This window comes from Ralstonia sp. TCR112, assembly GCF_007997035.1.
GTDB classification, from domain to species: Bacteria; Pseudomonadota; Gammaproteobacteria; order Burkholderiales; family Burkholderiaceae; genus Ralstonia; species Ralstonia edaphi.
In genome coordinates this window covers 1-85,994 of sequence record NZ_VOSS01000078.1, presented here as the reverse complement: position 1 = coordinate 85,994, position 85,994 = coordinate 1, and the positions used below count along the sequence as shown (strand labels likewise).

At 64.9% G+C, this 85,994-nt stretch carries 76 protein-coding genes, 1 other RNA gene and 3 pseudogenes; 29 read left to right on the top strand and 51 right to left on the bottom strand.

Annotated features, from left to right (window positions below; all coding sequences use genetic code 11):
• Window position 1: 1 nt before the first annotated feature.
• The 7 genes from FUT88_RS18700 (at window position 2) to FUT88_RS18670 (ending at window position 6,452) form a co-directional block, all read left to right on the top strand.
• Window positions 2–601 carry a hypothetical protein gene (locus FUT88_RS18700; protein ID WP_261797213.1) on the top strand — a complete coding sequence of 200 codons (600 nt, stop codon included), beginning with the start codon at window positions 2–4 and terminating at the stop codon, window positions 599–601.
• An 86-nt stretch (window positions 602–687) separates the two neighbouring features.
• On the top strand, window positions 688–2,781 hold the full coding sequence (glyS, locus tag FUT88_RS18695; protein WP_147214599.1) for a glycine--tRNA ligase subunit beta: 2,094 nt from the start codon (window positions 688–690) through the stop codon (window positions 2,779–2,781).
• Between the two features lie 31 nt (window positions 2,782–2,812).
• Window positions 2,813–3,391, top strand: a complete 579-nt coding sequence (gmhB, locus tag FUT88_RS18690) for a D-glycero-beta-D-manno-heptose 1,7-bisphosphate 7-phosphatase (protein ID WP_147214598.1) — start codon at window positions 2,813–2,815, stop codon at window positions 3,389–3,391.
• 11 nt (window positions 3,392–3,402) lie between these two features.
• Window positions 3,403–4,155 (top strand): lysophospholipid acyltransferase family protein, encoded by a 753-nt coding sequence (locus FUT88_RS18685; RefSeq protein WP_147214597.1) that lies wholly within the window; start codon window positions 3,403–3,405, stop codon window positions 4,153–4,155.
• Window positions 4,152–5,030, top strand: coding sequence for a M48 family metallopeptidase (locus FUT88_RS18680; protein WP_147214596.1), 879 nt, complete (start codon window positions 4,152–4,154; stop codon window positions 5,028–5,030). Before FUT88_RS18685 ends, FUT88_RS18680 begins: the two co-directional genes overlap by 4 nt.
• Window positions 5,031–5,155: 125 nt before the next feature.
• A complete protein-coding gene (gene gloA, locus FUT88_RS18675) occupies window positions 5,156–5,563 on the top strand; it encodes a lactoylglutathione lyase (RefSeq protein WP_012761203.1) in 408 nt (135 codons plus the stop codon).
• Window positions 5,547–6,452 (top strand): DMT family transporter, encoded by a 906-nt coding sequence (locus FUT88_RS18670; RefSeq protein WP_147214595.1) that lies wholly within the window; start codon window positions 5,547–5,549, stop codon window positions 6,450–6,452. Before gloA ends, FUT88_RS18670 begins: the two co-directional genes overlap by 17 nt.
• Here the strand turns inward: FUT88_RS18670 and rsmA are convergent.
• From rsmA to FUT88_RS18650, 4 genes are all read right to left on the bottom strand, one after another.
• The gene (gene rsmA, locus FUT88_RS18665) at window positions 6,439–7,284 is read right to left on the bottom strand and encodes a 16S rRNA (adenine(1518)-N(6)/adenine(1519)-N(6))-dimethyltransferase RsmA (RefSeq protein WP_147214594.1); all 846 of its coding nucleotides are present in this window, start codon (window positions 7,282–7,284) and stop codon (window positions 6,439–6,441) included. The genes FUT88_RS18670 and rsmA overlap by 14 nt on opposite strands.
• A 31-nt stretch (window positions 7,285–7,315) precedes the next feature.
• Complete coding sequence (gene pdxA, locus FUT88_RS18660) at window positions 7,316–8,332, bottom strand: 4-hydroxythreonine-4-phosphate dehydrogenase PdxA (RefSeq protein WP_147214593.1); 1,017 nt, start codon at window positions 8,330–8,332, stop codon at window positions 7,316–7,318.
• A gap of 87 nt (window positions 8,333–8,419) precedes the next feature.
• Window positions 8,420–9,907: a peptidylprolyl isomerase gene (locus tag FUT88_RS18655; RefSeq protein WP_186829333.1), complete on the bottom strand. Its 1,488-nt coding sequence runs from the start codon at window positions 9,905–9,907 to the stop codon at window positions 8,420–8,422.
• Window positions 9,908–9,914: 7 nt separating this feature from the next.
• Window positions 9,915–12,344 (bottom strand): LPS-assembly protein LptD, encoded by a 2,430-nt coding sequence (locus tag FUT88_RS18650; protein WP_147217320.1) that lies wholly within the window; start codon window positions 12,342–12,344, stop codon window positions 9,915–9,917.
• A gap of 176 nt (window positions 12,345–12,520) precedes the next feature.
• On the opposite strand from FUT88_RS18650, the gene FUT88_RS18645 reads away from it, so the two are divergent.
• From FUT88_RS18645 to murU, 4 genes are read left to right on the top strand one after another with little or no spacing between them, the layout of a single operon-like run.
• A complete protein-coding gene (locus FUT88_RS18645) occupies window positions 12,521–13,582 on the top strand; it encodes an aminoglycoside phosphotransferase family protein (RefSeq protein WP_147217318.1) in 1,062 nt (353 codons plus the stop codon).
• Window positions 13,582–14,310: an AzlC family ABC transporter permease gene (locus tag FUT88_RS18640; protein WP_147217316.1), complete on the top strand. Its 729-nt coding sequence runs from the start codon at window positions 13,582–13,584 to the stop codon at window positions 14,308–14,310. The genes FUT88_RS18645 and FUT88_RS18640 overlap by 1 nt, the downstream gene beginning before the upstream one ends.
• Window positions 14,307–14,633 carry an AzlD domain-containing protein gene (locus FUT88_RS18635; RefSeq protein WP_147217315.1) on the top strand — a complete coding sequence of 109 codons (327 nt, stop codon included), beginning with the start codon at window positions 14,307–14,309 and terminating at the stop codon, window positions 14,631–14,633. The genes FUT88_RS18640 and FUT88_RS18635 overlap by 4 nt, the downstream gene beginning before the upstream one ends.
• 17 nt (window positions 14,634–14,650) lie before the next feature.
• Window positions 14,651–15,343, top strand: a complete 693-nt coding sequence (gene murU, locus FUT88_RS18630) for an N-acetylmuramate alpha-1-phosphate uridylyltransferase MurU (RefSeq protein WP_147217330.1) — start codon at window positions 14,651–14,653, stop codon at window positions 15,341–15,343.
• Window positions 15,344–15,347: 4 nt separating this feature from the next.
• On the opposite strand, the gene FUT88_RS18625 is transcribed toward murU, so the two are convergent.
• Window positions 15,348–17,405 carry a putative bifunctional diguanylate cyclase/phosphodiesterase gene (locus FUT88_RS18625; RefSeq protein WP_147217313.1) on the bottom strand — a complete coding sequence of 686 codons (2,058 nt, stop codon included), beginning with the start codon at window positions 17,403–17,405 and terminating at the stop codon, window positions 15,348–15,350.
• Between the two features lie 226 nt (window positions 17,406–17,631).
• Between FUT88_RS18625 and FUT88_RS18615 the strand changes: the two genes are divergently transcribed.
• From FUT88_RS18615 to FUT88_RS18565, 12 genes and pseudogenes are all read left to right on the top strand, one after another.
• Window positions 17,632–19,020: an aminopeptidase P N-terminal domain-containing protein gene (locus FUT88_RS18615; RefSeq protein WP_147217311.1), complete on the top strand. Its 1,389-nt coding sequence runs from the start codon at window positions 17,632–17,634 to the stop codon at window positions 19,018–19,020.
• Window positions 19,017–20,252: a UbiH/UbiF/VisC/COQ6 family ubiquinone biosynthesis hydroxylase gene (locus FUT88_RS18610; RefSeq protein ID WP_147217310.1), complete on the top strand. Its 1,236-nt coding sequence runs from the start codon at window positions 19,017–19,019 to the stop codon at window positions 20,250–20,252. The genes FUT88_RS18615 and FUT88_RS18610 overlap by 4 nt, the downstream gene beginning before the upstream one ends.
• A gap of 3 nt (window positions 20,253–20,255) precedes the next feature.
• Complete coding sequence (locus FUT88_RS18605) at window positions 20,256–21,539, top strand: NAD(P)/FAD-dependent oxidoreductase (protein WP_147217308.1); 1,284 nt, start codon at window positions 20,256–20,258, stop codon at window positions 21,537–21,539.
• 243 nt (window positions 21,540–21,782) lie between these two features.
• Window positions 21,783–22,639: pseudogene (gene dusB, locus FUT88_RS18600) on the top strand (tRNA dihydrouridine synthase DusB).
• Window positions 22,636–22,800 (top strand): hypothetical protein, encoded by a 165-nt coding sequence (locus FUT88_RS27205; protein ID WP_410003890.1) that lies wholly within the window; start codon window positions 22,636–22,638, stop codon window positions 22,798–22,800. Before dusB ends, FUT88_RS27205 begins: the two are co-directional and overlap by 4 nt.
• Window positions 22,797–23,030: a Fis family transcriptional regulator gene (locus FUT88_RS18595; protein ID WP_004635563.1), complete on the top strand. Its 234-nt coding sequence runs from the start codon at window positions 22,797–22,799 to the stop codon at window positions 23,028–23,030. The genes FUT88_RS27205 and FUT88_RS18595 overlap by 4 nt, the downstream gene beginning before the upstream one ends.
• Window positions 23,031–23,126: 96 nt before the next feature.
• Complete coding sequence (gene purH, locus FUT88_RS18590; RefSeq protein WP_147217306.1) at window positions 23,127–24,701, top strand: bifunctional phosphoribosylaminoimidazolecarboxamide formyltransferase/IMP cyclohydrolase; 1,575 nt, start codon at window positions 23,127–23,129, stop codon at window positions 24,699–24,701.
• Between the two features lie 83 nt (window positions 24,702–24,784).
• Window positions 24,785–25,330, top strand: coding sequence for a crossover junction endodeoxyribonuclease RuvC (ruvC, locus tag FUT88_RS18585; protein ID WP_045785821.1), 546 nt, complete (start codon window positions 24,785–24,787; stop codon window positions 25,328–25,330).
• Window positions 25,331–25,417: 87 nt separating this feature from the next.
• Window positions 25,418–26,560: a glycerophosphodiester phosphodiesterase gene (locus FUT88_RS18580; RefSeq protein ID WP_147217304.1), complete on the top strand. Its 1,143-nt coding sequence runs from the start codon at window positions 25,418–25,420 to the stop codon at window positions 26,558–26,560.
• A gap of 99 nt (window positions 26,561–26,659) precedes the next feature.
• On the top strand, window positions 26,660–27,241 hold the full coding sequence (ruvA, locus tag FUT88_RS18575; protein ID WP_147217302.1) for a Holliday junction branch migration protein RuvA: 582 nt from the start codon (window positions 26,660–26,662) through the stop codon (window positions 27,239–27,241).
• Between the two features lie 63 nt (window positions 27,242–27,304).
• The gene (ruvB, locus tag FUT88_RS18570; protein WP_027678204.1) at window positions 27,305–28,381 is read left to right on the top strand and encodes a Holliday junction branch migration DNA helicase RuvB; all 1,077 of its coding nucleotides are present in this window, start codon (window positions 27,305–27,307) and stop codon (window positions 28,379–28,381) included.
• Window positions 28,382–28,393: 12 nt separating this feature from the next.
• Window positions 28,394–29,104, top strand: coding sequence for a queuosine precursor transporter (locus FUT88_RS18565; protein WP_147217300.1), 711 nt, complete (start codon window positions 28,394–28,396; stop codon window positions 29,102–29,104).
• A 5-nt stretch (window positions 29,105–29,109) separates the two neighbouring features.
• Here the strand turns inward: FUT88_RS18565 and FUT88_RS18560 are convergent, their stop codons facing one another.
• From FUT88_RS18560 to tyrS, 3 genes are read right to left on the bottom strand one after another with little or no spacing between them, the layout of a single operon-like run.
• A complete protein-coding gene (locus FUT88_RS18560; RefSeq protein WP_147217298.1) occupies window positions 29,110–29,790 on the bottom strand; it encodes a histidine phosphatase family protein in 681 nt (226 codons plus the stop codon).
• Window positions 29,791–29,809: 19 nt separating this feature from the next.
• Window positions 29,810–30,322 carry a D-aminoacyl-tRNA deacylase gene (dtd, locus tag FUT88_RS18555; protein ID WP_147217296.1) on the bottom strand — a complete coding sequence of 171 codons (513 nt, stop codon included), beginning with the start codon at window positions 30,320–30,322 and terminating at the stop codon, window positions 29,810–29,812.
• Window positions 30,319–31,584, bottom strand: a complete 1,266-nt coding sequence (gene tyrS, locus FUT88_RS18550; protein ID WP_147217294.1) for a tyrosine--tRNA ligase — start codon at window positions 31,582–31,584, stop codon at window positions 30,319–30,321. Before tyrS ends, dtd begins: the two co-directional genes overlap by 4 nt.
• A 175-nt stretch (window positions 31,585–31,759) precedes the next feature.
• On the opposite strand from tyrS, the gene FUT88_RS18545 reads away from it, so the two are divergent.
• On the top strand, window positions 31,760–32,914 hold the full coding sequence (locus FUT88_RS18545; protein ID WP_147217292.1) for an anhydro-N-acetylmuramic acid kinase: 1,155 nt from the start codon (window positions 31,760–31,762) through the stop codon (window positions 32,912–32,914).
• A gap of 68 nt (window positions 32,915–32,982) precedes the next feature.
• Here FUT88_RS18545 and erpA read toward each other — a convergent pair whose 3' ends face one another.
• The 5 genes from erpA to rplM form a co-directional block, all read right to left on the bottom strand.
• Window positions 32,983–33,357: an iron-sulfur cluster insertion protein ErpA gene (gene erpA, locus FUT88_RS18540; protein ID WP_004633183.1), complete on the bottom strand. Its 375-nt coding sequence runs from the start codon at window positions 33,355–33,357 to the stop codon at window positions 32,983–32,985.
• Between the two features lie 126 nt (window positions 33,358–33,483).
• Window positions 33,484–33,888 carry a polymer-forming cytoskeletal protein gene (locus FUT88_RS18535; protein WP_012761179.1) on the bottom strand — a complete coding sequence of 135 codons (405 nt, stop codon included), beginning with the start codon at window positions 33,886–33,888 and terminating at the stop codon, window positions 33,484–33,486.
• A 43-nt stretch (window positions 33,889–33,931) separates the two neighbouring features.
• The gene (locus FUT88_RS18530) at window positions 33,932–34,687 is read right to left on the bottom strand and encodes a DUF6776 family protein (protein ID WP_147217290.1); all 756 of its coding nucleotides are present in this window, start codon (window positions 34,685–34,687) and stop codon (window positions 33,932–33,934) included.
• Between the two features lie 231 nt (window positions 34,688–34,918).
• Window positions 34,919–35,311, bottom strand: coding sequence for a 30S ribosomal protein S9 (gene rpsI / locus FUT88_RS18525; RefSeq protein WP_004633190.1), 393 nt, complete (start codon window positions 35,309–35,311; stop codon window positions 34,919–34,921).
• 12 nt (window positions 35,312–35,323) lie between these two features.
• Window positions 35,324–35,752: a 50S ribosomal protein L13 gene (rplM, locus tag FUT88_RS18520; RefSeq protein ID WP_009239122.1), complete on the bottom strand. Its 429-nt coding sequence runs from the start codon at window positions 35,750–35,752 to the stop codon at window positions 35,324–35,326.
• A gap of 700 nt (window positions 35,753–36,452) precedes the next feature.
• Between rplM and FUT88_RS18515 the strand changes: the two genes are divergently transcribed.
• Window positions 36,453–36,899 carry an OsmC family protein gene (locus FUT88_RS18515; protein WP_102064514.1) on the top strand — a complete coding sequence of 149 codons (447 nt, stop codon included), beginning with the start codon at window positions 36,453–36,455 and terminating at the stop codon, window positions 36,897–36,899.
• A gap of 1 nt (window position 36,900) precedes the next feature.
• Here FUT88_RS18515 and rnpB read toward each other — a convergent pair.
• From rnpB to FUT88_RS18495, 4 genes are all read right to left on the bottom strand, one after another.
• An RNA gene (rnpB, locus tag FUT88_RS18510) (RNase P RNA component class A) lies at window positions 36,901–37,242 on the bottom strand.
• Window positions 37,243–37,255: 13 nt separating this feature from the next.
• The gene (locus FUT88_RS18505; RefSeq protein ID WP_147217328.1) at window positions 37,256–38,056 is read right to left on the bottom strand and encodes a DUF3025 domain-containing protein; all 801 of its coding nucleotides are present in this window, start codon (window positions 38,054–38,056) and stop codon (window positions 37,256–37,258) included.
• A 4-nt stretch (window positions 38,057–38,060) separates the two neighbouring features.
• Window positions 38,061–39,095, bottom strand: coding sequence for a dihydroorotase (pyrC, locus tag FUT88_RS18500; RefSeq protein WP_147217288.1), 1,035 nt, complete (start codon window positions 39,093–39,095; stop codon window positions 38,061–38,063).
• Between the two features lie 33 nt (window positions 39,096–39,128).
• Window positions 39,129–40,427, bottom strand: a complete 1,299-nt coding sequence (locus FUT88_RS18495; RefSeq protein WP_147217286.1) for a glycerate kinase — start codon at window positions 40,425–40,427, stop codon at window positions 39,129–39,131.
• Window positions 40,428–40,584: 157 nt separating this feature from the next.
• On the opposite strand from FUT88_RS18495, the gene FUT88_RS18490 reads away from it, so the two are divergent.
• The gene (locus FUT88_RS18490) at window positions 40,585–41,415 is read left to right on the top strand and encodes a class II glutamine amidotransferase (RefSeq protein WP_102065126.1); all 831 of its coding nucleotides are present in this window, start codon (window positions 40,585–40,587) and stop codon (window positions 41,413–41,415) included.
• Window positions 41,416–41,604: 189 nt separating this feature from the next.
• On the opposite strand, the gene FUT88_RS18480 is transcribed toward FUT88_RS18490, so the two are convergent.
• The 7 genes from FUT88_RS18480 to FUT88_RS18450 form a co-directional block, all read right to left on the bottom strand.
• A complete protein-coding gene (locus FUT88_RS18480) occupies window positions 41,605–42,339 on the bottom strand; it encodes an amino acid ABC transporter ATP-binding protein (RefSeq protein WP_147217284.1) in 735 nt (244 codons plus the stop codon).
• Window positions 42,336–43,019, bottom strand: coding sequence for a glutamate/aspartate ABC transporter permease GltK (gene gltK / locus FUT88_RS18475; protein ID WP_147217282.1), 684 nt, complete (start codon window positions 43,017–43,019; stop codon window positions 42,336–42,338). The genes FUT88_RS18480 and gltK overlap by 4 nt, the downstream gene beginning before the upstream one ends.
• 17 nt (window positions 43,020–43,036) lie before the next feature.
• Entirely contained in the window at window positions 43,037–43,765 is a 729-nt protein-coding gene (locus FUT88_RS18470; protein WP_147217279.1) for an amino acid ABC transporter permease, read from the bottom strand.
• Between the two features lie 99 nt (window positions 43,766–43,864).
• Window positions 43,865–44,773 (bottom strand): glutamate/aspartate ABC transporter substrate-binding protein, encoded by a 909-nt coding sequence (locus FUT88_RS18465; RefSeq protein ID WP_147217277.1) that lies wholly within the window; start codon window positions 44,771–44,773, stop codon window positions 43,865–43,867.
• Window positions 44,774–45,294: 521 nt separating this feature from the next.
• Window positions 45,295–46,596 carry a Glu/Leu/Phe/Val family dehydrogenase gene (locus FUT88_RS18460; RefSeq protein ID WP_147217275.1) on the bottom strand — a complete coding sequence of 434 codons (1,302 nt, stop codon included), beginning with the start codon at window positions 46,594–46,596 and terminating at the stop codon, window positions 45,295–45,297.
• 151 nt (window positions 46,597–46,747) lie between these two features.
• On the bottom strand, window positions 46,748–47,692 hold the full coding sequence (locus tag FUT88_RS18455) for a LysR substrate-binding domain-containing protein (protein ID WP_147217273.1): 945 nt from the start codon (window positions 47,690–47,692) through the stop codon (window positions 46,748–46,750).
• Window positions 47,693–47,707: 15 nt separating this feature from the next.
• Entirely contained in the window at window positions 47,708–49,549 is a 1,842-nt protein-coding gene (locus FUT88_RS18450) for an ABCB family ABC transporter ATP-binding protein/permease (protein WP_147217271.1), read from the bottom strand.
• A 90-nt stretch (window positions 49,550–49,639) separates the two neighbouring features.
• Between FUT88_RS18450 and FUT88_RS18445 the strand changes: the two genes are divergently transcribed.
• Window positions 49,640–50,077: an acyl-CoA thioesterase gene (locus tag FUT88_RS18445; protein WP_147217269.1), complete on the top strand. Its 438-nt coding sequence runs from the start codon at window positions 49,640–49,642 to the stop codon at window positions 50,075–50,077.
• Between the two features lie 64 nt (window positions 50,078–50,141).
• Here the strand turns inward: FUT88_RS18445 and FUT88_RS18440 are convergent, their stop codons facing one another.
• The 27 genes and pseudogenes from FUT88_RS18440 to FUT88_RS18310 form a co-directional block, all read right to left on the bottom strand.
• On the bottom strand, window positions 50,142–50,906 hold the full coding sequence (locus FUT88_RS18440) for an enoyl-CoA hydratase (protein ID WP_104655450.1): 765 nt from the start codon (window positions 50,904–50,906) through the stop codon (window positions 50,142–50,144).
• Window positions 50,907–50,932: 26 nt separating this feature from the next.
• Entirely contained in the window at window positions 50,933–51,886 is a 954-nt protein-coding gene (locus FUT88_RS18435; protein ID WP_147217267.1) for a DegV family protein, read from the bottom strand.
• Between the two features lie 215 nt (window positions 51,887–52,101).
• Window positions 52,102–53,301, bottom strand: coding sequence for an acetyl-CoA C-acyltransferase (locus FUT88_RS18430; protein WP_012761166.1), 1,200 nt, complete (start codon window positions 53,299–53,301; stop codon window positions 52,102–52,104).
• Between the two features lie 41 nt (window positions 53,302–53,342).
• Entirely contained in the window at window positions 53,343–55,823 is a 2,481-nt protein-coding gene (locus FUT88_RS18425) for a 3-hydroxyacyl-CoA dehydrogenase/enoyl-CoA hydratase family protein (protein WP_147217265.1), read from the bottom strand.
• A gap of 190 nt (window positions 55,824–56,013) precedes the next feature.
• Window positions 56,014–57,801 (bottom strand): acyl-CoA dehydrogenase C-terminal domain-containing protein, encoded by a 1,788-nt coding sequence (locus FUT88_RS18420; protein WP_147217263.1) that lies wholly within the window; start codon window positions 57,799–57,801, stop codon window positions 56,014–56,016.
• Window positions 57,802–57,852: 51 nt separating this feature from the next.
• Window positions 57,853–58,443, bottom strand: coding sequence for a TetR/AcrR family transcriptional regulator (locus tag FUT88_RS18415; protein ID WP_021196492.1), 591 nt, complete (start codon window positions 58,441–58,443; stop codon window positions 57,853–57,855).
• Between the two features lie 405 nt (window positions 58,444–58,848).
• A complete protein-coding gene (locus tag FUT88_RS18410; protein WP_147217261.1) occupies window positions 58,849–60,513 on the bottom strand; it encodes an acyl CoA:acetate/3-ketoacid CoA transferase in 1,665 nt (554 codons plus the stop codon).
• 45 nt (window positions 60,514–60,558) lie between these two features.
• Window positions 60,559–61,827, bottom strand: a complete 1,269-nt coding sequence (clsB, locus tag FUT88_RS18405) for a cardiolipin synthase ClsB (protein ID WP_147217259.1) — start codon at window positions 61,825–61,827, stop codon at window positions 60,559–60,561.
• Complete coding sequence (locus FUT88_RS18400) at window positions 61,824–62,570, bottom strand: endonuclease/exonuclease/phosphatase family protein (protein ID WP_027678228.1); 747 nt, start codon at window positions 62,568–62,570, stop codon at window positions 61,824–61,826. Before FUT88_RS18400 ends, clsB begins: the two co-directional genes overlap by 4 nt.
• Window position 62,571: 1 nt before the next feature.
• Complete coding sequence (gene nudB / locus FUT88_RS18395) at window positions 62,572–63,057, bottom strand: dihydroneopterin triphosphate diphosphatase (RefSeq protein WP_147217257.1); 486 nt, start codon at window positions 63,055–63,057, stop codon at window positions 62,572–62,574.
• A 116-nt stretch (window positions 63,058–63,173) separates the two neighbouring features.
• Window positions 63,174–64,034, bottom strand: coding sequence for a hypothetical protein (locus FUT88_RS18390; RefSeq protein WP_147217255.1), 861 nt, complete (start codon window positions 64,032–64,034; stop codon window positions 63,174–63,176).
• Between the two features lie 148 nt (window positions 64,035–64,182).
• Window positions 64,183–66,009, bottom strand: coding sequence for an aspartate--tRNA ligase (gene aspS, locus FUT88_RS18385; protein ID WP_147217253.1), 1,827 nt, complete (start codon window positions 66,007–66,009; stop codon window positions 64,183–64,185).
• A gap of 96 nt (window positions 66,010–66,105) precedes the next feature.
• The gene (locus FUT88_RS18380) at window positions 66,106–66,843 is read right to left on the bottom strand and encodes a DUF502 domain-containing protein (RefSeq protein WP_147217251.1); all 738 of its coding nucleotides are present in this window, start codon (window positions 66,841–66,843) and stop codon (window positions 66,106–66,108) included.
• Window positions 66,844–66,874: 31 nt separating this feature from the next.
• Window positions 66,875–67,222, bottom strand: a complete 348-nt coding sequence (locus FUT88_RS18375; RefSeq protein WP_147217249.1) for an FmdB family zinc ribbon protein — start codon at window positions 67,220–67,222, stop codon at window positions 66,875–66,877.
• Window positions 67,223–67,466: 244 nt separating this feature from the next.
• Window positions 67,467–68,906, bottom strand: coding sequence for a sodium:solute symporter family protein (locus FUT88_RS18370; protein WP_102064499.1), 1,440 nt, complete (start codon window positions 68,904–68,906; stop codon window positions 67,467–67,469).
• A gap of 229 nt (window positions 68,907–69,135) precedes the next feature.
• Complete coding sequence (locus FUT88_RS18365; protein WP_147217247.1) at window positions 69,136–69,765, bottom strand: SAM-dependent methyltransferase; 630 nt, start codon at window positions 69,763–69,765, stop codon at window positions 69,136–69,138.
• Between the two features lie 23 nt (window positions 69,766–69,788).
• On the bottom strand, window positions 69,789–71,366 hold the full coding sequence (ubiB, locus tag FUT88_RS18360) for a ubiquinone biosynthesis regulatory protein kinase UbiB (RefSeq protein ID WP_147217245.1): 1,578 nt from the start codon (window positions 71,364–71,366) through the stop codon (window positions 69,789–69,791).
• Window positions 71,363–72,019 (bottom strand): SCP2 domain-containing protein, encoded by a 657-nt coding sequence (locus tag FUT88_RS18355; protein ID WP_147217244.1) that lies wholly within the window; start codon window positions 72,017–72,019, stop codon window positions 71,363–71,365. The genes ubiB and FUT88_RS18355 overlap by 4 nt, the downstream gene beginning before the upstream one ends.
• A 146-nt stretch (window positions 72,020–72,165) precedes the next feature.
• Complete coding sequence (locus FUT88_RS18350) at window positions 72,166–73,215, bottom strand: Tim44 domain-containing protein (protein WP_186829332.1); 1,050 nt, start codon at window positions 73,213–73,215, stop codon at window positions 72,166–72,168.
• Window positions 73,216–73,342: 127 nt separating this feature from the next.
• On the bottom strand, window positions 73,343–74,074 hold the full coding sequence (ubiE, locus tag FUT88_RS18345) for a bifunctional demethylmenaquinone methyltransferase/2-methoxy-6-polyprenyl-1,4-benzoquinol methylase UbiE (RefSeq protein ID WP_012761151.1): 732 nt from the start codon (window positions 74,072–74,074) through the stop codon (window positions 73,343–73,345).
• A 53-nt stretch (window positions 74,075–74,127) separates the two neighbouring features.
• Window positions 74,128–74,544 carry a gamma-butyrobetaine hydroxylase-like domain-containing protein gene (locus FUT88_RS18340; protein WP_147214025.1) on the bottom strand — a complete coding sequence of 139 codons (417 nt, stop codon included), beginning with the start codon at window positions 74,542–74,544 and terminating at the stop codon, window positions 74,128–74,130.
• A 33-nt stretch (window positions 74,545–74,577) separates the two neighbouring features.
• Window positions 74,578–76,422: an ABC transporter ATP-binding protein/permease gene (locus FUT88_RS18335; RefSeq protein WP_147214026.1), complete on the bottom strand. Its 1,845-nt coding sequence runs from the start codon at window positions 76,420–76,422 to the stop codon at window positions 74,578–74,580.
• A 114-nt stretch (window positions 76,423–76,536) separates the two neighbouring features.
• Window positions 76,537–76,989, bottom strand: a complete 453-nt coding sequence (locus FUT88_RS18330; protein WP_186829238.1) for an HIT family protein — start codon at window positions 76,987–76,989, stop codon at window positions 76,537–76,539.
• A pseudogene (locus FUT88_RS18325) lies at window positions 76,986–81,023 on the bottom strand (DUF3683 domain-containing protein). The gene FUT88_RS18330 and the pseudogene FUT88_RS18325 overlap by 4 nt, the downstream one beginning before the upstream one ends.
• Before the next feature lie 200 nt (window positions 81,024–81,223).
• On the bottom strand, window positions 81,224–81,805 hold the full coding sequence (locus FUT88_RS18320; protein WP_027678243.1) for a YqaA family protein: 582 nt from the start codon (window positions 81,803–81,805) through the stop codon (window positions 81,224–81,226).
• Between the two features lie 57 nt (window positions 81,806–81,862).
• The gene (locus FUT88_RS18315) at window positions 81,863–83,110 is read right to left on the bottom strand and encodes a nucleoside recognition domain-containing protein (protein ID WP_147214028.1); all 1,248 of its coding nucleotides are present in this window, start codon (window positions 83,108–83,110) and stop codon (window positions 81,863–81,865) included.
• 31 nt (window positions 83,111–83,141) lie between these two features.
• Complete coding sequence (locus FUT88_RS18310) at window positions 83,142–84,059, bottom strand: ion channel (protein ID WP_147217242.1); 918 nt, start codon at window positions 84,057–84,059, stop codon at window positions 83,142–83,144.
• Window positions 84,060–84,220: 161 nt separating this feature from the next.
• Here FUT88_RS18310 and ilvA point away from each other — a divergent pair, with 161 nt between their 5' ends.
• Together ilvA and FUT88_RS18300 are read left to right on the top strand one after the other, a co-directional pair.
• The gene (gene ilvA / locus FUT88_RS18305) at window positions 84,221–85,741 is read left to right on the top strand and encodes a threonine ammonia-lyase, biosynthetic (RefSeq protein WP_147214029.1); all 1,521 of its coding nucleotides are present in this window, start codon (window positions 84,221–84,223) and stop codon (window positions 85,739–85,741) included.
• Window positions 85,741–85,994, top strand: a pseudogene (locus FUT88_RS18300) (NADPH-dependent 7-cyano-7-deazaguanine reductase QueF); the annotation flags it as partial. The gene ilvA and the pseudogene FUT88_RS18300, both read left to right, overlap by 1 nt.

The following is an 85,994-nucleotide window of genomic DNA, read 5'->3' as shown; positions in this document are numbered from 1 at the left end:
GCTGGCGCTTCCGGCGAGCGTTGCGCAAGCGGCACGGCATCGCACGTCCAAGGCCGCATCGACGGAGAAGGTTTTTGTCGTGCCCAACACTTTGACGCAGCTTTGCGTGGCCGATTCCAAGCCGCTGCAGCAAGCGCTGAGCGCGGCGTGGACGCCGCCTCCGCCGTCGCTCGATCAATGGACGAGCCTGGTGCGCACGATGGCCTGCGACCTGTCCGGCGCGCGTGACCTCGGCTGGCATCGCGTGCCGCTGCGCACCTATGCGACGGCCCTGCGCTTCCCGCTCACGTGGGTGGAGTGGCAAGGCACGGGCGCCAAGGCACAGCGCCGTGCGCGCGTGTTCCGCTCCGCCGGGCAGTTGCCGAGCCGCTTGGAATTCAACGTGTCGGGCACGCTGCAAGAGGTGCGCTACGACGCGCGACGCGGCTTGTTGTCTGCGCGGTTCCTGCGCCGTGATGCCGCCGCGCCCGGAACCACGCCCGCCCCGATTGCACCGCCTCCGCCGCCGGGCCAGTGCGCCGGCACGCAATTGCAATTCCAGCAGCAGAACGGCGTGTGGCTGCTCTCGGGCGTGGAGCCCGTGCCCGGCTCGCCCTGCTGATCACTGAACCGAACCAAACAACGTATCGCCGCATCTGATCTGAACACCACGCGGCGCAGAACAACGACGTCACCGATTCAAACGCTATGTCCACCCTCCTGATCGAACTGCTGACCGAAGAACTGCCGCCCAAGGCGCTGGCCCGCCTGGGCGAGGCGTTTGCGCGCGGCCTGTTTGACGGTCTGTCGGCGCAAGGCCTGCTCGAAGAAGGCGCCGCCGTGGAAGGCTTCGCCACGCCGCGCCGCCTGGCTGCATCGATCACCGGCGTACGCCGCACCGCGCCCGACCGCGAATTGCGCGAGAAGGTCCTCCCCGTCACCATCGCCTTCGATGCTGAGGGCAAGCCCGCCGCGCCGCTCGTCAAGAAGCTGGCTGCGCTGGCCAAGACCGTGGGCGTGGAGGCCATCGCCCCCGAATCGCTCGAACGCGCGCCTGACGGCAAGGCTGAAGCGCTGTTCTATCGCTATACCGCGCGCGGCGCCGTGCTGGCCGACGGCCTGCAGACTGCACTGACGCAGACCATCGCCAATCTGCCGATTCCGAAGGTGATGACGTATCAGCGCCCGAACGGCGATAACGTGCAGTTCGTGCGCCCGGCGCACAAGCTGATCGCCCTGCTCGACAGCGAAGTCATCCCCGTCAGCGCATTCGGCCTGCAAGCCGGCAACGTGACGCTGGGCCACCGTTTCCTGTCGGCCGGCGAAATCGTCATCAAAGACGCTACCTCGTATGCCAGCACGCTGGAATCGCAGGGCAAGGTCATCGCCGGCTACGGCAAGCGCAAGGAAGCCATCCGCGCCGAGCTGCTCAAGACGGCCGGCGCCGATACGGTGGTCATGCCCGAAGCGCTGCTCGACGAGGTGAACGCGCTGGTGGAGTGGCCCGTGGTCTACCCCTGCCATTTCGAGGAAGCGTTCCTCGCAGTGCCGCAGGAGTGCCTGATCCTGACCATGCAGACCAATCAGAAGTACTTTGCGCTGACCGATGCACAGGGCCATCTGCGCAACCGCTTCCTGATCGTCTCGAACATCGCCACGAGCACACCCGAGGCCATCATTCAAGGCAATGAGCGCGTGGTGCGTCCGCGCCTGGCCGACGCCCGCTTCTTCTTCGAGCAGGATAAGAAAAAGCCGCTGGCCGACCGCGTGCCGCTGCTATCGCGTGTGGTCTATCACAACAAGATCGGCACGCAGCTTGAGCGTGTGTCGCGCCTGCAGGCCATCGCGGGGCAACTGGCGGAGAAGCTCGGTGCGGATGTTGCCCACGCCTCGCGCGGCGCGCTCCTGGCCAAGGCCGATCTGCTGACCGACATGGTGGGCGAGTTCCCCGAGCTGCAAGGCACGATGGGCACGTACTACGCCCGCCACGACGGCGAGCCCGACGACGTGGCGCTGGCCTGCTCCGAACACTACCAACCGCGCTTTGCCGGCGACGCGCTTCCCAGCACCGCCACCGGTACCGTGGTGGCGCTGGCCGACAAGCTGGAAACGCTGGTCGGTATCTGGGGCATCGGTCTGCAACCCACCGGTGAGAAAGACCCGTTCGCGCTGCGCCGCCACGCGCTGGGCATCCTGCGCATGCTGATCGAGAAGCCGCTCGCGCTCACGATTGACGATGCGCTGCAGATTGCCGCCGCCAGCTTCGATGGCATCGCCGCCGTCAAGCCGGACCTGGCTGCCATCACGGACTTCCTCTACGACCGCCTGCGCGGCTACCTGAAGGACAAGGGCTACAGCACCAACGAGGTGGAAGCCGTGGTCAGCCAGCGCCCGCAGCGCCTGGACGACATCGTCGCGCGCCTCGACGCCGTGCGTGCCTTCGCGGCCCTGCCGCAAGCCGAAGCGTTGGCCGCCGCCAACAAGCGCATCACCAACATCCTGAAGAAGACGGACGCAGCGATTGGCGCAGTGCAGCCGCAACTGCTCAAGGAAGACGCCGAGCGCGCGCTGCATCAGGCCGTGGCGTCGTCCGAGCCGCAGGTGCACGATGCCTTCGCACGGGGCGATTTCACCACCGCGCTGAAGACGCTGGCCAGCCTGCGCGAAGCGGTCGACACCTTCTTCGACGGCGTGATGGTGATGGCCGACGACACCGCGCTGCGCGACAACCGCCTGGCACTGCTGGCTGAACTGCACGGACTGATGAACCGCGTGGCGGACATCTCCAAGCTGGCCGCCTGATCGGCACCCCAAGCACCGTCCGGAGCCCACCATGCCCCACGTTCCCAAACTGGTGATTCTCGACCGCGATGGCGTCATCAACCGCGACAGCGACCAGTTCATCAAGTCGCCCGACGAGTGGATCGCCCTGGACGGCAGCCTCGAAGCCATTGCCGAACTGAACCAGGCCGGCTACCAGGTGGTGGTGGCGACCAATCAGTCGGGCATCGGACGCGGCCTGTTCGAGGCCGCGGCGCTCAACGCCATGCACGAGAAGATGTACAAGGCGCTTGCCACCTACGGCGGACGCGTCGATGCCGTCTTCTTCTGCCCGCACACCGCCGCCGATGCGTGCGACTGCCGCAAACCCAAGTCGGGCATGCTGCGCGAGATTGCGCGCCGCTTCGACATGGACCTGACGGGCGTGCCGGTGGTCGGTGACTCGCTGCGCGACCTGCAAGCCGGCGTGGAAGTCGGCGCTGTTCCTCACCTCGTATTGACCGGCAAGGGCGCCAAGACCCGCGATGCCGGCAACCTGCCCCCGGGCACCCAGATTCACGAGGACCTGCGCGCGTTTGCGCGTGCGCTGTTGTCCCCCGCGCCCCAGGGCATGCCCACGCGTGCCCCTTGAATTCGCCCCCAATGACTTTTATCCGTTCGCTGCTGTACCTGGTTTTCCTGATCGTCTGGACGCCGATCTACGCGGTGGCTTGCTTCATCGTGTTCCCGTTCATGAATCCGGCCCGCCGGTTCTGGATGGTGTCGGGCTGGACCAAATCCGCTATCTGGATGGCGCGCTGGCTGCTTGGCATTCGCTGGCAATACCAGGGCTGGGAACACATCGAAGAAGCCGTCGCGACCAACAAGCGCGTGGTGCTGCTCTCCAAGCATCAGTCGGCATGGGAAACCATGGCCTTTGTGGCGACCATGCCGAGGCCGCTGTGCTACGTATTCAAGCGTGAGCTGCTGTATGTGCCCTTCTTCGGCTGGGCGCTGGGCATGCTGAAAATGGTGCACATCAATCGCAAGGACGGCGCCAACGCGTTTGCCTCGGTCGCCCGCCAGGGCAAGGAACGCATGGCCGAGGGCGCATGGGTGATCATGTTCCCGGAAGGCACCCGCACGCGCTCGGGCGACCCGAAGCCGCGCTACAAGAGCGGCGGTGCGCGCTTCGCGGTGGACACCGGCGCATGGGTCATCCCCATCGCTCACAACTCCGGCCGCGTGTGGCCTCGCAACTCGTTCCTGAAGCATCCGGGCCTGATTACGCTGTCGGTCGGTCCGGCCATCTCCACGGACGGCAAGACCAGCGACGAACTCAATCGCGAAGTCGAAGCGTGGATCGAAGCAGAAATGCGTAGAATCGACGCCGATAGCTACCGCGAGCACGCATGAAACTGCTGCGCCCACCGACTTCGCCCACCACCGCCGACAGCGTCCAGCTCGAGCTGCCGCTGCTCGCGCCCGAAGCCCCGTCGCCATCGCAGCCGCCTGACGCGTCCCTCCTCGCTCCGCCCACAGTCGATTTTTCCACCGCACCGCTCGGCCCCAACCAGCGCCGCCTGACGCTGGGCGAGCGCGCGCTGATCTATAACCTCAAGCGTTCGTCGCGGCGCACCATCGGCTTTGTCATCGACGACCGCGGCCTGTCGATCACGGCACCGCGCTGGGTGACGCTTGCCGAGATCGAACACGCCATCGCCGAAAAGCAGAAGTGGATCTTCGCCAAGCTGGCCGAGTGGCGCACGAGCGCCGCACGCCGCATGCTGCCGCCGATGGAGTGGCAGGACGGCGCCGCGCTCCCCTTCCTCGGCAAGACGATCACGCTCAAGCTGGAATCGCCCATCGGCGCATTGATGTTCGATGCCGACACCAGCGTGCTGCACCTGGGCCTGCCGCCCACCACCACCGAGCAGCAGATCAAGGACCGCGTGCAAGGCTGGCTGCAGACGCAGGCTCGACGCCTCTTCGGCGAACGCCTTGAGGTGTATGCCGAGCGCCTGGGCGTGCGGCATAGCGCGTATGCGCTGTCCTCCGCCGCCACGCGCTGGGGAAGCTGCACCGCCGACGGCAAGATCCGTCTGAACTGGCGCCTCGTCCACTTCCCGCTGAGCTTGATCGACTACGTGGTCGCTCATGAACTGGCGCATCTCAAGGAGATGAACCACAGCCCGCGCTTCTGGGACACCGTGGAGTCGATCTTTCCCGAGTTTCGTGAGGCGCGGGAGCAACTGCGCTCGCATCCGCCGGAATACTTGCCGGCATTCTGATTCGCCCTGCCGACGCGGCGGCGGCGGCGGCGGATGCGTCGGTGGCAGAAAACGCCTGTCCTGCACGCTCCGCCACACCCTCCTACAATATCGCCTTCCCCGCAGTTCTCCAGGAAGGAAACCCCATGCGAATGCTCCACACCATGCTGCGCGTTGGCGACTTGCAGCGCTCGATCGACTTCTACACCAAGGTGCTCGGCATGCAGCTGCTGCGCACCAGCGACAACCCCGAATACAAATATTCGCTGGCGTTCGTCGGCTACGGCCCGGAAGCCGGCAACACAGTCATCGAACTGACCTACAACTACGGCGTGAGCGAATACGAACTCGGCACGGCATTTGGGCACTTGGCCATCGAGGTCGACAATGCCGCGCAGGCCTGCGACCAGATCCGCAACGCCGGCGGCAAAGTCACGCGTGAGGCCGGCCCGGTCAAGGGCGGCAGCACCATCATCGCGTTTGTGGAAGATCCGGACGGCTACAAGATCGAGCTGATCCAGGCACGCTCGATGCCCGATGGCAACCGCCACTGACGCGATCCGGCGGCCGCTGGACGGCACCGCCATCGGGCTGATGGTGGTGCTGTGCATGTGCTGGGGCTTTCAGCAGGTCGCCATCAAGGTGGCCGCCCATGACGTGGGCCCCGTCATGCAGGCCGGTGTCCGCTCGGCCATCGCGTCGGTCCTGGTGTTCGCGTTTGCGCTCTGGCGCGGCACGTGCCTGTCGTTGCGCGATGGCACGCTGACTGGTGGCCTCATGGCCGGCGTGCTGTTCGGCGTCGAGTTCCTGTGTATCTTCATCGGGCTGAGCTACACCACTGCGTCGCGCATGGCGGTGTTTCTCTACACCGCGCCGATCTTCACCGCACTCGGTCTGCACTTCTTTGTGCCCGGCGAGCACCTGCGGCCGCGCCAGTGGGCCGGAATCGGCATTGCATTTGCGGGGATCGTGCTGGCGTTCGCCGACGGCGTCCTGCACCCGGCGGCCGGGCCATCGACGTCATTGGGCGACGCGCTTGGCGTGGTGGCCGGCGCGCTGTGGGGCGCGACGACCATCGTCGTGCGGGCAAGCAAGCTTTCCGAAGCACCGGCGGCGAAGACGTTGCTGTACCAACTGGCCGTCTCGGCCGTGCTGCTGCTGTTGATGGCCGCCGGCACTGGCCAGGCCTTTACCGCGAACCTCACACCGACCGCGCTGGCCAGCCTCGCCTACCAGTCCGTGCTGATTGCGTTTGCCAGTTACCTGACGTGGTTCTGGCTGCTGCGCCGTTACCTGGCGTCGCGGTTGTCCGTGTTCTCGTTCCTGACGCCGCTGTTTGGCGTGGCGTTTGGCGTGCTGCTGTTGCACGAGCCGGTGGGCCTGCGGTTTGCGCTGGCGGCAACGCTCGTGCTGTCGGGCATCCTGCTCGTCAATCTTCGCTGAGGTCGGAAACGGTGCCGGCGATGCGGCTGGCCGGCAGCGCGTTCGCCACGGCCACGAAGTCTTCCACCGGCACTTCTTCTGCGCGGCGGCCCAGGTCAAAGCCAAGCGCCTCGAAATCAATCACATCGCGCAGTGCGCCGAGGGTGTTGCGCAGCACCTTGCGCCGCTGCGAAAACGCCATCGTCACCACCGTGCCCAGCGCGCGCATGTCGACCGGCGCATACGGCGACTTATCGGCCGGCCACGGAATCATCCGCACCACCGCCGAATCCACCTTGGGCGGCGGGTTGAACGAGCCCGGCGGCACGTCCAGCACCAGCTCCATGTAATAGCGCACCTGCAGCATCACCGAGAGCCGGCTGAACGCCTTGCTGCCCGGCGCGGCCACCATGCGGTCGACCACTTCTTTCTGCAGCATGAAATGCTGATCGCGCACGCGGTCGGCGAACGTGGCGAGGTGAAACAGCAGCGGGCTGGAGATGTTGTACGGCAGGTTGCCGACGATACGCAGCGGCCGGCCGGCCTCCAGCAGCGAACCGAAATCGAACGCCAGCGCATCGCCTGCATGCACGATGAGCCGATCGCCGAAACGCTTCTGCAAGCGTGCGACGAGGTCACGATCCAGCTCGACCACCTGTAGCGTGCGCACGCGCTCCATCAGCGGCACCGTGAGCGCGCCCAGGCCCGGGCCGATCTCGACGAGCACATCATCGGGCTTCGGATCGATGGCGGCGACGATGGCGTGGATCACGCCGTCATCGACCAGGAAGTTCTGGCCGAAGCGCTTGCGGGCCTGGTGCCCTTGGTGAACGCCGGTCGTGGATCGTGCCATTGCGAACTCGAAATCGAAAAGGTGAAGAAACTCAGGAACGCGCCGTGTGCCGCGCCATGGCGATGGCGGTATCGATCGCCTCGATCATGCTGCCGAACTCGGCGCGGCCCGTGCCCGCCAGGTCCAACGCCGTACCGTGATCCACCGACGTGCGCACGAACGGCAAGCCCAGCGTGATGTTGACGCCATGGCCGAACGTGCCGTACTTGAGCGGCGCCAAACCCTGATCGTGGTACATCGCCAGCACGCAATCGGCATCGGCCAACAGGCGCGGCTGGAACAGCGTATCGGCCGGATACGGACCGCGTGCATCGATCCCACGCGCACGCGCACGCGCGATGGCCGGCTCGATCACCTCGATCTCTTCGCGGCCCAGATGGCCGGATTCGCCCGCATGCGGATTCAACCCCGTCACGAGAATACGCGGTGCGGGCAAGCCAAACCGCATACGCAGATCGCGCTGCACGATGTCGAGCGTTTCGTCGAGCACCGTGGGCGTGATGGCGTCCGGCACCTCGCGCAGCGGCAAATGCGTCGTCGCCAGCGCAACACGCAGCATGGCGTTGTCGTGCGCCGGCTGCGGACCAGCCAGCATCATGACCACGCGCGGCGTGTGGCTGCGCTCGGCCAGATACTCCGTGTGGCCGGTAAACGGCACACCGGCGTCGTTGATCGTGCTCTTCTGCACCGGCGCCGTGACCATCGCGTCGTAACGGATGCCGTTTGCCGTGCCGATCAGGCAGCCGTCGATGGCTGCATCGAGCAGGTCCAGCACATAGCGGCCGTTGGCGGCATCAAGCACGCCGGCGCGCACGGGCGCACCCAGCGGGCGCGCCACGACAGTCAGCGCCGTAGAGACAACGCGCCAGAAATCGCCCTGCCCGATCGCGTCTGCGCGCGCCTGCAGCAATGCCGCATCGCCCATCACATGCCACTGCACATCGGCGTAACGCGGCGACGCCTGCCGCGCCAGATGCAGCAGCGCAGCCACGGTGATGTCGGGGCCGATACCAGCAGGTTCGCCGGTGGTAATGGCAATGTTCAGCATGCAGCGCTTTCCTGCGATGATTTCCGGTCGGTCTAGAAATGCCACGGCCGCCCGCAGGCGGCCGTGAGCGATGCGGATGTCCGTAGCTTACTGCTGACGGTTCACGCGGTACTCCACGTGTGCCGAATCGCGCAACTCACGCAACCAGTCTTCATAGGCGGCCTGGACCTTCTGCTCGCGAATCACCGAGCGTGCGTAGTCGCGCTCGCGGTCTCCCGACACTTCTGCCTCGCGGCGGCCTTCCACCTGGATCAAATGCACGCCGAACTGGCTCTGCACCGGCTGCGACACATCGCCCGGCTTGAGCTGGTTCATCGCCTGCTCGAATTCCGGCACCAGCTGGCCGGGCGACACCCAGCCCAGCTCGCCACCCGCACCGGCCGAACCGTCTTGCGAATACCGGCGTGCTGCATCGCCAAAGTCATAGCCGTGGACGATACGATCACGCAGGCCCGTCAACTGGCGGCGCGCGTCGTCCGCCGACATCGTCGGACCGGTCTTGATTAGGATGTGGCGCACTTGCGTCTGCTGCACCTTGGCGGCAATCGCGGTGCTCGGTGCGCGCTTTTCCAACAGCTTGATCACGTGGAAACCTGCCGGGCTTTCGACCACTTGGCTCGCCACCTGGCCGGCCTTCAGGTCGACCACGGCGTTGGCGAACACAGCCGGCAGGCGACCGATCGGCCGCAGCCCAAGCTCACCGCCTTGCGATGCATCCTGCGCGCCGGAATTGTCGCGCGCGAGCTTCGCGAAATCCGCACCGCCTTGCGCTTGCTTGAGCAGGCTTTCGGCCTTGCTGCGCGCGGCGGCCTTCTCGGCATCCGTGGCGCCTTCTGCAACCGGCACGAGAATCTGCGCGACGTTGTACTGCTGCTCGCCGGCCGGGGCCGTGCCGCCGCCCTGCTGCGCCAGATAGTTGTCGATCTCACCGTCGTAGACCTGCACCTTCGAGTCGACCTCGCGCTCGCGCAGGCGCGCCAGCAGGATTTCCTGGCGCAGGTCGTCGCGGTACTTGTCGTACGTCATGCCGGCGTCCTTCAGCTTGCTCTTGAGCTGCGGCACGGACAGTTTGTTGCGCTGGGCCACGCTTTCCACGGCACGGTCCACATCGGCGTCGGACACGCGGATGCCGCTTTCCTTGGCGGTCTGCGCCTGCACACGCTCCAGGATCAGCTGCTCAAGCACTTCACCGAGCAGATCCGCACGCGGCGGCAGCGGACGGTTCTGCGCACGGAACGTGCGTTCGACCAGGTCGGCGCGGTTGAGCAGTTCGCGGCGCGTGATGACGTCGGTGTTGACCACAGCCACCACCTCGTCGACGAGTTGGCTGCGCGGCGCGCCCGGCGCCGTCGGCTCGGGCAGCGTGCCCTGCAGCAACGGCTGGCTCGGCGACGAACCTGGGTTGGCGAAGATGCCGCGCACCGGTGCGGTCTTCTTTGCCGATGGCGCCTGCTGCGCGTGGACGGCGGTCGACAGCGTGGTCCCTGCCAGCAGCGCAACCAGCACGCCGGTGGCAACCCGCAAGCGGCCCAGAGGAGCCACACGCGTGGCGAAAGCGGTCGATTGGAAAGCCATGATGTCGTTATTCATATTGATCCAGCACGGACGGCGTGATCGGCTGTGCGCTCACCGGCTGGTAGCCGGGCACGTTCAGGCGAATCACGTCGATCGGATTGTTCCCCACCTTCGACAAACCCTTGAATTCGATCTGGGCAAAGATATGCGTCGTATAGCCCGAAACTGCATTGCTGTAGCGCTGCACCGCCAGTCGACCGACCCAGCAGTCCGCCACATACTCGAGGCCAAGCAGCATATCCGACGGCTTGCGCGCATCCAGGTCGTAACCAATGCGACCCAGGCCGTAGAGGCGCCGGGTAATCGGCCACTGCGTTGAGATATCGGCCTGTTCCAGCGGCAGCTGACCGGTATTCGCGTCTTGCCGGTAATAGCGATAGCCTAGGTTGATCACCTTGTTGGCTTCCGGCTTCCAGCTGAACGCGACAGTCGAGCGCATGATGCGATCGATGTCCTGATTGTACTGAAGGTTCGTATCGAAAAAGATGCCGCGGAACATCTGGATCGTGGTCGCGCCCAGAAGGTCCGAATAGCGACGCACCGACGTGGGGGCCGCGCCCGCCAGCGTCACGCGCTGGCCTTCGAGATCGATGCGCTGTGCGATCGTTGCGCGCAAGCGCTCGATGCCTGATTCGGCCTCGATAAAACGCGTGGTCACACCTGCCGTCACCTTGTTGTTGTCGGCAATGCGGTCGTAACCGGTGTACGGGTTCTCGGTAAAGATCTGGCCGAGGTTGTAGTCCGACTGGCCGGTATCGAACAGAGGAATCTGCGACTGGTCACGATACGGCGTGTACACGTAGAACACGCGCGGCTCCAGCGTCTGGATGTAGCTCACGCCAAACAGTTTGGAGACCAGCGGCGCATCGCGCTCGAACGTCATGCCCGAATCGAGCGAGAACGTGGGCAACGTGCGATTGATCTGCGTGTCCTGCGTATCGCCGGCCGGGCGGTCCAGACGGTATGCAGTGGTGTTGAGAATGAACTTTGGCGTGACGTACCAGCCGGGGCGGACGATCGGGTAGCTGATCGTCGGCTGCATGAACAGCCGCTCGCCCTGGACAGTATTGGCCGTCGGGATCGAGAACCGGGTGTAATCGGTCAGGAAATTGATGTCAAAGCCGCCAAGGTCGTACTTGTTATAGGTCAGGCTCAACTGCGGCAGGCGCTCATACGGTGCTGTCAGTGGCGTTGTGGCGGTCGACAACGTCTGGAATTTCTGCACACGCGCCAACGCCACCCAGTCGCCGAACGAGTAGGTGACACCGCCTTCCTGGGTGTACTGACGCTGCGTCGCCGTGACGATGCTGCGGCCCAGGTCATCGGGGTAGGTGTTGTCGGAAACCTTGTTGTAGTTAATGTAGCCGGTCAGGCCAGGTGCCAGGCGCTGCGTGTGTACCGCCGAAATCGACCAGCGGCTACGACCGGCGTCGCGGTCATCGGGCAGGAATTCGCCACGCAGGACGCCGCTGTATGACGTATCGAGATAGCGGTACTCGGCGCCGAGCTGCAGGCCACGCTGGGTCAGCAGACGGGGATACAACGTCAGATCGCGGTTCGGCGCGAGATTGAAGTAGTACGGCAGCGTGACGTCGGCCCCGCTGCGGCTGTTGTAGCCGAACACCGGAGCCAGGAAACCGCTGCGCCGATCGTCGTTGAGCGGAAAGTCCATGACCGGCGCAGCAAACACCGGCACGCCGAAGAAGTGCAGCACGCCGTTGCGGCCGGTGCCGACCTGGCGGTCGCTGTCGATATCGATGCGGCTCGCGCTGAAGTACCAGTCGACGTTGTCGGGCGAGCAGGTGGTGTAGGTGCCGCGCGTGATGCGGCTGTTGTCCTTGTCGATGAAATCGATCCGGTCTGCGGTGCCGCGGCCGCCGGTCGTGTGGAACTCGTACGTGGGCGTGCTAATGGTGCCTTCGTTGGCGGTGACCTTGAGCTTGGCGTCCGGGCCGGTGACGAGCGTGCCGCCCTTGAACAGCCGCACGTTGCCGGTGGCCGTGGCCAGGTCGGTGTCCTGGTTGTAATCGAGCGTGTCGCCCTTCAGCACTGAACCGTTGCGGCGCAGTTCGCCATTTCCGCGCAGGTGGATGTCTTCGTTGGTGCGGCCGTCCATCTTGTCGGCCGCCGTGAAGGTGGGGACAGTGTTGTCGGGACGCTGGACGGGCTCGGCCATCTTGGGCACCAGCGGGCTGCCGCCGGGCGTGGTCGGGCCGGACGTCGCCAGCGCCGTCACCGAGGAGGCCGGCGTGGCAGCAGGCGCCGTCGCTTGCGTGGTGTCCGCGCTCTGCGCCGCGGACGTCGCCGTCCAGACACCGGCCACTGCGAACACCAGCGGGCGCAATGCCAGCGCGCCGCGCCGGTTGGCGGGCCGCTGATCGGGCGCGGCAACAGGGGCGCGCTGCCGGTTTTTCCTGGCTCGGTTCGGTTCGGTCATGCAGATCGGGAACGGGGCCGCGCGCGCAACGGCACGCACAGGCACAAAATCAGTCAGTAGTGCGGTCAATCCCGCCGCCGGACGCGGCCTGGACAGGGCCGGCGCTCGCTCGCGGCGAAACTCGGTCGGGTATTATACGGGGCTTCCTTCCAGCCTCATTCCAGCATTCTCTCAGCATGGCTTCGACCCCTGGCGCCGCAGCAGGCGCAACCGACGCACGCCTCAGCCAACTGCGCGACTGGCTCGGCACATTGCCCGCCGCCCACGGCCTGCGCATCGACACGCTGCAACCCGCCTCGGCCGATGCCAGCTTCCGCCGCTATTTCCGTCTGGACAGCTCCAACGGCACGCTGATCGTCATGGACGCCCCGCCGCCGCAGGAAGACTGCCGCCCGTTCGTCCATGTGGCCGGTCTGCTCAACGGTGCGGGCGTGCGTGCGCCGCAGGTGCTGGAGCAGGATCTCGCGCAGGGCTTCCTGCTGCTGACCGATCTGGGCCCGCAAACGTATCTGCAATCGCTGCGCGAGCGCAATTTCGACCTCGCCTACGCCAATACGCTGTTCCGCCCGGCCATCCATACCCTGGTGCGCTGGCAGTCGGCATCGCGCGAAGGTGAACTGCCGCCGTACGACGAAGCGCTGCTGCGCCGCGAGCTGTCGCTGTTTCCCGACTGGTATGTCGACCGCCACCTGCAACGCCCGTTGGACGCCACGCAGCGCGAATCGCTCGACAAGGTGTTCAAGCTGCTGGTCGACAGCGCCTTGGCCCAGCCGCGCGTGTATGTCCACCGTGACTACATGCCGCGCAACCTGATGGTGAACGCGGCCGACCCTTCGCAGCCGGGTGTGCTGGACTTCCAGGACGCCGTCTACGGGCCAATCACCTACGACGCGGCCTCACTGCTGCGCGACGCCTTCCTGTCGTGGGACGAAGAGCAGGAGCTGGATTGGGCCGTGCGCTACTGGGAAGCCGCCCGCGCGGCCAAGCTGCCGGTCGATGAAGACTTCGGCGAGTTCTACCGCGCGCTCGAATGGATGGGCGCGCAACGCCATCTGAAGGTGGCCGGCATCTTTGCGCGCCTGTGCTACCGCGACGGCAAGACCGGCTACGTGGAAGACACCCCCCGCTTCATCGCCTACCTGCGCCGTGTGTGCAGCCGCTACAACGCGCTGGCGCCCCTGGCCCGCCTGCTCGATCAACTCGAAGATCGCGCACAGCAGATCGGCTACACGTTCTGATGTCATCCCCGCGCGCCGTCGAGTTCCGCGCCGGCATGCTGGCGCTCGCCCCCATGCTGCTGGGCGTGGTGCCGTTCGGCATGATCTACGGCGTGCTGGCCACGTCCGCCGGCATGCCCGCGTGGCTTGCCGTGGCGATGAGCGCCATCGTTTTCGGTGGCGCCTCGCAGATGATCCTCGTGCAGCTGTGGGCCGGTGGCGCGCCAGCGCTGGTCATTGCGGCGACGGTATCGATGGTGAATCTGCGGCACGCGCTGTATTCGGCCAGCATTGCGCCCGCGCTGGCGCACCTGCCGCGCCGCTGGAAATGGCTGATCGCCTATCTGCTGACTGACGAAGCCTTCGCCGCCATGAACCGCCGCGTTGTCACCGCGCAGCCCGGCAGCGAGGAAGCCGCCTACCGCCATTGGTATTTCCTCGGCGCCGGCGTGGCGCTGTGGTCGAGCTGGCAGGCGTCGACGATCGTCGGCGTGGTGCTGGGGGCGCAGGTGCCGACCTCCTGGCCGCTTGATTTCTTCCTGCCGCTGACGTTCATCGCCATCGTGGTGCCGGCACTGCGCACGCGCGCCCAACTCGCTGCGGCATTGGCCGGCGCCGCGCTGGCCGTGGCGTGGACGGGCTGGCCGCACAAGCTCGGGCTGATGAGCGCGGCGTGCGTGGGCATCGCCGTCGGTGCGCTGGTTGAGCGCTTGCTTGCCCGGCCGTCCGACAAGGGGGCTGCCGCATGAAAGCGCTCATCCTTTTCGGCGTGCTGCTGATTGCCGGCGCGGCGACCTACTTGATCCGCCTATCGTTCATCGCGCTCGAAGGGCGCATGAACCTGCCGATGTGGTTCCGCAACGCCCTGCCCTACGTGCCGGCCGCGATGCTGACCGCGCTCATCGCGCCCGACCTGCTGATGCGCGACGGTGCGCTCGCAGTGTCGGTCGACAACCCTCGCCTGCTTGCCGGCATCGTCGCCATCGTCATCGCACGGGTGACGAAGAGCGCGATGTGGACCATCGTCGGCGGCATGGCTGTGCTGCTGATTCTCATGAAGGTGATGGCTTGAATTCGACCACGCGCGCCATGATTTTCGCGGCGGGCCGCGGCGACCGCATGCGCCCGCTGACCGACCACACGCCCAAGCCGCTGCTTACCGTGGGCGGCAAACCGCTGATCGTCTGGCAGATCGAGCGCCTGGCTGCGGCTGGCGTGCGCGACATCGTCATCAACCACGCATGGCTCGGCGCGCAGATCGAAACCGCGCTGGGAGATGGCAGCGCGTGGGGCGTGCGCCTCGCGTATTCGCCGGAGGGGCAGGCGCTGGAAACGGCGGGCGGGGTCGCGCAGGCCATGTCGCTGCTGCATGCCGGCGAGGGCCACAGCGTATTCATCGCCGTCAGCGGCGATGTGTTCTGCGATTACGACTACGCCTTGCTGCGCGACCGGGCGCCCGCAATGGCCGCGCAAGCGGCGCCCAGCATGCACCTGGTGATGGTGCCGAACCCGCCGTACCACCTGCGCGGCGATTTCGCGCTGGATAACGAAGGCGTGCTCCACGCCGATGGCGCCGCGCGCCTCACCTTCGGCAACATCGGCTTGTACGACACGCGCCTGTTTGCCGGCATCACGCCCGGCACGCGGTTGGCGATGACGCCGCTGTACCACCAGGCCATCGCCGAAGGCCGGGCTACGGGCGAGCGCTTCGACGGTCGCTGGGAAAACGTCGGTACGCCAGCCCAGCTGGCCGCACTCGACGCAGAACTCGCGGCGCGCTAGGCGCTTACGCCATCGCGGCGCTCAATGATTCGGCCGTCATCGGGCGGCCCAGCAGGTAGCCCTGCAGCGAATGACAGCCAAGCCGCGTAAGAAACGCCTGCTGCTCGGCCGTCTCCACACCTTCTGCGACGATGCGCAGGTTCAGCGTCTGGCCCAGCGCCACGATGGCTGAGACGATGGCCGCGTCTTCCGTGTCGTGCGCCAGGTCGCGCACGAAACCGCGATCAATCTTCAGCTCACTGGCAGGCAAGCGCTTGAGATACAGCAGACTCGAATAGCCGGTCCCGAAATCGTCAATGGAAATCCGCACGCCCATCGCGTCGAGCTGCTGCAGGATCTGCAGGCTGGCATCTACGTCGCGCATGGCGGTCGATTCCGTGATCTCCAGCGTCAGGCTGCGCGGGTCCAGCGCGTGGCGCGCGAGCGTATCGCGCACGGTGTCGATGAGCGCGGCGTGGCTGAACTGCAGCGCGGAGAGATTCACGGCGACGGTCCAGCCGGTGCGCCCCTCGCGGTGCCATTGCGCCATCTGGCGACAGGCTTCGTCCAGCACCCACGCGCCGAGCGGCACGATGAGGCCGGTCTTTTCAGCCAGCGGGATGAACTCGTCGGCGGGCACCAAACCGCGCTGCGGATGCTGCCAACGCACGAGCGCCTCGACGCCCATGATCGGCCCGTTGGGCGCGTTGAATTTCGGCTGGTAATGCAGCACGAGTTCGTGCCGCTCAACCGCGCGGCGCAAGTCCTGCACAAGCTGCAACTGCTGATGCACATCGGCGTTCATCGAGGGCGCGAAGAAACTGTAGGCATTCCGGCCCAGGCCCTTCGCGTGGTACATCGCCGCATCGGCATTGGTCAGCAGATCGTGCTGGTTGCCGCCGTCGCCGGGGTAGATCGCAATGCCGATGCTCGTTGACACGCGCAGCTCGTGACCGCCTGCCATGAAAGGCTCACGCACCACTTGCAGCAACGCGTCGGCCAGGGTGCCGGCGTCTTCCGGATCGTCCACATAGGCGAGCACGACGAATTCATCGCCGCCGACACGCGCCACGGTGTCCTGCTGACGCACGCGCGCGCCGATGCGCTGCGCGACGTCGATCAGCAGCAGATCGCCCACGTGGTGGCCATAGACATCATTGACGGCCTTGAAGCCATCGAGGTCCATGAACATGAGCGCGAAGCGGCGCTTCTCGCGGTCAGCGGTGCGGATCGCCTGCGTCAGGCGGTCTTCCAGCAGCACGCGGTTGGACAGCTTGGTCAGGTTGTCGTGCAGCGCCAGGTAAGCCAGTTCCTTGTTGGCCGCGGCCAGGGAGTTCGCCAGCAAGGCGGTGCGCGCTTCCATGCGCAGGTCCAGCACCGAGATGATGAGCGCGATGGCCAGCACCGCCAGCGTGACGATGATGATGACCAGCGCAAGCCAATCGGCACTCGCCCCGGTATGCGCAGCGCCGCACACGCTGCCGAATGGAAACGACGCGGCCGACATGCCCGTGTAGTGCATGCCGACGATGGCCACGCCCATCACCACCGCCGAACCGGCACGCAATGCACGAACGCGACGCGACTGCCGCCGCAGGCGGAATGCGATCCCCAGCGCCACGCCCGATGCCAGCACGGCAATCACGATCGACAACCCAAATCTTGCAGGGTCGTATTGAATGCCAGGGTTCATGCGCAGCGCGGCCATGCCGGTGTAATGCATGCCCGCCACGCCCGCGCCCATGAGAAGCGCGCCGTCCGCCAGGCGCGGCCAAGGCAGTTCGCGCCGACTGACCAGCCACAATGCAAATGCCGAGGCGCCAATGCCGATGGAGAGTGACGCAAGCGTGATCCCAACGTCATATCCAACCGGGATCGGCAGGTTCAGCGCCAGCATGCCGACAAAGTGCATCGACCAGATACCCAGCCCCATGGCCGATGCGCCGCCGACGAGCCACCACAACGCCGCGCGGCCTTGCGCCGTGACGACACGTCCTGCCATGTCCAGCGCCGTATACGACGCCAGGATGGCCACGAACAGGGACAGCAGGACGAGAAGCGGGTTGTAACTGGTGGCGAGCATCGGTTCTCCTGGGCAGGCCGATCCAATGCGGCCAGGCCGCTGCAGGCGGAGGTCGCAACCGGGATGAAAAACAGGTGAGTATTAACGGCGGTGGCCGCCCGAGACTTTAGGAGAGGCCGTGCGCAGCGCACAAGTCTCCTTTCGGGTGTGGCAAAGCCCCTCCTCCGAATGCCCGCCGGCGCGGCGTTACAATCGACGCATCCTTTCTGCTGCTGGAAAACACGCCATGTCCGCCACCGAACTCGCTTTCCTCCAGACCTATCGCCAGCGCCGCGAGCGCGTCGCGCAGTGGCTGCGCGCGGCATCGGGTGGCAATGGCGGCGTCGCCATCGTGCCGACCGCGCCCGAAGCGATGCGCAACCGCGACAGCGACTACCCCTATCGGCACGACAGCTACTTCTATTACCTGACGGGTTTTACCGAGCCCGAAGCGGTGCTCGCCATCGTCGTACCCGCGGGCAACGCGCCCGCGCGCAGTGTGCTGTTCTGCCGCCCGAAGCATGAAGAGCGCGAAATCTGGGACGGCTTCCGATTCGGCCCGGAAGCCGCGAAGGACGCCTTCGGCCTGGACGAGGGGCACTCCGTGGAAGACATCGACGCGACGCTGCCCAAGCTGCTCGCCAACGCCGGTGCTGTGGCGTATCCGCTGGCCGAGAGCAGCGCGTTCGACCGCCGCATGCGCCGCTGGCTCGACGCGGTACGCATGCAAGGCCGCGCGGGGGTGTCGTCGCCGCATCAGGCGCTGGACGTGCGCGCCATCCTCGATGAGATGCGGCTGTTCAAGGACCCGAGCGAACTCGACATCATGCGTCGCGCCGGCCGCATCTCCGCCGGAGCGCACGTGCGCGCCATGCAGGCCTCGCGTGCCGGCCTGCGTGAATACCATCTCGAAGCCGAGCTGCTGTACGAATTCCGCCGCCATGGCGCCCAAAGCGTTGCCTATAACTCCATTGTCGCCACGGGCCCGAACGCGTGCGTGCTGCACTACCGCGCCGGCAACGCCGAACTGCGCGATGGCGATCTCTGCCTGATCGATGCCGGCTGCGAGCTGGACGGCTACGCGTCGGACATCACGCGCACGTTCCCCGTCAATGGCCGCTTTACCGGCCCGCAACGCGAACTGTATGAGCTTGTGGTTGCGGCGCAGGAAGCGGCCCTTGCCGAAACGCGCCCGGGCGTGCCTTACAACGTACCGCACGATGCTGCCACGCGCGTGCTGGCGCAAGGCATGCTCGACGCCGGCCTGCTCGACGCCAACAAGGTCGGCACCCTCGATGACGTGATCGCCGGCGGCCAATACCGTCAGTTCTACATGCACCGCACCGGCCACTGGCTCGGCATGGACGTGCACGACGTGGGCGAATACCGCACGCCCGGCACCGCCGCACCGGCTGAAGGCGAACGCCCGTGGCGCCCGCTCGAAGCCGGCATGGTGCTGACCGTCGAACCGGGCATCTACGTGCGCCCCGCGCCCGGCGTGCCGGAACAGTATTGGCACATCGGCATCCGCATCGAAGACGACGCCATCGTCACGCCGGAAGGCTGCGAAATCATCACGCGCGACGTGCCCGTGGCCCCGGACGAGATCGAACTGGTGATGCGGAGCCAGGCATGACCGACAGCATCACGACGAGCAGCGCCCCGCCGGACTTCGACGTCGCCATCGTCGGCGCGGGGCCTGTCGGGCTGGCGCTGGCGAACTGGCTGCTGCGCGACACCGACTGGCGCATCGCCCTGTTCGATGCGCGCGATGCCGAAGCCGCCGCGCGAGACCCGCGCGCGCTGGCGCTGTCGCACGGCTCGCGCGTGCTGCTGCAGGAGATTGGCGGCTGGCCCGCGCGCGCCACGCCTATCACGCACATCCACGTCTCGCAGCGCGGCCACTTCGGGCAGGCGCATATCCGCCGCGAAGACTACGACGTCCCCGCGCTCGGCCACGTCGTGCAATACGGCGACCTGAGCGCTGCGCTCAACGCCGCACTCGCCACGCAGATGGCGCGTCGCCCGAACCGCCTCACCCGCTACGACCACACGCCCGTCGAGCGCGTCGAGCAGCTGCCGCGCGCCGACGGCACGGTGGCCCCGGCACGCGTGCGGGCGCTGCGCGAAGGGCGTCATCCGCTGGCCATCGAAACCGAAGTCGTCATCCAGGCCGAAGGCGGCTTGTTCGACGACGCACGCAAGCAGCAACGCAGCATCGCCCAGGCGCGCCGGCGCGATTACGGCCAGACCGCCATCGTCGCGCACGTGCGCTGCAGCGCCCCGCTGGACGGCTGGGCATGGGAGCGTTTCACGTCCGAAGGCCCGCTCGCCTTGCTGCCGCAGGATGACGCGCAAGGTCCTGGGTACGCGCTCGTCTGGTGCTGTGCGCCCCACGAAGCGCGCCGACGCGCGGCGTTGCCCGACGACGCCTTCCTCGCCGAACTGGGCGCTGCCTTTGGCGAGCGCATGGGCCGCTTCACGCACGCTAGCCCGCGCCACACATTCGCGCTCGGGCTGCATGCGCAGCGCATTCCGGTCGACCGCCGCGTCGCCGCCATCGGCAATGCCGCGCAGACGATCCACCCCGTGGCAGGCCAGGGCTTCAACCTCGGCTTGCGCGACGCGTTCGAAATGGCACGCGCCCTTCGGGATGGGGCAACGGCGGCGACCCTCGCCCGTTTCGCCCGCGAACGCGCGTTTGACCGCGCCGTCACCATCGGCCTGACCGATTTGCTGCCGCGTGCGTTTGCCGTGCCCGGCCGGCCGTTTGGCCACCTGCGCGGCGCCGCGCTCACGCTGCTGGAATGCCTGCCGCCGCTCAAGCACGGGCTGGCCCGGCAGATGATGTTCGGGCAGCGAGGCTAACGGATGGCGTTCACCGAGGTCAGCGCTGCGGGCGATCGTCAGCAGATCACCGTGGTGGGTGCCGGCATTGTCGGCACGGCCTGTGCGCTGCAGCTGCAGCGGGAGGGCCACCAGGTCACACTGCTCGATCAGGCGGGCATTGGCGAAGGCTGCTCGTTCGGCAACGCCGGCTGCCTGAGCGTGGCGTCGGTCGTGCCGATGGCGCTGCCGGGCATGCTGAAACAGGTGCCCAAATGGCTGGCCGATCCGATGGGTCCGCTGACGGTGCGCTGGCCCTATCTGCCGCGCGCGCTGCCGTGGCTGCTGCAATGGGTGCTTGCGGGCAACGAAGCGCAGGCCCGTGCGACGGCGCAGCCGCTGGCGAGTCTCTTCAGCGCGACCTTCCCCGGCTATCGCAACCTGCTCGACGCCGCGCAATACGGAAACCTGATCCGGCAGACGGGCCACCTGTATGTGTGGCGCACGCTGGCGCGTTCGTCGGGCGACGTGCTGGCGCAGTCCATTCGCGATGCCACAGGCGTGCGCTCGCAAGCCCTGAGCGGCGGTGAAGCGCGCGAACTGGAGCCTGCACTGGCCGCCGACATCCAATCTGGTTTACTGCTGCCCGACAACGGCTTCACGATCAACCCGGAACGGCTCGTCAAAACGCTGGCAGCCAATTTCATGGCGGCGGGCGGCACCTTCCTGCGCCGCAAGGTTCTGGACGTGGAGTTCGGCCGAAGCGACTACGGCGGCCCGACGCGGCTGCACACCGATTGCGGCACGCTGCCCGTGTCGAAACTGGTGCTGTGCGCGGGCGCGTGGTCGATGCGGCTGGGCGCGAAGCTCACCAGCATCCGCATTCCGCTCGACACCGAACGCGGCTATCACGCCACGCTGCGCGCCCCCACCGTGCCCCCCTCCCGGCCGATCATGGATTGCGAGCGCAAGTTCATCGCCACGCCCATGGAAGGCGGCTTGCGCATTGCCGGCACCGTGGAGATCGGCGGGCTGGACGCGCCGCCCGACTACCGCCGCGCGCGCATCCTCATGCAACAGGGCCAGCAGCTCTTTCCGGGCCTCAGATTCTCGGATGACAGCCAATGGATGGGCCATCGCCCCTCCTTGCCCGACAGCCTGCCCGTCATCGATCGCTCGGAGCGCCACCGCAACGTGTTCTTCGCGTTCGGACACGGCCATCTGGGCATGACGGGCGCGCCGGGCACCGCCCGACTCATCGCCGATCTGCTCAGCGAGCGCACGCCGTTCATCGACGCCCGCCCGTACGGCCTGCAACGGTTCAGCTAGCGCCAGCCAAGGCAAGCACCCGGCCGCCGACCGCACTGCCGCATAGTTTGTGCACAACATTTAGGCAATCCGGCGGTTTGGCGGTAAAATCCCGTCCTCGCATTTTTCACTCCCGTCGCTCCGCCCGATCGTCATCCGACGCTGGGCGGAAGGGGTGATTTTTCGTTTCTTTCAGCCGCTTCTTCCTCGCCAGCCTTGCAGATCGGACCGCATACCCTTCGCAACAACCTGTTCGTCGCCCCCATGGCGGGTGTGACGGACCGCCCGTTCCGCCAGCTCTGCAAGCGGCTGGGCGCGGGCTATGCGGTGTCCGAGATGGTCGCGTCCAACGCGCAGCTCTGGAAGAGCGAGAAGACCATGCGGCGCGCCAACCACACGGGCGAGGTCGAGCCGATCGCGGTGCAGATTGCCGGCGCCGAGCCGATGATGATGGCCGAAGCGGCGCGCTACAACGTCGATCGCGGCGCGCAGATCATCGACATCAACATGGGCTGCCCGGCCAAGAAGGTGTGCAACGTGGCCGCCGGTTCGGCGCTGCTGCAGAACGAGCCGCTGGTCCAGCGCATTGTCGAGGCCGTGGTCGGCGCAGTTGGCGATCGCGTGCCGGTGACGCTGAAAATCCGCACCGGTTGGGACCGCGAACACCGCAACGCATTGAGCGTGGCGCGCATTGCACAGGACGCGGGCATCAGCATGCTGACCGTGCACGGCCGCACGCGCGCCGATCTATATCACGGTGAAGCGGAATACGACACCATCGCCGCGGTCAAGGCGTCGGTGCGCATTCCGGTGGTGGCCAACGGCGACATCACCACGCCGGCCAAGGCCAAGCACGTGCTGGCCGTGACCGGCGCCGACGCCATCATGATCGGCCGCGCGGCGCAGGGCGCCCGTGGTTGTTCCGCGAGATTTCCCACTTCCTGCAGACCGGCACGCTGCTGCCCGCGCCGGAAGTGGAAGAGATTCGCGGCATCATGAACGCGCATTTGGAAGAGCACTACGCGTTCTATGGCGAATACACCGGCGTGCGCACCGCGCGCAAGCACATCGCCTGGTACACGCGCGGTTGGCGGGGGCCAACCTGTTCCGCCACCGCATGAACACCATCGAGGACACCGCGGCCCAGCTGGCCGCCGTCAATGCGTTCTTCGACGAGCAGCGTGCGCTGTCCGACCGCCTGGTCTATGAAGACCAGGCGACCGGTGGCGACCACCCCACGACGGGCAACAACGACAACAACAAGGAACTGCTTGCCGCATGAGCCGCAACCCGATCGAACGTTGCATCCGCGACAGCCTGGATGCGTATTACCGTGACCTGGACGGCGAGAACCCGTCCAACGTCTACGACATGGTGCTGCAGGCCATTGAACGGCCGCTGCTGGAAACCGTGATGGAATGGGCTTCCAACAACCAGTCGCAGGCGGCCGACTACCTCGGCATCAACCGCAACACGCTGCGCAAGAAGTTGCAGCAGCACGGCCTCATCTGAGGTTGCGGGCCGGCCTTTGAACCGATTTCCTTTCTGACGGCGCCTCCTGCCAGTTTGGCAAACCCAGCGCCACACCCGCCCACCGGCGTTTCCACCATGATCCAGCAAGCCCTGCTTTCCGTTTCCGACAAGACCGGCATCGTCGACTTTGCCCGTGCCCTGCACGAGCGCGGCGTCAAGCTCCTCTCCACCGGCGGCACCGCCAAGCTGCTCGCCGAATCCGGCCTGCCCGTGACGGAAGTGGCGGACTACACCGGCTTTCCGGAAATGCTCGACGGCCGCGTCAAGACGCTGCACCCGAAGGTGCACGGCGGCATCCTGGCCCGCCGCGACCTGCCCGAGCACATGGCCGCGCTGTCCGAACACAGCATCCCGACCATCGACCTGCTGGTCGTGAACCTGTACCCGTTCCAGCAGACGGTCGCCAAGGACGAATGCACGCTGGCCGACGCCATCGAGAACATCGACATCGGCGGCCCGACCATGCTGCGCTCGGCCGCGAAGAACCATCGCGATGTGACGGTCATCGTTGACCCGGCCGACTACGCCACCGTGCTGGCCGAAATGCAGGCCAACAACAACACGGTCGGCTACGACACCAACTTCATGCTGGCCAAGAAGGTGTTCGCGCACACCGCGCAGTACGACGGTGCAATCACCAACTACCTGACGAGCCTTGGCGCCGATAAGTCGCACAGCACGCGCAGCGCCTATCCGCAAACGCTGAACCTGGCCTTCGACAAGGTGCAGGAAATGCGTTACGGCGAGAATCCGCACCAGTCCGCCGCGTTCTACCGCGACCTGAAGGCCGTCGACGGCGCGCTCGCCAACTACACGCAACTGCAGGGCAAGGAGCTGTCGTACAACAACATTGCCGACGCCGATGCCGCGTGGGAATGCGTGAAGTCGTTCGACCCGGCCAAGGGCGCCGCGTGCGTCATCATCAAGCACGCCAACCCGTGCGGCGTGGCCATTGGCGGCACCGCGCAGGAAGCGTATGAGAAGGCCTTCAAGACCGATTCGACCTCGGCCTTCGGCGGCATCATCGCCTTCAACGTGCCGCTGGATGAAGCGGCCGCACAGGTGGTGGCCAAGCAGTTCGTGGAAGTGCTGATCGCCCCGGGCTTCTCGGAAGGCGCGCGTGCGGTGTTCGCAGCCAAGCAGAACGTGCGTGTGCTCGAGATTCCGCTGGGCAAGGGCGTGAACGCGTACGACTTCAAGCGCGTTGGCGGCGGCCTGCTGGTGCAGAGCCCGGATGCCAAGAACGTACAGCCGAGCGAGCTGCGCGTGGTCACCAAGCGCCACCCGACCCCGAAGGAAATGGACGACCTGATGTTCGCCTGGCGCGTCGCCAAGTTCGTCAAGTCGAACGCCATCGTGTTCTGCGGCGGCGGCATGACGCTGGGCGTGGGCGCCGGCCAGATGAGCCGTGTGGACTCGGCCCGCATCGCGAGCATCAAGGCGCAGAACGCCGGCCTGACGCTGGCCGGTTCGGCTGTGGCATCGGATGCGTTCTTCCCGTTCCGCGATGGCCTGGACGTGGTGGTCGACGCTGGCGCCTCGTGCGTGATCCAGCCGGGCGGCTCGGTGCGCGACGATGAAGTGATCGCCGCTGCCGACGAGCGCAACGTGGCGATGATCTTCACGGGCACCCGCCACTTCCGCCACTAAACGGCGCGGTCGTTCGACCGATCAGCGGGGCAAGGCGTAGACTGGCGCCTGCCCCGTTTTTCTTTTCTGCTTCGCTCCATTTCATGCGCATCCTCGGCATCGATCCCGGCCTTCGCACCACGGGTTTCGGCGTGCTCGAACGGCACGGCCACAAGCTCGTCTACGTGGCCTCGGGCACGATCAAGAGCAACGGCAATGCCGACCTGCCCAGCCGTCTGAAGACGCTGTATGACGGTGTCTCCGAACTGGTGAGCACCTACCGGCCGGACTGCGCTTCCATCGAAAAGGTGTTCGTCAACGTCAACCCGCAGTCGACGCTGCTGCTCGGCCAGGCCCGCGGCGCGGTGATCTGCGGCCTGATGAGCGGCAACCTGCCCGTGTTCGAATACACCGCGCTGCAACTGAAGCAGGCCGTGGTCGGCTACGGCCGCGCCAACAAGGATCAGGTGCAGGAAATGGTCGTGCGCCTGCTCAACCTCGAAGGCAGGCCGGGCGCCGATGCGTCCGATGCGCTGGGTGTGGCGATCTGCCATGCGCATGGCGGCGAAACGCTGGCCGCCATGGCCGGGCTGGCGCCGCAGCTTGCGCAAAAAGGGCTGCGCGTGCGGCGCGGGCGCCTCGTCGGCTGACAGCATTCTTAAAGCCGGCAGGTAGCTGCACCCACACACGGCGACTACCATGCGGGGTACCCGTCTTCAGGATTCAGGAGTCCCCCGATGCCGCGCCGTCTCGTCCTGCTGAGCCCGTTCGTCTTGAGTGCCTCGCTGGTGTTGTCCGCCTGCCGGCTGGAATACCACCACGGTGGCGGCAACGGCGGTGGCAACACCACGCCTATCGCAACCGTGCAGGTCATCGGCCATCGCGGTGCCTCCGCATTGCGGCCGGAGCACACGCTCGCCTCTTACCAGAAAGCCATCGACGACGGCGCCGACATCATCGAGCCGGATCTTGTCTCTACCAAAGACGGCGTGCTCGTTGCGCGCCACGAGAACGAAATCTCCGGCACGACGAACGTGGCCGACGTGGCAGCGTTTGCCGGCCGCAAGACCACCAAGACGATCGACGGCCAGAGCGTCACCGGCTGGTTCACCGAGGACTTCACGCTCGGTGAATTGAAAACGCTGCGCGCACGCGAACGCATCCCCAGCATCCGCCCCGACAACGTCGCCTACAACGACCAGTTCGACATCCCAACGCTCGACGAGATCATCGCGCTGGCCCGGGACCAATCCGCCAGGCTTGGCCGCAACATCGGCATCTATCCCGAGACGAAACATCCGACGTACTTCCAGTCGATAGGTCTGCCGCTCGAAGACAGGCTGATCGACGGCCTGCGCCGCGACGCCTTCACAGCCAGCCGCACGACGGTCTACATCCAGTCGTTCGAGGTCGCCAACCTCAAGGCCATCCGCAACAAGATCGGCAACAGCCAGCCGAACTGGAAGCTCGTGCAGCTGATGGGCACATCCGGACGACAGCCCTACGATTTTGTTGTCGCCAAAGACCGCCGCACCTTCGGCGACATGATGACAAGCCAGGGCATGCGCGACATCGCCGCGTACGCCAACGGCGTCGGCCCGGACAAGAGCAGCATCATGGGCTTCGACGCGAACGGCAAGCTGACCGATCCGACCGACTTGATCCGCAACGCGCACAACGCTGGGCTGGTCGTTCATCCGTACACCTTCCGCCCGGAGAACACCTTCCTGCCGCCGTCGCTGCGCAGCGGTGCCGATAACACGCGCAACGTCAACGGCTCGATTGCCGAGATCCAGACATTCCTGCGCGCGGGCGTCGATGGCTTCTTTACCGATGATCCGGCGGTGGGACGGCAAGCCGTGTCGACCTTCAAGCGCTAGTTGTTGCGCACCGGAACCGTAGCGCGCGGCTGACCCAGGATCGGCCGCGCGGTAGGTTTCGGCTACACTGCGTCCCGTTTTGGAGGAGGAACCCCACCCATGATCGGACGCATCGCCGGGACGCTGATCGAAAAGAACCCGCCGCACCTGCTGGTCGATTGCCACGGCGTCGGCTACGAGGTCGACGTGCCGATGAGCACGTTCTACAACCTGCCCGCCACCGGCGAAAAGGTCGTGCTGCTGACCCAGCAGATCGTGCGTGAGGACGCCCATCTGCTCTACGGTTTCGGCACCGCCGCCGAACGTGAAACCTTCCGCCAGCTCATCAAGATTTCCGGCATCGGCGCGCGCATTGCGCTGGCGGTACTGTCGGGCATGTCGGTGGCCGAACTCGCGCAGGCCGTCACGCTGCAGGAAGCCGGGCGGCTGACGCGCATCCCGGGGATCGGCAAGAAGACCGCCGAGCGCCTGCTGCTCGAACTCAAGGGCAAGCTGGGCGCCGACCTCGGTGCCGTGCCCGGCGGCCCGGCCGTCTCGGACGACGCGGTCGATGTGCTGAACGCCTTGCTGGCGCTGGGGTACTCCGACAAGGAAGCGGCGCTCGCCATCAAGCAGGTGCCGGCCGGCACGGGCGTCTCCGAGGGGATCAAGCTGGCGCTCAAGGCGCTGTCCAAGGGCTGACGCCCCGGCGCGGCAAGACGGTAGAATGGCCTGCTCGCGCCTTCCCGGCGCCGTCTGCCCGTCATGATCGAAACCGACAAGCTCGCCGCCAAGGCTGTCTCTGCTGAGCGCATCATCTCAGCCTCCCCCGCCTCCCCCAACGAGGAGGCGTTCGAGCGCGCGCTGCGCCCCAAGCTGCTCGACGAATATGTCGGCCAGGAAAAGGTGCGCGGCCAGCTCGACATCTTCATGACTGCGGCCAAGAACCGCAGCGAAGCGCTGGACCATGTGCTGCTGTTCGGCCCCCCAGGCCTCGGCAAGACAACGCTGGCGCACATCATCGCGCGCGAAATGGGCGTCAACCTGCGCCAGACTTCCGGCCCCGTGCTGGAGCGCCCGGGCGACCTGGCCGCGCTGCTCACGAACCTCGAAGCCAACGACGTCCTCTTCATCGACGAGATTCATCGGCTCTCGCCGGTGGTGGAAGAAATTCTGTACCCGGCGCTGGAGGACTACCAGATCGACATCATGATCGGCGAGGGCCCGGCGGCGCGCTCGGTCAAGCTCGATCTGCAGCCGTTCACGCTGGTGGGGGCCACCACGCGGGCCGGCATGCTGACCAACCCGTTGCGCGACCGCTTCGGGATCGTGGCGCGACTGGAGTTCTATACGCCGGCCGAACTGGCGAAGATCGTCACGCGCTCGTCGGGCCTGCTGAACGCCCATATCGTGGACGAAGGTGCGCTGGAAATCGCCAAGCGCTCGCGAGGCACGCCGCGTATCGCCAACCGCCTGCTGCGCCGCGTGCGCGACTACGCCGAGGTCAAGGCCGACGGCGTCATCACGCGCGAAGTCGCCGATGCCGCATTGGCCATGCTCGATGTGGACGCGGTCGGCTTCGACCTGATGGACCGCAAGCTGCTCGAAGCGATCCTACACAAGTTCAACGGCGGGCCGGTCGGCATCGACAACCTGGCCGCCGCCATCGGCGAAGAGCGCGACACGATTGAAGACGTGCTTGAGCCCTACCTGATCCAGCAGGGCTACCTGCAGCGCACGCCGCGCGGGCGGGTGGCTACGGCGTCGGCGTACCAGCACTTCGGGCTGGGCGCACCCAAGAGCGGCCCGGTCCCAGACCTCTGGGACGACAACAACAACTGACGAGCCGCCGCCATGACCGTCCAAAGTCCGTCGCGCAACTTCCGCTACTACGACTTCGTCATGGCCGCCTTCGTCACGGTGCTGCTGTGCTCGAACCTGATCGGTGCGGCCAAGGCGGCGCAAGTCACGCTGCCGATCCTCGGGCCGGTCACATTTGGCGCGGGCGTGCTGTTCTTCCCGATCTCGTACATCTTTGGCGACATCCTCACCGAGGTGTACGGCTACGGACGTGATCGGCGCGTGGTGTGGGCGGGTTTTGCTGCGCTGATCTTCGCGTCGTTCATGTCGCTGGTGGTGCTGGCGCTACCGGTAGCGCCGTTCATGGCCGGCTATCAGAAGAGCCTGAACGACGTGTTCGGCAACACGCCGCGCATCGTGGCGGGGTCGCTCATCGCATTCTGGTGCGGCAGCTTCGCCAACAGCTACACGCTGGCGAAGATGAAGATCGCGACGGAAGGGAAATGGCTGTGGACGCGCATCGTCGGGTCCACGGTGGTGGGCGAGGCGGTCGATTCGTCGCTGTTCTACGTGATCGCCTTCTACGGCATCTGGCCGCACGAACAGGTGCTGCGCGTGGCCATCGCGCAATACATCCTCAAGACCGGCTGGGAAATCGTCGCAACGCCACTCACCTACCGCGTCGTCGCCTTCCTCAAGCGCGCCGAGAACGAGGATTACTACGACCGCGATACCGACTTCACGCCGTTCCGGCTGAAGGTGTAGCGCGTTCAGGGAACGCGGCGGTCCACCTCGTCGAGCACCAGCAAATCCAGGTGCGCGACATCGCCCCACTGCAGCACGGTCAACTGATGACCGTCGGATGAAAGCCGGTTGATGCTCGCGTTGCGCAGCTCATGCCGACGCGGCTCCGTGAGTGTCATGGCGTTGGCGTGGCGATACAGGCAATCCAGCACGCCGCCGTGGCTGACCAGCGCGATGCGCTCACCGGGGTGACGGCGAATCAGGCGCAGCGCAGTCTCGACAGCGCGTTCGTGGAATGCAGTGAGTGTCTCGCCGCCGGGCGGCGCAAATTCCGGCACGCGGTTTTGCCAGGCATCAAACTCCGCCGGATGCTGGGCGGCAACTTCGGCGTACGTCAGGCCTTCGAACTGGCCGTAGCAGCGCTCGCGCAAGCCCGGGTCATCACGCACCGTCACATCCACTTCATCTGCCAGCGCCTGCGCCGTCTGCTTCGCTCGCGACAGATCGCTCGCATAGACCGCATCGAACTGCTCACGCGCGAGTGCCTTGCCCAACTGCGCAGCCTGCTCGAGCCCTTGCATGTTCAGCGGCACGTCGAGCTGGCCTTGCAGGCGGCGCTCACGGTTCCAGTCGGTCTCGCCGTGGCGGATGAGCACGATGTGCGTGATCTGCGGCATCGGCAGGGGGATGGCGGCGGCGCGTGGCATGTCAGGGTTCCTGGACGGATCAGACGGATTTGGCCGCTTCCGGCGTGGCGGTCTTGGCAACAGATGCAGCGGCTTGCGGCGCGATCTGCAGCCAGAACGTGACCGGACCATCGTTGACGAGCGACACCTTCATGTCGGCGCCAAACTCGCCGGTCGCCACGATGGGATGCTGGGCACGCGCGCGCGCCACGAAGTGCTCGTACAGGCGGCGACCATCTTCCGGCGCGGCGGCAGGCGTAAAACTCGGCCGCGTGCCGGACTTGGTATCGGCCGCCAGCGTGAACTGCGATACGACCAGCAATCCGCCCGCTTGCCCATTGCCGTCGATGTTGCGCACGGGCAGGTTCATCTTGCCTTGCGCGTCGGAGAACACGCGATAGTTCAGCAGCTTCTCCAGCAGACGATCGGCCTCGGCGGCGGTGTCCCCGCGTTCGGCACAGACCAGTGCGAGCAAACCCGGGCCGATCTCGCCGACGACGCGGCCGTCCACACGGACCGCCGCCTCGGACACACGCTGGATCAGTCCGATCACTTCAGCACCACGCGCGCAAAGCGACGCTTGCCGACCTGCATCACGAACGTGCCGGCGTCGACCTTCAGGCCCTTGTCGCTGACGACAGTGCCATCGATCTTCACGCCGCCCTGCTCGATGTTGCGGTTGGCGTCCGACGTGGACGGGCACAGCCCGGCCTGCTTGAGCAGTTGCGCAATGCCCAGCGGCGCGCCCGACAGCTCGATCTGCGGGATGTCGTCCGGCACACCGCCGCGTGCGCGGTGGTTGAAATCTTCCAGCGCGCGCTCGGCATCGGCCTGGCTGTGGAAACGGGCAACGATCTCCTGCGCCAGCAGCACTTTGCAATCGCGGGGGTTGCGGCCCAGCGCGATTTCTTGCTTCATTAGATCGATCTCGGCGAGCGGGCGGAACGACAGCAGCGTGTAGTACGTCCACATCAGGTCGTCGGAAATGCTCATCAGCTTGCCGAACATGTCGTTCGGCGCCTCGCTGATACCGACGTAGTTGCCCTTGGACTTGGACATCTTCTCGACGCCGTCCAGGCCAACCAGCAGCGGCATCGTCAGGATGCACTGCGGCTCCTGGCCGTATTCCTTCTGCAGTTCGCGGCCGACCAGCAGGTTGAACTTCTGGTCGGTGCCGCCCAGTTCCAGATCGGACTTGAGCGCGACCGAGTCGTAACCCTGCATCAGCGGGTAGAGGAATTCGTGCACCGAGATCGGCACGCCGGCCTTGTAGCGCTTGGTGAAGTCGTCGCGCTCCATCATGCGGGCGACGGTGTACTTGGCGGCGAGCTGGATGATGCCGCGCGCGCCCAGCGGGTCGCACCATTCGCTGTTGTAGCGGATCTCGGTCTTGCTCGGGTCCAGCACCATGCTGGCCTGGCGGTAGTACGTCTGCGCGTTGGCTTCGATCTGCTCGCGCGTGAGCGGCGGGCGCGTGGCGTTGCGGCCGGACGGGTCACCAATCGTCGACGTGAAATCGCCGATCAGGAAGATCACCTGATGCCCGAGGTCCTGCAGCTGGCGCATCTTGTTGAGCACCACGGTGTGGCCGATGTGAATGTCGGGCGCCGTCGGGTCCAGGCCCAGCTTGATGCGCAGGGGCACGCCGGTCGCGGCGCTCTTGGCCAGCTTCTGCTCCCACTCGGCGGCGATCAGCAGTTCGTCGCAGCCGCGCAGCGACACTTCCATCGCGTGCGCCACCTCCGGGGTGACCGGATACTTGGGTTTGCCCGGCGTGGCGTTGTCGGAAGCGGCGGAAGTGGCAGATGCGGTCATGGCAAAAGGAAAGGTCACCGCGCCGCACATGGAAAACGGCGCGAACGGATCAACAATCGGGGAAACGGTGCGTGCGCGATGGCCGACATCGATTCGAACGTGCCGGCCGCGCAATCCCGCGATTTTACCGTGATGTGTCCATTTGGCCCGCCATTGCGCTGGTAAGCTGTCGCGCATGAGCCATTCCAACCACACCGCACTCCCCGCCGATCGCTACATCGGCCTGATGTCGGGCACCAGCCTGGACGGCGTCGACGGCGTGCTGGCGGAATTTTCCGGCGAACACCCGGCCGTCCTCGCCGACGCCTACGTGCCTTTCTCGCCCGAACTGCGTCAGCGCTTTCTGGACCTGCAACACACCGGCCACGACGAGATCCATCGCGAAGCGCTGGCCGCCAACGCGCTGGCCGCGGTCTACGCCGGATGCGTTGCCAAGCTGCTTGCCGCCGCGGGCCTGGTCGCGCGCGACGTGCGGGCCATCGGCGCGCACGGACAGACAATCCGTCATCAGCCCGGCGCGCATGACGGCATCGGCTACACGCGCCAGAGCCAGCACCCTGCGGTGTTGGCTGAACGCACCGGCATCGACGTCGTTGCCGATTTCCGCAGCCGCGACATCGCCGCCGGGGGCCAAGGGGCGCCGCTCGTACCGGCGGTGCATCGCGCGCTGTTCGGTCTGCCGGATGCATGGCGCGTGGTGTGCAACATTGGCGGCATCGCTAATCTCACCGTCTTGCCGCCGCAGGCTTCGGACGCGCGCGACGCCGTGCTCGGCTTCGACTGCGGCCCGGGCAACGCGCTGATGGACTATTGGGTCCATACGCACCGCGACACCCGCTACGACGCCGACGGCACCTGGGCCCGCACCGGGCGCATCGACGAAACCCTGCTCGCGCGCCTGAAGGCCGAGCCGTTCTTTGCGGCGCCGCCCCCCAAGAGCACCGGCCGCGACCTGTTCAACCCGGCATGGCTGCAAAAAACCCTCGGCGATGCGTTGAACGCCGCCCGCCCCGAAGATGTTCAAGCCACGCTGCTCGCACTCACCGCTGACACCATCACCGATGCCGTACGTGCCCACGCGCCGCAGGCGGAATCGCTGTTGGTCTGCGGCGGCGGAGCCCGCAACGGCGCGCTGATGGCACGTATCGCGCAGCAATTGCCAGGCGTGCGGGTCGCGCCGACCGATGATTTCGGCGTGCCCGCGCATCAGGTCGAGGCATTGGCCTTCGCGTGGCTCGCGCGACAGTGCGTGCGGCGCGCCCACGGCAATCTGCACACCGCAACCGGCGCATCGGGCGGCCGCATCCTGGGCGCGATCTACGCGGCCTGAGCGTCCATCCATCTGCAGGCAACAAAAAAGCGCACCGAAGTGCGCTTTTTCTTTACAGCGATGCGGCGTCAGACCGAGAACGACGAGCCGCAACCACACGTGGTCGAAGCATTCGGGTTCTTGATGACGAACTGTGCGCCGTTGATGTCTTCCTTGTAGTCGATCTCGGCGCCCACCAGGTACTGGTAGCTCATCGAGTCGATCAAGAGCGACACGCCATTCTTGGTCATGGTCGTATCGTCTTCGTTGGTCTCTTCGTCAAAGGTGAAGCCGTACTGGAAGCCCGAGCACCCGCCGCCTTGCACGAACACGCGCAGCTTCAACTCCGGGTTGCCTTCTTCTTCAATCAGTTGCTTGACCTTGTCCGCAGCGCTGTCCGTAAAGACCAGCGGAGCCGGAACCTCGTTCACATCGGGCGTGGCTGCCTGCGCGACTGCGTTCATGAAAATCTCCTGTGGGAACGTCTGAAACTTGCCTGTATTTTAAGCGCAAGCTGCAAATCGTGCCGAAGCCCCGCGTTTCAAGTGGGCATTGTGCGGTGCGCCAGCAACGGCCGGCGCGGGATGTGATCAATCCTGATTGGATGCCAGCTTGAGATTCGGCAGCAACTTCACATCGCCAGGCGCAGCGTGCGTCAGCGTGCCCATGACGACGGCACCCTGGTGCATTTCCAGCGCCGCATATTGCACGTTGCCCTCGATGCGCGCCTTCGGCTGCAGCTCCAGCAACTCCGCCACATGCACGGGACCGACCACCGTGCCGTTCAGGATCAGGTGCCCGACGTGGACTTCACCTTCCACGCGGGCGCTGTCGGTAATCACCAACATGCTGGGCTTGTCCGGATCGCCGTAGATGTTGCCTTTAATCTCCCCGTCGATCCGCAAACCGCCAGAGAAGCGCAAATCCCCCTCCAGCTTGGTGCGGGCGCCAAGTAGCGTTTCAATCGCCAGCCCTTTCTTTTTGCCAAACAGCATCGTCGACTCCTCTGTGTACGGATCCTCGACAGGACAGCGCCCGTCAGATGGAAAAACTCTGGCTCGCTTTGATCTTGCCGTTCTGCAGCACTTTCACCATCACCGATTGCACCGTGGTGCCGGGAGGCACGTCGACCCAACCCTCGAGCCGCTGGTAGTGCGTGAGCTTGACGCGGGCGCTGGCGGCGGGCGATCCGCTGACCACCGAACCCGGGAAATCGATCGTAGCAGGTTTGCCACCTTGCACCACGTTCAGCGTGAGCGCCAATTGCCCCTCGAATTCTGAGACCGGTGCGAAGGCCTTGCCGCCGCCTTGCATCAGCAGAACCCGGAAGCGCATGCGCGTCGGTAGGGCCTCGTCCGGTGCGATGCGGAAGCTGCGCACGTAAATCCCGGCGGAATTAGTGGGCGCAGGCAAGAGGCTATCGAAGAAGGCCAGATCCTCCTTCAACTGTGCGTTTTCAGTTTCCAGCGCCTTGAGTTGCTCGGCCATCTGGGCCTGGGCGCCTTCGGCGATACCCAGACGGGCATCCACCGTGCCGGCGGACGCAGCCAGCTTGTCTCGCTCGGCCTGCACGGCGGACAACTTGGCGGTCAGTTCGCGGTTCATTGCCCGCAAATCGGCGTCGTGCGGCCCCGTCAGGCGGCGCCCTTCCTCGAAGGCCCACAGCGCCGCGGCCGCCGCAAGCCCAAATACCACCGCAATCAGCAGAACCGTTACCGGCCAGGGCAAGCGCGAACGTACGGTGACGTTCGGGGCAAGCACGGAGGCGCGACGCAACAAGCGACGCGCCTTCATGCGCGCGCCTCCTGACCCGCGTTGCGAATCAGAATCGGATTAGGAGAAACAGCGGATTGCATCATACGGACCGAACGCTAACGAAATGTGAATTGTAGTCTCGCCGACATGTCGGAGCTGTTGCAAAGGGTAAGCAAGGCGCTGGAAACATCACACCGTTTGGTTCGAACGCTCCAAAACAAAAAACCACACCCGAGGGTGTGGTTTTTTGCTGAAGCAACAGGAAGCGGATTAACGCTTCGAGAACTGCTTGGCGCGGCGGGCCTTGCGCAGACCGACCTTCTTACGCTCGACTTCACGTGCATCGCGCGTCACCAGACCGGCCTTCGACAGGGCGGGCTTGAGCGTTGCATCGTAATCGATCAGGGCGCGGGTGATGCCGTGACGCACAGCACCGGCTTGGCCGGTTTCACCGCCGCCAACCACGTTCACCTTGATGTCGAACGTAGCTGCGTGGTTGGTCAGTTCCAGCGGCTGACGCACGATCATCAGCGAGGTTTCACGAGCAAAGTACTCGTTGATGGCCTTGCCGTTGACAATGATGTCGCCCTTGCCGGACTTGATGAAGACACGTGCCACAGCGCTCTTGCGGCGGCCGGTGCCATAGTTCCAGTTTCCGATCATGGATTAGGCCCCTTAGATTTCCAGCGCTTTCGGCTGCTGAGCTTCGTGCGGATGCGAGCCTTCGGCGTAAACCTTCAGCTTCTTGATCATCGCGTAGCCCAGCGGACCCTTCGGCAGCATGCCCTTCACAGCCTTCTCCAGGGCGCGGCCCGGGAAACGCTGCTGCATCTTGCCAAACGTCGTTTCGTAGATACCGCCCGGGTAACCCGAGTGGCGATAGTACTTCTTGTCGGTCGTCTTGGCGCCCGTCACACGCAGCTTGGCTGCGTTGATAACGATGATGAAATCGCCGGTATCGACGTGCGGAGTGAATTCGGGCTTGTGCTTGCCGCGCAGTCGGTGTGCCACTTCGCTGGCGACACGCCCGAGGACCTTGTCCGTCGCGTCAATCACGTACCAATCGCGCTTCACCTCATGGGGCTTTGCGGAAAAGGTCTTCATGATTTTTCCAAATATTGAGTCAGTGCCCGAGTGGACCCGTATCGCGCCGAGAACTTGCGTTCAGACTGCTCACGAACGGATCGTCTTGCGGACGCCTGCGCAACCCCATGCGAGGTCATCGCCGGCCCGCCTTCCCGCTTGTTGGTGCGGGCTCTCTGGATTTCTTTTCCGCGGGCAATCCGGAAAAGATTTCGATTGTACCCCGCAGAGACCCCTTGGCACAAGAAAAAAGGCACGCCCGAGGCCAATGGGCGAAAAAAAACCCAAGCCATGAAGCTTGGGTTTGAATCCACCAAAGGAGGAGGGTGGAGGAGACACCTGCTGATCGTTGACTTGGTGGGTTGCACCGCATCAGCCGATCCAATGGTGCAAATTATACCCAGTTCTGGGGCATGCGCAAGGAAATTTGCACTACGAAATTGCATTTCGCAATGCGGAACGCGAATCGCATGATCGATAGGCCATCATTTCCTTTTAAAATCAATGGCTTGTGAAAAATACCGATTCATCGAACGGGTCCACACTAGAGATATCCTTCCAATTCTGGCGCGATTTGGGTGCAGAAGAGGCGGGTTGCACCTTTTCACGCGGGTATCACTGTCAAGCCGCGTTCACCCTAGGCTGGCAACGCGGGCGGTGGCCGATGGCTACAATGTGGCTTTTCGTCGGCGCTGGCCGACCTTCTGCACAAGGATTGGACATGGATTGCACAGTGAGCTGGACCGGCCCGGACGGCATGGCGTTTTTGGCCGAAACCGGCAGCGGCCATCTCGTCACGATGGATGGCGCGCCGGACGGCGGCGGCCGCAATCTGGCGCCGCGCCCGATGGAAATGGTCTTGCTGGGCACCGGCGGCTGCACCGCTTATGACGTGGTGCTGATTCTCAAACGCGGTCGCCAGGACGTGCAGGGCTGCAGCGTCAAGCTGCACGCCGACCGGGCTGACACCGACCCGAAGGTTTTTACGCGCATCCACTTCACCTTCACGGTGACGGGGCGCAACCTGAAGCGGGAAACGGTGGAACGGGCCGTGCAGCTCTCGCACGAGAAATACTGTTCGGCGTCGATCATGCTGGCCAAGACGGCCGAGATCACACACTCGTTGGAGCTGGTGGACCTGGCCAGCCAGCCGACAGCATCGGAATAAGAAGCGAAGCGGACCGATAAGCCGGATTCTGTGCGCCGCGTGGCCGAAACCAGCGGCGTGACAACCATTCCTCTAGACCGGCTGTTGCCAGCCGGCTCAAGCTCCCTACCCGCAGACTCAGCGAGCCGCTTCATCGCCTGCTTACTTGGGATTGCTCCGGGTGGAGGTTACCGCGTTTCACCCTTCGCCCTGGCCGAAGCCTGGGCAAAGACTCGTCTCTGTGGCCCTATTCCGCACGTCACCGTGGATGGTCGTTAGCCATCACCCTGCTCTATGGAGTCCGGACTTTCCTCCCCTTCCGCTCGCACGAGGCGGCGGAAGCAGCGGTTGTCTGGTCCGCTTCGCGAGGCGCGAGTCTAGCACTGTTCAGGTACGACGCGCCGCCGGCCCGGCCGAAAGACCGTCGTGTCCAGATAGAAGTCGGCGTCTTCGTTGGCATCGCACCAACCCGGGATCCCCATGACCGGCAAGGGGCGGAAATGGCGGGGTGCGAGATCGGCATGCAGCAGCGTCTCGGCCAGCGCAGCGTCGAGCGAGGGCCGATCCGCGGGCAACGCGGCCACATGCACCGGCCACGCATGGGCCGTGATCGACTTGTAAGGCGCGACCAGCTTTTCCAAGACTGCGTGACCGAACGGCAGAACCGCGCACGTGGCGCCCCAGGCCGCCCTGCCGTCGACGAACAAACCGCGCCAGTCGAACGCGGTCAGGCAGCGCTCCGGCGCGTCTTCGGTGTGCAGGAAGATCAGGGCGTTTTCGTCGAACAGCGTGGCGGCATCGCGAACGGTGCCGCGCGCCGCGCCAATCCCGTCCTGCGTAATCGCCCGCGCCTGGCGCGCGTTGAGCGCTGCCTTCGCACGCGGCCAATGCAGCCAGATCAGGGCGTTGAAAAAGTCGTGGAGATTGTCCCGCGTCGGCACCTCGCCGGTGGCGGCGATGTGTGCTTCGTAAGCGATGCCGGCCGGCAGAACATCTTGCGGGACGAAGCGCAGAGCATGACCGCCGTACGTGCGGATCGCTTGTGCCGCCGGCTGCGCGTTCAGTGCGTCTCGAAGATCAGCGCCGCGCGCGATTGCGTCTGCAATCGGCGCGCCGATTGCAGCGAGCGGTGCGAACGCCGGATGGCCCCAGTCGATCGCACCGAGATCAGCGGCCAGCAAGTCAGACAGACTTCCAGCGCAGCATCTCGCCGCCGCGCAACGGCACCAGCGTCTGCTCGCCGAACGGCACTTCGGCGGGAAGCTGCCATTGCGAGCGCGTGAGCGTCAGCGTGCCAGCGTTGCGCGGCAGGCCGTAGAAATCCGGCCCGTGGAGGCTCGCGAAACCTTCGAGCTTGTCGAGTGCGTTGGCGTCTTCAAAGGCCTCGGCGTACAGCTCCATGGCGTGCAGCGCGGTGTAGCAGCCGGCGCAACCGCAGGCGTGTTCCTTCACGCCCTTGGCGTGCGGCGCGCTGTCGGTACCGAGGAAGAAGCGCGGGTGGCCCGAGGTGGCCGCGGCCACGAGCGCCAGGCGGTGTGTTTCGCGCTTGAGCACCGGCAGGCAGTAGTAATGCGGGCGGATGCCACCGACAAACAATGCGTTGCGGTTGTACAGCAAATGATGCGCGGTGATGGTGGCGCCGACCGGGCCTTCCGCATCGCGCACGTATTCGGCGGCGTGCCTGGTGGTGATGTGCTCGAACACGACCTTCAGCGCGGGGAAGTCGCGGCGCAGCGGCAGCATCACCGTGTCGATGAAGACGGCTTCGCGATCGAAGATGTCGACGGTCGGGTCGGTCACCTCGCCGTGCACGAGCAGCGGCATGCCGACTTCCTGCATGGCTTCGAGCGTCTTGGCGCAGCGGCGCAGGTCCGTCACGCCGGCATCGCTGTTGGTGGTGGCGCCGGCCGGATACAGCTTCACGCCGTGGATGAAACCGCTTGCGCGGGCCTCGCGGATGACGTCCGGCGACGTGTTGTCGGTCAGGTACAGCGTCATCAGCGGCTCGAACTGCGTGCCTGCGGGCAAGGCGGCGAGAATGCGCTCGCGGTAGGCGCGTGCCTGGGCGGTGGTCGTCACCGGCGGCTTGAGGTTCGGCATGATGATCGCCCGGCCGAACTGGCGTGCGGTGTCGCCCACCACATCGGCGAGGGCATCGCCGTCGCGCAGGTGCAGGTGCCAGTCATCGGGGCGGACGATCGTAAGAGTGTCGGTCATGGTGCGTGCGGAAGCGGTCAGCAAAAACGTGAATCAGAGAATGAGGATGACGCGGTAGTCGTTGACATTGGTGCGCGTCGGGCCGGTGACGATCAGATCATCGGCGGCGGCAAAGAAACCGTAGGCGTCGTGTGCGTCGAGCGCGGCGCGGGCGCCGACACCCTTGGCGGCAGCGCGGGCGATGGATTCCGGGTCGAGCAGCGCCCCCGCATTGTCCTCCGATCCGTCGATGCCGTCTGTATCGGCGGCGACCGCATAGACGTCGTCCATGTCTTCGAGCGTGACGCCGAGCGAGAGCAGGAACTCCGCGCAGCGCCCGCCACGACCGCCGGTCAAGCCTGGCGGAATCGTTACCGTGCATTCGCCGCCAGAGACGAGCGCCACCGGCGCTACAAACGGCGTGCCGTGCTGGCGCACCTGCCGCGCCAGCGCGCCGTACACCTGGGCGACCTCGCGCGCCTCGCCGGTCACTGTGTCGCCGAGGATGGCCGTGTGGATGCCGCGCGTCGCAAATACCCGCGCGCCGGCCTGGAGGCTCTGCTGCGCGGTGGCGATGACGTGGTTCGTCACGCGTGCAAAGCAGGCGTCGCCGGGCTTTGGTGTTTCGGCAATCTCACCACGCGCGCCACGTTCGAGATGCGCGCGCACGGTATCGGGTATCTGGGCGCTCCACCGCTTCAGGATGGCGAGCGCATCTGCGTAGGTGCTCGCATCTGGCACGGTCGGCCCGCTGGCGATGGCGCTCGGGTCGTCGCCCGCCACGTCCGAGACGATCAGCGTCGTGACCGGCGCGCGCGATGCGGCGGCAAGCCGCCCGCCCTGAATGCGCGACAGATGCTTGCGCACGATATTCATGTCGGTGATCGGCGCGCCGCAACGCAGCAGCTCGCGCGTCACGGCTTTCAGATCGGCCATCGGGATGCCCTCGGCGGGCAGCGACAGCAGGCTGGAGCCGCCCCCAGAAACCAGGACGATCAGGCGGTCGTTCTCGGTCAGCGCGCCGACTCGATCCAGGATTTCCTGCGCCGCCTGCTCGCCGGCTTCGTCGGGCACCGGGTGCCCAGCCTCGATGACGCGGATGTGCTCGGTCGGCAGGCCGTGCGCATAGCGCGTGACGACCAGGCCTTCGATCTGCGCGCGGCCGGCATAGGCATGCTCGACCGCCAGCGCCATCGATGCAGCCGCCTTGCCGGCACCAACCACCAGCGTCTTGCCACCGGCATGCGGTGGGGGGAGGAAGTCAGCGACGATCTTCAGCGGATCGGCGGCGCCCACGGCAGCAGCGTAGCTCTCCAGCAGGAGGGCGCGGGCGGCGGTGCGATCGAGCTTCATGGGAATGGCTTCCGGTAAGGGCAGACTGGACGCGGTGGCGTGCAGCATGTGCGCAACGCCCGGCAGCCGGCGCGGCGCCGTGAAGACGAAGGCGCTTGGCACCCCCGGCGGCCGGCAGGATAATGACTATTTTATTGCATCCGACTTTTCCCCCACCATGTGCCAGCTGCTGGGCATGAACTGCGCCGAACCGACCGATGTGACGTTCTCGTTCACCGGGTTCGCTGCGCGCGGTGGCGTGACCGACCACCATGCCGACGGCTTCGGCGTCGCCTTCTTCGAAGACAAGGCCTGCCGCCTGTTCATCGACAACCAGTCCGCCGGCACCTCGCCGGTGGCGGAGCTGGTCAAGCGCTACCCGATCAAGTCCAAGAACGTCATCTCGCACATCCGCAAGGCGACGCAGGGCACGGTGCGGCTGGAAAACTGCCACCCCTTCATGCGCGAGCTGTGGGGCCGACACTGGATCTTTGCCCACAACGGCGATTTGAAGAACTTCTCACCGTTCCTTTCGGGCGTCTACCAGCCCGTGGGCGATACCGACAGCGAACTCGCCTTCTGCTTCATCATGCAGGCGCTGCGCAAGCGCTTTCCGGGTTCGCAGCCGCCGCTCAATGAGTTGTTCTACGCGCTGTCCGACATCACCAAGGAAATCACCCGCTACGGCGTGTTCAATTTCCTGCTGTGCAACGGTCAGGCGCAGTTTGCGCATTGCTCGACGCGGCTGTATTACATCGTGCGGCAGTGGCCGTTCTCGACGGCGCATTTGATCGACGCCGACATGACGATCGACTTCGCGAAATACACCACGCCCGCCGATCGCGTGGCCGTCATCGCCACCGCGCCGCTCACCGACAACGAAGTCTGGACGCAATTCGTGCCGGGCGAACTGCTGATGTTCGAATCGGGCCAGGCGACGATGGCGACCAAGGTGCCGATTCCCGAGTCGGTGCAGATTGCCAATGCGGCCAATACGGCTTGCACCTGACACGATCGTCGCCCAACAAAAAGCCGCTCCTGAGAGAGCGGCTTTTTGTTGCCTCCAACCCGGCGCTTAAATCGGTTCACGATCCGTAGCGAGCGGCCCGAGGTTGGTCCGAGAAGCGCAGCCGTACATGGGTACGGCGAGCATCGCAGGGGCAAGATCGGGTCGCGCAGTAGGATCGTGAAGCGATTTTCAGTGCGACAGGATCTTCGACAGGAACTGCTTGGCGCGATCCGAACGAGCGTCGATGTTGCCGAAAAACTCTTCCTTCTCGCAGTCTTCAACGATGCGGCCCTGGTCCATGAAGATCACGCGGTTGGCGACCTTCCGGGCGAAGCCCATTTCGTGGGTCACGCACATCATGGTCATACCTTCCTTGGCCAGTTCCACCATCACGTCGAGCACTTCGTTGACCATTTCCGGATCCAGCGCGGAGGTCGGCTCGTCGAACAGCATGCAGATCGGGTCCATCGACAGCGCACGGGCGATTGCCACGCGTTGCTGCTGACCGCCCGACAGCTGGCCCGGGTACTTGGCGGCGTGCGCCTTCAGGCCCACACGCTCCAGGTACTTCAAGCCCTTGGCGGTTGCCTCTTCCTTCGACCGGCCCAGCACCTTCTGCTGCGCGATCGTCAGGTTCTCGGTGATCGACAGGTGCGGAAAGAGCTCGAAGTTCTGAAACACCATGCCCACGCGCGAACGCAGCTTCGGCAGATTAGTGCCCTTGGCACCGACCGAGGTGCCGTCAACGAGAATCTCGCCCTTCTGGAACGGCTCCAGCGCGTTGACGGTCTTGATGAGCGTGGACTTGCCCGAACCCGACGGGCCGCACACCACCACCACCTCGCTCTTCTTCACGCTGGTGGTGCAGTCGGTCAGCACTTGGAAGCTGCCGTACCACTTGGAAACGTTCTTGATCTCGATCATTGGGTCACCTTCTTCTGAAGTCGCTTCACCAGCACGGAGGCGCCGAAGCAGATCACGAAATAGCACAAGCCGGCAAACAGCAGCAGCTCGACGATACGGCCGTCGCGCTCACCAATGTTGTACGCCTGCGTAAAGAAGTCCGACAGCGCGCTCACATACACCAGCGACGTATCCTGGAACAGGACGATGGCCTGCGTGAGCAGCAGCGGAATCATGTTGCGGAATGCCTGCGGCAGGATGACCAGACGCATCGCCTGGCCGTACGTCATGCCCATCGCGTAGGCCGCGAACATCTGCCCGCGCGACACGCTCTGGATACCGGCGCGGATGATCTCCGAGTAATACGCCGCCTCAAACAGCGCGAAGGCGACCAGCGCAGACGTCATGCGCATGTCGGTGGCCGGCGACAGATCGAAGATCCGCTGCAGCACCTGCGGCACGATCAGGAAGAACCACAGCAGCACCATCACCAGCGGGATGGATCGGAAGAGGTTCACATACGCCTGCCCGAACAACTGCAGCGGCTTGATGCCCGAGAGGCGCATCATCGCGAGCAGCGTGCCCCAGACGATGCCGACCAGGATGGCCGTGCCGGTGATCTCGAGCGAGAGCAGCATCCCCTCGCCGAGCACGCGCATGTTGTCGGCGTTGATGGACGAGAAATCGAATTGATAAGCCATGAAGAGTCCTCGCCCGATTACTTGCCACCGATGAAGCCAGGCAGCCGGGAACGTGCTTCCACCCAGCGCATCAGGCCCATTACGGTCAGGTTGATCAGCATGTACATCAGCGTCACGGCGATGAACGATTCGTACGGCTGCGCGGTGTAGTCGACCAACTGGCGACCTTGGGCAGCAAGCTCAAGCAAACCGATGGTCGACGCCACGGCCGAGTTCTTGAAGATGTTCAGAAACTCCGACGTGAGCGGCGGCACGATGATGCGGAACGACATCGGCAGCATCACATAGCGATACGTCTGCGCCAGCGTGAAGCCCATCGCGAGGCCGGCGTTGCGCTGGCCGCGCGGCAGCGAATTGATACCCGAGCGCACCTGCTCGCAGACGCGCGCAGCGGTAAAGGTACCGAGACACAGCATCGCGCACAGGAACATCGCCGTGGCAGGGTTCATCTGCTTGATGTAGTCGCCGCCCGGCACGAGTTCGGGCATGACGAAGTACCAGATGAAGAGTTGCACGATCAGCGGAATGTTGCGGAACAGTTCCACGTACGCTGCGGCAAGGCCCGACAGCCATTTGTTCGGCACCGTACGCAGCACGCCGAGCACGGAGCCGATGATGAGCGCGATGATCCAGGAAGACAGGCCGAGCACGACGGTGGTCTTCAACCCCGCCAGCAGCCAGTCCAGATAGGTCTGATTCTGGGCGGCTTCCGTAAAGAAGACGCCCCAGTTCCAGTGGTAATTCATGATGGTTCCCTCAAAAAGAAACGGAAGGGAGAAGACCTGTTGACCGGCCTTTGCCTTCCGTTTCGGTGACGCTTATATCAGGCCCGTTGAGGGAGCCGATCAGTCAAGAGCCTTGTCGTTCGGGTTCTTGATCAGCGCCTTCATGTCGTCCGACAGCGGGAACTCCATGTTCACGCCCTTGGGCGGAACCGGCTGCTCGAACCACTTCTTGTACTCGGCGGCGATCGACCCGTCCTTCATCATGCCGGCGATCGTCTTGTCGGCCAGGGCCTTGAACGGCTTGTCGTCCTTGCGAACCATACAGCCGTAGGCTTCGCGCGATTGCGGCTTGGCCACGACCACCCAGTCAGCCGGGTTCTTGGCCTTGGCGCGCTCACCGTACAGCAGGGCGTCGTCCATCATGAACGCAACAGCGCGACCCGATTCCAGCGTCAGGAACGACTGGCCGTGGTCTTTCGTGCTGATGATGTTCATGCCCATCTGCTTGTCATCGTTCATCTTGCGCAGTAGGCGTTCCGACGTCGTGCCGGCGGTGGTGACGACGTTCTTGCCCTTGAGCTGTGCCCAGTCGGTGATGCCCGAATCCTTCTTCACCATGATGCGCGTACCGATGATGAAGATGGTGTTCGTGAACGATGCCTGCTTCTGGCGCTCGAGGTTGTTCGTGGTCGAGCCGCACTCCAGATCGATGGTGCCGTTCTGCAGCAGCGTGATGCGGTTCTGCGAAGTGACCGGGATCTCGTTGATCTTCAGGTCCTTCAGGCCGAGTTGCTTCTTCACGTCCTCGGCAATCTTGGTGGCAACGTCGTACGAATAGCCGATCGTGCGGACACCGCCGACGTTGTAGCTGAACGGAATCGACGAATCGCGCACGCCCAGCGTGATGGTGCCGGTGTCTTTGATCTTCTTGAGCGTACCAGTCAGCTCTTCTGCGTGGGCAGCGCTGCCGAACGTACCAACGGCGACACCAACGGCTGCAACCACGGTTGCCAGCTTGGCGAGGTTCATGAAAGTCTCCTTTTGACCATGAAAGAGAAAGACGGGACTGTACCAAAAAACGTTTGGCGACAGTATTGGTGTTGCCACTAAATCGTTGAATCCAACGGAGTTTTTCCCTCTGGCGCGGCCCCTGCCGCAACCGCGTTTTCCGAGCAACCGGATACCTTACGTTGTGCTTTTCCGAAAAACCGGAAAAGACGCGCAGCGCCAGACACGGCAACGCTCTGCAACATCGGCATGCGCGCCGATTGCTTGAGCGGATGACCGCCAGTTGCTAAGGAAAAACAAGGGGAATAAAGCCCGCCCGATGTGCGCTCTCTGTCGCTTAACGAACCCGACTTGAGGATGGGAAGGACGACGATGCTGCCATCGCCCTTCTCATGGTGCGACGCTCCGGAACGTTATGGTTCGTCCCATGAGCACCGGCTTTCTTCAACCGTCGCGCATGGCCGCCTGATCGGCAGCAACGCGATAGACCGGTGCAGCGCCCTGTTGGAGCACCGCGCCGGTATTGACCAGCGCGTTGCCGATCAGGGGTACAGACCACGCTCTTGGCGGGCCTGCAGAATCCGCGTACAGGCGATGATGAACGCCGCCGTACGCAGCGTAACCTTGTTGTCCTGCGCCACTTGCCAGACGCCACGGAAGGCATCTTGCATGATCCGTACCAGGCGCTGGTTGATCTCGTCTTCGGTCCAGAAGAAGCTCGAGAAATCCTGCACCCATTCGAAATAGCTGACCGTCACGCCGCCGGCGTTGGCGATCACGTCGGGGCAGACCAGGATGCCGCGGTCGCGCAGGATGTCGTCTGCCTCGGGCGTCGTGGGGCCGTTTGCACCTTCCACGACAATCTTTGCCTTGATATGGGGCGCGTTCTTGACGGTGATCTGGCCTTCCAGCGCGGCCGGGATCAGGAATTCGCAGTCCAGCGCCCAGAAATCGTCTTGCGAGACGGTCTCTGCGGCAAAGCCGGCCACGCTGCCGTTGTGGTCAACGTGCTTGATCAGCGCGTCGACATCCAGGCCGTTGCCGTTGAACACGATGCCCTTGTGGTCTTGCACGGCAATGACCTTGGCGCCAGCGTCATGGAAGAGCTTGGCGGCCACGCTGCCGACGTTGCCGAAGCCCTGCACGACCACGCGCGCGCCCTTGACGTCGATGCCGAGATTGCGGGCGGCTTCGCTGCCGACCACGAACACGCCGCGGCCCGTGGCCTCGCGACGGCCCAGGCTGCCGCCCAGTGCGATCGGCTTGCCGGTCACCACGCCGGTGGCGGTGGAGCCTTCGTTCATGGAGTACGTGTCCATCATCCACGCCATGATCTGCGCGTTGGTGTTCACGTCCGGAGCCGGAATGTCCTTGTTCGGCCCGATGATGATGCCGATCTCGCTGGTGTAGCGGCGGGTCAGGCGTTCAAGCTCGCCGGAAGACAGCTTGCGCGGATCGACGCGGATACCGCCCTTGGCACCGCCGTACGGCACGTTCACGGCCGCGTTCTTCACCGACATCCACGCCGACAGCGCCATCACTTCCGACAGCGTCACGTCCTGGTGGAAACGCACGCCGCCCTTGCCCGGGCCGCGCGACGTGTTGTGCTGCACGCGATAGCCCTCGAAGTGGGCGATGCGGCCGTCGTCCATCTGGATGGGCACGTCGACGATCAGCGCGCGCTTCGGGCGCTTGAGCGTTTCAACCCAACGTGCGAGCGAGCCGAGATAGGGGGTGACCCGATCGACCTGCTGCAGGTAGATGCCCCAGGGGCCGAGATTGTCGGCGGGCAGATAGGACGGGATTGCGTGCTGAAGTGTCGACGGAGATGCGACATTGGACATGGCTGTCTTCCTTTTTTGGACCTCGGTAAGGTCCTTCAAGTCCCACAAAATGCCCGCCAGCTTAGGGACCGGCCAGAACGAAATCCAATGCCGTTTTTACATCGGGTTATGCATCTGGCGCATAACCCCAGGGTGGAATTCGATGGCCCACTCAGCCCGCCAGCGCGTTCCACAACGTGTCGATCAGCTCGCGCTTGCGCTTGGATTGGGGGTGCCGACGGTCGTGAGCGCCGCTCTGCGGATGCTCACGGTAAAGCCGGATTTCCATCTCGATCGACAACGTGCCGCCGCCCTTGCCTTCCGCGCGCACGAGGCGACCCGCCGCCACGTCCTCGCGCACCGCACTCTCCGGCAGGAAAGCCACGCCGTGGCCCGCCAGCGCCATCACCTTGAGCGCTTCCGCCATGTCGGTTTCGTAGCACTTGTCGAGCAGCGGCGCCACCGGCGAGTTTTCCAGCAGCACATCCACCATGCGCCCGAGAAAGGCGTTGGGCGTATAGCTCAGGTAGGCGATGGGCTTGCGTGCGGTCGGAACGAGCCGATAAATCGGCCGCCCGCTCGCGTCGGGCTTGGAAAACGGCGAGAGCCGCTCGGTCCCGAGCACCAGCATGTCGTAGCGCGTCGGGTCGAGCTGGATCATCTGGCGCGCGTGGTGATAGACCATCACGAGATCGCAGCCGCCCTCCACCAACGTCATCACCGCATCGTGCACGTTCAGCGCGCGTAGCCGGCATTGCAGCTTGCCGATCTTTTCTTCCACCTGAGCAAGCCAGCCCGGGAAGAATGTCAGCGATAGCGTATGCGGCACGGCAAAGTCGATCGTCGATGCGCTGGCAGGACGCTGGCCGCGCATCAGCGCGCGCGTCTCACTGACCTGGGCGAGCATCGCCAACGCCTGTTCGTAGAACACTTCGCCGGCGGGCGTGAGGCGTGTTGGATAGCTTGATCGGTCGATCAGCTCATTGCCGAGCCACGCCTCAAGGGATTGAATGCGCCGCGAAAACGCCGGCTGCGTCACGTGCCGCAATTCGGCCGAGCGCGAAAAGCTGCGCGTTTCGGCCAGGCTGATGAAGTCTTCCAGCCATTTCAGTTCCATCGCGTTGTCTCCCCCTCAACCTGCCCGGGCGTCTTCTTCTGTTTCTTCGGCCACGCGCTCCGGCTCGCGCGCCTGCATGCGCCACATCTGCGCGTAACGGCCTTCCGCGCGCAACAGCGATTCATGCGTGCCGCGCTCGATGATGCGTCCGTGCTCCATCACCAGAATCTGGTGCGCACGCACGATGGTGGACAAGCGGTGCGCGATGACCAGCGTGGTGTGGTTCTGCGCCAGGCGCATCAACTCTTCCTGGATGGCGTGCTCGGTGCGCGAGTCCAGCGCAGACGTCGCTTCATCGAAGACGAGAATCGGCGGACGTTTGAGCAGGGTGCGCGCAATCGCCACGCGCTGTTTTTCGCCGCCGGAGAGTTTGAGGCCGCGCTCGCCGACTTGCGTCTCGTAGCCGTCGGGCAGCGACTCGACAAAATGGTGGATCTGCGCTGCGCGAGCGGCTTCGATCACCTCTTCGCGGCTTGCATCGGGGCGGCCGTAGGCGATGTTGTAGTAGATGCTGTCGTTGAAGAGCACCGTGTCTTGCGGAACGATGCCGATGGCGGCGCGCACGCTGGATTGCGTGACATCGCGCAAGTCCTGACCGTCGATCTGGATGGCGCCGGACTTCACGTCATAGAAGCGGAACAGCAGGCGCGCCAGCGTCGACTTGCCCGAGCCGCTCTGTCCCACCACCGCCGTGGTCGTCCCGGCCGGAATCGTGAAATCCACATCGAACAGGATCTGGCGATTGGCCTCGTAGCTGAAGTCGACATGCGCGAAGCGCACTTCGCCCGCGTGCACCGCCAGCGGTGGTGCGTCAGGCTTGTCGGCCACTTCGCGGTTGGTCTGCAGCAGGTGGAACATGCGGTCCATGTCGGTCACCGCCTGCTTCAGCTCACGGTAGATCACGCCCAGGAAGTTGAGCGGAATGTAGATTTGCAGCATCAGCGTGTTGACGAGCACCAGGTCGCCAAGCGTCATGTGCCCCGCCGCGACGCCTTGCGTGGCGCGATACAGGATCAGGATGAGCGCCGTGGCGACAATGAACTGCTGGCCGAAGTTCAGCACCGACAACGAGTTCTGCGAGCGGATGGCCGCGGCGCGGTAGTGCTTCAGGTTCTCGTCGTAGCGACGTGCTTCGTAGTCTTCGTTGCCGAAGTACTTGACTGTTTCGAAGTTGAGCAGCGAATCGATCGCCTTCTGGTTCGCGCGCGAATCCAGCTCGTTCATCTTGCGGCGGAAGTGCGTGCGCCAGTTCGTCACCGTCACCGTAAAAACGATGTAGCTGACCAGCGCGCAGAACGTGATGAGCGCAAACCACACGTCGTACTTCACGAAGAAATACGTGATGACGAGGCCAACCTCCACCAGCGTCGGCAGGATGCTGTACAGCGAATACGAGATGAGCGACTGGATGCCGCGTGTGCCGCGTTCGATATCGCGGCTCATGCCGCCGGTCTGGCGCTCAAGGTGAAAGCGCAGCGACAGCGCATGCAGATGGCGGAACACCTGCAGTGCGAGCGTCCGCACCGAACTCTCCGTGACCTTCGCGAACAGGATTTCGCGCAGCTCCGAAAACAGCGACGTCGACAGCCGCAGCAGCCCGTAACCGATGATGATGCCCACCGGCACAACCAGCAGCGCGCGGGGGTCGGACGGCGACACGTTCATGGAATCGATCAGCCGCTTCATGACCATCGGCACCCCAAGGTTTGCCACCTTGGCCGCGATCAGGAACGACAGCGCCAACGCCACACGCCATTTGTAGGCCAGCAGATACGGCAGCAGGCTCTTGATGGTGCGCCAGTCACCGCGGGCAGCCCCGGGCGGAGGCGGTTCGGAAGAAGCGGGAAAACGGCGCATGTGCGGTGCAATAAAATGGCGGATTGTGTATTCTCCCACCGATCACCTGCGCGCGCCCCAGGGCCGCTGGTGGGCCCTCCTTCCGCTTCAATGCCGCCCTGCATCATCATGTCCGATACCCAAGCCACCACTGAAACCGTCACGCTGCCCGCCGACAAGCAGCCCGCCGTGCGTGTGATGCCGATGCCGTCCGACGCCAACGTCCACGGCGATGTGTTTGGCGGCTGGATCATGTCGCAGGTGGACATTGCCGGGTCGATCCCAGCCGTGGTGCGTGCCAACGGCCGCGTGGCCACGATCGCCGTCAACTCGTTCGTCTTCAAGCAACCTGTATACGTGGGCGATCTGGTGAGTTTCTACGCCAACGTGGTCAAGACGGGCCGCACGTCAATCACCGTGGATGTGGAGGTCTATGCGCAACGCATGCACGCCAACGGCCGGCACGCCACCGTCAAGGTGACGGAAGCCACCCTCACCTACGTGGCGACCGACGAGACCCGCAAGCCGCGCGTACTGCCGCCGCTCTGAACGGCCACGCCCAACAAAAAACCCGGCTTCGCGCCGGGTTTTCTTTTGCAGGTGAACGAATCGCTCAGTTGAACTTGGAGAAATCCGGGCGGCGCTTTTCGAAGAACGCCGTGAACGCTTCGCGCGCTTCCGGGGCACGCAGCATCTCGCCGAATTGCTTGCCTTCCACCGACATGCGCTCGGCGATCTGCGGCGTAGCGCCCTCCTTCATCAGGCGCTTGGTGGCGCGCAGCGATGCGGGCGGCAGCAGCGTCAGCTTGCGCGCCTGCGTCCGCACGAAAGCGTCCAACTCCCCGGCCGGCAGCACGCGATTGACAAGGCCCAGCTCGCGCGCTTCGTTCGCGTCGAAAGGCTCGCCGAAGAGCAGCTTGTCCGCCGCGCGGTGATAGCCGGCCAGCTGCGGCAGCAACAGGCTCGACGCGGCTTCCGGACAAAGCCCCAGTTGCGCGAACGGCATCGACAGCTTGGCCGTCTCGGATGCGTAGACGAGATCGCAATGCAGCAGCATCGTCGTGCCCACACCCACCGCCGCGCCGCTCACCGAAGCGATCAGCGGCTTGGTCGCCGTGCTGATCGCCTTGAGGAACTGATGCACGGGCGCGCTTTCGTCCTTGGGCGGATTCTTCATGAAGTCTTCGAGATCGTTGCCCGCCGTGAATACGCTCTCGTGGCCGGCGAGCACGATCACGCGGATGGCGGGATCGGTCTCGGCGGCCACCAGGGCATCGGCCAACGTTTGATACATCGCGGCCGTGATGGCGTTCTTGCGGTCCAGGCGGTCAAACGTGAGCGTCAGGACGCCGTCTGCGGTCTCGGTACGAATCGACATGAAAACTCCAGGTGAAACCTGCGCCGCTAAATCGGCACAGGCGAATCAGATAGATAACCGACGGAGAACGCGTTGGCCCCCACGTTCAACGCCACGGTCAGGCTCATCGGCGCGAGCAGCACTTCCACGCCGTGGTCCTGCGCGGTTCGCATCAACGCCTGCACAGGCTCCATGCGGCGCACGGTGTCGAGCGAACCGGAATACGTGATCGCCACCACGGGCGTGGCCAGGCGCTCCTCGGCGATCATGGTTTCGGTATGCGCAAGCAGGCGGCGAATCCCTTCGTCGGAGCCACGTACCTTCGCGATGGCTTCCGTCTCGCCACGATGCATATGAATGAGCGGCCGAACGTTGAAGGCCGTGCCCATCATGTAGCGGCTCCAGGTGATGCTCTTCTCGCCCTTCTGCTTCGCGCGCGTGTACATGTACAGCAACTCGTCGGGTACGAGGTAGACATGCGAAGCATCGCGCAGGCGGTTCTCGATCACGTGCACCACGTCGCGCACCTCCGCGCCTTCGCGCAGCATGCGGGCGGCCTCGTGCACCATCAGCGCCTGGCCGGGGCCAATGGCGCCGGTATCCACCACCGTCAACTCGAACAGGCCCGAGCGGCCGGCATCCTTGCGTGGCTTGAAGCTCTTGGCCGTGGTGCCCACCACCGCGCCGGTGGCGTGGCTGTAGAAATGGCTGCGCGAGCTGGCAATCGTCAGCAGCAACGCGCGGTCGTGCTGCGTCACCACGTGCTTGAGCAGGAAATCTTCGATCTCGCGTTCGAGCAGCGGAATCGATTCGGCATAGTGATCCTGCTTGTCGACGAGGTACTTGCGATAGAGCTGCGGCAGCGCCGCCTCGTCGCGGCGGTCTTCAACAAACAATTCGCCCGCACGAATGCGGAACGGCACCACGCCCAACCCAAGCTCATCGATCATCGAGCGCGGCATGTCGCATGCCGCGTCGGTCAACACGATTGTGTTTCCCATCGCGCCCTCCTCTTGGTGCACCGCCGGTGACCCGGTGGTGTGTCTCCTCTCTCGCGGAATCGTGGTTCCGCTTCTATGGCGATGCCGGCTGGGTGCCGGCCGCATTCTTCGGCGCGCTTGTTATGTAGTGCTGCGCGCGCCTGCGCAATCATGCGTGTTGAGACGGGCGATTTACAAGCAGGGGGAAGAACTTAATCCTTCCCCCTGACGTGGGGTCACATGCGTTCGAAAATGCCCGCGGCGCCCATGCCGGTGCCGACGCACATCGTCACCATGCCGTACTTCTGGTTGCGACGGCGCAGGCCGTGCACCACCGTGGCCGCACGAATGGCACCGGTGGCGCCCAGCGGGTGGCCCAGTGCGATCGCGCCGCCCAGCGGGTTGATCTTGCTGGTGTCCAGGCCCAGGTCCTGGATCACGGCGAGCGACTGCGCGGCAAACGCCTCGTTCAGTTCGATCCAGTCGATCTGATCCTGCGTCAGGCCGCCGGCCTTCAGCGCGGCAGGAATCGCTTCCTTCGGACCGATCCCCATGATTTCCGGCGGCACACCGCGCACCGCAAACGATACGAAGCGCGCCAGCGGCACCAGGTTGAACTGCTTGAGGATCTTTTCCGACACCAGGATCAACGCGCCCGAACCGTCCGACGTCTGCGAGCTGTTGCCGGCCGTCACGCTGCCCTTGTTGGCGAACACGGCGCGCAGCTTGCCCAGGCCTTCGACCGACGTATCGGCACGCGGGCCTTCATCCAGCGACATCGTGCGGGTCTTGATATCGATGGCGCCTGTGCCCAGGTTCGGGAACTTCTCGATGATCTCGATCGGGGTGATCTCGTCCTTGAATTCGCCGGCTTGCTGCGCAGCGAGCGCCTTCTGATGCGACGCGAGCGAGAAAGCATCCTGCGCCTCGCGCGAAATCTTCCACTGCTGGGCGACCTTCTCGGCGGTCAGGCCCATGCCGTAGGCGATGCCGACATTCTCGTCACGCGTGAAGATGTCCGGCGACATCGACGGCGAGTTGCCCATCATCGGCACCATGCTCATCGATTCGACACCGGCGGCGATCATCACGTCGGATTCGCCCACGCGGATGCGGTCTGCAGCCATCGCCACGGCGGTCAGGCCGGAGGCGCAGAAGCGGTTGACGGTGACGCCGCCCACGGTATTGGGCAGGCCGGCCAGCAGCGCGCCGATACGCGCCACGTTCAGGCCCTGCTGCGCTTCGGGAATCGCGCAGCCGACGATGGCGTCTTCGATCAGCGCCGGATCCAGGTTCGGCACCTGGGCGACAGCGCTCTTGAGGATGGTCGCCAGCAGGTCGTCCGGACGCAGGTTCTTGAGCGTGCCCTTCGGCGCCTTGCCGATCGGGGAACGCGTTGCGGCGACGATGTAGGCGTCTTGCAGTTGCTTGGTCATGATGAAATTCCTGTTCTCGTGTTCGTCTACAGGTCGCGCAATCAGTTGCGCACCGGCTTGCCGGTCTGCAGCATGCCCATGATGCGTTCCTGGGTCTTGGAGCTGCCGAGCAGATCCACGAAGGCCTTGCGCTCCAGCGCCAGCAGCCATTCTTCGTCCACCAGCGCGCCGGCTTCGACATCCCCACCGCACACAGCTTCAGCGATGCGCGAGGCGATCGTGAAGTCGTGCTGCGAGATGAAACCGCCGTCACGCATGTTCACCAGCGACGCCTTGATCGTGGCGATACCCGAACGGCCCGCCACCGGAATGCCCACCGGACGCAGCGGTGCGCGGTAGCCCGAATCGGCCAGCGCACGCACTTCGTTGCGTGCAACGTGCAGCAGCTCATGCACGTTGAAGACGATGGTGTCGGTCGGCTGCAGGTAGCCGATCTTCTGCGCGTCCAGCGCGGAAGACGACACCTTGGCCATGGCCGCCGCCTGGAAACGGTTGGTCAGGAACTGCAGGATGTTCGTGCTGCCGGCTGCCTGCGCAGCCTTGGCTGCCGCCAGAGCAGCTTCCTTCAGGCCGCCACCTGCCGGCACGAGGCCCACGCCCACTTCAACCAGACCGATATACGTTTCCAGCGCAGCCACACGCTTGGCCGAATGCAGCAGCAGCTCGCAGCCGCCGCCCAGTGCAATGCCCGATGCGGCCGACACGACGGGCACACCGGCGTACTTCACGCGCATCATGCCGTCCTGGAACTTCTTGACGAACGGCTCGATGCCCTTGGCCCCGCCCATCATGAAGGCCGGCATGGCTTCTTCCAGGTTTGCACCGGCCGAGAACGGACCACCCGGCGCGCCCAGCTTCAGCGACGTCGGCTGCCACACCACCAGACCCTTGTAGCCGGCTTCCGCCAGATCCACCGCGCGCGTCAGACCGTCGATGACGCTCGGTCCGATCGTGTTCATCTTGCTCTTGAACGAGATGATCAGCACGTCGTCCTGGCCGGCCGCGTCGTCCACCCAGATGCGCACGGCGTCGGTCTCTTCGATCGTCTTGCCGTACGTGAGCGGGTTGACCGCGGTCGCGCCCTTGATCGGCGCGCGGAACACCTGGCGGCCGTACACCGGCAGCGTGCTGCGCTGCAGGAACGTGCCCTGCTTGGCCGACCACGAACCCTGTGCTGAATGCACACCGCCGTTGTCTGCGACCGGACCGGAGAACACCCACTGCGGCAGGGCTGCGTTCGACAGCGCCTTGCCGGCCTCGATGTCCTCCTTCACCCATTCGGCCACTTGCTTCCAGCCGGCTTCTTGCCAGTCTTCGAACGGGCCGCTGTTCCAGCCGAAGCCCCAGCGGATCGCCAGATCGACTTCCGCAGCCGAATCGGCAATCTGCTCCAGATACACCGCGATGTAATGGAACACATCGCGGAACACAGCCCACAAGAATTGCGCCTGCGGATTGGTGGATTCGCGCAGCAGCTTCAGACGCTCGGCCGGCTCCTTCTTCAGGATGCGCACAACGATGTCGTCAGCCTTCTTGCCGCTCGGGCCGTACTGGCCGCTTTGCGGATCCAGCACCTTGATTTCCTTGCCTTCCTTCTTGTAGAAACCGGCGCCGGTCTTCTGGCCCAGGGCACCCGCTTCCACCAGTTTGGCCAGCACGGGCGGCGTGGCATAGACCGGAGCAAACGGATCGTCCTTCAGGTTGTCCTGCATCGTCTTGATGACGTGCGCCATCGTGTCCAGGCCCACCACGTCCGCCGTGCGGAACGTCGCCGACTTGGCACGGCCGAGCTTCGAGCCCGTCAGGTCATCGACCACGTCAAACGGAATGCCGTACTTGGCCGACTCCGCAAACACCGCCAGGATCGAGAAGATGCCGACGCGGTTGGCGATGAAGTTGGGCGTGTCCTTCGCACGCACCACGCCCTTGCCGAGCGCGGAGGTGAGGAACGTTTCCAGCTTGTCGAGGATGTCGCCGCGCGTGTGGGCGGTCGGGATGAGCTCGACCAGGTGCATGTAGCGCGGCGGGTTGAAGAAGTGCACGCCACAGAAGCGCGACTTCAGCTCGGCGTCAAACCCATCCGAGAGTTCGGTGATCGACAGGCCCGACGTGTTCGACGCGAAGATCGCGTGTGGGGCGATGTGCGGCGCGACCTTCTTGTACAGGTCGTGCTTCCAGTCCATGCGCTCGGCAATCGCTTCGATGACGAGATCGCAGTCGCGCAGCTTCTCGATGTCGTCTTCGTAGTTGGCGGCTTGAATCAGGTTGGCGTCATCCTTGATGCCCAGCGGCGCCGGCGACAGCTTCTTCAGGTTTTCGATGGCCTTGAGCGCGATGCCGCTCTTCGGGCCTTCCTTGGCCGGAAGATCGAACAGCGTGACAGGAACCTTGGCGTTGACGAGATGCGCGGCAATCTGCGCGCCCATCACGCCGGCGCCCAGCACGGCAACGCGCCGGACGAGGAAGTTGGAGCGCTGGCCGGCTTGCGGCTGCGCGCTGGTGGGGAGTTCAGTGCGGGTCATGGTGTCCTCGCGGAAAGAAGAGGAGTCGTCACCCCCGCACAAGCGGGAGCAACAAAAAGAGGCGTTGAAACCTGCTCGCGATCCGTAGCGAGCGGTTCGAGGTTGGCGGGAGAAGCCCAGCCGTACATGGGTACGGCGAGCATCGCAGAGCCAAGATCGGACCGCGCAGTAGGATCGTGGGCAGCTTTCCTTAGAACAGGTCGGCTTCGAGTGCCATCAGCGTCGCGCCGCCGGCACGTGCCATGCGGATCTGCGAAGCCGTCTCAGGCAGCAGCTTGGCGAAGTAGAAACGCGCCGTTGCCAGCTTGACCTTGTAGAAGGTGTCGCCGCTGTCTTGCTTTTCCAGGGCGATCTTGGCCATGCGGGCCCAGAAGTACGAGAACACCAGGTGGCCGACCACACGCAGATACGGCACAGCGGCGGCGCCGACTTCATCCGGGTTGGCCATGGCCTTCATGCCGATTTCCATGGTCAGCTTCTGGACCTTGTCGCCGATGTCGGCCAGCGGATTGATGAATTCCTGCATGGCTTCGTTGGTGCCTTCGGCTTCAACAAAGTCCTGGACCAGCTTGCCGAACTTCTTCATCTTGGCGCCCATGTCGCCCAGAATCTTGCGGCCCAGCAGGTCCAGCGACTGCACGGTATTCGTGCCTTCGTAGATCATGTTGATGCGGGCGTCGCGCACGTACTGCTCCATGCCCCATTCGGCGATGTAGCCGTGGCCACCGAACACCTGCATGCCTTCGTTGGTGGCGATGAATGCGTTGTCGCTCAGGAAGGCCTTGGCGATCGGCGTCAGCAGCGCGACCAGATCCGCCGCGTCCTTGCGCACGGACTCGTCTTCGTGCGACAGCTCGCGGTCAATCTGCAGGGCGATCCAATAGCTGAATGCGCGGCCGCCTTCGGCAAACGCACGCTGGGTCAGCAGCATGCGACGCACGTCCGGGTGCACGATGATCGGGTCAGCCGGCTTGTCCGGTGCCTTCGGGCCCGAGAGGCTGCGCATCTGCAGGCGTTCCTTGGCGTAGGCAGCGGAGTTTTGGTAAGCGACTTCGGTCAGGCCCAGGCTCTGCATGCCGACGCCCAGACGCGCGGCATTCATCATCACGAACATGGCGTTCAGGCCCTTGTTCGGCTCGCCGACCATCCAGCCCTTTGCGCCATCCAGGTTGATCACGCAGGTAGCGTTGCCGTGGATGCCCATCTTGTGTTCGATGGAGCCGCACTTCACGCCGTTGCGTTCGCCCGGGTTGCCATTCGCATCGGGAATGAACTTCGGCACCACGAACAGCGAGATGCCCTTCGTGCCGCCCGGCGCGTCCGGCAGACGTGCCAGCACCAGGTGAATGATGTTCTCGGCCAGGTCGTGTTCGCCTGCCGAGATGAAGATCTTCGTGCCGGTGATGGCATACGAGCCATCGGCCAGCGGTTCAGCCTTGGTGCGCAGGATGCCCAGGTCGGTGCCGCAATGCGGCTCGGTCAGACACATCGTGCCGGTCCACACGCCAGACACCAGCTTCGGCAGGTAACGCTGCTTGAGCTCGTCGGTGCCGTGTGCGTGCAGGGCTTCGTACGCGCCATGCGACAGGCCCGGATACATCGTCCAGGCCTGGTTGGCCGAGTTCAGCATCTCGTACAGCGCGTTGTTGATCAGGATGGGCAGGCCCTGACCGCCGTACTCCGGATCGCAGCCCAGCGAAGGCCAGCCGGCCTCGACATACTGTTGATACGCTTCCTTGAAGCCCTTCGGAGCGGTCACCACGCCGTCGCCGTGGTACGTGCAGCCTTCGCGATCGCCAGACTGGTTGAGCGGGAAGATGACTTCGGAGCAGAACTTGCCGGCTTCCTCGATCACCTGGTTGATGGTGTCGGCATCGATCTCCGCGTGCTGCGGCATCTCCTTCAGGTGGTTCTCCACGCCGAGAAGCTCGTGGAGAACAAACTGCATGTCACGCAGCGGTGCGGTGTATTGACCCATCTTGCAACTCCTTGGTGTGTACTGCGCGACCGCTAGGTGTGCGATGCCGCGTCAGGTTCGGTAAGACTGAATGAGTTTGTTGAGCGCCACCATGGCCAGTTCGGCACTGTTCGGCAACCGCAGGAAACGCGCATCGTGATGCAGACCCAGCTCCAGGCTGTACATCTCGAAGAGCATCAATTGCGGGTCCGCTTCTGCACGCAGATGGCCTTCTTCCTTTGCCTGTGCGATCGCGCGGGCCAATGCTGCACGCCAGATCGTCACGCTCTTGACGAGTTCGTCGCGCACCGGGCTTTCGGCACGATCGTCGTACTCCACCGCGCCGCTGATGTAGATGCAGCCCGTGGTGACTTCCTGAATGCGGCGCTCCATCCAGCGTCGCACCATGCTCCACAGGCGCGGCAGACCGCGCGGTTCCGTCAAGCTCGGGTAGAAGACTTCCTGCTCGAACCGTTTGTGATACTCGCGAACCACTTCCACCTGCAGGTCCTCACGCGAGCCGAAGTGCGCGAACACCCCGCTCTTGCTCATCTGCATGCGCTCCGCGAGCACACCGATCGTCAATCCTTCCAGTCCGTCGCGCGAGGCCAGTTCCAGCGCGGCATCGAGAATCGCTGCACGTGTCAGCTCGCCCTTGCGCATCGGCGTAGCTGCTGCGTGATTCGATTCGAGACGAGCGGTCGGGTGACGCATGATGATTTCTCTCCGTTCTTTTCTGGGGCGTGACACGCGAGAAAATTGGCTTACTGCAGGGCGCCTTTCGCGTGCCGGGCAGGACTGTAAACCAGCCTGCGCGAACACTCTAGCCCAAAATCGAACGGTCGTTCAATTATTTACAGGGCCCCTTGGAGCGGCAAGTGTTTTATTAGAAAGCGGCATCTAAATGGCAATGGGGAATCGCCATCTTTCGCGGTGCAGCGCGAATCCCGTAAAGCCTTTAAATAAAAGGCTTAGCGGGGTGTGCGCCGCACCCATAAAACGCGAGCTGCGCAGCATGGTGGAGGGGTTTTCTAGTGCTACCCATCAGTAAATAAACAGGTCAAAAAATCAGGCCGGTGGAATGCCTGTACACATGGCACCACGGCGGAAGATGCGCGCATCCATTTCCCGCAAGTCGGCTGCTACGGCCACCGCGGCAGCGCACTGGTCTAACACGTCACGCTGCAGGTCGATGCCCGGGGCGATTTCCGTCAGCGTGAGGCGCCGGGCGCCGCTGCCATCGTCGCGCATCTCGAAGACGGCGCGCTCGGTCACATAGCGCACGGGAATGCCCGATTGCGCCGCATATTCACCGTTGAAGGTCAGGTGCGACACGGCAGGCACGATCTTCTTGAGCCGTCCTTCGCGCACGATGCGCAGCTTGCCGTCTTCGGCTTCGACCTGGAGTCCCCCGGCGGTGAGCGTGCCCATGAATACGACCGAACGCGCGCTCTGCGTGATGTTGATGAAGCCGCCGACGCCCGCGACGACGGTATCGCCGCCCTCGCCAAACAGGCTGACATTGACGTTGCCGGCGCCGTCCAGTTCTGCCAGACCGAGGATGGCGAGATCGATACCGCCGCCTTCATAGAAGTCGAACTGCGCGGGCTGGTCCACCACGGCTTCGGGGTAGGCCGACGCGCCAAAGCTAAGGCCATCTGCCGGTGTGCCACCGATCGGGCCCGCCTCCACGGTAAGGGTGAAGCTGCGCGCGCCTTCCTGTTCAGCGAGGGCGCCGACGGCCGCGGGCATGCCGACGCCCAGGTTCACGACGCGCGGTTGCTGCGCGATCAGTTCCAGCACGGCGCGGCGTTGCACCAGCGTGCGGGCATCGAGCGCCCCGTGTTGGCTCGTCTCCAGCGCCTCGCTGGCTTCGATGGCGTCTTCCTTGAGCTGGATCGCCTCGCCTTGCCATGGGCGGATGTAAGTCGGGTTGAACGCCTCGCCGAAGGTCATCTGGTGTTCGGCTTCATCCTCGGCAACGACCACGTAATCGACGAGGATGCCTGGCACGTGGATCGCCTGCAGGTTGTCATGCCGATCGACCAGCCGGCGCACCTGCGCGATGACGATGCCGCCCGAGGTGCGCGCGGCCTGCGCCATGGCCAGCAGCTCGTGATGAAAGGCTTCTTCGTGCGTGCTGATGTTGCCGCGCGGGTCAGCGGCGGTGCCGCGCAGGAAGACGCAGTGCAGCGGGAAGCTTGGGTAAAAGAGATAGTCTTCGCCGCGAAAGCGTTCGTACTCGACCCACGAGGCTGTGCCCGCAGCACGCGCCGCTTTGGCACGGGCGTTGATGGCGGCGCCGTGGTAACGCGCGTCAAGCTCGGTGCGGGGGTCGACGAAGGTGTGCAGGCCCATCTTCGTCAGCACGCCGGGCTTGCCGCCTGCGATGGCCCGGTACAGATGCGTGAGCACACCTTGCGGCAGGTTGAACGCGTCGCACTGCTCGGCAAGCGCCAGGTCTGCGAGCCGCGTGGCCGAACGCCAATGGCCACCGACCACACAGCGCGTCATCCCGGGATTGCCGAAGTGGTTGACACCGCGCGTGGCGCGATCGCCCTGTCCGGCGGAGTAGACCAGCGTCAGATCGCGCGGCTCGCCGGTGGCCAGGAAGCGGCGCTCCAACGCATGCGTGACGGCCTCCGCATGGCCGGCGCCGACAAACCCCGCGCATGCCACCGTCCATCCCGGCTGTACCAATCGCGCGGCTTCATCCGTTGTGATGACTTGCATGTCTCCTCCGTCTTGTTGTCTCTTGTAGGTATTAGATGCGTGCCGCTAATACTGTGCTGCGCGCCCGCTGATGACGACGCCAAGGCGCACGAGCCGATAGGCGCACCAATCTGCCAGGCGCCACCACCACCGGCGTGCAGCGTGCGCGTCGGCCAGAACGCGGCGTGCGTGATGGGCGATGGCATCTTCCAACGCGCCACGCAGTTCGTTGGCCACGGTGGCGTCCCACGCGACCACGTTGGCTTCGCGCGCCAGCAGCAGGCTGAATGGATCGATGTTGCTGGAGCCCACCGTCGCCCAGCGGTCATCCACCACGGCCACCTTGGCATGCAGGAAGCTGGCGGTGTATTCGTAGATCTCGACGTTGTCGCGCAGCAGCATGTGATACAGCGAACGCGTTGCGTAGTGCTGCAACCGGTATTCGACCTGGCCCTGCAGCAACAGCCGCACGCGCACACCGCGCTGTCGGCATGCGGCCAGTGCACGCATGAAACGCACGCCCGGCAGGAAGTACGCGTTGGCGATGATCACCTCGTGCCGCGCCGTGCCTAGCGCGCGCAGATATTCGCGTTCGATCGCGCGACGGTTGCGGACGTTGTCACGCAGCACCAGCGAAGCCAACACGGTTCCGGGCGCGCGTTCACTTTCTCGCCCCGAGGCGCCGCGATGCCGTGGCCGCGGCGTATCCGTCATCACCGGAAACTCAGCGGCGACGCCCGTGACGCCCACCTCGCGCATACCGGCGCGCACGCCCATCTGCCACCAGAGCCGGTCAACGGTCAGCGCAATCTGCGCGACCAGCGGCCCGCGCACCCGCACCGCGAAGTCGTAACGCGGGCCGAGCGCGGCGTCATGAAACGGCGCGTGATTCAGGTCGTCAATGATATTGATGCCGCCCACGAAGGCCACGTCGTCGTCGATGACGGCGATCTTGCGATGCAGCCGTCGCAAGTGGCGGCGCTGCAGGCGGAAACCGCGTACCGGACGATAGATGCGCAGACGCACACCCGCCCCTTCCAGCATCGCGGCGATGTTCGCGGGCAACAGGCCGGTGCCGAAACCGTCGATGGTGAGGTGGACATCCACACCGCGCCGCGCTGCACGGGCGAGCGCTTCGGTCACGCTGTGCGCGGTGGCGTCGTCGGTGTAGATATAGGTTTCGAGCGCGACGCGGCGTTGCGCGGCATCGATGGCTTCGATCAATGCGGGGAAAAACTCGGCGCCGCCGCACAGCAGGTCGACGTCGTTGCCCGGCAGGGGCTTACCCCGCCGCCACTCGGAGCGCAGCGGCCCTGCATCGCGCACGACCTTCATGGATGTGCCAATTCAGCCAGCAGGGGCACGTGGTCGGAGCGCTGAGCCCATTCGCGGCCGGTCAGCGCGTGCGCACGTTCGATATCGAAACCGCGTACGTAGATGCGGTCCAGCCGCAGCCACGGCATATGGCTCGGGAAGGTGCGGACCGGGCGCGCATCGGCAGCCTTGTCGGCCACTTCGGTCGCACCAAGCGCCTGGCAAATCATGCGATCGAGGCGGTTGTTCCAATCGTTGAAGTCACCCGCCACCACAAGCGGCGCATCAGGTGGCACGACGGAACGCACGCGGTCGACGAGCGCCTCCGCCTGCCGCTGCCGGCTGCGTGCAAACAAGCCGAAGTGCGCGCAGAGCAAATGCACCTCGCCAAAGCCGAGATCGGTTACGGCGTGCAGCAGGCCGCGCTGCTCGAAACGGTGGTCGGAGATATCGAGATTTTCCGACAGCAGGATCGGAAACCGCGACAGGATGGCGTTGCCGTGGTGGCCGTGCTCGTAGACGGCGTTGCGGCCATAGACCGTGTGCGGATAGACGTCGGTGGCCAGGTAGCGCAGCTGCGTGTAGTTCGGATCGAACAGCTCGGCGGCGACCAGGCGGTCGTTGCGGTCCTGTACCTCCTGCAGGAAGACGATGTCGGCGTCCATCGTATGCAGGCCCTGCCGCACGTCATGCACGCGCACGCGCCGGGCGATGCCTGTCACGCCCTTGTGGATGTTGTAGGTGGCAACGCGCAAACGCAGCATCTCAGGCCTGGTCCTTTGTCAGCGCCGCCTGACGAGCATGATAGGCAGCGAGGCGTTCGGGCAGCTGCAGGATGGCCTCGGCATTGCTGCGCGAGAAGCATCGCGCGGCGGCCTCTCGGTAAGGCAACCACTCGGCCTGCACATGCTCGCGCGGAGACATCCGCACCGGCACCTTGCCGCTCACCAGCAGGCCGAACCAATGCTCCGTGTTGCGCGTGATGCCCGGCGCGTAGCGATGCCGCCAGTGTGGGTAGATTTCGTATTCGATGTGGTGGCCCCAGTCGATCAGATGATGCTGGGCCGCGTCGATGCCGGTTTCTTCCAGCACCTCCCGGGCGGCCGTATCGACCAAGGGTTCGTCAACTGCGTCGCAACTGCCCGTCACGGATTGCCAGAAACCCGGATGATCTGCCCGCTCCATCACCAACACATGCAAATCGGGCGTGTGAATGACGACGAGAACGGAGACGGGAATCTTGTGCGGCATGGGCGTGGGTTGCTGCGTGCTTCGATGACGGCGCGATCGCGCTGCAAGGCAATAGCTTACCGCAGCCAGAAGCGTGCCACCGTGACGCTCGTCGCGCTGCCATGCCGCGGCAGCGATCAGGCAGCGCGCAGCGGCCCCTGACCCGAGCGCGTGCGGGCGAGCCACAGCGCCGCCTCATCCGTCTCGGTTTCGTGACCCAGCTCGCGGCGGGCCACAGCGAGCAGCGGATCGAGCATCGCGGCATAGTCATCGGCCGCGCGCTGCGATTGGGCCCACAACGCCTCCGTACGCTCGCCGAGTTGTTGGCGCAGCGCAGCGAGCTGCGTGGTCAACTCGCGTTCGCGATTGCCCAGCGTGTTGAATTTCTGGATCAGGAAGCGCTGCACATCGGTCTGCTCCGATTGCGCGTTGGCCTGGTCGAAGCGTTCAACGATGGCCGAGGTTTCGCGCTCGATGCGGTGCAGTTCGCTGGTGCCCTCACGCTCGGCGGCTTCCAGCGCTTGCAGTGCTCGGCGTTCGGCCTGCAAAACGCGCGCGTGCTCCGCAAAGCGGAGTTCTGCCGCCAAGTGAGCTTCAGCGAGCGGGCGCGGCGCGTCGTAGATGAGCGGATGCACCGGCATGCCGGGTGCGGCTGGCGGCAATGCCGTCTCAGGCAAACGCAGGTTGGCGACCGCGTGCAGCCAACGCATCCGCTCCGCTGCAAGGTGACCCAGCGCGCGCATTGCCTCCGCCAAACCCGGAGACGCCGCCGATGCGGGGCCGCCGGGATGTGCGCTCTGCGCCGCTGCTGCAATTTCGGGCACGCAGGCCGCAACCGTGGTGGCCACAGCCTCGGTCATCGCGATGGCGGCGCGTCGCGTGGCGCGGCGGATTTCGATCCAGGCCAGCAGCATCACCACCAGCGCGGCGATCAGCCACGTCAGCAGGAACTCCGCGTGGGCGACGACCCATGTGCGGGCAAAGTCGATGTAGTCCATCTAAACACTCCTCCTTCGTTGCCACCCAACGTGACAGAAACGAAAGATTCGGTTTAGCAGCCAATGTTCCCAATGGAAGGCGCCCAAAAACAAACCGCGCCGCCCTTGTCAGGCGGCGCGGTTTGTCGTGGAGCGTCAGCGCGGGTGCTCAGGCAGTCGTTGCAGCCGTCGGCGCAGCGACCTTGGCCTCGGCGGCGCGCAGGCGGATGTGCAGTTCGCGCAATTGCTTTTCGTCGACCGGGCTCGGTGCCTGCGTGAGCAGATCCTGCGCACGCTGCGTCTTCGGGAAGGCGATCACGTCGCGAATCGAATCCGCACCGGCCATCATCGTGACGACGCGGTCCAGACCGAACGCGATACCGCCGTGCGGGGGCGCGCCGTACTGCAGTGCGTCGAGCAGGAAGCCGAACTTGGCACGCGCTTCCTCATCGTTGATCTTCAGCGCACGGAACACCTTGCTCTGCACTTCTTCGCGGTAGATCCGCACCGAGCCGCCGCCGATTTCCCAGCCGTTGAGCACCATGTCGTAAGCCTTGGCAATGCACTTGCCCGGATCGGTTTCCAGGTATTCCAGGTGCTCGTCCTTCGGGCTCGTGAACGGATGGTGCATGGCCACCCAGCGCGCGTCTTCCTCGTCGTACTCGAACATCGGGAAGTCGATCACCCACAGCGGCTTCCAGGCGTCTTCGAACAGGCCGGTGTTCTTGGCGAAGTCCGAATGGCCGACCTTCAGGCGCAGCGCACCCATCGCGTCGTTGACCACCTTGGCGCGGTCGGCGCCGAAGAAGAGGATGTCGCCATCCTGTGCGCCGCTGCGCTTCAGAATCTCGGCGATGGCCGCGTCGTGCAGGTTCTTCACGATCGGCGATTGCAGGCCGTCGCGGCCCTTGGCCACTTCGTTGACCTTGATCCAGGCCAGGCCCTTGGCACCGTAGATTTCGACGAACTTCGTGTACGCGTCGATATCGCCACGCGACAGCGAAGCACCGCCCGGGACGCGCAGTGCCACGACGCGGCCGCCTTCAGCGTTGGCCGGGCCCGAGAACACCTTGAAGTCGACGTCCTTCATGGCGTCGGTCAGTTCGGTGAATTCCAGCTTGACGCGCAGGTCGGGCTTGTCCGAACCGAAGCGGGCCATCGCCTCGCGGAACTCCATCACCGGGAACTTGGCGTCCAGCTCGACCGACATGGTGTTCTTGAACACCGTGCGGATCATTTCTTCAAACAGGTCGCGAATCTCCTGCTCCGTCAGGAACGACGTTTCGCAGTCGATCTGGGTGAATTCGGGCTGGCGGTCGGCACGCAGGTCTTCGTCGCGGAAGCACTTGGTGATCTGGTAGTAACGGTCGAAGCCCGACACCATCAGCATCTGCTTGAAGAGCTGCGGCGACTGCGGCAGCGCGAAGAACTGGCCGGCGTTCACGCGCGACGGCACCAGATAGTCGCGCGCGCCTTCCGGCGTGCTCTTGGTCAGCATCGGCGTTTCGATGTCGATGAAGCCCTTGTCGTCCAGGTACTTGCGCACTTCCATCGCGACCTTGTAGCGCAGGCGCAGGTTGTACTGCATTTGCGGGCGGCGCAGGTCCAGCACGCGATGCGTCAGACGCGTGGTTTCCGACAGGTTGTCGTCGTCCAGCTGGAACGGCGGCGTGACGGAGGCGTTGAGCACCGTCAGCTCGTGGCACAGCACTTCGACCTTGCCGCTGGTCAGGTTGGCGTTGGTGGTGCCTTCCGGACGGGCGCGCACGACGCCCTTCACCTGCAGGCAGAACTCGTTGCGCACGCCTTCGGCCACCTTGAACATCTCCGGGCGGTCCGGGTCGCAGACGACCTGCACCAGGCCTTCACGGTCGCGCAGATCGATGAAGATCACGCCACCGTGGTCACGACGACGATGGGCCCAGCCCGACAGCGTAACGCTCTGGCCGAGCAGTTGTTCGGTGACCTGACCGCAGTATTGAGTACGCATTTGCATGTTGTGGTTTTCCGCGAAGCGCGCCGCCACTACAGCGTCGCGCGTGAAAGTTGATTGGGGGGGCCGGCGTCGATTCGACTTCGTTCTGTCGCCGGCTCAGGGTGCCGCGATGGCGCCGCCCTCTGCAGGCAGCGCGGTCGGATTCGAAGGGTCGCGCGGCCCTTGAGCCGGCGACCGGTCCTCCGTCTGTTGAGAGGCATCGGGCGGGTCCATGCGGCGCGGCAGCGCTTCAGGCGCCACCACACCCATCGACACGATGTACTTGAGCGCCGCGTCCACCGTCATGTCCAGCTCGATGGTGTCGGCCTTGGGCATCATCAGGAAGAAACCCGACGTCGGGTTGGGCGTGGTCGGCACGTACACACTGACGTACTCGCCTTGCAGGTGGTTCTCGACATCACCGCCAGGGCGGCCGGTCAGGAAGGCGATCGTCCAGGAGCCTTCACGCGGATACTGCACCAGCAGCGCCTTGCGGAATGCATTGCCGTTGGACGACAGCAGCGTGTCGGACACCTGCTTCACGCTCGAATAGATCGGGCCGACCACGGGAATGCGGCCCACGAGCGCTTCCCACCACGTCACCAGCTTCTGGCCGATGAAGTTGTGCGCCAGCACGCCCACGATCAGGATGAACGCCAGCGTGAGAATCGCGCCCACGCCGGGAATGCGCCGGCCAAACAGCTGATCCGGCTGCCATGCCGAGGGCAGCAGCGCCAGGCTCTGGTCCATCGTGCCGATGATGAGCGACAGCACCCACAGCGTGATCGCAAGCGGGACAAGCACCAGAAGACCGGTCAGGAACCATGTCTTGAGTGCGCTGGTTTTCTGTTTCATGGGGCGATGGACCGAGAGGTGAGCGATGCGATCAGTGGCAAGCGCACGACGTGCCGCAACCACCGGACGCGGCCGGCGTGCTCGCACTGGACGACGCACTGTCCGACGACGAGGCCGGTGCAGCGGCGGCGGGCGCAGCGGCATCCGCCTTGGCCGCCGTACCGGTTGCGGGCGCCGCAGCCGATGCGCCGCCCGAACCGCCGCGGAAATCGGTCACATACCAGCCCGAACCCTTGAGCTGGAAGCCGGCAGCAGTGAGCTGCTTCTTGAACGCCGGCGCGCCGCATGCGGGGCAATCCGTCAGCGGGGCGTCGCTCATCTTCTGCAGCACATCTTTGGCGTGGCCGCAGGCGTCGCATCGATAAGCATAGATCGGCATGGTGTCCTCACCCAGGAACAAACAAATGAAAAGAAAGCGATTGGTTGCCCGCGCAGGCCGCGAACGCGGTGCGGGAAATACGCACGGGCTCGCGAAAGATTGGGGCAACTGCGCGCCGTACAAGTGCTGGCGCGCAAAGCCTTGAATTATAAACCCTTTTGAGGGAATTCCCGACCGCAGATTCGGAGCGGCCGATGGCGATGCGCGACAAAGTGGCACACCGCGCACGCCCGCAACGAGACGCTCAGGCTTGCGTAGCTGCCTTCGTGGTCGGCGCGCGGTTCTCGATCCACTGCGGGCCGAGCGAGCCCAGGACCATGGCGCCAAAGCTGGCCAAGAGGCCCACCAATTGTGGCGGAAGCATCGCATCCGACAGGAAGACCTCGCACCAGATCCACGCCGCCAGACCGAAGATGATGGCCAGAAGACCGCCCTGCTTCGTCGCGCGCTTCCAGAACAGGCCGAAGGCCAGCGGCACAAACGCCGCCACCAGCGTCACCTTGTAGGCGCTTTCGACCATGTGGAAGATCGACAGATGCGAGTTCAGCGCAAACAGCGTCACCAAGACCGTGAACGTCAGCACCACGGCCTGCATCACGCGCAGGAAACGCTTGTCATCCATGTTGGGCAGCAGCGGACGCAGCACATTTTCGGCGAACGTCACGGAGGGCGCGAGCAGCGTTGCGCTCGCGCAGCTCTTGATGGCGGAAAGCAGCGCGCCGAAGAACATCACCTGCGCGAAGATCGGCGCATGCTGCAGCACCAGGTTCGGCAGAATCATCTGCGAATCGGTATCGATGTACTTGGCCACCATCTGCGGGTCGATGAGCGTGGCGGAATACGCCAGGAACATCGGCACGAACGCAAACATGAAGTACAGCACGCCGCCCAGCACCGACGCCGTGCCGGCGATGCGCTCGGTGCGCGACGACGTCACCCGCTGGAACACGTCCTGCTGCGGGATCGACCCAAGCATCATCGTGATCCACGCCGTCACGAAGCCAATGATTTCGATCGGATTGAACGCCGGCCAGAACGAAAACTTGCCCGAAGCCGCCGCGTGCGCCACCACCGTGCCGACGCCGCCGGCCTGCCCCGACACTTCCCAGCCGATGTACAGCATGCCGATCACGATGATGATCATCTGGATGAAGTCCGTCACCGCCACCGACCACATGCCGCCGAACAGCGTGTAGACGAGCACGCTGCCCGCGCCGATCATCATCCCCAGGTCTTGCGAAACCGCGCCGTCAGACACGGTGTAGAACACTAGGCCCAGCGCCTTGATCTGCGCCGCCACCCAGCCCAGGTACGACACGACGATGCACAGCGTGGTCAGCGTTTCGGCCACGCGGCCAAAGCGGTTGCGATAGAAGTCGCCAATGGTGAGCAGGTTCATCCGGTACAGCGGCTTGGCGAAGAACAGACCCACCAACACGAGGCACAAGGACGAACCAAACGGATCGGCCACCACGCCGTGCAGGCCGTCCTTGAGAAATTCCGCGGGAATCCCGAGCACCGCCTCGGAGCCGAACCAGGTGGCGAACACCGTGGCGGTCACGACGTAGAACGGCAGGCTGCGGCCAGCCACGGCGAAATCGGCGGTATTGCGCACGCGCAGTGCAGCCCACAGGCCGATCCCGACGGAAATCACCCAGTAAACAATGACGAACCAGATCAGCATGGCAGCGCGGAAGGAAGCTGGAAAACCCATGGCGACCCGGTTTGGGCCCAGAGGCGCCGGGCAAAGTGGCCGGATTATAGCGATGGGACTGGGCGCCGGGGCATCGGTGCCAGCACGAATGCCGCCCCGTTTGCCAGATTTTTGGGCGACGGCCCGCAACGGGCGTCAGCAGGCTTTTTGTTGACCGGGGCCCATGTTGCTTCGCACCAACACTGCCCAGGAAAACAGCTCAATCGGCGCGGCGGCGCCAGACCTGCCAGCGCTCGCGCCCGGCGAACACCGGAATCGAGTCCGTTTCCGCGATCGGCATATCGCTGATGCGCTCAAACGCGGGCGACAGCAGCGCGTCCAGTTCGGGCTGCGTGGTCTCGAACGGCGGTCCCTTGGGCACCGCCTCGCGGCCTTCCACGACGGCAAAGAAACCCGCCAGCAACCCGCCCGCCGGAAGCAGTTTCGCCACTTGGTCAGCGTAGTCGGGCCACAGTCGCCGAGGCATCGCACACAGGAATGCACGCTCGTAGATCCATTGCACCGGCCGAGGCGGCGAAAAGCGGAAGAAATCGGCCAATTCCACCACGTCGGCGTGCGGGCCCAGCACCGCCCTGGCCGATGCCACGGCACTCGGCGCAAAGTCGATCGCCGTGACGGGCCAACCGCGCTCGGCCAGCCAGCCGGCCTCGTAGGCGTTGCCGCAGCCGGGAATCAGCGTGGAAAGCGGCGCAGGCTGCGCTTCGCAGAATTGCCGGAAGGCCATGGGCACGCCGGCCGCATCCCAGGGGGTGTGCTCGCGGCTGAACCGCTCGTCCCAGAAGGCGGGATCGGCGGCGTCACGGGATTGGAAGACGGGCGGCTCGGCCATGGCGCTCGAAAGTTGACAGCGAATCAGTAGCGGCCCATCCAGGCCAGCACATGCGTCGCGATGATGCCGACGGCGAAGCCGCCGACGAACAACAGCGCAGCAGACAACAGCCGGTTCGTGCGCTTTTGCTCGGCAAGCAGTGCGGTCAGTGCGGCGGTCTGCGCGTTGCCGTCCTCGCGGGAGCGGCGATCCAGGATCTGGTGCAGCAGGCGCGGGAAGTCCGGCAGCTTGTTGGCCCACTGCGGTGCCTCCACCTTCAGGCGCTCAACGAAACCGCGCCAGCCGATCTGTTCGTGCATCCAGCGTTCAAGGAAGGGCTTCGCCGTCTTCCACAAGTCCAGGTCAGGGTCGAGCTGGCGGCCAAGACCTTCCACGTTGAGCAGCGTCTTTTGCAGCAGCACCAGCTGCGGCTGCACTTCCACGTTGAAGCGGCGCGAGGTCTGGAACAGCCGCATCAGCACCAGGCCGAGCGAGATCTCGCCCAGCGGCCGATCGAAATACGGCTCGCAGCACGCGCGGATGGCGCCTTCGAGCTCTTCGACGCGCGTCTCTTCGGGCGCCCAGCCGGACTCGATATGCAGCACGGCCACGCGGTGGTAGTCGCGCTGGAAAAACGCGAGGAAGTTTTGCGCGAGGTAGTTCTTGTCGAACTCCGACAGCGCCCCGACGATGCCGAAATCCAGCGCGATATAGCGACCCAGCGTCTCGGGTGCCACGCTCACCAGGATGTTGCCGGGGTGCATGTCAGCGTGGAAAAAGCCGTCGCGAAAGACCTGCGTGAAGAAGATCTCCACGCCGTCGCGGGCCAGTTTGTGCATGTCGACGCCGGCAGCGCGCAACTCTTCGGTGTGCGAGATCCGCATGCCGTGCATGCGCTCCATCACGAACACTTCAGATGTGCACCAATCCCAGAACACCTCAGGCACCAGCAACAGATCAGACTTGGCAAAATTGCGGCGCAGCTGGCTGGCGTTGGCCGCCTCGCGCATCAGGTCAAGCTCGTCGTGCAGGTACTTGTCGAACTCGGCGACCACCTCGCGCGGCTTCAGGCGCTTGGCATCGGCCCACAGCTTTTCCATCCACGTGGCGAGGTCCCGCATGAGCGCGAGGTCACTGTCGATCACGGGCAGCATGCCCGGGCGCAGCACCTTCACGGCCACCTCGCGGCCGTCGTCGGGGCCGCCGCGCAACGTAGCGAAATGCACCTGGGCAATCGACGCACTCGCCACCGGGTGATGATCGAAACGATGGAACAGCGCCGAGAGCGGCTTGCCGAGCGATTTCTCCACGATGGCCGCCGCCACCTTCGGGTCGAACGGCGGCACGCGGTCCTGCAGCTTGGCGAGTTCGTCGGCCACATCGGGCGGCAGCAGATCGCGCCGCGTCGACAGCACCTGCCCGAACTTCACGAAGATGGGCCCAAGCTGCTCCAGCGCCAGGCGCAAGCGCACCCCGCGGGGCAGCTTCGGCTTGCGGCCCAGCGTCAGCAGCCAGACCAACGCGCGAATGCGGCGGCTCTTGAAGCCCGACAACGCAAGCTGGTCCAGCCCGTAATAGAGGATGACGAAAACGATCTTGCCCAGCCGGAAGAAGCGCGTCATGCCGATTCACCCTGACGTGCGGTCCGGGTGGCCGGCTGCGGGCGTTTTTCGAGCCGCTCCAGCCGCTTGACCAGACGCGCTTCGGCGTCACGCAATGCCGCCACATCGGCGGCGAACTGCGCAAGGCGCGCGTGGCGCACGAGCGTGGGTTGCCCATCGGTCAGGTAAGACGCCACCGATTCCGCCAGCGAACGGCCCACGCGCGTGGCTTCGGTGCGGGCAGCCTGCGCACCGCTCACCATGCGCTGCGCGATCACATCGCCAAACACGCGCGAAAGATCTTCCGCCGCATCCCAGCGCAGGTTGCGCAGCAGCGTCGATAGCACGTTGGCAAATTCGGCCTCGCCCTCGATGCGCACGTGCTTGAGCACGGCGGCCTGCCCGCCTGCGGCGTAATCGGCAGCAGCGGCCGCAAGCGGCACGACAACGGTCACGGCCGGTTCAACGTCAGGCTCGGGAGCGGTCACCAGGCCGGCGGCGTCCACCTGCAACGTCATCGACATCGGCGCCAGGTCAAAGCGCGCCACGCGGCCCGCAAACGGGCGCAGCGTCTCTTGCGCCCAGGGCTCCTGGCGCAGCAGATGGTTGAGCGCGAGCAGCAGCGGCTGCATCAGCACAAGCGGAAATGAAGACGAAGTGGCTGTCGAAGACATGCGGTGATGGTGCGCTGAAACAGCAAGAGAGCAGCAAAAAGCGGGCTAGCGGCAGGCAACAAAAAGGGCCCGCACCAGACGGTCGGGCCCCATTTTACGGGGAATGCTGAAACAGCCGTTTTGCGCCGCTTCAAGTTGCTACAGCATCACTGCAACTGCTGAATACCCGCCAACACCCAGCCGCCCGCGCCCTGCGTCGGCTTGGTCAGGTTCCACACCTCGGCAAACGGCTGGGCGGGCGCATTGGCTTCTTCGCGAATCATGCCCGAGAAGCGGACGCTCGCCAGGTACTCGGCGGCCTGCGTTTCGATACCCAGCATTTCGGCTTCAACCGAGACCACGTCGGTCTTGTTGGGCGAGGTGCCGCGGTCAGCCAGGTCCATCTTGATCTCGGCGAACATCTCCGGCGTGGTGAACTCGCGGATGTCGTTGAGATTGCCGGCATCCCAGGCGGCCTGCAGGCGGATGAAGTAGACCTTGGCGTTGCGCAGGAACGCTTGCGTGTCGAAATCTGCGGGCACACCCCACGGCTGCTGCGGCGCAGCCGCGGCAGGTTGCGCGTGGGCATCGGGCGCGCCCGATGCGGCCGGACCGCCCAGGTTCCACGATTGTGCAGCCGTTGCGGCGCCAGCGCCCAAGCCCGACGTGTTGCCGGTGTTCAGCGATGCGGCCGCCGACGCAGAAGCCTGCGGGGCCGGCGCGGCAGGTTGCGGCACGTAGGGCTCACGATCGCCACCCAGCGACGGGCCGCCCGTGGCGTAGGCCGGACCTTGCGGACGGCTGCCTCGCACCTTGCGGATGATCCACATCACCACGAACGCGACAAGCGCGATCAGGATCAGGTTCGACAGCAACGAGGCAAGGCCCGCGCCCAGACCGAACTTCGACAGGAGATAACCGAGGCCCAGGCCGGCAGCCAGGCCACCCAGCATGCCGCCCCAGTTACGTCCGGGCTTTGCGGCCGGCGCGGCCGGAGCTGGTGCGGCCGGCGATGGTTGCGCGGCGGGCGCGGCCTGCTGCGTGGGCGACGGCGTTGTGGCCGGCGGCGTCTGCTGGCGTTGCGTCACCGTGGACGACTGCTTGCCGATGCTGCGGCTGCCGCCCATGCGCTTGGCGTTGGCGTCGATTGCCGTGCCCAGTGCGAGCGTCGCGACCAGCGCGCCCGCCATCAATTTTCCACCCCAATGCAAACTCATCGCTGTCTTCTCTCCAATGGCAGTGACGCCATTAGATGAAGACGTCAATGCCGAAATTCAATGTGAAGGATCGTGGCATATCGCCGCAGCGCGCTGCATCGCCCATCTGGCGGAACGACGGAAACACTTAGAGGCGACGGCCGACGTGCAGAGCCACGACACCTGCTGTCAGATTGAAGTATTCGACCGAGTCCAATCCGGCCTGTTCCATCATCTGCTTGAGCGTTTCCTGATCCGGGTGCATGCGGATGGATTCGGCCAAGTAGCGGTAGCTTTCGGGGTCGCCCGCCACTTTGCTGCCCAACCACGGCAGCACCTTGAACGAGTACAGGTCGTAAGCCTTCTCCAACGGCTGCCACACCTTGGAGAACTCCAGCACCATGACCTTGCCGCCTGGCTTCACCACGCGACGCATTTCGGCAAGCGCGCGATCCTTGTGCGTCATGTTGCGCAAGCCGAATGCCACTGTCACCACGTCGAAGTAAGCATTCGGAAAGGGAATGTGCTCGGCGTCGCACAGCGCGGTGGGGGTGAGCACGCCGGCATCGAGCAGGCGATCACGGCCGACGCGCAGCATCGACTCGTTGATGTCAGTCAGCCACACCTCGCCGGTGGGGCCGGCCTGGCGGGCGAACGCCTTGGCCAGGTCGCCCGTGCCGCCCGCGATGTCGAGCACCTTGTAGCCCGGGCGGACCGCTGCCTGGGCGATGGTGAACATCTTCCACACGCGGTGCAGGCCGCCGGACATCAGGTCGTTCATCACGTCGTACTTGCTCGCGACGGAATGGAACACGCCGGCGACCTTGCCGGCCTTCTCCTGCTCATCGACCTGCTGGAATCCGAAGTGGGTTTGGCTCATGACAAAAAAAGGATGCGGATGCAGCGCCCAGGCGCCGCGAAGTGAATCGGGAATCAGTGGCTGTGGCCGCAGGCGTGGCCAGCGTTCTCTGCCATCGGGGCGTCGCGGTCGACGCCGGCAGCAGCCAGACGATCGAGATACGCCTGCCAGAGCGTGGCCTGCTCAATGCCGAGGCGGTACAGGTAGGCCCAGTCGAAGATGCCGGAATCGTGACCGTCGGAGAACAGCGGCCGGATCGCGTAATTGCCCACCGGCTCGACGCCGACAATGCCGACCTCGCGCTTGCCGGTCTGCAGCACTTCCTGGCCGGGCCCGTGCCCCTGCACTTCAGCCGACGGCGACAGCACGCGCAGATATTCGAACGGCAGGCTGAACTGTTTGCCATCGGCAAAGGCGATCTCCAGCACGCGCGATTGCGTGTGGACGGTAATGCCGGTCGGGTGCGGGGTGTCGGCGGAAAGTCCGGCCATGAAAACGTCTCGTCGAGTCAGAAAAACGGTGTTTCAGGAAGCGGCCAGCGCAACGTGCGCGGGCTCTTCCACCACCCGATAGCTTACCGCAGTCAACGGGTTGCCTTCGGGGACGTAGCGCAGGCGGCGATGGTGGAATCGTGCCACGGTGCTGCGGTGCGCCACGCTGACGATGGTCACATCGGGCATCGATTCGAGCATCAGGCTGTACATGAACGCTTCGGTGTCTTCGTCGAGTGCGCTGGTGGCCTCGTCGAGGAAGAGGTAATCGGGGCGCTGCAGCAAAGCCCGTGCAAAAGCCAGGCGCTGCTGCTCGCCGGGCGACAGGCGCAGGCTCCAGTTGCTCACCTCGTCCAACAGGCCGGCCAGCGCGGGCAAGCGGCAGGCGATGAGCACCTGAGTCAGACGCTCCGCGGTGTATTGGGTGGCCAGATCCGGATACGAAAGCGCGTCAGCCAGCGTGCCGGAGGGCAGATAGCTGCGCTGCGGCAGGAACAGCACGCGGGCGTCCTGCGGGACTTCGATGCGGCCGCTGCCATAGGGCCAGATACCGGCCACGGCGCGCACCAGCGTGCTTTTGCCGCAGCCGGACGGACCGTTGACAAGCACACGCTCACCGCGTGCCAGCGTCATGTCGAAGGGCTCGACCAGCATGTCTTCGGGCTTGCGGTTCGGCAGGTTCAGCGCAAGACCATGGGCTTCGATGGCGGGTACGGCCGCGGTTTCCACCTCGACATCGCGCACGCCGGCGCGGTGCTCTTCTTCACGCTCGGCGGCACGGATGGCACGCTGGAATTCGATCAGACGGTTGGTGGAAGCCTTCCAGGTGACCAGCGTGCGGTAATTCGTGACAAACCACGACATGGCGTCCTGAACCTGCCCGAACGCGGTGGCGACCTGCATCATGCCGCCCAGCGTAAGCGTGCCGCCAAAGTAGCGCGGCGCCGACACCAGAAACGGGAAGATGATGGCGAACTGCGCATAGCCGGAACTGGCAAAGGTCAGGCGCCGCGTGTAGTCCATCAACTGGTTCCAGTTGGCGCGGATGCGCTCGAAGCGGCCGCGCAGGATGGCTTTCTCGGTCGGCTCGCCGCGGTACAGGGCGATGCTCTCGCTGTTCTCGCGCACGCGCACGAGCAGGAAGCGGAAGTACGCCTCGTAACGCTCCTGCTGGAACGACAGCCCGATCAGTGGCCGCCCCACAAAGTGGATGATCACCGAGCCCACGATCGAGTACAGCAGCGCAAACCACACCATGTAGCCGGGAATCACAAAGTCGTGGCCACCCAGGCTGAACGCCAGCGGCCCCGACACCGCCCACAGAATCCCGAAGAATGACACCAGCGTGACAGCCGAATTCAGGAAGCCCAGCGCCAAGGTGAGCGTTGCATCGGTGAACGTGCGCAGGTCGTCGGCGATCCGTTGGTCGGGGTTGTCGGCGCTGTGCGTCTGCTCCAGGCGGTAGAACGCCTGCTTGCTAAGCCAGTCGTCGAGGAAGCTGCCGGTAATCCAGGTCCGCCACCGCATCTGCAGCATCATCGAGTAGTACAACCGCATGATGGAGCCAAAGATCAGCAATGCGGCGATCCATGAAAAGCGGCCCAGTTGCGTCCAGAATTCGCCGTAGTTCTTCTGCTCGAGCGCATTGTAGAAAAGCCGATTCCAGTCCGTGAACAGCACGTTCATGTAGACCAGAAACAGGTTCAGGGCGATCACCAGCGCGAGCAGCCCCCAGGCCTTGTGACGATCTTCCGAAAACCAGTACGGACGAATCAGTTGCCAGGTTTCCGACAAATTCAGCCGCCCATGGTGGACGGTCAGTTCGGAGATGGAATCCTTGTGGGAATCGGGCGTGGCGGCGGTGCGCGGTGTCGTCATGGCGAGGGCGTTGGCGCAACAGAAAGAGAATCAGACGCCGTGCGAGTCACAGGGGTTCCGCGCACGACGGGGCGATGCGTTACCAGGCGTTACCCACCGTATCGCCGAGGGGGCTCAGGCGTCGGCCAGCGCCGCTTGCAGCGCGTACGACAGCGCCGGCAACTTGGCCGTGATCTCGGCCATGCGCGCAGTATCGGGCGCGCGTTGCTCGGGGCCCCACACGGCTTCCGGGAAATGCGTGTCCCACCGATAGCGCGGGATGACATGCCAATGCAGATGCGGCACGAAATTGCCGAAGCTCGCGAGGTTGATCTTGTCGGGCGCCAGTTCGGCGCGCAGCACGCGCTCCACCCGGGTGACGATGTCCATCAGCCAGTGGCGATCGGCATCGGACAGATCGGTCTGCTCAGCCACGTGGTCGTTCCAGATGACGCGGCAAAAGCCCGGAAAGCGCGCGTGCTCGACCAGCACCACGCGCGCGCGGCCATTGCGCCAGACGGGTTCGCCGCCGTCCGTCTCGCACAGCGCGCAGCCGGGCGCGCGCTCGCCGGTCACCGTAGCCGTCACACCAGAACCCGCTCGATGCCGCCGGCGTTGGCCTGCGCGACGTAGTCCTGCAGCCAGGTTTCGCCGAGCACGTGACGCGCCATCTCGACCACGATGTAGTCGGCCTGCACCGAAACATCTTCGGTGTAGCGCGACAGGCCCTGCAGACATGCCGGGCAGCTCGTGAGGATCTTCACGTCGCCGTTGAACGCCTCGCCGCCCTGGCCTGCGGTCTGGCCGAGACTGCGCAGCTTGTCGGCGCCCTTCTGCATCTCTTCTTCCTTGCGGAAGCGGACCTGCGTGGAAATGTCGGGGCGCGAAATCGCCAGGGTGCCCGACTCACCGCAGCAGCGGTCGTTCTTCTCGATCGCGCGAGTCTGGCCATCGGCGCCGATGTTGCCGCCCATCAGCTGGTTGACCAGCTTGGTCGGGTCCATCGTCTTGATCGGGGTGTGACAGGGGTCGTGGTACATGTACCGCGTGCCTTGCACACCGTCGATCTTCACGCCCTTCTCGAGCAGGTATTCGTGAATGTCGATGATCCGGCAGCCCGGGAAGATCTTGTCGAATTCATATCCGGCCAGCTGGTCGTAGCAGGTGCCGCAGCTCACCACCACCGTCTTGATGTCGAGGTAGTTGAGCGTGTTGGCCACGCGGTGGAACAGCACGCGGTTGTCGGTGACGATCTTCTCGGCCTTGTCGAACTGGCCCGTGCCGCGCTGCGGTTATCCGCAGCACAGGTAGCCCGGCGGCAGCACCGTCTGCACACCGGCGTGCCACAGCATTGCCTGCGTGGCCAGACCCACCTGCGAGAACAGGCGCTCCGAGCCGCAGCCCGGGAAGTAGAAGACCGCCTCGCTATCGGGCGTGGTCGCCTTCGGGTTGCGGATGATCGGGACGATCTCGTTGTCCTCGATGTCCAGCAACGCGCGTGCGGTCTTCTTGGGCAGGTTGCCCGGCATCTTCTTGTTGATGAAGTGGATCACCTGCTCGCGCACGGGCGGCTTGCCTACCGTCGCGGGCGGCCGGGCGGTCTGCTTCTTGGCGAACTTCTTCAGGATGTCGTTGCCCAGACGCTGCGCCTTGTAGCCCCAGTCGAACATCACCTTGCGGGTGAGGTTGATCGTCTCGGGGTTGGTCGCGTTCAGGTAGAACATCGCCGCTGCCGTGCCGGGGTTGAACTTCTTCTGCCCCATCTTGCGCAGCAGGTTGCGCATGTTCATCGACACATCGCCGAAATCGATCTTGACCGGGCACGGCGTCACGCACTTGTGGCAGACCGTGCAATGGTCGCCCACATCGGCAAACTCTTCCCAGTGCTTGACCGACACGCCGCGGCGCGTCTGTTCTTCGTACAGGAAGGCCTCGATGAGCAGCGAGGTGGCAAGAATCTTGTTGCGCGGGCTGTACAGCAGATTGGCGCGCGGCACGTGCGTGGCGCACACCGGTTTGCACTTGCCGCAGCGCAGGCAGTCCTTGATCGACTCCGAGATGGCGCCGATGTCGCTCTGCTGCATGATGATCGACTCGTGCCCCATCAGGCCGAACGACGGCGTATAGGCGTTGCGCAGATCAGCGGCCAGGCCTTGCGGGTCGTTGATGTCGCGCAGCAGCTTGCCCTTGTTGAAGCGGCCGTTCGGATCGACGCGGCGCTTGTAGGCAGCGAAGTCGGCGATCTCTTCGTCGGTCAGGAATTCCAGCTTGGTGATGCCGATGCCGTGCTCGCCCGAAATCACACCGTCCAGCGAACGCGCCAGCGTCATGATGCGGGCCACCGCCTTGTGGGCGTCCTGCAGCATGTCGTAGTCATCCGAGTTGACGGGGATGTTGGTGTGCACGTTGCCGTCGCCGGCGTGCATGTGCAGGGCGACGAACACGCGGCCGCGCAGCACTTTCTTGTGGATCGCCTGGGCCTCGTCGAGGATCGGCTTGAACTCGCCGCCGTTGAAGATCTTGCGCAGCTCGGCGCGAATCTCCGACTTCCACGACACGCGGATCGTCCGATCCTGCAGCAGGTGGAACAGGTTGGCGTCAGGCTGATTCACTAGACGGTCGTCGATGGTCTGCGCAAGGTAGCCCAGGCCAAGGCCGATGAGGCTCGCCCGCGCCGTGGTGACAGGCGTGTCGAGATGGTCCAGCAGATATTGCCAACGTGCACGCGTGGCGCGCAGCAGTTGCTGCGCCTGTTGCACGCGGTCTTCCAGCAGTTCAGCGCTGGGGATTTCGTTGGCGTCGTCGGTGCGGCCCAGCGGCAAGTTGCTGCCGGCAAAGAAATCGAGCAGCGCGTCGGTCAGCTTGAGCTTGCTCTTGATCGACAGCTCGATATTGATGCGCTCGATGCCGTCGGTGTACTCGCCCATGCGATTGAGCGGGATCACCACGTCTTCGTTGATCTTGAAGGCGTTGGTGTGCTTGGCAATCGCGGCCGTGCGCGAGCGGTCCAGCCAGAACTTCTTGCGTGCCTCGGGGCTCACGGCCACGAAGCCTTCGCCGCTCTTGCCGTTGGCCAGGCGGATCACTTCCGAGGTGGCGCGCGCCACGGCGTCATCGTCGTCGCCGACGATGTCACCGATGAGCACCATCTTCGGGAACGCGTTGCGCTTGCTCTTGGTGGCGTAGCCGACCGCGCGCAGGTAGCGCTCGTCCAAATGTTCCAGGCCCGCGAGGATGGCGCCGCCGGGCTTCTTGGTCTCGGCGTCGAGGTAATCCTTGATCTCGACGATGCTCGGGATCGCGTCACGCGCCTGGCCGAAGAACTCCAGGCACACGGTGCGGACCGACTTGGGCATACGGTGCAGGATCCAGCGCGCGCTGGTGATGATGCCGTCGCAGCCTTCCTTCTGCACGCCGGGCAGGCCGGCCAGGAACTTGTCGGTGACGTCCTTGCCAAGGCCTTCCTTGCGGAACTTGCGGCCTTCGATGGTAAGCGTCTCGGTGCGCAGCAGCTTGGCGCCGACCGGCGCGTTGCCGTCGAACCACTTCAGCTCGAAGGTGACGACCGGCGCATCGTGAATCTTGCCGAGGTTGTGATTCAGGCGCTGGACTTCGAGCCAGTTGCCGTCCGGGTCAACCATGCGCCACCAGGCGAGGTTGTCCAGCGCGGTGCCCCACAGCACGGCCTTCTTGCCGCCCGCGTTCATGGCGACGTTGCCGCCTATGCACGACGCGTCGATCGAAGTCGGGTCCACGGCGAAGACGAGACCGGCCTTGTCCGCCGCATCCGCCACGCGACGCGTCACCACGCCGGCGCCCGAATAGATGGTCGCCACGGGGTGATCGACGCCCGGCAGGTCGGTCATCTCGACCGCATCCAGACGCTCCAGCTTTTCCGTATTGATGACGGCCGAGAACGGCGTGAGCGGCACGGCGCCGCCGGTGTAGCCGGTGCCGCCTCCGCGCGGGATGATGGTCAGACCCAGTTCGAAGCAGCCCTTGACGATGCCGGCAATTTCTTCTTCCGTATCGGGCGTGAGCACGACGAACGGATATTCGACACGCCAGTCGGTGGCATCGGTCACGTGCGACACGCGCGACAGGCCGTCGAACTTGATGTTGTCCTTCGCGGTGACACGGCCGAGCACCTTCTGGGCGCGGCGGCGCAGGTCATACACCTGGGCGAACTCTTCCTGGAATGCCTTGACGGCGCGGCGGGCATGCACAACCAGCTGCTCGACCTTGCTGGCGCGCTCGTCGCCCACGGGGTCGTGGTGCGAATCGTGATCGGCCACACGGCGCTTCTCGATCTCCGCCAGGCGGTGATTGAGTGCGTCGATCAGCATCTGCCGGCGCTTCGGGTTGTCGAGCAGGTCGTCCTGCAGATACGGGTTGCGACGCACCACCCAGATGTCGCCCAGCACTTCGTACAGCATCCGTGCCGATCGGCCGGTGCGACGCTCGGCGCGCAGTTCGTCCAGGATCTGCCACGCAGACTCGCCCAGCAGACGGATGACGATTTCCCGATCCGAGAACGAGGTGTAGTTGTAGGGAATCTCGCGCAGCCGGGGCGCAGCGTCCTGCGCCGTGAGTTTGGCGTCGATCAGAAGTGGGGCATTCATGGCGTGCCGCTGGGGAGGAGGTCGCGGCAAGGAGGACAAGAGCCGCGCGGTCTTTAAAGGGCGATTGTACTGCAACGCGCGCCGTTGATGCGTTGCAGCAACGGTATCCCTGCGGCTGATATGGGCGGGAAAAGCGTCGCGTTTTCAATGGCTTGCGAAAAGCGCGAAGGCCTGAGAGTGCGCCCCACGCCACGCAAACGTCAGATCATTACAGCCTTGATCCAGCCAAAGATGCCGTGCCAGAAGCCGTCGGGCAGGGTCATGAGCGCCGCGGTCATCGCCAGATAGCGCAGGAATTTGCCGATGGCCATGTACATGACGCTGGGCCAGAACTTCAGGCGCAGCCAACCGGCCAGCGTGCAGAGCGGGTCGCCGATGCCGGGCAGCCACGACACCAGCAGCGACACCGGGCCGATGCGGCGCATCCAGCGGAAGTATTTCTTGTCGAGCGGGGGCTCGCGGTGGCGCTTGGGGTGCGGCACGTGCTGGGCGTGCTCGGCGTTGTGCTGGCGGCGGCGGCGCGCCAGGTGGTAGCGCACCAGCGCCAGCTTGGCCGCATAGCCCATCCACCAGTCGACCATGCCGCCCAGCGTGTTGCCGAGTGTGGCCACCACGATGGCGGGCCAGAACATGTCCGGATTGAGCTTGATGTACGCAAAGACCGCCGGCTCGGAGCCCAGCGGCAGCAGCGTCGCCGAAATGAAACTGACGACGAAGATGGCAGGCAGCCCGACCTTGGGCAGGGCGAGCGTGGCAAAAAGCGTGTCGATCCACTGTTCCATGCGATCGATTGTAGAGGGCGGGCGGCCGCGGCGTCGCTTGGGGGCCGCCCTAGCCGGTCAGGCGAAGAACAGGTAGGCGACAAGCACGGCGCCGACGAGCCCGATCAGGTCGGCCCACAGCCCGCAAGCCAGCGCGTACCGCGTGTCCTTGATGCCGACGCTGCCGAAGTACACGGCCAGCACGTAGAACGTGGTCTCGGTCGAGCCCTGGATGATGGCGGCCAGCTTTCCCTGGAAGGAATCGACGCCGTAGGTCGTCATCACGTCGACCATCAGGCCGCGCGCGCCGGCGCCGGACAACGTCTTCATCAGCCCCACGGGCAGCGCCGGCACAAAGCGCGTGTCGATGCCCAGGTGCGTGAACAGCGCAGAAAGCCCCTGCATCAGGACATCCATGCACCCCGCCGCGCGAAACACGGCAATCCCCACCAGCACCGCGACGAGATACGGAACGATGCCGATGGCGACCTGGAAGCCGTCCTTGGCGCCATCGACGAAGGTTTCGTACACATTGATGCGACGAAATGCCCCACAGACCAGGAACGCCACGACGATGGTGAGGATGGCGCCCGCGCCGATCAGGCCGATCCACGTCGCCATCTGCTGCGGCGGAAACTGGTGCAGCCACGCAAACAGCAGCCCCATCGCCGCGACAAAGCCGCCGAAATACGCCAGCAGCGCCGGCTTGAACAGATTGATGCGTTGGTACCACGCCACGGCCGCAATGCCCGCGCAGAAGCCGATGAACGTGGACAGCAACGTCGGCAGGAAGATGTCCGCCGCGTTGAAACCCACCAGCCCCTGCTTGACGGCCATGGCCTGGCGGATGGCGATGACGGACGTCGGTACCAGCGTCACCCCTGCGGTGTTGAGCACCACAAACATCAGCTGCGCATCGCTGGCGCGCTGCGGCTGCGGGTTGATCTGCTGCAGCTCGCGCATGGCTTGGAGGCCGAGCGGCGTAGCGGCGTTGTCCAGGCCGAGGACGTTGGCCGACACGTTCATCATCATCGCGCCGTTGGCGGGGTGGCCGGCCGGCACGGAGGGAAACAAGTGCCGCATCACCGGGTTCACGAGCCGCGCAAACAGATCGACCACGCCGGCGCGCTCGCCCACGCGCATGATGCCGAGCCACAGCGCCATCATGCCGGTCAGGCCGATGGCGATTTCGAAGCCGGTGCGCGCGGCATCGAACATACCGGTCAACATGCGCGAGAAGACTTCCATGTCGCCCTGCACCACCTGCACGCAGGCGGTGACGAAGGCGACGAGAAAGAAGGCGAGCCAGACGAGGTTCAGGGCCACGGGGGTTGCGCGTTGGAATCGGACAAGCCGCTCATTGTGCCTGCGGGGGCGTCTCGATCGGGTGGATCAGGTGGAAGTTGTCGTAGTCCACCGACGTGACGCCGCCCTCGTCGCGGATGAGGTCGGCATAGCGATAGTTCCAGCGGATCTCGTCGTGCCGCCAGGAATAGCGGGCCTGCACGGTCTGCGCGGCGGTCTCGTCGGCGCCCTCGATGGTCAGCAGCAGCAAGGCGTCACCGGCGGCGAGCGATTCTGCGGTGGCGCGATGCAGCGGGCTGGTCTCGTCGATGACGTGCATCATCACCCAGCCCAGCAGGAAGATCGGGTGCTCGCTGCGCTCCAGCTTCAGGTCGTGAATCTTGTAGATCGAGTAGCCCTCGGGCGAGACCTCGTCCTGCATCAGGCGCAGCCGGGCGGTGGCCTCGGCGATGACGTTCTGGCGCGCATTGGCGGCGCGCAGCATCAGCGTGGACTTGCCGTTGAGCGGCCGCACGACAACGTTGCGGGCAAACATGATCTTGGCGCGCGGGCGTGAGAATCGCGCAAACACCATTCCCGTCGCCATGGCGATGCCCGACATGCCGATGAAGATCTCCAGCGTGGCGATGACGTGGGCGTAGAGCGTTTGCGGGTGCATGTCGCCGTAGCCGACCGTGGCCAGCGTCTCGACGCTGAAGAAGAAGGCGCCGACGAAGCCGGGCGGCGACTGGTTCGCGATCGCGCCGTCGCCGAGCGAATACAGCCCCGCGAATACCGCATTCAGCGCCAGGAACATCGTCGCCAGCAACGCGAAGAAGGTCGGCCAGTTGACCTCCAGCGCATGGTGATAAACGTCGCGCCAGCCCAGCGGCGGCATGCCGTAGGCAATGACGTGCTGCGTTCCGGACCAGACTTTGCGGCCCCGGCGCGCGCGTCCGGCACGCTCGGAGGAAGACGACGGGGTGTTCATGGAGGCCTCTCGCCGATGATGCGCCGCGCCCGCCCGGACGCGGCCGGGGCAGTGTACCGACCGGCGCGCCCGTCCGGCAAGGCAGGCCAGGCGGGCCGGTCGGCCCAGGCGCCGCGTGATAGGCTTACGGGCTCTGTTCACGTCCAACCCCGGTCCGCACCATGGCCATCGATTACCTCAAGAAAATCCTGACTGCGAAGGTCTATGACGTCGCGGTGGAAACCGAGCTGAAGTTCGCGCCGAACCTGTCGGCGCGCACCGGCAACCGCGTCTACCTCAAGCGCGAGGATGACCAGCCGGTGTTCTCGTTCAAGCTGCGCGGCGCCTACAACAAGATGGCGTCGCTCACGCCGGCCGAGCGCAAGCGCGGGGTGATTACGGCATCGGCGGGCAACCACGCGCAGGGCGTGGCTTTCAGTGCGGCGCGCATGGAATGCAAGGCCGTGATCTGCATGCCGGTGACGACGCCGCAGTTGAAGATTGACGGCGTGCGCTCGCGCGGCGGCGAATGGGTCGAGGTCGTGCTGCACGGTGAAAGCTATTCCGACGCGTACAACCACGCCGCCAAGCTGCAAGAGAAGCACGGCTACACCTTCGTCCACCCGTTCGACGATCCGGAAGTGATTGCCGGCCAGGGCACCATCGCCATGGAAATCCTGCGCCAGCATCCGCAGCCGATCCATGCGATCTTTTGCTCGATTGGCGGTGGCGGGCTGATCTCGGGCATTGCGGCCTACGTGAAGGCCGTGCGGCCCGACGTCAAGGTCATCGGCGTGCAAAGCGTGGATTCCGACGCGATGGCGCGCTCGGTGGCCGCCGGCAAGCGCGTCGAACTGAAGGAGGTGGGCCTGTTTGCGGACGGCACGGCGGTCAAGCTTGTCGGCAAGGAAACGTTCCGCCTCACGCGCGAACTCGTCGACGAGATCATCACCGTGGATACGGATGCCATCTGCGCCGCGCTCAAGGACGTGTTCCAGGACACGCGCAGCCTGCTGGAGCCTTCGGGTGCGCTGGCGCTGGCCGGCCTCAAGCAGTATGCCGAAACGCATAAGCTGAAGAACGAATCGCTCGTGGCCGTGGCCAGCGGCGCGAACATGAACTTCGACCGCCTGCGCTTCGTGGCCGAGCGTGCCGAAGTGGGCGAGGCGCGCGAAGCCGTGTTTGCCGTGACGATTCCCGAAGAGCGCGGCAGCTTTAAGCGCTTCTGCGAACTGGTCGGCTGGTCGCGCAACGTGACGGAGTTCAACTACCGCATTGCCAGCAAGGACGCCGCGCATATCTTCGTGGGCGTGCAAATTGCGTCGCGCGCAGAGGGCGACAAGATTGCCGAGAACTTCCGCAAGCACGGTTTCCCGACGCTCGACCTGTCGAACGACGAACTGGCCAAGCAGCACATCCGCTACATGGTGGGCGGCCGTTCGCCGCTGGCAGAAAACGAGCATCTCTACCGCTTCGAGTTTCCCGAGCGGCCGGGCGCGCTGATGAAGTTCCTCTCGAGCATGAGCCCGAACTGGAACATCAGCCTGTTCCACTACCGGAATCAGGGCGCGGATTCGAGCAACATCCTCGTCGGCATCCAGGTACCGAAGAACGAGAAGCGCGAGTTCAAGGCGTTCCTCGCCACGCTGGGCTATACCTATTGGGACGAAAGCGAGAACCCCGTCTACAGCCTGTTTTTGTGATGAGCAACCAACCCGAACATTCGCCGCTCGGTAAGACCTCCGCCTACAAGACGGAATACGACCCGAGCCTGCTGTTTCCGATTCCGCGCCAGCGCAAGCGCGACGAGATCGGCCTTGCCGCCGGCACGGCCCTGCCCTTCTTCGGCGTGGATCTCTGGAACCTGTACGAGCTGTCGTGGCTGAACCTGCGCGGCAAGCCGCAGGTGGCGCTGGGCACCGTGATCGTGCCGGCCGATTCGCCCAACATCGTTGA

What these genes read in the sequence shown, in the direction of transcription:
- glyS (WP_147214599.1), top strand. Translation starts at nt 688, where the DNA reads ATGTCCACCCTCCTGATCGAACTGCTGACCGAAGAACTGCCGCCCAAG.
- gmhB (WP_147214598.1), top strand. Translation starts at nt 2,813, where the DNA reads ATGCCCCACGTTCCCAAACTGGTGATTCTCGACCGCGATGGCGTCATC.
- FUT88_RS18685 (WP_147214597.1), top strand. Translation starts at nt 3,403, where the DNA reads ATGACTTTTATCCGTTCGCTGCTGTACCTGGTTTTCCTGATCGTCTGG.
- FUT88_RS18680 (WP_147214596.1), top strand. Translation starts at nt 4,152, where the DNA reads ATGAAACTGCTGCGCCCACCGACTTCGCCCACCACCGCCGACAGCGTC.
- gloA (WP_012761203.1), top strand. Translation starts at nt 5,156, where the DNA reads ATGCGAATGCTCCACACCATGCTGCGCGTTGGCGACTTGCAGCGCTCG.
- FUT88_RS18670 (WP_147214595.1), top strand. Translation starts at nt 5,547, where the DNA reads ATGGCAACCGCCACTGACGCGATCCGGCGGCCGCTGGACGGCACCGCC.
- rsmA (WP_147214594.1), bottom strand. Translation starts at nt 7,284, where the DNA reads ATGGCACGATCCACGACCGGCGTTCACCAAGGGCACCAGGCCCGCAAG.
- pdxA (WP_147214593.1), bottom strand. Translation starts at nt 8,332, where the DNA reads ATGCTGAACATTGCCATTACCACCGGCGAACCTGCTGGTATCGGCCCC.
- FUT88_RS18655 (WP_186829333.1), bottom strand. Translation starts at nt 9,907, where the DNA reads ATGGCTTTCCAATCGACCGCTTTCGCCACGCGTGTGGCTCCTCTGGGC.
- FUT88_RS18650 (WP_147217320.1), bottom strand. Translation starts at nt 12,344, where the DNA reads ATGACCGAACCGAACCGAGCCAGGAAAAACCGGCAGCGCGCCCCTGTT.
- FUT88_RS18645 (WP_147217318.1), top strand. Translation starts at nt 12,521, where the DNA reads ATGGCTTCGACCCCTGGCGCCGCAGCAGGCGCAACCGACGCACGCCTC.
- FUT88_RS18640 (WP_147217316.1), top strand. Translation starts at nt 13,582, where the DNA reads ATGTCATCCCCGCGCGCCGTCGAGTTCCGCGCCGGCATGCTGGCGCTC.
- FUT88_RS18635 (WP_147217315.1), top strand. Translation starts at nt 14,307, where the DNA reads ATGAAAGCGCTCATCCTTTTCGGCGTGCTGCTGATTGCCGGCGCGGCG.
- murU (WP_147217330.1), top strand. Translation starts at nt 14,651, where the DNA reads ATGATTTTCGCGGCGGGCCGCGGCGACCGCATGCGCCCGCTGACCGAC.
- FUT88_RS18625 (WP_147217313.1), bottom strand. Translation starts at nt 17,405, where the DNA reads ATGCTCGCCACCAGTTACAACCCGCTTCTCGTCCTGCTGTCCCTGTTC.
- FUT88_RS18615 (WP_147217311.1), top strand. Translation starts at nt 17,632, where the DNA reads ATGTCCGCCACCGAACTCGCTTTCCTCCAGACCTATCGCCAGCGCCGC.
- FUT88_RS18610 (WP_147217310.1), top strand. Translation starts at nt 19,017, where the DNA reads ATGACCGACAGCATCACGACGAGCAGCGCCCCGCCGGACTTCGACGTC.
- FUT88_RS18605 (WP_147217308.1), top strand. Translation starts at nt 20,256, where the DNA reads ATGGCGTTCACCGAGGTCAGCGCTGCGGGCGATCGTCAGCAGATCACC.
- FUT88_RS27205 (WP_410003890.1), top strand. Translation starts at nt 22,636, where the DNA reads ATGAACACCATCGAGGACACCGCGGCCCAGCTGGCCGCCGTCAATGCG.
- FUT88_RS18595 (WP_004635563.1), top strand. Translation starts at nt 22,797, where the DNA reads ATGAGCCGCAACCCGATCGAACGTTGCATCCGCGACAGCCTGGATGCG.
- purH (WP_147217306.1), top strand. Translation starts at nt 23,127, where the DNA reads ATGATCCAGCAAGCCCTGCTTTCCGTTTCCGACAAGACCGGCATCGTC.
- ruvC (WP_045785821.1), top strand. Translation starts at nt 24,785, where the DNA reads ATGCGCATCCTCGGCATCGATCCCGGCCTTCGCACCACGGGTTTCGGC.
- FUT88_RS18580 (WP_147217304.1), top strand. Translation starts at nt 25,418, where the DNA reads ATGCCGCGCCGTCTCGTCCTGCTGAGCCCGTTCGTCTTGAGTGCCTCG.
- ruvA (WP_147217302.1), top strand. Translation starts at nt 26,660, where the DNA reads ATGATCGGACGCATCGCCGGGACGCTGATCGAAAAGAACCCGCCGCAC.
- ruvB (WP_027678204.1), top strand. Translation starts at nt 27,305, where the DNA reads ATGATCGAAACCGACAAGCTCGCCGCCAAGGCTGTCTCTGCTGAGCGC.
- FUT88_RS18565 (WP_147217300.1), top strand. Translation starts at nt 28,394, where the DNA reads ATGACCGTCCAAAGTCCGTCGCGCAACTTCCGCTACTACGACTTCGTC.
- FUT88_RS18560 (WP_147217298.1), bottom strand. Translation starts at nt 29,790, where the DNA reads ATGCCACGCGCCGCCGCCATCCCCCTGCCGATGCCGCAGATCACGCAC.
- tyrS (WP_147217294.1), bottom strand. Translation starts at nt 31,584, where the DNA reads ATGACCGCATCTGCCACTTCCGCCGCTTCCGACAACGCCACGCCGGGC.
- FUT88_RS18545 (WP_147217292.1), top strand. Translation starts at nt 31,760, where the DNA reads ATGAGCCATTCCAACCACACCGCACTCCCCGCCGATCGCTACATCGGC.
- erpA (WP_004633183.1), bottom strand. Translation starts at nt 33,357, where the DNA reads ATGAACGCAGTCGCGCAGGCAGCCACGCCCGATGTGAACGAGGTTCCG.
- FUT88_RS18535 (WP_012761179.1), bottom strand. Translation starts at nt 33,888, where the DNA reads ATGCTGTTTGGCAAAAAGAAAGGGCTGGCGATTGAAACGCTACTTGGC.
- FUT88_RS18530 (WP_147217290.1), bottom strand. Translation starts at nt 34,687, where the DNA reads ATGAAGGCGCGTCGCTTGTTGCGTCGCGCCTCCGTGCTTGCCCCGAAC.
- rpsI (WP_004633190.1), bottom strand. Translation starts at nt 35,311, where the DNA reads ATGATCGGAAACTGGAACTATGGCACCGGCCGCCGCAAGAGCGCTGTG.
- rplM (WP_009239122.1), bottom strand. Translation starts at nt 35,752, where the DNA reads ATGAAGACCTTTTCCGCAAAGCCCCATGAGGTGAAGCGCGATTGGTAC.
- FUT88_RS18515 (WP_102064514.1), top strand. Translation starts at nt 36,453, where the DNA reads ATGGATTGCACAGTGAGCTGGACCGGCCCGGACGGCATGGCGTTTTTG.
- pyrC (WP_147217288.1), bottom strand. Translation starts at nt 39,095, where the DNA reads ATGACCGACACTCTTACGATCGTCCGCCCCGATGACTGGCACCTGCAC.
- FUT88_RS18495 (WP_147217286.1), bottom strand. Translation starts at nt 40,427, where the DNA reads ATGAAGCTCGATCGCACCGCCGCCCGCGCCCTCCTGCTGGAGAGCTAC.
- FUT88_RS18490 (WP_102065126.1), top strand. Translation starts at nt 40,585, where the DNA reads ATGTGCCAGCTGCTGGGCATGAACTGCGCCGAACCGACCGATGTGACG.
- FUT88_RS18480 (WP_147217284.1), bottom strand. Translation starts at nt 42,339, where the DNA reads ATGATCGAGATCAAGAACGTTTCCAAGTGGTACGGCAGCTTCCAAGTG.
- gltK (WP_147217282.1), bottom strand. Translation starts at nt 43,019, where the DNA reads ATGGCTTATCAATTCGATTTCTCGTCCATCAACGCCGACAACATGCGC.
- FUT88_RS18470 (WP_147217279.1), bottom strand. Translation starts at nt 43,765, where the DNA reads ATGAATTACCACTGGAACTGGGGCGTCTTCTTTACGGAAGCCGCCCAG.
- FUT88_RS18465 (WP_147217277.1), bottom strand. Translation starts at nt 44,773, where the DNA reads ATGAACCTCGCCAAGCTGGCAACCGTGGTTGCAGCCGTTGGTGTCGCC.
- FUT88_RS18460 (WP_147217275.1), bottom strand. Translation starts at nt 46,596, where the DNA reads ATGTCCAATGTCGCATCTCCGTCGACACTTCAGCACGCAATCCCGTCC.
- FUT88_RS18455 (WP_147217273.1), bottom strand. Translation starts at nt 47,692, where the DNA reads ATGGAACTGAAATGGCTGGAAGACTTCATCAGCCTGGCCGAAACGCGC.
- FUT88_RS18450 (WP_147217271.1), bottom strand. Translation starts at nt 49,549, where the DNA reads ATGCGCCGTTTTCCCGCTTCTTCCGAACCGCCTCCGCCCGGGGCTGCC.
- FUT88_RS18445 (WP_147217269.1), top strand. Translation starts at nt 49,640, where the DNA reads ATGCCGCCCTGCATCATCATGTCCGATACCCAAGCCACCACTGAAACC.
- FUT88_RS18440 (WP_104655450.1), bottom strand. Translation starts at nt 50,906, where the DNA reads ATGTCGATTCGTACCGAGACCGCAGACGGCGTCCTGACGCTCACGTTT.
- FUT88_RS18435 (WP_147217267.1), bottom strand. Translation starts at nt 51,886, where the DNA reads ATGGGAAACACAATCGTGTTGACCGACGCGGCATGCGACATGCCGCGC.
- FUT88_RS18430 (WP_012761166.1), bottom strand. Translation starts at nt 53,301, where the DNA reads ATGACCAAGCAACTGCAAGACGCCTACATCGTCGCCGCAACGCGTTCC.
- FUT88_RS18425 (WP_147217265.1), bottom strand. Translation starts at nt 55,823, where the DNA reads ATGACCCGCACTGAACTCCCCACCAGCGCGCAGCCGCAAGCCGGCCAG.
- FUT88_RS18420 (WP_147217263.1), bottom strand. Translation starts at nt 57,801, where the DNA reads ATGGGTCAATACACCGCACCGCTGCGTGACATGCAGTTTGTTCTCCAC.
- FUT88_RS18415 (WP_021196492.1), bottom strand. Translation starts at nt 58,443, where the DNA reads ATGCGCAAGGGCGAGCTGACACGTGCAGCGATTCTCGATGCCGCGCTG.
- FUT88_RS18410 (WP_147217261.1), bottom strand. Translation starts at nt 60,513, where the DNA reads ATGCAAGTCATCACAACGGATGAAGCCGCGCGATTGGTACAGCCGGGA.
- clsB (WP_147217259.1), bottom strand. Translation starts at nt 61,827, where the DNA reads ATGAAGGTCGTGCGCGATGCAGGGCCGCTGCGCTCCGAGTGGCGGCGG.
- FUT88_RS18400 (WP_027678228.1), bottom strand. Translation starts at nt 62,570, where the DNA reads ATGCTGCGTTTGCGCGTTGCCACCTACAACATCCACAAGGGCGTGACA.
- nudB (WP_147217257.1), bottom strand. Translation starts at nt 63,057, where the DNA reads ATGCCGCACAAGATTCCCGTCTCCGTTCTCGTCGTCATTCACACGCCC.
- FUT88_RS18390 (WP_147217255.1), bottom strand. Translation starts at nt 64,034, where the DNA reads ATGGACTACATCGACTTTGCCCGCACATGGGTCGTCGCCCACGCGGAG.
- aspS (WP_147217253.1), bottom strand. Translation starts at nt 66,009, where the DNA reads ATGCAAATGCGTACTCAATACTGCGGTCAGGTCACCGAACAACTGCTC.
- FUT88_RS18380 (WP_147217251.1), bottom strand. Translation starts at nt 66,843, where the DNA reads ATGAAACAGAAAACCAGCGCACTCAAGACATGGTTCCTGACCGGTCTT.
- FUT88_RS18375 (WP_147217249.1), bottom strand. Translation starts at nt 67,222, where the DNA reads ATGCCGATCTATGCTTATCGATGCGACGCCTGCGGCCACGCCAAAGAT.
- FUT88_RS18370 (WP_102064499.1), bottom strand. Translation starts at nt 68,906, where the DNA reads ATGCTGATCTGGTTCGTCATTGTTTACTGGGTGATTTCCGTCGGGATC.
- FUT88_RS18365 (WP_147217247.1), bottom strand. Translation starts at nt 69,765, where the DNA reads ATGGCCGAGCCGCCCGTCTTCCAATCCCGTGACGCCGCCGATCCCGCC.
- ubiB (WP_147217245.1), bottom strand. Translation starts at nt 71,366, where the DNA reads ATGACGCGCTTCTTCCGGCTGGGCAAGATCGTTTTCGTCATCCTCTAT.
- FUT88_RS18355 (WP_147217244.1), bottom strand. Translation starts at nt 72,019, where the DNA reads ATGTCTTCGACAGCCACTTCGTCTTCATTTCCGCTTGTGCTGATGCAG.
- FUT88_RS18350 (WP_186829332.1), bottom strand. Translation starts at nt 73,215, where the DNA reads ATGAGTTTGCATTGGGGTGGAAAATTGATGGCGGGCGCGCTGGTCGCG.
- ubiE (WP_012761151.1), bottom strand. Translation starts at nt 74,074, where the DNA reads ATGAGCCAAACCCACTTCGGATTCCAGCAGGTCGATGAGCAGGAGAAG.
- FUT88_RS18340 (WP_147214025.1), bottom strand. Translation starts at nt 74,544, where the DNA reads ATGGCCGGACTTTCCGCCGACACCCCGCACCCGACCGGCATTACCGTC.
- FUT88_RS18335 (WP_147214026.1), bottom strand. Translation starts at nt 76,422, where the DNA reads ATGACGACACCGCGCACCGCCGCCACGCCCGATTCCCACAAGGATTCC.
- FUT88_RS18320 (WP_027678243.1), bottom strand. Translation starts at nt 81,805, where the DNA reads ATGGAACAGTGGATCGACACGCTTTTTGCCACGCTCGCCCTGCCCAAG.
- FUT88_RS18310 (WP_147217242.1), bottom strand. Translation starts at nt 84,059, where the DNA reads ATGAACACCCCGTCGTCTTCCTCCGAGCGTGCCGGACGCGCGCGCCGG.
- ilvA (WP_147214029.1), top strand. Translation starts at nt 84,221, where the DNA reads ATGGCCATCGATTACCTCAAGAAAATCCTGACTGCGAAGGTCTATGAC.